This is a genomic window from Chitinophagales bacterium (assembly GCA_017303415.1).
Lineage (GTDB): Bacteria > Bacteroidota > Bacteroidia > Chitinophagales > Chitinophagaceae > SpSt-398.
On the sequence record JAFLBJ010000001.1, the window covers coordinates 2,422,199 to 2,537,541 of the forward strand.

The 115,343-nt window shown below is 46.3% G+C and carries 107 protein-coding genes and 1 other RNA gene (2 of these 108 running past the window's edge); 44 read left to right on the forward strand and 64 right to left on the reverse strand.

Annotated features, from left to right (window positions below):
- Positions 1–393: the 3' end of a glycosyltransferase gene (locus J0M30_10425; GenBank protein MBN8667907.1), read on the forward strand. The gene continues 666 nt to the left of window position 1, outside the view; only the last 393 of its 1,059 coding nucleotides appear in the window; its start codon lies off the left edge, out of view; its stop codon occupies positions 391–393.
- Here the strand turns inward: J0M30_10425 and J0M30_10430 are convergent.
- Both J0M30_10430 and J0M30_10435 read right to left on the reverse strand, forming a co-directional pair.
- Complete coding sequence (locus J0M30_10430) at positions 374–1,063, reverse strand: ATP-binding cassette domain-containing protein (protein ID MBN8667908.1); 690 nt, start codon at positions 1,061–1,063, stop codon at positions 374–376. The two genes, J0M30_10425 and J0M30_10430, sit on opposite strands and share 20 nt — an antisense overlap.
- Before the next feature lie 82 nt (positions 1,064–1,145).
- The gene (locus J0M30_10435) at positions 1,146–2,318 is read right to left on the reverse strand and encodes a phosphoribosylformylglycinamidine cyclo-ligase (protein MBN8667909.1); all 1,173 of its coding nucleotides are present in this window, start codon (positions 2,316–2,318) and stop codon (positions 1,146–1,148) included.
- A gap of 46 nt (positions 2,319–2,364) precedes the next feature.
- On the opposite strand from J0M30_10435, the gene J0M30_10440 reads away from it, so the two are divergent.
- On the forward strand, positions 2,365–3,294 hold the full coding sequence (locus J0M30_10440) for a bifunctional riboflavin kinase/FAD synthetase (GenBank protein MBN8667910.1): 930 nt from the start codon (positions 2,365–2,367) through the stop codon (positions 3,292–3,294).
- On the opposite strand, the gene J0M30_10445 is transcribed toward J0M30_10440, so the two are convergent.
- Positions 3,291–4,082 (reverse strand): hypothetical protein, encoded by a 792-nt coding sequence (locus J0M30_10445; protein MBN8667911.1) that lies wholly within the window; start codon positions 4,080–4,082, stop codon positions 3,291–3,293. The genes J0M30_10440 and J0M30_10445 overlap by 4 nt on opposite strands.
- A gap of 62 nt (positions 4,083–4,144) precedes the next feature.
- Positions 4,145–5,146 carry a DNA polymerase III subunit delta gene (gene holA, locus J0M30_10450; protein MBN8667912.1) on the reverse strand — a complete coding sequence of 334 codons (1,002 nt, stop codon included), beginning with the start codon at positions 5,144–5,146 and terminating at the stop codon, positions 4,145–4,147.
- Positions 5,147–5,331: 185 nt separating this feature from the next.
- Between holA and J0M30_10455 the strand changes: the two genes are divergently transcribed.
- Positions 5,332–6,312 carry a hypothetical protein gene (locus J0M30_10455; protein ID MBN8667913.1) on the forward strand — a complete coding sequence of 327 codons (981 nt, stop codon included), beginning with the start codon at positions 5,332–5,334 and terminating at the stop codon, positions 6,310–6,312.
- 118 nt (positions 6,313–6,430) lie between these two features.
- Positions 6,431–7,348: a hypothetical protein gene (locus tag J0M30_10460; protein MBN8667914.1), complete on the forward strand. Its 918-nt coding sequence runs from the start codon at positions 6,431–6,433 to the stop codon at positions 7,346–7,348.
- 249 nt (positions 7,349–7,597) lie between these two features.
- Here the strand turns inward: J0M30_10460 and J0M30_10465 are convergent, their stop codons facing one another.
- Entirely contained in the window at positions 7,598–10,516 is a 2,919-nt protein-coding gene (locus J0M30_10465; GenBank protein ID MBN8667915.1) for a TonB-dependent receptor, read from the reverse strand.
- A gap of 144 nt (positions 10,517–10,660) precedes the next feature.
- On the opposite strand from J0M30_10465, the gene J0M30_10470 reads away from it, so the two are divergent.
- The gene (locus J0M30_10470; GenBank protein MBN8667916.1) at positions 10,661–11,593 is read left to right on the forward strand and encodes a phosphoribosylaminoimidazolesuccinocarboxamide synthase; all 933 of its coding nucleotides are present in this window, start codon (positions 10,661–10,663) and stop codon (positions 11,591–11,593) included.
- Between the two features lie 54 nt (positions 11,594–11,647).
- Here the strand turns inward: J0M30_10470 and J0M30_10475 are convergent, their stop codons facing one another.
- The gene (locus J0M30_10475) at positions 11,648–12,010 is read right to left on the reverse strand and encodes a hypothetical protein (protein ID MBN8667917.1); all 363 of its coding nucleotides are present in this window, start codon (positions 12,008–12,010) and stop codon (positions 11,648–11,650) included.
- Between the two features lie 116 nt (positions 12,011–12,126).
- Between J0M30_10475 and J0M30_10480 the strand changes: the two genes are divergently transcribed.
- Positions 12,127–13,236 carry a lactonase family protein gene (locus J0M30_10480; GenBank protein ID MBN8667918.1) on the forward strand — a complete coding sequence of 370 codons (1,110 nt, stop codon included), beginning with the start codon at positions 12,127–12,129 and terminating at the stop codon, positions 13,234–13,236.
- 7 nt (positions 13,237–13,243) lie between these two features.
- Here the strand turns inward: J0M30_10480 and J0M30_10485 are convergent, their stop codons facing one another.
- The 5 genes from J0M30_10485 to J0M30_10505 form a co-directional block, all read right to left on the reverse strand.
- Positions 13,244–14,269: a rhodanese-related sulfurtransferase gene (locus J0M30_10485; protein MBN8667919.1), complete on the reverse strand. Its 1,026-nt coding sequence runs from the start codon at positions 14,267–14,269 to the stop codon at positions 13,244–13,246.
- A gap of 82 nt (positions 14,270–14,351) precedes the next feature.
- The gene (locus J0M30_10490) at positions 14,352–16,853 is read right to left on the reverse strand and encodes a carboxypeptidase-like regulatory domain-containing protein (protein ID MBN8667920.1); all 2,502 of its coding nucleotides are present in this window, start codon (positions 16,851–16,853) and stop codon (positions 14,352–14,354) included.
- A gap of 91 nt (positions 16,854–16,944) precedes the next feature.
- Positions 16,945–17,289 carry a hypothetical protein gene (locus tag J0M30_10495; GenBank protein ID MBN8667921.1) on the reverse strand — a complete coding sequence of 115 codons (345 nt, stop codon included), beginning with the start codon at positions 17,287–17,289 and terminating at the stop codon, positions 16,945–16,947.
- 10 nt (positions 17,290–17,299) lie between these two features.
- Positions 17,300–19,744, reverse strand: coding sequence for a penicillin acylase family protein (locus J0M30_10500; GenBank protein MBN8667922.1), 2,445 nt, complete (start codon positions 19,742–19,744; stop codon positions 17,300–17,302).
- Positions 19,745–19,809: 65 nt separating this feature from the next.
- Positions 19,810–20,463, reverse strand: coding sequence for a protein-L-isoaspartate(D-aspartate) O-methyltransferase (locus J0M30_10505; GenBank protein ID MBN8667923.1), 654 nt, complete (start codon positions 20,461–20,463; stop codon positions 19,810–19,812).
- A gap of 96 nt (positions 20,464–20,559) precedes the next feature.
- On the opposite strand from J0M30_10505, the gene J0M30_10510 reads away from it, so the two are divergent.
- Both J0M30_10510 and J0M30_10515 read left to right on the forward strand, forming a co-directional pair.
- Positions 20,560–21,759, forward strand: coding sequence for a nucleoside permease (locus tag J0M30_10510; GenBank protein ID MBN8667924.1), 1,200 nt, complete (start codon positions 20,560–20,562; stop codon positions 21,757–21,759).
- A gap of 36 nt (positions 21,760–21,795) precedes the next feature.
- Positions 21,796–22,989: a Gfo/Idh/MocA family oxidoreductase gene (locus J0M30_10515; protein MBN8667925.1), complete on the forward strand. Its 1,194-nt coding sequence runs from the start codon at positions 21,796–21,798 to the stop codon at positions 22,987–22,989.
- A 6-nt stretch (positions 22,990–22,995) separates the two neighbouring features.
- Here J0M30_10515 and J0M30_10520 read toward each other — a convergent pair whose 3' ends face one another.
- Complete coding sequence (locus J0M30_10520) at positions 22,996–24,720, reverse strand: phospho-sugar mutase (GenBank protein ID MBN8667926.1); 1,725 nt, start codon at positions 24,718–24,720, stop codon at positions 22,996–22,998.
- 98 nt (positions 24,721–24,818) lie between these two features.
- On the opposite strand from J0M30_10520, the gene J0M30_10525 reads away from it, so the two are divergent.
- On the forward strand, positions 24,819–25,748 hold the full coding sequence (locus tag J0M30_10525; protein ID MBN8667927.1) for a DUF2279 domain-containing protein: 930 nt from the start codon (positions 24,819–24,821) through the stop codon (positions 25,746–25,748).
- Positions 25,749–25,868: 120 nt separating this feature from the next.
- Here the strand turns inward: J0M30_10525 and J0M30_10530 are convergent, their stop codons facing one another.
- Positions 25,869–26,369 (reverse strand): phosphoribosyltransferase, encoded by a 501-nt coding sequence (locus tag J0M30_10530; protein MBN8667928.1) that lies wholly within the window; start codon positions 26,367–26,369, stop codon positions 25,869–25,871.
- Positions 26,370–26,430: 61 nt separating this feature from the next.
- On the opposite strand from J0M30_10530, the gene J0M30_10535 reads away from it, so the two are divergent.
- On the forward strand, positions 26,431–27,732 hold the full coding sequence (locus J0M30_10535) for a (Fe-S)-binding protein (protein MBN8667929.1): 1,302 nt from the start codon (positions 26,431–26,433) through the stop codon (positions 27,730–27,732).
- 65 nt (positions 27,733–27,797) lie between these two features.
- Positions 27,798–28,316 (forward strand): hypothetical protein, encoded by a 519-nt coding sequence (locus tag J0M30_10540; GenBank protein MBN8667930.1) that lies wholly within the window; start codon positions 27,798–27,800, stop codon positions 28,314–28,316.
- 17 nt (positions 28,317–28,333) lie between these two features.
- Here the strand turns inward: J0M30_10540 and J0M30_10545 are convergent, their stop codons facing one another.
- Genes J0M30_10545 through J0M30_10560 form a run of 4 tightly spaced genes read right to left on the reverse strand, consistent with a single transcriptional unit; the run spans position 28,334 to position 31,976 of the window.
- Positions 28,334–29,029: a LysE family transporter gene (locus tag J0M30_10545; protein ID MBN8667931.1), complete on the reverse strand. Its 696-nt coding sequence runs from the start codon at positions 29,027–29,029 to the stop codon at positions 28,334–28,336.
- Between the two features lie 51 nt (positions 29,030–29,080).
- The gene (locus J0M30_10550; protein MBN8667932.1) at positions 29,081–30,166 is read right to left on the reverse strand and encodes a hypothetical protein; all 1,086 of its coding nucleotides are present in this window, start codon (positions 30,164–30,166) and stop codon (positions 29,081–29,083) included.
- On the reverse strand, positions 30,163–30,894 hold the full coding sequence (locus tag J0M30_10555) for an NRDE family protein (protein MBN8667933.1): 732 nt from the start codon (positions 30,892–30,894) through the stop codon (positions 30,163–30,165). The genes J0M30_10550 and J0M30_10555 overlap by 4 nt, the downstream gene beginning before the upstream one ends.
- A gap of 38 nt (positions 30,895–30,932) precedes the next feature.
- On the reverse strand, positions 30,933–31,976 hold the full coding sequence (locus J0M30_10560) for a hypothetical protein (protein MBN8667934.1): 1,044 nt from the start codon (positions 31,974–31,976) through the stop codon (positions 30,933–30,935).
- A gap of 91 nt (positions 31,977–32,067) precedes the next feature.
- Between J0M30_10560 and J0M30_10565 the strand changes: the two genes are divergently transcribed.
- Positions 32,068–32,850, forward strand: coding sequence for a (Fe-S)-binding protein (locus J0M30_10565; protein ID MBN8667935.1), 783 nt, complete (start codon positions 32,068–32,070; stop codon positions 32,848–32,850).
- A gap of 11 nt (positions 32,851–32,861) precedes the next feature.
- Here the strand turns inward: J0M30_10565 and J0M30_10570 are convergent, their stop codons facing one another.
- Positions 32,862–33,374, reverse strand: coding sequence for a hypothetical protein (locus J0M30_10570; GenBank protein MBN8667936.1), 513 nt, complete (start codon positions 33,372–33,374; stop codon positions 32,862–32,864).
- Between the two features lie 30 nt (positions 33,375–33,404).
- Here J0M30_10570 and J0M30_10575 point away from each other — a divergent pair, with 30 nt between their 5' ends.
- Positions 33,405–33,908 carry a hypothetical protein gene (locus tag J0M30_10575; GenBank protein MBN8667937.1) on the forward strand — a complete coding sequence of 168 codons (504 nt, stop codon included), beginning with the start codon at positions 33,405–33,407 and terminating at the stop codon, positions 33,906–33,908.
- Here the strand turns inward: J0M30_10575 and J0M30_10580 are convergent.
- Positions 33,871–36,366: an outer membrane beta-barrel protein gene (locus J0M30_10580; protein ID MBN8667938.1), complete on the reverse strand. Its 2,496-nt coding sequence runs from the start codon at positions 36,364–36,366 to the stop codon at positions 33,871–33,873. The two genes, J0M30_10575 and J0M30_10580, sit on opposite strands and share 38 nt — an antisense overlap.
- 18 nt (positions 36,367–36,384) lie before the next feature.
- Between J0M30_10580 and miaB the strand changes: the two genes are divergently transcribed.
- The 9 genes from miaB to J0M30_10625 all read left to right on the forward strand — a co-directional run bounded on the left by miaB (position 36,385) and on the right by J0M30_10625 (position 43,829).
- Positions 36,385–37,806 (forward strand): tRNA (N6-isopentenyl adenosine(37)-C2)-methylthiotransferase MiaB, encoded by a 1,422-nt coding sequence (miaB, locus tag J0M30_10585; GenBank protein ID MBN8667939.1) that lies wholly within the window; start codon positions 36,385–36,387, stop codon positions 37,804–37,806.
- A gap of 13 nt (positions 37,807–37,819) precedes the next feature.
- The gene (locus J0M30_10590; protein ID MBN8667940.1) at positions 37,820–39,067 is read left to right on the forward strand and encodes a sigma-54-dependent Fis family transcriptional regulator; all 1,248 of its coding nucleotides are present in this window, start codon (positions 37,820–37,822) and stop codon (positions 39,065–39,067) included.
- Positions 39,068–39,131: 64 nt separating this feature from the next.
- Entirely contained in the window at positions 39,132–39,620 is a 489-nt protein-coding gene (locus J0M30_10595) for a hypothetical protein (GenBank protein MBN8667941.1), read from the forward strand.
- A 20-nt stretch (positions 39,621–39,640) separates the two neighbouring features.
- On the forward strand, positions 39,641–40,351 hold the full coding sequence (locus J0M30_10600; GenBank protein MBN8667942.1) for a hypothetical protein: 711 nt from the start codon (positions 39,641–39,643) through the stop codon (positions 40,349–40,351).
- Positions 40,348–40,704, forward strand: a complete 357-nt coding sequence (secG, locus tag J0M30_10605; protein ID MBN8667943.1) for a preprotein translocase subunit SecG — start codon at positions 40,348–40,350, stop codon at positions 40,702–40,704. Before J0M30_10600 ends, secG begins: the two co-directional genes overlap by 4 nt.
- A gap of 91 nt (positions 40,705–40,795) precedes the next feature.
- Complete coding sequence (gene mltG, locus J0M30_10610) at positions 40,796–41,818, forward strand: endolytic transglycosylase MltG (protein MBN8667944.1); 1,023 nt, start codon at positions 40,796–40,798, stop codon at positions 41,816–41,818.
- 3 nt (positions 41,819–41,821) lie between these two features.
- Positions 41,822–42,799, forward strand: a complete 978-nt coding sequence (locus J0M30_10615) for a YihY/virulence factor BrkB family protein (GenBank protein ID MBN8667945.1) — start codon at positions 41,822–41,824, stop codon at positions 42,797–42,799.
- 74 nt (positions 42,800–42,873) lie between these two features.
- A complete protein-coding gene (locus J0M30_10620; GenBank protein ID MBN8667946.1) occupies positions 42,874–43,479 on the forward strand; it encodes a thioredoxin family protein in 606 nt (201 codons plus the stop codon).
- 134 nt (positions 43,480–43,613) lie between these two features.
- Entirely contained in the window at positions 43,614–43,829 is a 216-nt protein-coding gene (locus J0M30_10625; GenBank protein ID MBN8667947.1) for a hypothetical protein, read from the forward strand.
- Here J0M30_10625 and J0M30_10630 read toward each other — a convergent pair.
- From J0M30_10630 to rnpB, 3 genes are all read right to left on the reverse strand, one after another.
- The gene (locus J0M30_10630) at positions 43,826–44,314 is read right to left on the reverse strand and encodes a TlpA family protein disulfide reductase (GenBank protein ID MBN8667948.1); all 489 of its coding nucleotides are present in this window, start codon (positions 44,312–44,314) and stop codon (positions 43,826–43,828) included. The two genes, J0M30_10625 and J0M30_10630, sit on opposite strands and share 4 nt — an antisense overlap.
- A gap of 11 nt (positions 44,315–44,325) precedes the next feature.
- On the reverse strand, positions 44,326–44,928 hold the full coding sequence (locus tag J0M30_10635; protein ID MBN8667949.1) for an RNA methyltransferase: 603 nt from the start codon (positions 44,926–44,928) through the stop codon (positions 44,326–44,328).
- Between the two features lie 87 nt (positions 44,929–45,015).
- Positions 45,016–45,362: RNase P RNA component class A (rnpB, locus tag J0M30_10640), an RNA gene on the reverse strand.
- 135 nt (positions 45,363–45,497) lie between these two features.
- Between rnpB and J0M30_10645 the strand changes: the two genes are divergently transcribed.
- The 5 genes from J0M30_10645 (at position 45,498) to J0M30_10665 (ending at position 50,134) form a co-directional block, all read left to right on the forward strand.
- Entirely contained in the window at positions 45,498–46,289 is a 792-nt protein-coding gene (locus J0M30_10645) for a hypothetical protein (GenBank protein MBN8667950.1), read from the forward strand.
- Between the two features lie 9 nt (positions 46,290–46,298).
- Entirely contained in the window at positions 46,299–46,685 is a 387-nt protein-coding gene (locus J0M30_10650; GenBank protein MBN8667951.1) for a DUF4288 domain-containing protein, read from the forward strand.
- 7 nt (positions 46,686–46,692) lie between these two features.
- Positions 46,693–47,748, forward strand: a complete 1,056-nt coding sequence (locus J0M30_10655; protein ID MBN8667952.1) for a histidine kinase — start codon at positions 46,693–46,695, stop codon at positions 47,746–47,748.
- Positions 47,726–48,466 carry a LytTR family transcriptional regulator DNA-binding domain-containing protein gene (locus J0M30_10660; protein ID MBN8667953.1) on the forward strand — a complete coding sequence of 247 codons (741 nt, stop codon included), beginning with the start codon at positions 47,726–47,728 and terminating at the stop codon, positions 48,464–48,466. The genes J0M30_10655 and J0M30_10660 overlap by 23 nt, the downstream gene beginning before the upstream one ends.
- Before the next feature lie 75 nt (positions 48,467–48,541).
- Complete coding sequence (locus J0M30_10665) at positions 48,542–50,134, forward strand: SulP family inorganic anion transporter (GenBank protein ID MBN8667954.1); 1,593 nt, start codon at positions 48,542–48,544, stop codon at positions 50,132–50,134.
- Here the strand turns inward: J0M30_10665 and J0M30_10670 are convergent.
- The 9 genes from J0M30_10670 to J0M30_10710 all read right to left on the reverse strand — a co-directional run bounded on the left by J0M30_10670 (position 50,131) and on the right by J0M30_10710 (position 59,731).
- A complete protein-coding gene (locus tag J0M30_10670) occupies positions 50,131–51,144 on the reverse strand; it encodes a Smr/MutS family protein (protein ID MBN8667955.1) in 1,014 nt (337 codons plus the stop codon). The genes J0M30_10665 and J0M30_10670 overlap by 4 nt on opposite strands.
- A 26-nt stretch (positions 51,145–51,170) precedes the next feature.
- Positions 51,171–52,877 (reverse strand): amino acid permease, encoded by a 1,707-nt coding sequence (locus J0M30_10675; GenBank protein ID MBN8667956.1) that lies wholly within the window; start codon positions 52,875–52,877, stop codon positions 51,171–51,173.
- Between the two features lie 72 nt (positions 52,878–52,949).
- Positions 52,950–53,915 (reverse strand): polyprenyl synthetase family protein, encoded by a 966-nt coding sequence (locus J0M30_10680; protein MBN8667957.1) that lies wholly within the window; start codon positions 53,913–53,915, stop codon positions 52,950–52,952.
- Positions 53,916–53,931: 16 nt separating this feature from the next.
- Entirely contained in the window at positions 53,932–55,935 is a 2,004-nt protein-coding gene (gene rnr / locus J0M30_10685) for a ribonuclease R (protein ID MBN8667958.1), read from the reverse strand.
- A gap of 9 nt (positions 55,936–55,944) precedes the next feature.
- Positions 55,945–57,021 carry a tetraacyldisaccharide 4'-kinase gene (lpxK, locus tag J0M30_10690; GenBank protein MBN8667959.1) on the reverse strand — a complete coding sequence of 359 codons (1,077 nt, stop codon included), beginning with the start codon at positions 57,019–57,021 and terminating at the stop codon, positions 55,945–55,947.
- A complete protein-coding gene (locus J0M30_10695) occupies positions 57,011–57,580 on the reverse strand; it encodes a 5-formyltetrahydrofolate cyclo-ligase (GenBank protein MBN8667960.1) in 570 nt (189 codons plus the stop codon). The genes lpxK and J0M30_10695 overlap by 11 nt, the downstream gene beginning before the upstream one ends.
- Positions 57,577–58,224, reverse strand: a complete 648-nt coding sequence (gene bioD, locus J0M30_10700) for a dethiobiotin synthase (protein MBN8667961.1) — start codon at positions 58,222–58,224, stop codon at positions 57,577–57,579. The genes J0M30_10695 and bioD overlap by 4 nt, the downstream gene beginning before the upstream one ends.
- A 41-nt stretch (positions 58,225–58,265) precedes the next feature.
- Entirely contained in the window at positions 58,266–58,811 is a 546-nt protein-coding gene (locus J0M30_10705) for an RsmD family RNA methyltransferase (protein ID MBN8667962.1), read from the reverse strand.
- The gene (locus J0M30_10710) at positions 58,787–59,731 is read right to left on the reverse strand and encodes a DUF3822 family protein (GenBank protein ID MBN8667963.1); all 945 of its coding nucleotides are present in this window, start codon (positions 59,729–59,731) and stop codon (positions 58,787–58,789) included. The genes J0M30_10705 and J0M30_10710 overlap by 25 nt, the downstream gene beginning before the upstream one ends.
- On the opposite strand from J0M30_10710, the gene J0M30_10715 reads away from it, so the two are divergent.
- Genes J0M30_10715 through J0M30_10725 form a run of 3 tightly spaced genes read left to right on the forward strand, consistent with a single transcriptional unit; the run spans position 59,713 to position 62,866 of the window.
- Positions 59,713–61,068, forward strand: coding sequence for an MATE family efflux transporter (locus tag J0M30_10715; protein MBN8667964.1), 1,356 nt, complete (start codon positions 59,713–59,715; stop codon positions 61,066–61,068). The genes J0M30_10710 and J0M30_10715 overlap by 19 nt on opposite strands.
- 9 nt (positions 61,069–61,077) lie before the next feature.
- A complete protein-coding gene (locus J0M30_10720; GenBank protein MBN8667965.1) occupies positions 61,078–62,157 on the forward strand; it encodes a histidine kinase in 1,080 nt (359 codons plus the stop codon).
- Between the two features lie 7 nt (positions 62,158–62,164).
- Positions 62,165–62,866, forward strand: coding sequence for a response regulator transcription factor (locus J0M30_10725; protein ID MBN8667966.1), 702 nt, complete (start codon positions 62,165–62,167; stop codon positions 62,864–62,866).
- A gap of 208 nt (positions 62,867–63,074) precedes the next feature.
- On the opposite strand, the gene J0M30_10730 is transcribed toward J0M30_10725, so the two are convergent.
- The 7 genes from J0M30_10730 to J0M30_10760 form a co-directional block, all read right to left on the reverse strand.
- Positions 63,075–63,830: a tetratricopeptide repeat protein gene (locus J0M30_10730; protein ID MBN8667967.1), complete on the reverse strand. Its 756-nt coding sequence runs from the start codon at positions 63,828–63,830 to the stop codon at positions 63,075–63,077.
- A 2-nt stretch (positions 63,831–63,832) separates the two neighbouring features.
- Positions 63,833–64,198, reverse strand: coding sequence for a dihydroneopterin aldolase (gene folB, locus J0M30_10735; GenBank protein ID MBN8667968.1), 366 nt, complete (start codon positions 64,196–64,198; stop codon positions 63,833–63,835).
- A gap of 90 nt (positions 64,199–64,288) precedes the next feature.
- The gene (trxB, locus tag J0M30_10740; GenBank protein ID MBN8667969.1) at positions 64,289–65,233 is read right to left on the reverse strand and encodes a thioredoxin-disulfide reductase; all 945 of its coding nucleotides are present in this window, start codon (positions 65,231–65,233) and stop codon (positions 64,289–64,291) included.
- Positions 65,234–65,318: 85 nt separating this feature from the next.
- On the reverse strand, positions 65,319–66,203 hold the full coding sequence (locus tag J0M30_10745) for a DUF4249 domain-containing protein (protein ID MBN8667970.1): 885 nt from the start codon (positions 66,201–66,203) through the stop codon (positions 65,319–65,321).
- A 142-nt stretch (positions 66,204–66,345) separates the two neighbouring features.
- Positions 66,346–67,203, reverse strand: a complete 858-nt coding sequence (locus tag J0M30_10750) for an RNA polymerase sigma factor RpoD/SigA (GenBank protein ID MBN8667971.1) — start codon at positions 67,201–67,203, stop codon at positions 66,346–66,348.
- A 150-nt stretch (positions 67,204–67,353) separates the two neighbouring features.
- Positions 67,354–68,658, reverse strand: a complete 1,305-nt coding sequence (locus tag J0M30_10755) for a prolipoprotein diacylglyceryl transferase (protein ID MBN8667972.1) — start codon at positions 68,656–68,658, stop codon at positions 67,354–67,356.
- A gap of 138 nt (positions 68,659–68,796) precedes the next feature.
- Complete coding sequence (locus J0M30_10760) at positions 68,797–69,210, reverse strand: BrxA/BrxB family bacilliredoxin (GenBank protein ID MBN8667973.1); 414 nt, start codon at positions 69,208–69,210, stop codon at positions 68,797–68,799.
- A gap of 212 nt (positions 69,211–69,422) precedes the next feature.
- Between J0M30_10760 and J0M30_10765 the strand changes: the two genes are divergently transcribed.
- Together J0M30_10765 and J0M30_10770 are read left to right on the forward strand one after the other, a co-directional pair.
- Complete coding sequence (locus J0M30_10765; GenBank protein ID MBN8667974.1) at positions 69,423–69,833, forward strand: Hsp20/alpha crystallin family protein; 411 nt, start codon at positions 69,423–69,425, stop codon at positions 69,831–69,833.
- A 183-nt stretch (positions 69,834–70,016) separates the two neighbouring features.
- A complete protein-coding gene (locus J0M30_10770) occupies positions 70,017–71,285 on the forward strand; it encodes a hypothetical protein (GenBank protein MBN8667975.1) in 1,269 nt (422 codons plus the stop codon).
- Positions 71,286–71,288: 3 nt separating this feature from the next.
- Here the strand turns inward: J0M30_10770 and J0M30_10775 are convergent, their stop codons facing one another.
- From J0M30_10775 to thrS, 6 genes are all read right to left on the reverse strand, one after another.
- On the reverse strand, positions 71,289–71,753 hold the full coding sequence (locus J0M30_10775) for a nuclear transport factor 2 family protein (GenBank protein MBN8667976.1): 465 nt from the start codon (positions 71,751–71,753) through the stop codon (positions 71,289–71,291).
- 138 nt (positions 71,754–71,891) lie between these two features.
- Positions 71,892–73,289: an arginine decarboxylase gene (locus J0M30_10780; protein ID MBN8667977.1), complete on the reverse strand. Its 1,398-nt coding sequence runs from the start codon at positions 73,287–73,289 to the stop codon at positions 71,892–71,894.
- 166 nt (positions 73,290–73,455) lie between these two features.
- Entirely contained in the window at positions 73,456–73,800 is a 345-nt protein-coding gene (rplT, locus tag J0M30_10785; GenBank protein ID MBN8667978.1) for a 50S ribosomal protein L20, read from the reverse strand.
- A gap of 140 nt (positions 73,801–73,940) precedes the next feature.
- A complete protein-coding gene (gene rpmI / locus J0M30_10790) occupies positions 73,941–74,138 on the reverse strand; it encodes a 50S ribosomal protein L35 (GenBank protein MBN8667979.1) in 198 nt (65 codons plus the stop codon).
- 242 nt (positions 74,139–74,380) lie between these two features.
- Positions 74,381–75,004, reverse strand: a complete 624-nt coding sequence (infC, locus tag J0M30_10795) for a translation initiation factor IF-3 (protein MBN8667980.1) — start codon at positions 75,002–75,004, stop codon at positions 74,381–74,383.
- A gap of 84 nt (positions 75,005–75,088) precedes the next feature.
- The gene (gene thrS, locus J0M30_10800) at positions 75,089–77,038 is read right to left on the reverse strand and encodes a threonine--tRNA ligase (protein ID MBN8667981.1); all 1,950 of its coding nucleotides are present in this window, start codon (positions 77,036–77,038) and stop codon (positions 75,089–75,091) included.
- 111 nt (positions 77,039–77,149) lie between these two features.
- On the opposite strand from thrS, the gene J0M30_10805 reads away from it, so the two are divergent.
- Positions 77,150–78,274, forward strand: a complete 1,125-nt coding sequence (locus tag J0M30_10805) for a hypothetical protein (protein MBN8667982.1) — start codon at positions 77,150–77,152, stop codon at positions 78,272–78,274.
- 42 nt (positions 78,275–78,316) lie between these two features.
- Positions 78,317–79,141, forward strand: coding sequence for a hypothetical protein (locus J0M30_10810; protein ID MBN8667983.1), 825 nt, complete (start codon positions 78,317–78,319; stop codon positions 79,139–79,141).
- Between the two features lie 17 nt (positions 79,142–79,158).
- Here J0M30_10810 and J0M30_10815 read toward each other — a convergent pair whose 3' ends face one another.
- The 5 genes from J0M30_10815 to J0M30_10835 form a co-directional block, all read right to left on the reverse strand.
- A complete protein-coding gene (locus J0M30_10815; protein ID MBN8667984.1) occupies positions 79,159–80,007 on the reverse strand; it encodes an HAD-IIA family hydrolase in 849 nt (282 codons plus the stop codon).
- Between the two features lie 253 nt (positions 80,008–80,260).
- A complete protein-coding gene (locus tag J0M30_10820; protein MBN8667985.1) occupies positions 80,261–81,304 on the reverse strand; it encodes a hypothetical protein in 1,044 nt (347 codons plus the stop codon).
- Between the two features lie 7 nt (positions 81,305–81,311).
- Positions 81,312–82,667 carry a glutamine synthetase gene (locus J0M30_10825; protein MBN8667986.1) on the reverse strand — a complete coding sequence of 452 codons (1,356 nt, stop codon included), beginning with the start codon at positions 82,665–82,667 and terminating at the stop codon, positions 81,312–81,314.
- Between the two features lie 235 nt (positions 82,668–82,902).
- Positions 82,903–85,257, reverse strand: coding sequence for a TonB-dependent receptor (locus J0M30_10830; protein MBN8667987.1), 2,355 nt, complete (start codon positions 85,255–85,257; stop codon positions 82,903–82,905).
- A 16-nt stretch (positions 85,258–85,273) separates the two neighbouring features.
- Positions 85,274–85,915 (reverse strand): DUF3347 domain-containing protein, encoded by a 642-nt coding sequence (locus J0M30_10835; GenBank protein ID MBN8667988.1) that lies wholly within the window; start codon positions 85,913–85,915, stop codon positions 85,274–85,276.
- 131 nt (positions 85,916–86,046) lie between these two features.
- Here J0M30_10835 and J0M30_10840 point away from each other — a divergent pair, with 131 nt between their 5' ends.
- Complete coding sequence (locus tag J0M30_10840) at positions 86,047–88,023, forward strand: ATP-binding cassette domain-containing protein (GenBank protein MBN8667989.1); 1,977 nt, start codon at positions 86,047–86,049, stop codon at positions 88,021–88,023.
- A gap of 3 nt (positions 88,024–88,026) precedes the next feature.
- Here J0M30_10840 and J0M30_10845 read toward each other — a convergent pair whose 3' ends face one another.
- From J0M30_10845 to J0M30_10860, 4 genes are all read right to left on the reverse strand, one after another.
- Positions 88,027–89,094 (reverse strand): arginase family protein, encoded by a 1,068-nt coding sequence (locus J0M30_10845; protein ID MBN8667990.1) that lies wholly within the window; start codon positions 89,092–89,094, stop codon positions 88,027–88,029.
- A gap of 79 nt (positions 89,095–89,173) precedes the next feature.
- A complete protein-coding gene (locus J0M30_10850) occupies positions 89,174–90,403 on the reverse strand; it encodes a cation:proton antiporter (GenBank protein MBN8667991.1) in 1,230 nt (409 codons plus the stop codon).
- A gap of 95 nt (positions 90,404–90,498) precedes the next feature.
- Positions 90,499–91,770, reverse strand: coding sequence for an imidazolonepropionase (locus J0M30_10855; protein ID MBN8667992.1), 1,272 nt, complete (start codon positions 91,768–91,770; stop codon positions 90,499–90,501).
- A gap of 1 nt (position 91,771) precedes the next feature.
- Complete coding sequence (locus J0M30_10860; GenBank protein MBN8667993.1) at positions 91,772–93,145, reverse strand: UDP-N-acetylmuramate--alanine ligase; 1,374 nt, start codon at positions 93,143–93,145, stop codon at positions 91,772–91,774.
- A 106-nt stretch (positions 93,146–93,251) separates the two neighbouring features.
- Here J0M30_10860 and J0M30_10865 point away from each other — a divergent pair, with 106 nt between their 5' ends.
- Positions 93,252–94,634 carry a DUF3459 domain-containing protein gene (locus J0M30_10865; GenBank protein ID MBN8667994.1) on the forward strand — a complete coding sequence of 461 codons (1,383 nt, stop codon included), beginning with the start codon at positions 93,252–93,254 and terminating at the stop codon, positions 94,632–94,634.
- A 186-nt stretch (positions 94,635–94,820) separates the two neighbouring features.
- The gene (locus tag J0M30_10870; protein MBN8667995.1) at positions 94,821–96,428 is read left to right on the forward strand and encodes an OmpA family protein; all 1,608 of its coding nucleotides are present in this window, start codon (positions 94,821–94,823) and stop codon (positions 96,426–96,428) included.
- Positions 96,429–96,477: 49 nt separating this feature from the next.
- Here J0M30_10870 and J0M30_10875 read toward each other — a convergent pair whose 3' ends face one another.
- From J0M30_10875 to J0M30_10890, 4 genes are all read right to left on the reverse strand, one after another.
- Entirely contained in the window at positions 96,478–96,909 is a 432-nt protein-coding gene (locus J0M30_10875; protein ID MBN8667996.1) for a hypothetical protein, read from the reverse strand.
- Positions 96,910–97,157: 248 nt separating this feature from the next.
- A complete protein-coding gene (locus J0M30_10880; protein MBN8667997.1) occupies positions 97,158–98,699 on the reverse strand; it encodes an acyl-CoA carboxylase subunit beta in 1,542 nt (513 codons plus the stop codon).
- Between the two features lie 44 nt (positions 98,700–98,743).
- Entirely contained in the window at positions 98,744–100,219 is a 1,476-nt protein-coding gene (accC, locus tag J0M30_10885; GenBank protein MBN8667998.1) for an acetyl-CoA carboxylase biotin carboxylase subunit, read from the reverse strand.
- Between the two features lie 40 nt (positions 100,220–100,259).
- Entirely contained in the window at positions 100,260–100,751 is a 492-nt protein-coding gene (locus J0M30_10890; GenBank protein ID MBN8667999.1) for an acetyl-CoA carboxylase biotin carboxyl carrier protein subunit, read from the reverse strand.
- Positions 100,752–101,083: 332 nt separating this feature from the next.
- On the opposite strand from J0M30_10890, the gene J0M30_10895 reads away from it, so the two are divergent.
- Together J0M30_10895 and J0M30_10900 are read left to right on the forward strand one after the other, a co-directional pair.
- The gene (locus J0M30_10895; protein ID MBN8668000.1) at positions 101,084–102,985 is read left to right on the forward strand and encodes a gliding motility-associated C-terminal domain-containing protein; all 1,902 of its coding nucleotides are present in this window, start codon (positions 101,084–101,086) and stop codon (positions 102,983–102,985) included.
- A gap of 18 nt (positions 102,986–103,003) precedes the next feature.
- The gene (locus J0M30_10900) at positions 103,004–103,717 is read left to right on the forward strand and encodes a DUF1211 domain-containing protein (protein MBN8668001.1); all 714 of its coding nucleotides are present in this window, start codon (positions 103,004–103,006) and stop codon (positions 103,715–103,717) included.
- A 1-nt stretch (position 103,718) separates the two neighbouring features.
- Here J0M30_10900 and J0M30_10905 read toward each other — a convergent pair whose 3' ends face one another.
- Positions 103,719–104,048, reverse strand: coding sequence for a hypothetical protein (locus J0M30_10905; protein ID MBN8668002.1), 330 nt, complete (start codon positions 104,046–104,048; stop codon positions 103,719–103,721).
- A 278-nt stretch (positions 104,049–104,326) separates the two neighbouring features.
- Here J0M30_10905 and J0M30_10910 point away from each other — a divergent pair, with 278 nt between their 5' ends.
- Both J0M30_10910 and J0M30_10915 read left to right on the forward strand, forming a co-directional pair.
- Entirely contained in the window at positions 104,327–105,559 is a 1,233-nt protein-coding gene (locus tag J0M30_10910; protein ID MBN8668003.1) for a PQQ-dependent sugar dehydrogenase, read from the forward strand.
- Between the two features lie 88 nt (positions 105,560–105,647).
- On the forward strand, positions 105,648–106,382 hold the full coding sequence (locus J0M30_10915) for a hypothetical protein (protein ID MBN8668004.1): 735 nt from the start codon (positions 105,648–105,650) through the stop codon (positions 106,380–106,382).
- Positions 106,383–106,429: 47 nt separating this feature from the next.
- On the opposite strand, the gene J0M30_10920 is transcribed toward J0M30_10915, so the two are convergent.
- The 5 genes from J0M30_10920 to J0M30_10940 form a co-directional block, all read right to left on the reverse strand.
- Positions 106,430–107,083 carry a hypothetical protein gene (locus tag J0M30_10920; protein ID MBN8668005.1) on the reverse strand — a complete coding sequence of 218 codons (654 nt, stop codon included), beginning with the start codon at positions 107,081–107,083 and terminating at the stop codon, positions 106,430–106,432.
- A 67-nt stretch (positions 107,084–107,150) separates the two neighbouring features.
- The gene (gene hutU / locus J0M30_10925; GenBank protein ID MBN8668006.1) at positions 107,151–108,833 is read right to left on the reverse strand and encodes a urocanate hydratase; all 1,683 of its coding nucleotides are present in this window, start codon (positions 108,831–108,833) and stop codon (positions 107,151–107,153) included.
- 69 nt (positions 108,834–108,902) lie between these two features.
- Positions 108,903–110,465: a histidine ammonia-lyase gene (gene hutH / locus J0M30_10930; GenBank protein MBN8668007.1), complete on the reverse strand. Its 1,563-nt coding sequence runs from the start codon at positions 110,463–110,465 to the stop codon at positions 108,903–108,905.
- A 90-nt stretch (positions 110,466–110,555) separates the two neighbouring features.
- Positions 110,556–110,780, reverse strand: a complete 225-nt coding sequence (locus tag J0M30_10935) for a hypothetical protein (protein ID MBN8668008.1) — start codon at positions 110,778–110,780, stop codon at positions 110,556–110,558.
- A 346-nt stretch (positions 110,781–111,126) separates the two neighbouring features.
- Positions 111,127–111,543 carry a hypothetical protein gene (locus J0M30_10940; GenBank protein MBN8668009.1) on the reverse strand — a complete coding sequence of 139 codons (417 nt, stop codon included), beginning with the start codon at positions 111,541–111,543 and terminating at the stop codon, positions 111,127–111,129.
- A 264-nt stretch (positions 111,544–111,807) separates the two neighbouring features.
- On the opposite strand from J0M30_10940, the gene ung reads away from it, so the two are divergent.
- From ung to J0M30_10955, 3 genes are all read left to right on the forward strand, one after another.
- The gene (ung, locus tag J0M30_10945) at positions 111,808–112,479 is read left to right on the forward strand and encodes a uracil-DNA glycosylase (GenBank protein ID MBN8668010.1); all 672 of its coding nucleotides are present in this window, start codon (positions 111,808–111,810) and stop codon (positions 112,477–112,479) included.
- A gap of 148 nt (positions 112,480–112,627) precedes the next feature.
- Positions 112,628–113,218: a GNAT family N-acetyltransferase gene (locus tag J0M30_10950; GenBank protein ID MBN8668011.1), complete on the forward strand. Its 591-nt coding sequence runs from the start codon at positions 112,628–112,630 to the stop codon at positions 113,216–113,218.
- Positions 113,219–113,241: 23 nt separating this feature from the next.
- Entirely contained in the window at positions 113,242–113,973 is a 732-nt protein-coding gene (locus tag J0M30_10955; protein ID MBN8668012.1) for a 1-acyl-sn-glycerol-3-phosphate acyltransferase, read from the forward strand.
- Here the strand turns inward: J0M30_10955 and J0M30_10960 are convergent.
- On the reverse strand, positions 113,958–115,343 hold the 3' portion of the coding sequence (locus J0M30_10960) for an LPS-assembly protein LptD (protein MBN8668013.1). 1,398 nt of this gene lie beyond the right edge of the window; only the last 1,386 of its 2,784 coding nucleotides appear in the window; the start codon falls outside the window, past its right edge; the stop codon is at positions 113,958–113,960. The genes J0M30_10955 and J0M30_10960 overlap by 16 nt on opposite strands.

A 115,343-nucleotide genomic window follows, 5' to 3' on the forward strand; every position in this document is an offset into this window, starting at 1 on the left:
GGTCGAAATCCTTCCCGTCGGTTAAAGACGGTAGCTCACCTGGCCCAACACACCTGTCTGGTATCCGATCCATCCGATAAGGAATTACAGGATCTGATGGGCAAGGCGCATATCAATATTCTTCCCTCCTTTAACCATACAGGTGTTAAACTTAAAGTGATACAGGCCCTTTGCCATGGGAAGCATTGTCTGGTAAATGATGCGGCCATTGAAGGAACGGGTTTGGAAGAAGCCTGTCACATCGGAAACACAGCGGACGCCTTGGCGTCAATTGTGGCGCAGTTATATCATTTGCCGTTTGCGGAGGAGGAAATCCGGTTGCGAAACCGGATCATGGAGACGCATTTCAATAATACCCGAAATGCAGAGCAGCTTATTCGACTTCTATGGTAGCGTTATCGATCACTTTCCCTTTTTCTGTTTTCACTACACGGGCTTTGAATTTGTGGATCACCATATAGTCATGTGTGGCCATGATGATGGCAGCACCATAATCTTTACAAATACTAAACAAGAGGTGCATGATCTCGTCTGAAGTCTCGGGATCGAGGTTTCCGGTAGGTTCGTCAGCCAGCAAAAGTTTAGGAGAGTTTAGTAAGGCCCTGGCAATATCTACCCGCTGTTGTTCCCCTCCACTGAGTTCGAAGGGCATTTTAAATCCTTTCGCACGAAGACCTACCTTATCGAGTACATCATTTATTTTTTCCTGGATCAGCTTTTCGTCTTTCCAACCCGTTGCTTTCAGGACAAATTTCAAATTCTCATTTACATTGCGGTCGGTCAGCAATTGGAAATCCTGGAAAACAACACCCATTTTACGACGCAGGAAAGGAACTTTCTTCCAGGTAAGGCCTTTCAGGTCGATATCAGCCACCCGGCCTTCTCCTTCTTTCATCGGTAATTCGCCATAGAGTGTTTTTAGCAAGCTGGATTTACCGGTGCCGGTCTTTCCCACGAGGTAGACGAATTCGCCACCGGTTACCTGAAGATTCACTTTTTCGAGAATGAGGCTATTTCCCTGATACACGTTTACATCCTTCAATTCTACGATTGGTACTTGCATGGGTGCGTTTTGTGCAAATTAACGTAAAATTCGGGAAATCAATATTTAGGATAATCATCCATCCAGAGCGGAAGGGGAAATTTTAATAGTGAATAGTAACGTGGCCCGCCTTTATCGTCAATTCCTTTTTAGAAGATGATTCTACCCTCCCAATAACCTGAGCATCGACACCAAATTCGTTGGCAATACCTATGATGCTTTCGGCTGCATTTTCGTCGGTATAGATCTCCATGCGTGTACCCATATTGAATACCTGGTACATTTCCCGGTCATCGGAGCCGCTGGCTTTTTGAATGATATTAAAAATAATGGGAGGTGTAAAGAGATTGTCTTTTATGAGGTGTATATCTTCGGGGATGTATTTGAGACATTTGGTTTGTCCTCCCCCACTGCAATGGATCAGTCCATGGATGGAGGCACGATGTTCTTCAAAGAGCGCCTTCATTACAGGAGCAAAGGTACGGGTGGGACTAAGCAATAATTTCCCCACTTCGATTTCCCCATGTCCGGAAACGGATATTATATCGGTCATACGATGAGGGCCGATATAAACCACATCCGGTGACAAGGTGGGTTCATAAGTTTCCGGGAATTGTTCCGCGTAATATTTGCTCAGTACATCATGCCGGGCGCTGGTTAGCCCATTACTGGCAACACCACTATTGTATTCGGTTTCATACCTGGTTCGACCAAAAGAGGCCAATCCCACAATCACCTGACCGGACTTGATCCCTTCGTTGGTCACCAATTTGTTCTTTGGCCAGCGAGCGGTCATGGTACCATTTACGGCAATGGTCCGAACCAGATCACCCACATCGGCGGTTTCTCCACCCATGAAGTTGATGTTGACACCAAAACCTCGCATAGTATCAAAGAACTCCTGGCTGCCTTGTATCACGGCCTGTAAAACCTCACCAGGTATCCGGTTTTTATTGCGGTCAATGGTGGAGGAGAACAAGAGTTGATCCGTAATCCCGACACAGAGCAGATCATCCAGGTTCATTACGATCGCGTCCTGGGCGATCCCTTTCCAAACGCTGATATCACCGGTCTCCTTCCAATATAAATAAGCCAGGATACTTTTGGTTCCTGCCCCGTCTGCATGCATCACGTTGACCCAATCGGCATCTCCACCGATTACATCTGCATAAACCTTGCAAAAAGCCTTCGGATACAGACCCTGATCGAGGTGCCGGGTGGCAGCATGAACTTCCTCTTTTTGGGCCGAAACCCCACGTTTGGAATAGAGACTCATAATAGGGGGCAAAACTAATTATTATCTGTTAGTTTTGCACCTGTTTATGCAGGTACACCGCGAATTAGACCAATTACCCCCCTTCCGTAATGCCGTTGTCACCATCGGCACCTTTGATGGCGTCCACCAGGGCCATCGGCAGATCATCCACCACCTTCGTGAGGAGGCGGCCAAGGTTGGGGGCGAGACCGTTCTGATCACCTTTCACCCTCATCCCCGGAAAGTGGTCTCCTCCACCATTTTAGGCATCCGGCTTCTCAACACGCTGGAAGAGCGTATTGATCTGCTGGAACAGGCCGGAATTGACCATTTGGTGGTTGTTCCATTTACCGAAGCTTTTGCGAACCAAACGGCAGATGCCTATATCCACGACTTTTTGGTGGCGCGTTTTCACCCTCATACGGTCATCATCGGGTACGATCATCGGTTTGGGAAAGACCGTCAGGGAAATTATCTTATGTTGGAAGAACAGGCTGCCCATTATGGATTTCGATTAAAAGAGATCCCCAAACATATTCTTCGCGAAGTATCTATCAGCTCTACCCGCATTCGGGAGGCCATTCTCCAACATCAGGTGGAATTGGCCAATGACCTGTTGGGATATCCCTTCTTTTTTGATGGCGAAGTGGTACATGGGAATAAGTTGGGACGGCAACTGGGATTTCCAACGGCCAATCTTCGTATCGCCAATGAGGAAAAGATCACACCTGGTGACGGGATCTATGCAGTCTATGCCCAGGTTTTAGGCGAAGAAGAAAGAATCAAAGGAATGATGAGTATCGGGTTTCGCCCAACGGTAGATGGCAAGCAACGTGTCATCGAGGTCAATCTCTTTGAATTCAACCGGGATATTTATGGCAAAACCCTTCGGGTCTACCTAAAAAAACACCTCCGTGAGGAGGTGAAGTATGATAACCTGGAAGATTTGGTGGCACAGATCCGCCAGGATAAGGTAGATAGCCTGAATGTGCTTTAGAATTCGATCTCAAATTCGAATTTGGAAGGGTCGTCAAACAATTCATCAAGGGTATTCTCTACAGTGACCGTCTTTTTATCATCTGATACTACAACATTTTTACCTTCGGCTTTTTTCACCGGACGTGGTAAATGGATGGTATAAACGGTACGCATGGCCGGTACTCCCTGTTCGATCATTTCTTTCATTTTGGAAAGCACTTCATCATTGGCCAAAGCACCGATCTTTTCGGAGATCTGCTTTCGGGAAATCTTACCCTTGGCATAGGAATATTCAAAATAATCATCGGGACTGGGAATACCAGGTTCCTTTCCACCAACTGTCAATCCGGGAATTGGATCTCCCGCTTCTTCGGTGTCTTCTCCTCCTGTTTTACCACCTAATTTGCTCAGGCTTTTACCCATAAAATCCGCCTTCTTCATAATATCGCGGATCTGGGCCAGGTCTTCCATTTTTTTAAAGGGGATGTCAAGGTTAACAACCATAGCTCCTTCTTCACTGTCCATGTTCATGGATACCGAAGCCTGGCGGAAAAGATCTTTTTCCTCTTTGGTGAGATTCTCGACTGAATCCACCATCATTCCCAACACAAAACTTGTATCCATTTTTACCTTCTCTTCGCCCATGCCACCCATTCCGGCCAGCATACCCATCATCGCACTCATATCTACTTTCGTGGACATGACTCCACTTCCATCCTCCTTAATCGTAACGTCGTTAAATACATCAAAACAACTGACCAATCCTATGCTGGCAAAGATCAAAATGGCCAAAAATGTCTTCTTCATTGTGTGGTTTTTTACAAATATAGTTTAAAGAAATATGCGTCGGAAAGACTGTGGAACCCGGGTCAGGGTTGCATCATTTTCACCACCATTTCCTTTAACAGGGAGGCATCTTCCGTATCGACATGATGTACCCCAATACTTTTCAAATTATACTCATGCAGTAGCAAAAGAATACGTTCTGTGCCCTGGTAATCGAAATTTCTGGCTGCCACCAGATAGTCTTTTACAAAAAAGGGAGGAATGCCGGCGGAGGCTGCAATGACTTTTTCATCCCGCGTATTCAGACCATGGATCATAAAGACCTTGCTGAAATAGCCATACAGGGATGGCAATACCAGTTGAATCGGGCCGGCTTTTGGATTGGCACCAAAGTACTGGATGATGCGTAAGGCCTTGGGGAGGTCGCGCGTAGCAATGGCTGCCTGCAGCTCAAAAACGTTATAATCCTTACTAATACCAATAAAGGCTTCGATATCTTCTTCGGTGATGGTCTTTTTCTTCCCCAGGTTGACGAGTATTTTCTCCACCTCATTCTCGATCCGGGAAAGGTCATTTCCTGTATGGTCAACCAATAGCCGGGCTGCTTTTTCGGAAATAGCATACCCTTTACCTTTGACCATTTCGTGGGTCCATTGGGGCACCTTATCCTCGTACATCCTTTTTGTGGTCAGCATCACCCCTTTTTCCTTTAGCAGTTTGGCCAGTTTACTCCGGCCATCCACTTTTTTGTCTTTATAGGATACCACAAAGACCGTGGTGGAGGAAGGGGCGTCGATATAAGGCTCCAGTTTATCAATTTCGCGCATCTGCTGGGCTTCTTTGAGCAGTACGACCTGCCTCTCCGCAAACATGGGATACCGCCTGCAAGCATTGATCACATCGGCCCAGGAAGCATCCCGGCCATAGAATACGGTGAGGTTGAAACCAGCTTCTGCTTCAGAAAGAATCTTATGTTCGGCATAGTGCATCACCTTATCTATAAAGTATTCCTCCTCCCCTTCAAGCCAATAAACAGGCTTGAATACTCTTTTTTCCCAATCCGATATTATCTTTTCTACCGACATAAGACGCTAAGATACAGGCTTTCGCAAATGTACGTTTGAAATTTTGCTGACACCTTACCCGTTCAATTTTTTAGTTTTTGGCACGGTTTTAGAAAATGGAGTTGTTCAGGTATGTGAAGAATAAGTTCACTGCCGGGCTTTCGGAAAAAAATAATTTTGAAAAACCCATATTAAAACCCATAACGATGACAAACACAAACTATCCATCGGCCACTCCGCAGGAAACCAAACCCAAGAGCAATTCGAACAAGAATATCCTGATCGGTATTCTGGCTGCCGGTTTACTGGGAACCTGGGGATATCTGCTGTATGACAAGAACAAAACCAATGAGACCCTGGGTCTGAAGGATACAAAGATCACTTCAGTCACCAATCAGTTCGACTCCCTGAAGTATGCCTATGATGAGGCCGTTCTTCGATTGGATTCCCTGACCGGTGACAATAACCTCAAAGAAGGCCAGTTGAGCGAGCGCCAAAAAGAGATCATGGACCTTAAAAACCAGATCCGCACCGCCCTCAAAGCAAAAAATGCTTCGGCATCTGAGGTAGCTAAGCTTAAATCCATGATCGGTCAACTGAATGATAAGATCACCAGCTACGAAACAGAAATTGCCCAGTTGACGGCCCAAAACCAGCAACTAACCTCTGATAACGCCCAATTGACCTCGGAAAAGCAGGTCCTAACCGAAAATCTTACCGTAACCGCTGCTGAAAAGGATGAAGCCCTCCGTACAGTGGATGTAGGTTCTACTTTCAGCGCCTCCAATATCCAGATCACTCCTGTTAACGAAAGAAAGAACGGGAAGGAAAAAACCACCAGCACCGCCAAGAAAGTGGACAAACTGGTTGTTTCCTTTGATGTAGAAAACCGCATCGCTAAATCTGGCCCTGCCGATATCTATATCATGGTAACTGCCCCCGATGGAAAGATCATTTCTGATGCTGCTACCCTTGGTTCCGGCAACCTGAGCACACGGAATGATGGCGAACGCACCTTTACCAGCAAACTCTCTATCAACTACAATCAGGGAACCCGTAAAAACCTTCAACTCCCGATCCAATGGTCTGGTTTCACCACCGGTGACTACAAGATCGAAGTTTACCACAATGGTTTCAAGATCGGTGAAGGCACACGCTCACTGAAGAAAGGTGGTATTTTTGGATAAGAATCAGGAATTAGAAATACTGAATAAGAAATAAGGAAGGGGGGTACCGATTGGTTACCCCCCTTCCTTATTTCTTTTTTATTATTCCTTATTTCTTATTTTTAAGCAGTTTAAAATTATGAAGGACAACAAATCGCTACTGCTGGTCTTGCTTTCTTTTGGCCTGGTTGGCACCTGGATCTATCACCTCTATGATAAGAACAAGGTCGTTGGACAATTGCCTTCCAAGCAAATTGTTATTGATACTCAGGCTATTGTAAAGCCGTACCTGGATAGTATGCAGGCTGTTCTCATGAATTCCTCTCTGGCCGGTTCCTTAAATACCCCCTCTGTTGATTCCCTTCAGGGTCAATTAAGCGGAAAACTTCAGGAAATTCAACGGCTGAAAAGCCAGATCCAGGCTATTTTGAAAAAACAGAATATCTCTTCGACTGATCTGCAAAGTGCCCGGGATATGATCCGGGAACTCCGTTTTCGGGTGGAAGACATGCAGGTTCAAAATACTGACCTGGAAAAGGAAAGAGGTCGCCTGACGGATGTAATGGCCCAATTGAACACCCAGGTTGATTCCCTCCAGAACGGTATCCGTAAATTGGATGAGGAAAACAAGAAACTTACGCGCCAGGTAGTTGACGCCTCTCTTTTTGTCGCCACATCAACCAGTCTCAAGGCTATGAACCTGCGCTCCGGAAACAAGGAAGTACCTACTGCTTCCTCCAAAAAGGCCAAGAAACTGGTGATCTCATTTGATGTACAAAACAATGCCATGAATTTTCCCAATGCTGAATTGGTCATTGTGGTAAAAGACCCCAATGGAAAGACCATTACCGAGGATATTTGGGGATCGGGTAGTTTTGATACCCGTACAGAAGGCCGGATCAGTTTTACCCGGAAAGTGAGATTTGATTATACCAAGGGCGAACCTCATAATATTCTCTTTTCCCTTAGTCCTGATGAGTTCCTTGCCGGAACCTATCAATTACTTGTATTTCAGAATGGGGTGAGGATTGGAAAGACGACGTTGGGGCTGAATTGAGGCGGGAGGCGTGAGAGACGTGAGACGTGAGACGTGAGGGGTGAGAAACGTGAAGCGTGAGACGTGAGGTGTGAGAGGTGAATAGTGAATGGTGAATAGTGAATAGAAAATAAAGAAAAGGTCAATAGTAAATACTATTGACCTTTTCTTATTTAGGTAATTCACTATTCACCATTCACTGCTCACTATTCACCCCTCACCCCTCACGTCTCACGCCTCACGCCTCACGTCTCTCACGCCCCCCTCGAACTAAAACAAATTATATCCATAGCTCACATAATACAACCCACCCACGGCCGGGCTACCATAACCGGTGCGGCGATAGGTATTGGCGATATTGGTACCACCAATGCGGAAAACGCCTTTGGTATTGGGTACTTTGTAGGTGAACTGAATATCGGCGGTGAGGATGGATGGTAGGGTACCTGTAACGAAGGTTCCTTCGTAATACACTTCATCCTGCCATTTCATCAGGAAATTGAATCCGATGTTCTTGATGAAATTATCGTTGCGGAGACCAAGGTTAACCCGGTATTTGGGTGCATTGAAGAAGGTTACAAAACCAACGGGCACATCGTTGAGCACATCGGAATAGGCGTTACCACTTAATACGAACCCACGGGCGATCTGATATTCCAATCCAATTCCCCATCCTTTGGCATTCACATCATTCTCCGCATTTTCATTGTAAGAAAGATTGCGGGTGGTGAGGGGGTTCAGGATTCCACTGGGGTTTCCGGTAGTGGATTGTCCGATGGCCACGGAGGCCAGGAAGTTGTCGTAGGTGCTGAAATAGTAATAGGCATCAACCAGTAATCGCTTAGCGATAACCCCTTTATATCCTACCTCGGTAGAGACCACGCTCTCTGGTTTCATGCCTTTGTATTGTGCCTGTACCAGGAGGTTGGTGTTATTTGCAGTTCTTGCTGCGGCGATGGACTCAGCTGTATAACCCGGGTTTGAGTTCAGGCCATAATAGGTCTGGAACTCAGGAATACCACCGATCAGGATACCGGAACCTACGTTCAGGTTGATATACTGGTTCTGGTTGGTGGGGAAACGATAGGCGGTCTGGTAAGAGACACGCAGGTTATTGTCTTTAGCCACTTTCAACACCGCTGTAAAGCGGGGTGTGAAACGGCCATCAAAGTTCTTGTGCTTATCATACCGGCCAGCGGCGGTAAGAGTAAGGGCATCGTTGAATAATTTCTTACGCAGCTGAACATATCCACCAAACTCCGAAACTTTGATGGGTCCGGTGGTATCGGCGAAAATGGTTCCGCGGGAATTCAGGTTATATAATTTCCAGTTCGCTCCGGTGATTACTTCCAATTTCTCGCTGAAGCCGAGTACATCGGAGAGGTTCAACTGACCCTCTGTTGAGTACAGGTCGGTACGATCGAGGAATTTGGCACCGGCAGGAATGGCGGTGGTCATGATATTTTCTTTCAGCGTATTGAAAGCAGCGCTACCTGGAAGGGGTCGGCCCACATCCGCCGCATTACGGGCAAACAGGTGGGCGCCATATTCGTCTGCAGGCAATCCGGCTCCAAGCACATTTAATTTATATCCGAGATAGTTCCCGATATAGGTAGGATACCAAACATTACTGCTCTTGAAGGCCTCCTGCATTAACCGGCCAAGTACGGTGGCATTATACGCTTCTCCGGCATTTTCCTGGGTAGTGTAGCCACGAACAAACCAGTTCTTATGACGCACTTCCAGTTTATGCTGGGCCATTTTGAAATTGCGGAGTGAATAGCGGTCTGCACCTGTATAAACGGTAGTACCGGCACCCCAGAAAGTATTCCACGAAGCTTCGATACCCGGTGTGATCTTATAGTGGAAACCGGCGTTGAATTTAAAGTTAAGCGTATTGTAATCCACCAGGTCACGCTCGTTATAACCGGTACGGGAAACGTTTTGGTTAGGCACCAGGTTATTACGCAATCCCCAATAGAATGGGAACATTTGATTGATCGTAGACAACAGTGCCGCATTGGAACCGAAGGCTGTGGACAGGATGGTATTGATCTGTGCGGGTGTTGCATTAGAAGGGATCAGCCCATTCAGGGTGGTAACGATATTGGGAATGGCACCACCGGATGCTACGGCAATTCCGGCGCGATAGCTCTCCTGAACAGATTGAGTGACCTGGAACATATTGGCGGATGTTTCATCGCCATATACGTTAACCCCGTCGTAGTTGGGGTCTGTTTGGCGATTTCCCGGAACGATCTTACTCAATACGTTGTTCCGTTGCACATTGCTAATATCATCGGCTTGCCAATCATTTGCTTTAAGGAATTGGGCGTTGATCTTGAATGCCCATTTGTCCTTATGATTTTTGGCCCAACGGATGGTCCAATCATAGTAAGGAGAAGCACTACGTTGTTTACCATCCGTATGCATTACACCTTGTTTGAGGTTAAAGCTCAAACCCTGGTATTTAAATGGGTTCTTACTATTGATCAGCAGGGTTCCGTTCATACCTCCCGAACCATAGAGTGCGGAAGAGGCACCGGAAAGTAATTCGATATTGTCCACATCCAGTTCGGTTACACCGAGGATATTACCTACGGCGAAGTTCAAACCGGGGGCCATATTATCCATACCGTCGATCAACTGGTTGAGACGGGTATTACCACTGCTTACAAATCCGCGGGTGGTCACCGTACGGAAGGTAAGACTGGCTGTATGCATATCCACCCCTTTCAGGTTGGTAATGGCATCATAATAATTGGGAGCGGCGATGGCGCGTAAATTGGCTCCACCCAGTCTTTCGATGGTTACAGGAGCGTCCAAAGCCCTTTGAACGGAACGGGTAGCGGCTACCACCACTTCCTGGCCGAGGGCCGAAGTGGCAACGATAGAAACTTCAATGCTGGCGGAGGGGTCAGAAACAGCAACCTCCTGGGTTTCAAAATTGATCGAGGAAACAACCAGGGTAAAAGGTGCTTTCTGTGTGGTCGTGAAGGAGAAATTTCCATTCTCATCCGTGTAAGTACCAACCGATGTTCCTTTGATGGTCACCGAAACCGCAGGAACGGTTTGCTTGGTGCCCGCATTCCGGACGGTCCCCTTAATTGTGATAGTCTGAGCAAAGGCAGCAATCGAAGCCAGGCCCGCTATCAGGCACATGGCCAAACAGCGCAAGCTTTTTCTCATAATTATATGATTTGGTTTATAAAATCAAATGTAAAATAAGGATTGTAATATTCATCTAAAAATTTAATTTTTAATTAATAAGAAAGGTTTTTCACCGGGAAAATCGGGTGCGAATCAATAGTTTTGCGGCAATTCCAACTGTCTATGTCATCCCTTCATTTTCCATCACAAACGGCCTTCTACCGGGGCAAGGTCCGGGACGTCTACACGATCGCTGATAAGTGGCTGGTCATGGTAGCCAGCAATCGTATTTCTGCGTTTGATGTGATACTCCCCCGCCCCATTCCGTTCAAGGGCCAGGTATTGAACCAGATCGCCGCCCACATGTTGAATGCCACACGGGATATCTGTCCTAACTGGCTGGTTGATACACCCGCCCCCCATGTTTCCTTGGGGAAGAAATGTGTCCCTTTCCGGATCGAAATGGTGGTCCGGGGGAACATGACCGGGCATTCCTGGCGAACCTACCAATCGGGTAAAAGGATACTTTGTGGCGCTGAGATGGCGGAAGGGATGAAAGAGAATGACTTCTTCCCCCACCCCATCATCACTCCTTCCACCAAGGCGGAAGAAGGACACGATGAGGATATCAGTCCTGACGAGATCATCGAAAAAGGACTGGCCACCGCTGAAGAATGGGACATACTCGAAAAATATACCCTTCAACTTTTTGAACGGGGAAAGGCCATTGCCGCCAGTCGGGGTTTGATTCTGGCAGATACCAAATATGAATTTGGCAAATTGGATGGAGATATCTTTTTAATGGATGAGATCCATACCCCGGACAGCTCCCGCTATTTTTATGCAGAAGGCTTTGCCGAAAGACAGGCAAAAGGAGAAAGACAAAAACAACTGAGTAAAGAATTTGTGCGGGAATGGCTGATCGCAAACGGGTTTATGGGAAAAGAAGGCCAAACAGTGCCGGAGATGTCGGATGCATGGGTAAAGGAGATCTCACAACGCTATATTGAACTTTACGAAAAAGTAATCGGCGAGCCTTTCAAACCGGAAGAATGGAGTGAGTCTGAAGTGGAATCAAAAGTGATTGAAAGTTTGGAAAACCTAAAAGCAGGTTGAATATAGGATTCTCGCAGCGCTCGCAGGAAGCCCTGCGAACGCTGCAGGAAATTCCTAATAACAATAATAGTCGATCTTATCCTGTGCGGTAAAATAGTTCAACCAATAATCAGTTACCGTTCCCTGAAAAGTACGTCCCGAGGTAAAATTGTAAAAGGTACTGTACCCATAATAACTCAGGTCGCCATATACAACATCTCCTTCAAAAGGCATAAACCCGCCTGACGCACGTAGGATCGTATATCCATCAAAGGTTTCCACCACAAAATAGTTACAATAGCTGCTGCTATAGACTACAACACCCCGCTCCTGGCGAAGCCAGTAGTCCTCATCATCATAGAATCCTCGTTTGGTACAGGAACCCAATAGAACGGTTAAACCGATCAGTAAAAGAGAGAGGGTAAAAATTCGTTTCATAGCTGGTGTTTTTTATGTTCAGAAATTGTATTTACCTATAAGATGAAAAAGGCAGGCCAAGGTTTGATGACAAGATGTTAAATTCGTAACTCAATTCTTAAAGCCTTTAACAGATCATGAGAAGATCCCTAACCATGCTGATCGGCCTGTTTTTCTTTCTACAGGCCAGCCCGCAATCGAACCAGCCTTATTTGATCCTGGGAACCTATACGGGTACAGGCAGCAAGGGAATCTATGTTTACCGGTTTAATACTGCCACGGGAAAAGCAGATCTGGTCAGCACAGTGGAGTCAAGCAACCCGTCTTTCCTGGCTATTTCCAAAAACGGGGATTTTGTGTATGCAGTAAATGAAGATAGACCCGGTAAGATAAGCGCCTACTCTTTTAACAAGACCAACGGTACACTTACTTTTTTGAATCAGGCAGATGCAGCAGGTGATCACCCCTGTTATATTGCTCTTGATAAAACCGGCAAGTGGGTGGCTGTAGGAAACTATAGCAGTGGTACACTGGCTCTCTTCCCGGTACAAAGGGATGGCAGCCTCGGAAAGGCCACACAGGTCATCCAGCACGAGGGTTCCAGTGTAAACACCGAAAGACAGGAAGGGCCGCATGTCCACGCTACGGTTTTTTCTCCGGATAATAAATTCCTGCTCGTACCCGATCTGGGTACCGATATTCTGCGGGTCTATGCTTTCAATGCTAAAAAGGGAACGCTTGTCCCGGCAAAATCTCCCGTTGCTCCCAGCGAAGCCGGCGCAGGCCCCAGACACTTGAGCTTCTCTCCCGATGGAAAATTTGTTTACCTGCTGGAAGAACTTACCGGGACGATCGCCGTGTATGAATTTCAAAAGGGAAAATTATTGCTGCGTCAGAATATTTCAGCGCAGCCGCTGGACTATCTGGGCCCTGCCGGCAGTGCGGATATCCATGTCGCTGCAGATGGCCAATTTCTGTATGCATCCAACCGCGCAGAGTCGAATACGATCGGCATTTTCAAGATCCAGCAAGGAACAGGATTGTTGTCCCTAGCAGACCATGTTTCGACCGAAGGAAAAACACCCCGCAATTTTAATTTCGATCCCACGGGAGCCTTTATACTTGCTGCAAATCAGAACAGCAATAATGTGGTCATTTTTAAAGTGGATAAAGCAACCGGATTTTTGAGTGATAGTGGAGAGCGGATTGAACTTCCAAAGCCGGTTTGTGTGGCATGGATAGAGTGAAGGTGACTTACACTTTTCTCTTTTGTGACCTCGACTTGTTAAACACATTACGCCCCTTATCAATACCCTTTCTTTTCTCTTTCTGCACTTCTTCCGGAAGATGGATAAACTCCTGACACTCTGTACTGCAGCAGCCTTCATACTTTACCTTGCATTCCTCGCATTGGATAAAAAGCAAGTGACAGGCTTCATTCACGCAATTCACATGCGTATCACAAGGTTTTCCACATTGGTGGCATTGGGCGATCACATCCGCTGATATCCGTTCTCCAAGGCGGTCATCAAATACAAAGTTTTTCCCAATGAATTTATTGGGAAGCCCTTTTTCCCGTGCCTGACGGGTATAATGAATGATCCCTCCTTCCAGATGGAATACATTGGTAAACCCCTTATGCTTCATAAAGGCGCTGGCCTTTTCACAACGGATACCCCCGGTACAATACATGATGATATTCTTCTCCTTCTTATCCTTCATCATATCCACAGCCATGGGCAATTGCTCGCGGAAGGTGTCACTGGGGATTTCGATCGCCTTATCAAAATGGCCTACCTCGAATTCATAATGGTTTCGCATATCGATCACGATCGTATCCGGGTCTTCGGTCAGCCGGTTGAATTCTTCGGCATTAACATACCGTCCCTTGTTTTGCATATCAAAACCCTTGTCCGTAATGCCATCGGCCACAATTCTTCGTTTGACCCTTATATCCAGCACAAAAAAGGATTTGCCGTTGTCATCAACCGCAATATTTAAACGTAAATTCTCCAGACCGGGAATGGCATCAAGGGTTTGGCGGAATTTTTCAAGGTTTTCGGTGGGCACATTGATCTGGGCATTGATGCCTTCGGAAGCGACATAGATACGACCAAGAACACCAAGTTCAGTCAACTGCAGGTAAAGCGCATTGCGAAAAGCCTGCGGGTCTTCAATAAAAAAGTACTGGTAAAAAGAGATGGTGGTCCGGGGCGTAGGGTCATTAAGGATACGCTCTTTTAGTTCTTTGCGTGAGATTCGGTTGTGAAGCACCTTCATGCTGCAAAAATAACCCGGTTTTTTGGTTTCTCGCAGCGACCGCTAAGAACGTTGCGGGCGCTGCGAGAAACTAATATATTGATCAATCTCTGGTGAACCGCACACGTCCATCAAATATCCCTCCAAGTCCTATCCTTACCCCATAGCTGTTTCCGGTACCGGGTTGCCAGGCCGTCACAAAATCCACCCGGAAAACCTTGAAAATATTTTCCAATCCAACAAACCCTTCCACATAGTAATTATTCCGGTTGACATAAAATGTATTGGCTCCTGCCACCAGGTTCCATTTTAGCCGATTGAATAAAGGGATCTTATTCGTGAGGAGCCCGTTGAAATGGTGTTCGGCATGTCCCACAAAATAGAAGGCTTCTGAATTGCTGTACCTGTAATAAGGGGCCAGTTGAAAGCTATTCAGGTATTTGGTATTGTAAAAGGTCTGGTTTCCGTTAAAATGCTGCAGATCGGGAATCTCGACCTGTTTATCATTCAGGAAACCTCCGATGCTCAGACGATACCGGAACTCACCTTTTAATTTAAGATTGATATTATCAAACACTGAGAATTTCCATTTATCAAAATCCACATCGCTCCCGGCCAGCTTATTTATCCCTTTGTTATACTGCAATTCAAAAGTGGGCCAGTTAGACCCGATAGGTATCTTATTTCGGGGCATTTCAATATAGCGTTGCCCGGGTTGGTATTGGAACGTTATACCGGCCACCAAAGCCTGATGCCTATTAAAGGGGATACTGGTCAGTTCATAAGGATGGTTAGGCAGGAAGACCCGGTCTTTATTAAAGAAAGAGAAATCGGTGCTGTTTTGAACGGGCAAACGGTCCTCATAAACCAGGTTCACCTTACAGTCCAGGCCATTCTCAAATTTATTGTGGTATTCAATGCCCCCAAACCAGTTCTCATAGAACTTGGCATAGTTCTTTTTTGCGATCAGGGTGTAGACCGTATTGGATAAGGGGTCAATAGGTTCCTCCTGGTTAAACTGGGACAGGCGTTTACCACCGGAGAATTTCAAGTATCTGTTTCGGTAGGATTGGTTACGTTGCCGGATGGTAAAATCAGCAAAAGAATTCAGATGCCCGTTGCTAAACCCGTACCGGGTGTACCAATCCAATCGATACTCCTGTTTTGCCTTTCGGGGAAAAATACGGAGGCGCTGAATTACCTGCATGGCCAATCCCTCTACGGTGTTATACTGCAATTTAGGGATCAGGGGTTCGATCCGGTAGTTGCCCACAAATTTGGAATTGTAAATATTCCGGTAGGTGCCCGACCAAATGATGTTCTTAAGGGTAACCGGTTTCTGATTTTTTCGGAGCGAATCAAGCCGTGCCCGGGAGAACATCGAATCCCTTTCAATCACGGCCACAGAATCCTTAAACTTATAGTCCTGCTTCTCATCCGCTTCCAGCGGCACAGGTCTTACCTGGTCCCAATACAGACTGTCTTTTTTGTTATAGGCACTATCGTATTTCATGAACACCCGTCCAAAGGTCTTTTTGGTAAAGCCCGGATCGAGGTCATAATCATTGTACACATTGACAAAGTTTCCGGTTATATCAAACCCGAATTTCTTGGTAGCCAGATAGATGACCTGATTCTTGGTACGCCATATTTCAGGAGAAACCGGAACATGGTCCTGGGTTACCCGAAGGGAATCGAGCAATTCGAGCTGGTACTCTTTGGTGGTAAGCAATTCCAGACTATGAATACGCCAATCATCTTCCACGATGTTAATATATCCGGAGAAAAGTGGTTCATTTTTCCGGCGGGGGATCACTTTGATCCGGTTGATCATTTTCTTGTCTTCAAAAAAAGTGCCTTCCAATTTATACCGGTAATAATGAAGGGCATTATCGGCGATGGGTGAAATAAAACCTCTTTTATTGATCGCGTTGTCAAGCAGGACCACATTATTTTGGTAAAAACTGATAAAGAAGGGAAAACTCAATCCGATCCCTCCTCCGCTTTGCCGGGAAGAAATCACATCAAATTTGACCTTATTGGGTTCTTTATAGGAAACCCTGGTCACGGATTCGGACAAAAAAAGTATTCCCCTGCCCAATGAGTCCAACCCATCGGAAGAATCGATCTCAATTTCCTGACCAAAGAATTTCTTGGGTAGGCCGCGGGAACGCATCAGTCCCTTGATGTAAACATCCACCACAAAGGAGTCTACTTGTTTATTATAAAAATCTCTTTTCTTTATCGCCTGGCGAATGACCTCATAAGCCGGGTCTTCACCATTCCGGATCACAACTTCTCCCAGCGTGGAAGCCTGAATGGGGAGTACAAAATCCTGCACCACGGACTCCACTCCTATTCTGACCTCCTTTTCCTGACGCTGGTAGCCCACATATTGGCAAACGATGGTATAGGTACCCGGATCAAGGTTCAAAAAATATTTACCCTGGCTGTTAGCGGTAGTGCCCCGGGTAGTGCCTTTGATATAAACGGAGGCAAATCCAAGTGCCGCTCCCGATTCATCGGTGACGGTTCCGGATATGCGACCGGCATAGGAGAAAATAGAAATAAAACTTACGAGAAGCAGAAGTAAAGATCGAATCATAGCGTATAGGTTCCGGCGAAAATAATAGCCGCGCAGAGAACCTGCGCGGCTGTATTCAAAGTTGGGTTAGATTTAACAGATGTATAAACGATCATTTACTTTGACGCAGAAAGCTTCCACTCAAAGCGGCCAGTCCTGCGACCAGGCCACCTACCAGGGCCGTAACCAGAATCAACAGGTACCTGTTTCCTTGCAATGGAAGTAATTCAGCAATGCGTCTGGAAAGGATGCCCTGGTTGGCCATATCAATTCGAAAAGCGAGAATACCCCACAGAATAAACAAGGCCAAAAATCCAGACAGAAAAGCTTTTCCTGGTTTTTGGTGTACCAATGCGGCAACCAAAAAGGCCACTACGGCTATCCCCCACCAGGGAAATTTTAGCCCGGCAATAAATGCGAGTGCGGCAGTCAGAAGGGTGGCTACAAAAAATTTCATGTAAACTATTTTAAGACTTGCTAAATGTTATTTTCCATTTGACCATTTCACTGGCACGATCGGCCTCGTGCATAAACCAGAGGGTATTGTATTTCCCTTCAACCCAGGTATCCACGAAATTATCGTAGAAGCGGCTACCCGGATTTCCGTTCTGTCCACCGGGGTAAACGCCGTAGCCCGTGGTTTTACCAGACAAATCAATGATCATTCTCCAGCTTGGGCCATGGCTATGGGTCATAGCGTTTACTATATATCCACTACCACCTACATGCAAACCCTTTCTGGCGAAGGGGAGCAGGGATTCTTTAAGCAGGTGATAAACCGTCGGATTTTTAAAGGCGGACCAATTCAGGCGGTTTTCAGCCTCTGCTTTTTGCAGGTTCGGAATGGATTTTTTCAAAGAAATGGTAATGACATCCGCGAGCGTCTCTACTACCGGAGTATTGCGGTTGTCAACATACTTCATGGCTGAATCTTTTAAAAGCCATTCGATGGTAACCTGTTCATCCGGTAATGGGGTCATGGGTTTTGTTTGCCCAATATCATCTCGCCAAATTTCCTGTTCCAGGCTATCATACCAACATTGGAATACCGTCTGGCCCTTGGAGTCGGGATCACCCCGGAGGTCCCATGTCCGCAGAATATCGAGGAATTTCTTTTCTTCCCCATTCAGATCATTCTCACGTACATATTTAAGTAATAACGGTACCAGATTTTCTGCCAGTGAGTTGCGATAATTGGATTGCAGGTTCATCATATCCCTTACTGTTACCTTGTCCATGGAGGACAATTCCTTCGCGATGGTAACCCCACGAGGGGTGATATACGAGCCTGGAATAAAATAGGGATAGGTAGAATCCACCGGTCGTTGGTTGGCACTGAACAAATACCCCAGGGTGGGGTTCTTGCTGTGCGGATTTTCTTCCTGGGGAATAAATCCCTGCCACATAAAGCTGCTATCCGTTCCTGGCATCACATAGATACCCTGCCGGTCCCAGCGCGCCGGAAACTTCCCTTGTTGCCAGATGGCTATATCGCCGGATTTGGAAGCAAAAACAAAGTTTTGACCGGGGCATTGAAAGTTTTTTATAGCGGCCAGATAATCATCATAGTTCTTAGCCTGGTTGAGATAGTAAAAAGTTGACCCTTCATTACTGGGATCATGGGCGGTCCAGCGAACGGCAAGGTTCCGGTTACCGGTGAGGTCATCGGTAAAATTCTCATCATACATTACTGGTCCAAAAACGGTATAGGCCACCGTGTCATAGACCACCTTACCCCCTTTGATCTTCACTTCCTCGGGTTTTAAGGTGGTGGGGGTCCATTGCCCGTTGAACCAGTATTCCTTTTTGGAGTTATCCCTGAATTTAATTTCAAAATAATCTTTCACATCCCGTTGTGCATTCGTTACGCCCCAGGCCAGGCTATCATTGAAACCGATGATCACAAAAGGACTTCCCGGAAGAGAAACACCATAGGCATTGCTTTTGGGAGTCACAACCTGGAGTTCGTACCAAATGGAAGGAAGCGAAAGTTCGAGGTGAGGGTCGTTACACAGAATCGGGGCACCCGATTCTGTGCGGCTACCGGATACCACCCAGTTATTACTACCATTATTCTTGTCGGGGCGGCTAACCTCGGTGATGTTGACAGCTTGTTTGTTTCCCAGATAAAGGGAATCGGCTATAGCAGGTTTTACGGGCACAATGCCTGGTGTGGCAAATGGTGTTCCGGCGGGAACGATCGGCATCAATGAATCATTCACCTGCGGATAAAGCGCTATCAATTCCTCATCCGAGAAAACGGTTTTAGCATTGGTATAGGCGAGATCGCTCTCTGTACCAGACGAAAGCATCTTGGCCATCATCTTCAGAAGGAGGGCTGTCCGGTAATTCGTCCATTTCTCCGGTTTAAAATTGAGGATCTTGTATTCCAGGGGTAATTGACTTTCGGTCAATGAGGAAATATAGGCGTTCACGCCGGCTGTATAGGCGTCAAAGGCAAATTTCGTATCACTTGTGCCAATGGCTTTGACTGCATTTTCTGCGGCATATTTCATTCCCAGCCGGCGTTGCTCCCGGTCAAACCGCACTGCCTTTTCTCCGGCGATCTCGCTGGCCCTTCCTTCCGCAGCAAGCGTCTGAAGGTCCATTTGAAAGAGACGGAAACGCGCGTGAAGATATCCCTGGGCAAAATAGGCATCGCGTTCATTGTCGGCGAAAATATGGGGCACCAGGCGTTCATCAAGGTAGACCTCTGCCTTGCCTTCGATGTCCGGCAGCGCCAGATCGGTATTGTAATCCGCATCTGTAGGTTCGGCGTTCTGCCAAAATCCATGTTGCGGACTTAAAAACTTACCCAATGGCATCGGTATGGATTCACCAATCGGGTTATTAAGCAGGTAGACCAGGCCACCTGTAAGGGCGGTACTGATGATAAAAGGGATGATTCGCATGATCGTTAGACGCAGTCAGGTTATAAAAAGTGGGAGAAAGATAATAAAATAAAAAGATTAACGAACTATCGTTTTCCTTCCACCATTTTTACAAAGGAAAAACGGTCAAAGACCTCTTCTTTCAGGGCTCCGTTCTCTTCTTTGGTCAGCCGCATCATTTGCTGCACTTCTCCCGCGCCAAGTGGCAGTACCATCATTCCACCTGGTTTTAATTGTTCTATGAGTTTGGGTGGAATCACCGGAGCGGCGGCGGTAATAAGTATCCTGTCAAAAGGCCCATAGGTAGGCAACCCTTCATATCCATCCCCATAAAAGAATTTGATCGAGGGATAGGATTTGAGGTGCTGAAAGGCCCGGTTATTATCAAATAGTTTTCGTTGTCTTTCGATGGTAAAGACCTGTGCCCCCATTTTGGCCAGTACACAAGCCTGATACGCGCTCCCGGTGCCTACTTCCAGTACTTTATCAAAGGGCTTAACTTCCAAAAGCTGCGATTGATAAGCGACTGTATAAGGCTGGGATATGGTCTGATCCTCCCCGATGGGAAAGGCCCTGTCCTCATAGGCCAATTCATCAAATGCAGAGTCAAGGAAAAAATGACGGGGAATGGAATCAATGGCATTTAGCACGCGTTCGTCGGTGATCCCTTTTTCGCGGATACCATCGACGAGTTTACGGCGCAGTCCTTTGTGGCGGTAAGTATCTTCGGTGGGTCTCATTCTCCCCCGCAAGATAAACGGTTTGAAAATATATGTACATGATTATTTTGGTAGTAAAGGGTCAACCCTGTAATTTTCACGACCAAAACCAACTCTATGCGCCCAATTACTTTCGTTTTGCTTGCTGCTATGATGCTGATCCAGTATTTCATCTGGAGTTCCTGGTATGTAACGATGGGAACTTATATGGGAGAACAACTGGGTAGTGACGATAAACTCAAAGGCCAGGCCTACTCCATGCTTGCCCTGGCCACCATGGTTTCCCCGTTCTTTGTAGGTATGATCGCCGACCGGTTTTTTAAGGCGCAGAAGATCATGGGTGTACTGCACCTGGTGGGAGCTGCTCTTTTGTTCTTTACCACCCAGATCTCGGATGGTTCCACCTTTAAATGGATCATACTTTTATACTCGCTGGCTTATATGCCTACCATCGCGTTGTCAAACAGTATTGCCTTTCACCAAATGAGTGATCCGGGAAAACAGTTTCCCTGGATCCGGGTATTTGGCACTATAGGATGGATCATTGCCGGGTTAATGATCTCGCAAATGGGGATCGAAAAATCGGCTACCACTTTTCATGTGGCTGCAGGTGCTTCGGCTTTGCTGGGACTATTGAGTTTTGCACTGCCAAATACACCTCCCAAAGGGGGAAAAACCGACGGATCGGCCGCCAAGGCCCTCGGTACAGAGGCTTTTGTTTTGTTTAAAAGCCGTCCCTATCTCGTCTTTTTCATTGCCGCCATCCTGATCTGTATCCCGCTTTCTTTTTACTATGGTTTTGCTAATCCCTTCCTGAATGAACTGGGTGTAGACAAAGCTGCTGGTAAAATGACCATGGGACAGGTATCTGAAGCCGTATTCATTCTGGCCATTCCATTCCTGTTCAATAGCATTGGGGTGAAAAAAATGCTCATCCTGGGTATGCTGGCCTGGATTGGCCGTTACATCTTGTTTGCCTATGGCGATAATGGCGCCAATGCCTGGATGCTTTACGCTGGTATTATTTTACATGGTATTTGTTATGACTTCTTCTTTGTAACCGGATATATGTACACCGAGAAAAAAGCCGGTGAAAAAATCAAGAATGCCGCTCAGGGACTATTCACGTTTGCCACATATGGTTTAGGTATGGTGATCGGTACCTGGTTCTCCGGTATTGTTGTGGACAAATACCAGGTGGCCAAAAAACAACACAACTGGACAAATATCTGGTTTGTACCGGCTGTAATCGCCGCTGCCGTTTTGGTATATTTCATAGCGTTCTTCCGGGAGAAAAAGGAAGTCGCGGAGGCCTAAAAATTTCAAATTCCCAAATTCTCAAATAGACAAATCATGAAGAAGATCTCCATGCTTGGTTCCGGTTTTATTGGCCGGTTCTATGCGGATTCATTGCAAGGATACCGGAACAGGGATAAGATCGTGAGTATCTATTCCCGTCGTGAGGAAAGTGCAAAAAAGTTTGCCGAAGATTATAAGGTGGGACATTGGACCACAGACATGGAAGCCTCCATTGCCCACCCCGAGGTGGAGGTAGTTTGTATTTCGCTCCCAAATAATTTACATGAGGCCGCTGTGATGCTTTGTTGTAAACACAAAAAAGCAGTGATCACCACCAAGCCGCTTGGAAGGAATGCCGAGGAAGCTAAGCGGATGTTAGAGGCGGTAGAAAAGGCGGGCATCTTTAATGGATACCTTGAAGACCTTGTATATACCCCCAAATTCTTAAAAGCGATTGAAAGCGTAAAGGCAGGGGCACTGGGGCGTATCCTTTGGGCCAAATCGCGTGAAACCCATCCTGGCCCGCATAGTGATTGGTTCTGGGACCTGGAACAAGCCGGTGGAGGATGTATTCTTGACCTGGGTTGCCACTGCGTGGAAATTACGCGGAGTTATATTGGAAAAGACATTAAGCCAGTTGAGGTCATGTGTTGGGCTGATACACAGGTAAAACCCATTGATGCCGAAGACCATGCCATTGCCCTGGTAAAATATGAGAATGGAGCAATCGGTCAGTTTGAAGTAAGCTGGACCTTCCGGGGTGGACTCGATCTGCGCGATGAAGTGATGGGAAGCGAAGGCACCATCTGGATCAATAGTTTTCTACGCACCGGATTTGATATGTTCACCACCGGAAAAGGAGCTGACTATGTGGCCGAGAAAGCGGAAAGCAATACCGGTTGGGTATTTCCTGTGGGGGATGAGCTCAATGAATTGGGGTATAACCATATGTTCATGGACATGTTTAATGCTATGGAAGAAGGGCGTGCGCCAAAAGAAACATTTTATGATGGATACGTGGTGAATTGCGTGTTGGATGCTGCCTATCGGTCATCCAAGTCAAAAAAATGGGAACCTGTGCTGCTGGATATCTGGAGGGGACGTGTAGGGGTATCCAAAGACAGCCACCTGACTGAATACGATGCGGAACACTACCTCGTAAAGGAAGAAGTTACGCACTATGGAGCGAAGAAAGTGATATTGAAGAATAAGGCTACCGGGAAAATCTCGGAAAGAGTGCTGGAGTAATTTCTCTTACAAAGCCAGGTCCTCAATGATCTTCGAAATCTTATCACCCAGCTGTGTATTCACGGCTTCATATCCTGCTGCCGAAACCAGACTTCCGTTTACACTAAAGTAAAACTTGATCTTGGGTTCGGTGCCGGATGGACGGGCAGATATTTTGCTTCCATCTTCAAGTATAAACTGCAACACGTTGGACTTTGGTAATGTGATCTCCCAGGATTCACCGGTCTGGAGGTTCTTGCCTTTACGAAGTTCATAATCGAGCAATTGAACCACGGGGCTTCCACCCAGCAGGGCCGGCGGATTATTGCGGAACCTTTCCATCATGTCCGCAATCTGTTGTTGGCCATCCATGCCTTTTTTGGTAATGGAGATCAGGTGTTCTTTAAAGAACCCATATTCCACGTAGAGGTCAAGTAATTTCTGAAAGAGGCTGCGTCCTTTGCTTTTTTCATAGGCGGCCATTTCACAAAGCAGGGCCACGGCGCTTACAGCGTCCTTGTCCCGAAGCCGGTCACCGATCATTAAACCGAAACTTTCTTCACCACCGATTACATAATTCTCTTTTCCTTCTTTTTCTTTGATCAGTTCGGCGATCCATTTGAAACCGGTAAGTACATCATAACAGGCTACCTGATTTTTTTCTGCAATACGGTTGATCATTTCCGTGGTAACAATGGTTTTGATCACCATATCATTGGATTGGGCAATCCCTTTAGCCTTTCTGGCCTCTATCATATAGTTAAAGGCTAATACTGCGGTCTGGTTCCCATTCATCAATACCCAGTTACCCTTATTGTCTTTGATGCCGATACCAACCCGGTCAGCATCCGGATCTGTACCAAGGAGGATATCTGCGTCCAGCGACTGGGCCATTTTCAAGCCCATGCTCATGGCTTCACTTTCTTCCGGATTGGGATAGACCACTGTGGGGAAATTTCCATCCGGCTCCATCTGTCCTTCTACAATATGCACATTGGTAAAACCAAACTCCTTGAGCACGGTGGGTACCAGTTTGATCCCCGTGCCATGAATCGGGGTATATACAATTTTAAGGTCATGCTGTTTTGCAATCACATCCGGATAAACGCTCAGGCTTTTTACCATGGCGATATAGGCTTCATCAATCTCCTTACCAACAAGGGAAATATTGGCTTCTCCCCCACTCCATTTTACTTCCGACACAGAACCGATTTTCTCCACTTCGCGGATCACGTTCTTATCATGCGGAGGTACCAATTGTCCGCCATCATTCCAATATGCTTTGTATCCGTTGTATTCTTTCGGATTATGGGAGGCTGTACAAACCACACCACCCTGGCATCCCAGGTGCCGGATAGAAAAACTCAGTTCAGGTGTTGGGCGCAGACTTTCAAACAAAAACACTTTGATGCCATTGGCGCCAAATACGTTGGCCACTGTTTCGGCAAAAAAGCGACTGTTATTCCGGCTGTCATGGGCAATGGCCACTTTCACTTGCTCATTGGGGAAAGATTGTTTCAGGTAATTGGCATAGCCCTGTGTAGCCATACCCACTGTATATTTATTCATCCGGTTGGTGCCCACGCCCATCAATCCGCGCAAACCACCGGTGCCAAATTCCAAGCTTTTATAAAATGCATCGGCCAGTTCCTGAGGATTGGTTTCTTGTAAACGTTTGATCTCTTCCCGGGTGGCTTGATCAAATTCTTCGCCGAGCCAAATGGATACCTTTTCCTGAATTGCCGTTTCCATATATTGTATTAATTAGATTATTGGGAGGAAAGTTAAAAAATTATTGATTATGAATTATTAATTAATCATTCAACTTGACCTTCACGTATTTTTGTAGCATGAAGTCCGTTTTCCTCCATCTACTATTCTTCGGTTGCATCCTGGCCCATGGCCAGGCCCAATCCAGGGATAGTTTACCCGACTTTGGGAAACGGCAACTCCTCATTGGCGGGGTCAATCTGGCCGGTTATGGAGGATCCCTGTTTTTACTGAATAATACCTGGTATAAAAAATATCCAAAATCCCCTTTCCACACGTTCAATGACACACGAGAGTGGAACCAGATGGATAAGACCGGTCATGCGTGGACGGCCTATAATACCGGACGCGCTTCCACAGCCATGTGGAAATGGGCTGGACTGTCCAACAGGAAGGCTACATTGATCGGTGGCCTGAGCGGTACGGCCTATCTGACCGTGATCGAAATACTGGATGCCCACTCGGCTGAATGGGGTTGGAGTTGGGCCGATATGGGAGCCAATCTGGCCGGATCCGGATTATATATTGGGCAGCAATTGGCCTGGGAGGAACAACGAATTCAATTCAAATTCTCCTTTCATCGGATGAAATATGGCGACAATGAACTGAATGACCGTTCAGGTGAACTTTTTGGGAATAGCTGGTATGAACGAATGCTAAAGGACTACAACGGGCAAACGTACTGGCTAAGCGCAAACCTAAGATCATTTTTTCCGCAAAGCAAAATACCTGAATGGCTCAATCTGGCCGTTGGATATGGGGCGGATGGAATGTTTGGCGGGTTTGAAAACACAGAGAAAGATGAAAATGGGAATATTGTTTTTGACCGGCGGGATATTCCCAGAAAAAGACAATTTTACCTCGCGCCAGATATTGATCTTACCAAAATAAAGACGAATAGTAAGTTGCTTCGTACCCTGTTACAGGGATTGAATTCGTTTAAGTTCCCGGCCCCGGCTTTTATGATGGATAGTAAGGGGAAAGGCCGATTTTATCTTTTCTATTTTTGATGTTCGTTCTTAGTGTCCTTCGTGCTTCCCTTAGTGTCCTTTGTGTCCTCTACGCAAGACTGGCGTAGAGGACACAAAGGACACTAAGGGGGCACAAAGAACACGAAGAAATAGAAGTAATTATTCCAGGTAAGCCCCTACCACATCCTCCCCTTCTACTTCCACAAAAATGTGTTCCTGCAAGGTAGTTGCCAGGGATAGGCCGACATAGTCCGGGTGAACGGGATAGGTTTTATGGGTGCGCTCTACCAGCACCAGCATCTGTATCTTTTTCGGGTGAAATTCAAGAAATGGTTTCAAGGCATAAACCAGTGTTTTCCCGCTGCTGGCCACATCATCCACGAGGATGACCACTTTGCCATTGAAATCTATCTTCTCACTCAGTTCAACTGTGGTTGGCAGGTCTTTATCCAATTGCACGGAAATTACCCGGGTCCGGATGGAAGACAGATTAGCAAACCTTGCCTGCAACCAACGGGCGATAGCGCTCCCTCTTTCCCGGATCCCGGCAAAGATGATCTCCTCTTCTCCTGTATTGTTTTCGAGGATCTCATAGGTCATTCGCTCCAGCTTTTTCCGGGCAGTTTCCCGGTCCAGGATATAATTCTTTTTCTCAGCCATAGGGATGATTGTTTTGCTACTCAAACATAAGGATTAATTTAGCACTACAAATGATTTGAACATGAATTGGTTGCCACAACTTCTTTTTGTCCTTGTTTCCCTTTTTGCCATCGGTCTTTTTGCCCGTAATGCCCAAAAGATCAGGCGCAATATCCTGCTGGGTCAGAAGGAAGAATTAAATGACCAGCCCGCCTTGCGGTGGAAGAATGTACTGCTCCTGGCCTTTGGACAAAAGAAAATGTTCAAGAATCCTCTTGTGGCTGTACTCCATTTTGTGGTTTACGCCGGTTTTATCATCATCAACATAGAGGTATTGGAAATCGTGCTGGATGGGATAACGGGAAGACACCGAATGTTTGCCGGTCCATTAGGAGGTGTTTACCAGTTTTTGATCAATGCATTTGAGATATTGGCATTACTGGTCCTGCTGGCCTGTGTGGTCTTTTTGATACGGAGAAATATCATCAAACTCAAACGGTTTATCAGTCATGACCTGGACGGCTGGCCAAGAAGCGATGCCAATTATATCCTGATCACGGAGATCGTCCTGATGAGCCTTTTTTTGCTGATGAACAGCGCCGACCGTGCCCTTCAACTTCAGGGAAATGAGCATTATGCCGATACCGGGAATTTTGTACTTTCCGGTTTATTAGCCCCTGTCATGACCGATTGGGCACCTTCCACATTAATTGGGATTGAACGGGTGGCCTGGTGGATGCATATCCTGGGCATTTTCGCGTTTCTAAATTATCTGCCCTATTCCAAACACCTGCACATATTACTCGCTTTCCCCAATGCCTATTTTGCCCGGCTTTATCCACAGGGCTATATGAAGAATATGGTGTCGGTACAAAATGAAGTGCTTTATGCCATGCAGCCTGAATTGGCCCCTGCCGATGCAGCCCCTCCCGGAAAATTTGGGGCCAAGGACGTGTTTGACCTGAGTTGGAAGAACCTGCTGGATGCTTATAGCTGTACCGAATGCGGACGGTGCAGTGCAGCCTGTCCGGCTACGCAAACCGGTAAACTACTTTCGCCCAGGAAGATCATGATGGATACGCGTGACCGACTTGAAGAGGTGGGAAAAGTGATCGACAAAAACGGAGCCTTTAGCGATGACGGGCGAAATTTATTCAGCCATATTTCAGTAGAGGAATTAAGGGCCTGTACTACCTGTAATGCCTGTGTGGAAGCCTGCCCGGTATCCATTGCCCCGCTCGAGATCATCCTTGAACTCCGCCGGTCATTGATCATGGAGGACAGCAACGCCCCACAGGAGTGGAACGCCATGTTTGGCAATGTAGAAAACAACTTCGCCCCCTGGAAATTCTCGCCGGATGAGCGGGATGCATGGGTGTCCTAGTTTCCCGGTGCTTCGGCGTTAACAAATAAATCGACGCGATTTACGTTATACCCAAAAAAATTGTCATGCGAAGACTATTCCTTCTCCTGGTCGTTTTCACCAGTCTAACGGCTCTCGCACAAAAACCCTTTGAGTTGGGTGCGGAGTACCACTACATGGTAGGAAAGGGATTCAAGGACCATATTGGAGGAGTCAGAGGTGAATCATTCCCCGGAAAAGGCAGTTTTAGTGTCGGACTTACCTACCAATTTTCGTCTTCGGCCTCCTATTCAACATCAAAAGGGTTTGGCATTTATGCCGGATACCGGTATTCTTTGGGAAATAACACCAATGGAAACAATCCTTTTATTGGCGCCAAACTGATGTGGCATCTGTTGAGTTGGGAAGGGAAGTCCAGTTTGTTTAGTCCAATGTTCACCCCCATAGCAGAAGCCGGATATCATCTTGTTTTTGCCAAACACATTTTTGCAGCCCCAACCATCGGTTATGGATATACGTTGCGTATCATTCCTGACTATAATTCATTGGATGAAGATGCAGGTGGAAGATTGGTCCCATCGCTGGCAGCGGGGTATCGATTCTAATGATTGTGGATACGGGGTTATGAATGGATATTCTTCTCCAGTCCGTGCGTGATCTCTTCGGGATGCTCTAATTGGTGAGCTACATCTTTTTTCCGGACAATTTTCCAGAGTTGAAGCAATGCAGTAATGGCAAAAATGCTGCCTATGACCCAGTTCAATATATTCTGATTGCTGTTGAGCCGATCGGCAATGACCTGTCCCCCAAAAATGAAGATACAGTTTCCCATCAGGGTGCCGATTCCAATACCCAGTATATAGACGTTATAATGGGAGATTTTTGGCTGAAGTATTTTTTTGGTAAAAAGCACAGTACTCCAACCAAACCAGAAAGGAATCTGAACAGGGTTGAGTGCACTCATGCCTAATCCCAGCCAGAATCGGTGAAGCGTGCTGCTGAGTATGACGTTCTCCCCAACAGAAGGATGCAATGCCGCATAAAAACTGGAAACAGCCAGGGCCAGCACAATGATAAACGTAAGCCATTCCAGTATTTTGAAGATCCGCTCCTGCTTCCGTACCCAATCCATGGCTACCAATGAAAGCCTTACATATATCATTTCTGCTGTAAGGGAACCTGCAGAGAACCATAAAGCCGGACTAATTCCATCGGTTACCGATATCTGCATGGCAGCCACATTCAAGGTGCCCAAGGGAAGGGACCCCAGAAAACTGACAAGCAATCCAACAAAAAGAACACGGACCAACGGGTGCATGGATCAAAAATAGGGAAAAGCTAATAGCTAAATGCCATTCGCAATTGGCTTTTAGTTTTTTTCAATCGCCAATAACCGGGCGTGTACCTCCTGAAGTTTCTTTGTATAAATACGACTGGCGCGAAACATTGCCTGGCCTTCAGCAAAGGTCATATAAGAATAGCCACGTTTGTGGTTTAGCCTTGCGATCCGGAACAGAATCCGGTGATGCCGGATCAATTCCTTCCAGGCAAAGAACAAGGAATGTTTGGGGTCGTACATATGCGTGGGTTCGCTTCCGGCTCCGTTTAGCTCAATCACGGAGAAATTTTTTCCTTGACGCAATTCTTCCCAATCATTAAAACGTATGTCCAACCGACCAAAATAAAATTCAGGAACCTGTTGGCAATAGTCATCCATGATTTGGGTAAGGCGGTCATCAATCTGGTCACTGTGGTCCAGAAAAAGGGCCCCGCGGGCATGGTTACCATAGGGCAAAAGTTCGATCTTCTCCCCTGCCCGAGGTACATCGTTCCAGGTGGAACCATATTCCTTTTCCAGGGCCTCCCATTGTAAGGCATAGCGGGAATTAGCCAGCACAAGTTGGGCCATACTTTTCTTTCCATCCCCGGTAATGGTCATGAATTCTTTTCCCACAATACCGGTGATAAATCCTCCAGGTTGATCAGGGTACCGGCAATAAAAGATGCCCACTTCATTTTTCCAGGGTACAAACTCCTGTATTAGAAAATCGATTGAATAAGCAGGAATAAATTGGAAGATATCTGATTCCGATTCCAGTTTTTGAGCCGCCAATCCCCGCATACCGATATCGGGTTTGGCGATAAGTGGAAACTGAAAACCATTTTCCTTTATTTTCTTTATCACTTCATCCGGTGATGGATGGGCAGCAAACAAAAGGGTGCGCGGGTAGCTTCCTGAAGGAAGGCTGTCATAGATCTTCTTTTTTGACTCCATCAGAAAACCTCCGTTTTCAATCAGGGGGTCAGCGGCGTTAAAAAAGTATTTCCATCCGCTACGGATACAAAGCCAGGCATAGTAAACGTAATCGGGTACATAGACCAGGTGCATATTCCAATATTCCCAATGAAATAACCGGGTCAGGAAGCGGCTGAAACGGCTTGGTCTCGCACTCATAGTTCGATTAAAGGTACCTGGGTAAAGTGAAGGGATTGTTGGGCACTTTGCCGGGTTTGAATGTCGAGGTATCTTATCTCCCCATTATTTTTGCCCAGCTCCATTCCGGTAATACTCACGGTGAATACCTGGTCATCCCGGTTCATCAACAGGTCATTTTCCCTGTCACCATCACCCGTATGTTCGTGGAAATGAAGCAGATCCTTTAGGTTGGGTTCCGGGTGATCTACGAGCCATTTTTCAAACCAGTTCTTGCGTTTGGCGATGATCTCAGGCGGATATAAGGTAACCGAAGACCAGATATGAGGAATTTCCTTATTCAAGGGAAGACTGTGTTTCTTACTCCCATCCCAGCGACATTCAAACAGATGTTGGTCTTGCCAGATGACAAGGGTAAACGGTTCAATAAATTCAAGGGGATAGGAACGGAAATGATCATAAGGGGATTTGGTTTTAAGCAGGTCAAGCAATACCAGTCCCCTGCTCTTCTCATAGGGAGGCGAAGGTTCATGTTTTACAAATCCTCCATTTAGCAATACTACAGCCGTCCCCTTTTCATGTACTCCCAGCCAGGTGCCTCCTGCATGGGCATCCCGGGGATACCAGATTTTCCCCGTTACAGTATCATACCCCTGTGGGGGGAGTGCGGCATCACGCCAATGTTTCTCATCGCGATTGGAAGCGATCAGTACTTTATCACCAACTGGTACAAAACTAACGGTACACATGGTTCTCAAGTTAGGGTTTTGTCGGTTATCTCCTGCTTTCAATCATATTGCTCCAGTAACTTAAAATGAGCACGGCTTTTCTTAAGAAAATCATACCCCTTTCGAAATGACCAATAGGGCGTGCCATTTTTATGATTATACCGGCTAATTTGATAGAGTGCTTTCCAATGCCGAAGAATTTCGGCATAGGCCTTTCCGAGTGACATGCCGCAATCATAAATATGATTGGGTTCGGCACCACACCCATTGTATTCCAGAATAAAAAAATTACGTCCCTTTTTCAGGTCTTCTATCGAAGTTGTTTTTATATCATAGCGACCGTAGAAGAAATTACCATTGTAATGACTAAGCCGGTCAAAGACCTCGTGCAATTCTGCATCAATTTCCTTATGTAAATTAGTGAAATGCGCTCCGCGGTTATGGTTCCCGGCATAGGACAAATAGAATATTTCATCTTTAGGCACTACGCGGGAAAAACGATGCCCATGCCGGTGATGCATTTCTTCCATCCGGAATTTGGCCCGGGGATGAAGTTGTATCAGCTCTTCCAGGGTATGTTCTCCATCACCACATACATGGAGTAATTCCTTATGGATAAACCCGCTCACGGTTCCTTTCGCCTGATCCGGATAGCGAAAATAAAAAACGCTCAACTCTACGGGTAACATCACAAGGTCCTGAACAATGTATTCTACCGGAATCCGTTCGTGGTATTTTTGCAATTGTTCTTCCGATTCGATCTTGCGAAACAATATCCCTTTCATTCCCACATCCGGTTTAACGATAAAGGGATATTCAAAACCCGATGAGGCGATCTTTTTCTTTACTTCTTCAAAGGGAAGGTCATGCATGATATAGATGGTGCGGGGAACAAACTCAGCCGGCAATTGGTCATACATCTCTTTTTTGCCTTCCCCTTCAAAGCCGCCAAAGGTGATGGTGGGATTGGAAGAACTAAAAAACCAGAAACTCCTGCTGCGGAGACAATACCAGAACCACACAAAACTGATCGGGAAATAAAGGACATAGAAATTCCATAATTCCCAATTGGTGATCCTGCTAAACAGATTACTGATTTTCATGAAGTGGTCAAAAATAAAGCAGATAAGTTTATGTGCATGGAATTTATTGAAAAAGAATTATATGCCTTAGTTTTGAATAAAGATCCATCGAATGAATGTTCCCACCGTAGCAGAAATGGTTTCCAGGGGTGAATCACCCGATGTCCTTTTTTGGGTTGGCTGTTCTGGCAGTTTTGATCAGCGGGCCCAGCGTATCACGCGTGCTTTTGCCACCATCCTGAACCGGGTAGGTATTCGATATGCCATTCTGGGGAAGGAAGAAATGTGTACAGGCGATCCTGCCCGCCGGTCAGGCAATGAATTTTTGTTTCAGATGATGGCCTATCAGAATATCCAGGTGTTGAACAATTACGGGATCAGGAAGATCGTTACGGCTTGTCCGCATTGTTTTAATACGTTAAAGAATGAATACCCTGACCTGGGCGGTAATTATGAGGTCATCCACCATACCACTTTTCTCCAGGAATTGATCAATGACGGGAAGATCCGGTTGAAAGAGGGCGGAAGTTTTAAAGGAAAAAAGATCACCTATCACGATAGTTGTTACTTAGGTCGGGCCAATGGAATTTACGAAGCACCCCGTCAGGTACTTGAACTATTAGATGCCGAACTGGTGGAAATGAAACGCTGTCGTACCAATGGTCTGTGTTGTGGTGCAGGCGGTGCCCAGATGTTCAAGGAGGAAGAAAAAGGTGATACGCGTATCAATCTCGAAAGGACACGCGAAGCTTTAGATACAGGTGCAGAAGTGATCGCTGCAGCCTGCCCCTTTTGCAATACCATGATGACAGATGGGGTAAAGAATGCCGAGAAAGAAGATACGGTCAAAGTACTGGATATCGCCGAATTGATCGAGTCAAGTATGGAGTCTTAAAAAGTCATTTTTCACACCTGGTTCAATCGTTGTTGTATTTCCATTCCCTCCTTTAGCCGGCCTTTGGGTATAGGGATGCGGATTTCGTCAAAGGTGACGCCTTTTCTTGTTTGCCATTCATAGGTGATGGCCAATAGGTTTCTCCCCTCTTTTTCGGCCAGGTCAGCCCTGCGCAACCAACGCGTCTCCGAATGATAATCGAGTTTATTACCATTTATGATCACCGCGCTGCTGGTAATGATCACCTCCGGTAACGAAGGATTGCGCCACCGAATGGTATTCAGACGCATTGTATAGCGGATCATAGCGTAAATGGTACTGATCACCATGCAAATGGCCAGTGCCACTACCCAGGAAGCGCCCCGGGTAAAATGAAGAAGCAAGGTTCCCAACACGGTGATCAGAAAAGCTTCCAGCAGAACCTCCTCTCCTCTGATCTTTTTCTCCGTTCGGGTAAACGCTTCCCACTCCTCTACCGAGTAGTACCAATGCGCTAAAACCGGATTTTTCGTCAAGGTTTCCATGTGTGCTGATTTCCGATGTAATTTAGCGGCATGAACTTGGAATATAAATACCACCTTGTGGGTAATTTTGACCCCGGATCGAGGGTCTGGATCTACCAGGCTTCCCGCCTTTTCAGCATTGGTGAGGCCCTGGAGATCGAGGAATTACTGGAAGAATTTGTGCGTGACTGGAAAAGCCATGGTACCCCGGTAAAAGGATCGGCGCACCTCTTTTTCGGACGCTTTATAGTCCTGATCGCCGATGAAACAGCCACCGGAGTCAGTGGTTGCAGTACGGATAGCTCCGTTCGGCTGATCAAAACCATCGAGGCCAAATACCAAAACCCGCTTTTTGACCGAACCCTATTGGCTTTTGTGGTCAAAGACCGGATTGAAATGCTTCCGCTTAACCAGTTAAAATATGCCTGGGATAATCAATTCATCACCGAAGACACGCTTTACTTCAACAATCTGGTGGATACTAAAAAATCACTGGAAGACGGATGGATCATTCCGGTCAAAGAGAGCTGGTTAATGCAGCGGGTATCCGCGTAATCGTTTTGGAGAAATTATACCCAACAGTGACCCTGAAATTCCGGGTCACGGTCATATTTTCACTAACTAGATTAAAATTGGGGCCATAGGTGTACCGCCTTACGATCTGTTGCCTGAATGGATCGGTGGTACTTACAGAAAGAATCAATTTTTTGGATAACAATTTGGCCTGTAGTCCCAGGTTTGTTCCCACCCTCCAGGAAGCATAACCTTGGGGATTACCAAACCGGTTGAAAGCAATTGAACTGGTGAAAGTGAGTATATCCCTGGGAGAATAGTTAGCTGAGGCATTAGAGGTAAATGATCCCCCATTTCTAAACTTCCTGACATCCCTGTCAAACGCGCTATATACACTATAGGTATAGGTAGCACTGAAATTAAGCCTGAATTTTTTGGAAAAATGAAGTCCATTCCAGGAACTCATCTCATACTCTTTTCGCCCACTAAGATTTTCCCAGGTCAATTGGGTTTTCCCATCCTCCAGCAGGGTACGCACCTGACTAAAGATCTTGCGCACCTGGTTATAACCTATTCCTAAATTAAAAAAATACTTAGTCCGGGTCCTGCCAACCACAAGGTCAAAATTATCGGCTGTGGAGGCTTCCAGTTTTTCGTTTCCAAAACGAATATTGTATGGATCAGAAAAATCAATGGTAGGGTTAAGCTCATTTACACCCGGACGTCGGATGGTACGACGATAGGCCAGCGTCAGGTTCAGTTTGTCTTTCCATGTCCGGTTGAAATTGGCGAAAGGAAGCAGGCTATGGTAGTCATTACCAACTCTCTTATTGTCGCGCAATAATCGAAAGAGTATATCTGTTCGGTCAAGCGTGGCACCCATGGTAAAACTGATGTCGGGTGTGATCAGGTGTCTGACCGAAGCCATCAGGCTGGAGACCGTTTGATAAAACCAGAAATCATTACTGAGCTGATCCAATTTGACCGATTGTCCATCAGGTTGGCGCAGGTAAGAGGCATCTATCACCACATGATTGGCCGACCGGTTCATCCCCATTGAAAAACTGAGGTAGGTTTTTTTATTCACCAGTGGCTCCACATAAAGCGCCGAGACGTTCAGATTCCGTATCCGGGTATCATTGATCATTTCCTGTGTGGAATCCGAGCCCGTAGGAGTAAAATCGGGGTTCAGGTATTCCTGAAAGAAATCGCGGTCATTGTTATTTCGGGAAAAACTCAAGCCACCATGTAATTTAAAACTGCCCCCATCCTTCTTTCGAATAAGCCAGGTGGCCGACCCTGATGGGTTTGTGTTCTCACCCAGACTCTGAATACTCCGGATACTCAGCTTATACAAAGAATCAAACCGGTTTATATTTCTATAGGCTGTTTCGTTATCGTTATCGAAATGATTGTGGTTAAAATTCAGGGTCAGGTTAAGTGATTGCCGGGTATTGATATCATAATCCACCGTACCCCGAAAATTAGGGCGGGTACTCCGGTTGATATAGGCATTCGTTGTATTAAAAAAGTTGGTGGAGTCTGTGTAAATGTTCTGTCGTTGTGAGTTACCTTCTCCCCTGTACCGATTATAGGAGATGCCTGAATTGAGATTAATGGCCAACCCTTTTCGGCGGTAACTGTAACTGGCATTCAAACCAGCTTCTCCCCTTGAGCCGGCAAACAGGGTCACACGTCCGCTTTTTCCGATCCGGCCTTTTTTAGTAACGATATTAATTACCCCACCTTGTTCATTGGCGTATTGAGGCGGCGGGTTTGTAAGTACTTCGATCTTTTCGATGGAACTTCCCGGCATTGATTCCAACAGATCCTGCAATTGCTGCAAGTTGAGTGAAACGGGTTTGTCATCAATAAGGATTCGGGGTTCTTTTCCCTTTACCAATATTTTCCCATCCGGGTCTTTGGTCACCAGGGGTACATTGGTCAACAGTTCGCTGGCCGAACTTCCCGCACTCAGGGCAGATTCACTGGCATTAAAGGTGATATTCCCCTCTTTGGTTTCGATCAAGGGTTTTTCCACATGGATCACTACTTCCTCCATGACCTTTGGGCCGGCATTTTTTAAGCGGATATCATTCAGGTTAAAGTCGGATCGGTCCGATCGAAAATGAAGGCTATCCAGGATATAGCTATTTAGTCCGGTAAAACTGATCTTCAGGGTATAGTAACCATATGGGATCCCGGTCAGGGTGAATTCACCAGTGCCATCTGAAACCTGGGAAAAGGAAATGGTGGTCCCTTTTTGTTGCAAAATAATGGATGCCCCGGCAAGTGGTTGACCCGTAGAATCTGCTATGATCCTGGCGGAAAGCACTCCAGGCCCCTTGGAGGTTTGTCCCCAGGCCCCGATTCGCAGAAACAGTATAGGCAGAATGATCAATAAGGCCTTGTGGCGCATACCACAAAAATACGTGTTGGAGGCAAGAATATCTGCCTGACAACCTGTCACATTCTTCCGTAAATCCAGTATCTTTGCCATTCAAATTTTTCCAAACTGATGCAAGAATTTGTGCTCGATAAGGTACAGGATGAAAGGCGCCAGGGAGAGGCATTTGCCCCCTTCCCGGATGACCCGAACACGTACCGGAAGCGTTTTTATATTGAAAGCTATGGCTGTCAGATGAATTTTGCCGACAGCGAGGTGGTGGCGTCTGTTCTTCAGCAGGAAGGTTTTGGAGCCACCCGTAATGTGGAAGAGGCCGATCTTATTTTTATCAATACTTGTTCCATTCGGGAGAAGGCGGAGCAGACCGTCAGAAAGCGGCTGACCGAGTTTCGTAAGATCAAAATGAGAAGACCCGGGATGCTGGTCGGGGTTTTGGGATGTATGGCCGAACGCCTGAAGTCAAAATTCCTGGAAGAAGAGCAACTCGTGGATATCGTTGTTGGGCCGGATGCCTATCGTTCCCTGCCGGCACTGGTGGAAGAAGCAGCCGGAGGTCAGAAAGCAGTGAATGTATTACTCAGCCGGGAAGAGACCTATGCCGATATTGCCCCTGTACGGTTTGACAGCAATGGAGTGAGTGCCTTTGTCAGTATCATGCGCGGGTGCAACAATATGTGCAGCTTTTGTGTGGTGCCCTTTACAAGGGGCAGGGAAAGAAGCCGTGACCATGGATCTATTTTGCACGAATGCCGGGAATTATTTGCCGCCGGTTACAGGGAAGTGACCTTACTGGGACAGAATGTTGATAGTTATTATTTCACCCCGGAGTCGGGTGAGCCGGTCACCTTTGCCAGATTGCTGGAAGAAGTAGCTTTGATCTCTCCTGAGTTACGTGTACGATTCTCCACCTCCCATCCCAAGGACATTACTGATGAGGTATTGCATACCATGGCGAAATACGAGAATATCTGCAATTATATCCATCTCCCTGTACAGAGTGGCTCATCACGCATTCTGCAATTGATGAACCGCACCTACACGCGGGAATGGTATATGGCCAGGGTCGACCGGATACGCGAGCTCATTCCTGATTGCGGTATCTCCTCCGATGTGATCGCCGGATTTTGTACCGAAACAGAAGAAGACCATGCCGACACGCTATCCATCATGGAATACAGCCGGTATGATATGAGTTATATGTTCTTTTACAGTGAGCGTCCGGGAACACTGGCCCAGCGACGTTTTGCCGATGATATACCCGAGGCGGTCAAAAAAAGGCGATTGACCGAGATCGTGAACCTGCAAAACCGGTTATCCCTGGAAAGTAATCAACGGGATATCGGCAAAACCTTTAAGGTATTGATCGAAGGCGATAGCCGTCGCAGTCCTGATGACTGGATGGGCAGAAACTCACAGAATAAAGTGATCGTGTTTCCCAAGGACGGATCGGGTTTGAAGAAAGGAGATTATGTATGGGTGCAGGTAGATGATTGTACCCAGGCCACGTTGTTGGGTAATATGATAAAAAAATAAGAAGGAGGGCATTATGGATCTGATCAGCATAAAGAATCGATTTGGCATCATTGGCAATTCCCCATCCCTGAATTATGCCTTGCAGGTAGCCATTCAGGTAGCGAATACTGACCTTACCGTATTGATCCACGGAGAAAGTGGTGTAGGTAAAGAGGTCTTTTCTCAAATCATCCATTCACTAAGCGCGCGAAAGCACAACCCTTTTATCGCGGTAAACTGTGGCGCTATACCAGAAGGAACGATCGATTCGGAATTGTTTGGACATGAGAAAGGTTCATTCACCGGGGCCGTGGACAGCCGCAAAGGTTATTTTGAAACCGTCAATGGAGGCACCATCTTTCTGGATGAGATTGGTGAAATGCCCCTGGGTACCCAGGCCCGGTTGCTTCGGGTATTGGAAGCAGGAGAATATATCCGGGTGGGTTCTTCCAAAGTACAAAAGACCGATGTGCGGGTGATTGCCGCTACGAATAAAGACCTGCTTCAATTGGTACAGGCGGGTCGTTTTCGCGAAGACCTGTATTATCGATTAAGTACGGTGCCCATCCGTGTACCCGCGCTGCGTGACCGCAAAGAAGATATTCATTTGTTGTTTCGAAAATTTGCTGCAGATTTTGCCGACAAGTATAAGACCGCCTCTGTACAATTGGATGAGGATGCCAAAAACCTGTTAATTAACTACCCCTGGCCCGGGAATGTGCGTGAATTGAAGAATATTGCGGAGCAGATCTCTGTTTTGTCAATGGATAAACTGGTCAATGCCCGGGAATTGGAAAAATACCTGCAGCCTTATTCCAGCAATCGACTTCCGGTTCTTTCCCACACCGCGGCAGCAGCCGACAATGCCAGTTTTGCCAACGAACGGGAGATACTCTACAAGTTGTTCTTCGACATGAAGAAGGATGTGAATGAATTAAAACGGATGTTCTTTGATATCATTCAAAATCCGGGTGTCGCCAATTCTCATCCAGGATTTATGGAAGAAATAAAAGAACTCCATGGCCAGGAAAATGTATCCGGAGGCAATATGGGTTATGGACTGCCATCTTCCCTGTCCAACAACACCCAACCTGTGATGGTTCAGGATGTGCATGAACATGTAGTCGTGGAAGAAAGCCTGAACATTATGGATAAGGAAAAAGAACTCATCATTAAGGCGCTCAAGAAACACAAGGGAAAACGGAAGGATGCAGCCTCTGACCTGGGAATTTCTGAACGCACTTTATACCGAAAGCTGAAAGAATATGACATTGAAGAATGAACGATCGCCCCGTCGCCGAAACTGGAACACCGGGCTTGTGTTTATCATCGTAGCCGGTATAATCATGCTGGGGCAATTCAACAGCAGTTGTAAGTTTTATTCATTTAATCAGGGCCAGATTCCAGATTCAATAAAAACGATCAAGATCAATTTTATTGAGAACAAGGCCCAGTACATCAATCCGCAACTTAGTCCCCAGCTGACCGACAAACTACGGCAAAAGATCCTTAGCCAGACCCGGCTCACACAAACCAATAACGTAAGTGAAGCCCATTATGAGATATCCGGATTCATTTCCACTTATTCTGTTTCAACTGTAGGTGCGACCAACCAACAAAGTTCCACCAACCGGTTAACCGTTGGCGCCAAGATCACACTCAATAATCATAAATCAGGGCCCATTGCAGGCAAGAATCCGAAGGAGATCAATGTTAGCCGGAACTTTGATTTTGATGCCACTTTTAGTCTGGCCCAGGCAGAAGCGGCACTGACAGAAACCATCATCAATAACCTGGTGGACGAAATCTTCAATAACATTTTTTCTGACTGGTAATATACCCCTAATTTGCGGGCATGAAAGGGGCACTAGACCAAATTGCACAATCCTTTTTTCAGCGAGACTCCTGGGATGAATTGTCTGTGGCGGACATTAAAGCCATGACCGACAAACACCCCTACTTTTCTGGTGGACAGGTTATGCTGGCTTTAAAAGCAAAAGAAGCGGGTGATGAGCATGCGGAGCAACTTGTTTTGCGCGCATCGTTATATATGGCCAATCCGTTGGTTTTCGACCAAATGATCCGTAACCTGGAAGATACTGACCAGGCATGGGTAAATGAAGAAAGCCCGGAGATACGGCAGATCCTGGAAAGAGAGATGGAAGTGGCCGAAGAAGAAGTGACGGAGATCGAACTTGCCCCACAACATACCGTGGATTATTTTGCCTCACAGGGTATCCAGGATAAACCACAGGGAACCGCCGAGAACGACCGGTTTAGCCACCAACTCCGGAGCTTTACCGAGTGGTTAAAGACATTAAAAAAACTGACTCCCGACCAACCCGTTCCAACCCATTCCGCCCCCGAAGAAGAAGAAAAGATCACCCATCTGGCCGAGGACTCCCTCCAGGAGCCGGAAGTGCTCACAGAAGCCATGGCCGAGATCTGGCTCAAGCAGGGAGATGGCGAAAAAGCAAAGGCCATTTACCACAAATTAAGTTTGCTGAATCCCGCCAAAAGCGCTTACTTTGCATCCCTGATTGACAAAATAAACGCCTCAAAATGACCCTTTTATTTGTAATTCTGATCATTCTTGCCTGCGTGGTACTTGGAGTTATCGTCCTGATTCAGAACCCCAAAGGCGGTGGCCTGGCGGGTAATATCGCTGGTTTCAGCACACAGTTCATGGGTGTTAAACAAACCACAGATGTTCTTGAAAAAGGCACCTGGCTTTTCTCTGCCATCGTTGGCTTGCTGGCCCTGTTTTCCACCCTGCTGATCTCTTCCGATGCAGGATCCACCAATGGACGCAGCCAGGAGATTTCTGCTCCTCCCCCTTCAGGCACCAATTCAACGAATACAACTGCTCCGTTTCAAACCACTCCTGGTACTACTACCAGCCCGGATACAACCAAATAAGCAAATTTTCTCCTGATAAGATATTAACCCACGTTAACACGTGGGTTTTTTTATGGAAAACAATTAGCGATATTTGAGTAATTTGATACCCATGAAAAAATGGATTCTTGCCTTCGTATTTCTGGTGCTTGTTCTGGGACTGTTTTTGGGTTGGAAATTGCTGGGCCCCGTAACCCAGGCACCGGAGGGAAAGTACTTCTACATTGCAACAGGTGCCACCTACAATGAGGTAAAAAAAGAATTGACAGCCAAAAAGGTCTTGCGCGGAACATTCTGGTTTGACTGGTTGGCTAAAAAAATGGACTATCCATCCCTGGTTAAACCCGGACGCTATTTAATTCCTCCACGCACCAGTTTATTGCAATTAGTCCGAATGCTTCGAAATGGCCGCCAGTCACCTGTCAACCTTGTAATCAGCCGACGCATAAGAGTACGGGAAGACCTGGTGAAACTCATGAAGGACAAGTTTGAGTTTTCCGCTGATGATATGAACAGTTTTCTGGCCTCCAATGACAGCTTGAAGAAATATGGATTGGATACAGCCGGCTTTACGCTGGCGATTTTCCCGGATACCTATCAATTCTTCTGGAATACTACACCCCGAAAGGTTTATGACCGGCTATGGGAGGAATCGACAAAATACTGGACACCAGAAAAGGTGGCCAAAGCCCGTGCAAAAGGGTTAACTATTCTGGAGGCACATGTCCTGGCCTCTGTAGTAGAGGAGGAAACCAATTATGGGCCCGAAAAACCCACGATTGCCAGTGTGTACCTGAACCGTGTGGCAAAAGGCATTCCATTGCAGGCGGACCCGACAGTGAAATTTGCATTACGTGACTTCGGGTTGCGAAGAATCTATTTTAAACATTTGCAGGTTGCTTCCCCTTATAATACCTATCGAAATAAAGGTTTGCCACCCGGACCTATTTGCAATGTGCAAAAATCAACCCTTGATGCTGTCCTGGATGCCCCCAAAACCGATTACATTTACTTTGTCGCCAATAGCGATTTCTCGGGCAGCCACGTTTTTTCGGCTGAGGATGTAACACATATGAAACTGGCCCGTCAATATCAGTTGGCGTTGGATTCCCTGCAGAAGGCCAAACAAAAATGACAAATGGATTGGCAACATTGGTTTACCCGTTTAAAAAGAAGATGGATCACCTCCCCTCCTTACCGGCTGGTGGTTCACTGGAGCAAGGAGATCTATCCCCCTGGATTCAGAGGTATATCCCTGTTTGATGTGACGGTCTTTTTTTTCCGCCAGCTAGGCAATACCAATATGACGGAACGGGCATCTTCTATCGCATTCAATCTGCTGCTGGCCATTCCACCCGCGATCATTTTTCTCTGTACCCTGATTCCCTTTTTCCCTATTTCCGATCAGTTCACCGATCAACTCCATCAACTCATCCGTGATATTATTCCGGGAGAGAAAAACAATGCGGCGATCATTTCTTTTATTGACGATTTTATCTATAAACCCAGGACGGGCCTGCTCTCCTTTGGTTTTATCCTGGCCCTGTATTTCTCCACCAATACCATGATGGGGATTAGTCGTTCATTTAACCGCAACTATATTGGGTTTAAAAAAAGAACCAGCTTTCATGACCGCTGGGTTTCTGTTAAGCTTACACTTATCCTTTTTGTACTGGTTATTTTTTGTATCCTGTTGCTCGTAACCCAGGGCTATGTGATGGACTGGCTGGGGATCAAGGATCCCGATATCCGGGCCCTGCTGATCAATGGGCGGTGGGGAGCTATAGTGCTGCTTTTCTTTTTTATCATTTCTTTTATTTACCGGCATGCCCCGGCGGTCCACAAAAAATGGGCCCTGATCAACCCCGGGTCCCTGCTGGCCACCACCCTGATGCTCCTGTTTACGGTAGGGTTTACCTATTGGGTAGATAACTTTTCGAATTACAATAAGTTATACGGGTCAATCGGTACCATTCTTATTGTCATGGTGCTGATTTATTTCAACTCTATTGTGCTCCTGATCGGGTTTGAACTCAATGTCAGCATCTCCTCCCTGCAAAGAATTGCGGAGGAGCGGAAAAAAAATATGGCTGACGGTAAACATTCCCAACAATAAAATGTTGAAATTTACGGTATAGAGTATCTGTCTCCCTAAAAAAACGCCCCATGAAACGATTAAAACCCGACGAGATGAAAAAATTGATTGCGACCATCATCCCTCTCGCAGCCATCTTTGTGGTATCCTTTACCACTCCTCATCGTGCAATTCCCATTGGTGGAGACATGCCCCTGGCTGACCGTAAAATGAAAGATATTTCCGGAAAAGAAGTAGCCCTGCAGGATGCCATAAAAGAAAATGGCCTGTTGGTGATGTTCAGTTGCAATACCTGTCCCTATGTGATCAAGAACCAGGATCGTACGCGCGCCATTGCGCAATACGCCGCCGAGCAGGGCGTAGGGGTTGTATTGGTGAACTCCAATGAAGCAGAACGAGGCGATGCTGACTCCTATTCCGCTATGCAGGCTTACGCCCAGGAACAGGGATATAAATGGTATTATGTGGTGGATGATAATTCGGTTTTAGCGGATGCTTTCTCTGCCAATCGCACCCCTGAATGCTTTCTGTTCAATAAGGATAAAAAACTCGTTTATCACGGCGCTATTGACGATAACCCTTCCGATGCATCCAGTGTCAGCCGTGAACACCTGAAAATGGCAATGGATGAAATGAAAGCCGGCAAAGAAGTAAGTACCAAGGAATCCCGGAGCGTGGGTTGCGGTATCAAAAGACTTTGATCCCCCTTTTTTTGGCTGATTTTTTAATTTTTCCTAATTTTTTATGGAATTGGAAACGGGTTGCATCTAACCGGTAACCACTGTAACTTCATTGTTCACCCGTTCCGCTCTGCGTGGGACACCAAAATCAGCTTATGACGCTTCGCAGCTTCCTCAACAAAGCCATCATTCTGGGTGTATTTGTGCTTGCCGGTTTCCTGCTGGCCCGCAGTCTGTATTATAACAGTCTTTTAGGTATTGTCTGTGCCATCATCGCCATTGGCGCATGGGCCAATTTTCTTTATCGTCTTCACAAACACCAGGAAGAAGACAGGGTCCTTAATGAACTGTGTGACGACCAAAAGGCTTAACGGCCTACGAGCTTCCTCAAAATCTCTTCGAATTTTTCAGGCTTGATCTTTTCTTCCTGAAAATATCGGAACCCCGTTTTATTATTGATGAATAAGGTGGCAGGTATCACTCCCGACCAACTGCTGTCAATTACCGGACAGAAGTAATCTGCATTGGTTTCATCCAGCCATTGTATCGGGGCATAAAAATTTCTTGCTTTAGCAAACTCACTTATCTTATTTGGATAATTGCTACGCATATCAAGGCTGACAAGTACCAGGATTACGCTATCTGCACCGAATGCTTTTACCTTTTCCTGAAAATAAGGTATCTCCGCTATACAAGGTTTACAGGTGGTTGACCAGAAATTTAGCACCAATGGTTTATCAGCCTGCTGAATAAAGGCGGCAACGTCTCCGATCTTTACTTTGGGTATCTCCTGACCTATGGACATCATCCAATGGCTCCCCAAAAATAAAATCAAAAAAATGGTCTGCTTAATCATTGAGTCTCATTTTATAGTAATGATTCCTGGGGGTCATCATACCCCCACTCTTTCAATAAACCCTGGTATTGCTCACTCGGCAGTCGCACCTGATCATAGTGTCCTGCTTTTTCCTTTTGCCGATAGGCCTCATACACCGTTACCGCGCAGGCCACACTGATATTGAGGGATTGAATGATCCCAGCCTGAGGAATGAGGAAATTTCCATCGGCACCGGCACGGATTTCCTCTGATACGCCGCCGTGTTCATTTCCAAAAACCAAGGCTGTTGGAGGCAGCAGGTCCAGTTCATATAAACTTACGGCATCTGTACTTAGGTGTGTTGTTAAAATTCGCTGATAGCGGGAACGCAGGGCCTTCAAACAGGCATCTACCTGATCGAATTGATGAATGGTCAGCCACTTGGCTGCAGAAGAGGAACTTCGAGCTCCCCATTTTTTATGCCGTGGTATTTTGTAGTTCAATACATAGATCTCCTGGATCCCCACCGCATCACAGGTTCGCATCACTGCTGAAATATTATGTGGATCAAAAACATTTTCCAATACCACCGTCAGATCGGGCTGGCGTTTGTTCAATACGGTGGTTAGACGGGTATAGCGTTCGGGGGTCATGGTGTGATGGAAGAATTAGGTTTAAGGCTTTTAGCTATTAGCTGTTAGCCTCTGTTCAAAGCTAACAGCTAATAGCTAAAAGCCAAAAGCTAAAAAAAACCGATAAGCCGGATTCTGTCGAGGGTTATCATTTATCTGTCCCGCGGGTTACCCTGCGGGATCAATCTGCCTACCCATCAGCATCGGGCGAGCCGCCCTCAATCGCTGACCTATGTGGCATTTCAGCATGCAAGGTTTACCCTACCCTGTTGTTGCCAACAGGATCCGTGAGCTCTTACCTCACGTTTTCACCCTTATCCACCAGAGGCGGACGGTAATTTTCTGTGGCACTATCTGTTCCCGTTTTACCGGGACCCGGCTCTTCACCGGTGCATTGCTCTGTGCTGTCCGGACTTTCCTCCTCCCCAAAGGGAAGCGATAACCTGGTTATGCCGGCAAAGATAAACCTTTCCGGGGTGGTCGGTGTTCACCGGGTTTTTTCGCAGGTTTACCGGGTTTTTGTGATTACCAGCCTAAAGTCCCTTGGGAAGAAATAAGGGGCACTGTAGTTTTGGTTAAAAATCAAGAAGATGACAGAAAATACAAATACTCCCTGGCGGGAAAGAAGAATGGAAAGACAAGAGGCCAGATGGTCTTCCACAGGTCGAATCTGGACCGGTTTACTTCTTTTATTGATCGGCGGTGTGGCTCTTCTGCGTGCCATGCAGTTTCCAGTTCCATCCTGGTTATTTACCTGGCAAATGTTGCTGATCGCGATCGGTCTGTTCTCGGGTTTTCGGAATCAGTTTCAAGGTGGATTCTGGATCGTCCTGATACTGGTCGGTGGCATCTTCCTGCTGGAGCAATATTTTCCAAACCTCATTGTACGAGCCTATTTATGGCCGCTTGGTTTGATCGCCCTGGGCTTATTGTTAATCCTGCGTCCTAACCGGCGGAGAAGGGATAACTGGTCAAGCTCCCAGGCAACAACAGGCGAAAGCGAAAGGGTGGTGATCGGTAATACGACTGAATCTCACCATACAAGTGATTTTATTGATTCGACCTCGATCTTTGGAGGCACCAAAAAGATCATTGTATCCAAGGATTTCAAAGGCGGAGAGATCGTCAATATCTTTGGTGGCAGCGAGATCGACCTTACACAGGCTGATATAAATGGTACAGTGCGATTGGAATTGACCCAGGTATTTGGAGGAACAAAACTTCTTGTTCCCGCGCACTGGCAGATAAAACCCGAAATGATGGCCTTGTTTGGCGGGATTGAAGACAAACGTCGCTCTACCGACCTGGCCAATGATCCCAACAAAGTATTGGTATTAAATGGAACTTCCATTTTTGCCGGAATTGAGATAAAAACCTATTAACCAGATTCTATGCATTTCCTTAAACAACCCACTGCTATTGCTGACTGGTACCTTGTGAAGATCGTTTACCGGATCATTTGCGGAACCGGCCAGCATACTGCACAATTTGATGAGCAATTAAGATTGATACAGGCACCCAACCGACAAATGGCATTTGAAAAAGCCGAAAAATTGGGGAGGTCGGAGGAAACAACCTTCTTTAATCACGAAGAACAATTGGTGCGGTGGGAATTCATTCATGTAACGGATCTCTACCGGGTAAGTCCGCAGATCGACGGAGCTGAAGTATATTCACGAATCGAAGAAAGGGAACCGGCCGAGCATTATATCCAGATTCTTAAAGGCAAGGCCAGATCTTTGTTCGGACAAATAACCAAAGAACAGCTTGCCGGCTGATCAGGATATGTCAACGGATCTTCAAACCAACAGTAAATATCGATACTTCTTTACCGGATGGTGGCTCTGCTGGGCTGCCGTCCATTTTTATGTGGTACAGAGTTATGGCATACACCCCAGAACTGCCCTGGTGGACAGCCTCATCAGCAATGCACTGCTGGCAGGAGCCTGTTTGCTGATCATAAATAATATGCGGTATTACCTCCCGCGAAAGGAACGATATGGTTACCTCCTTGCCCTAAGTCTTGTGTTAAGCCTTTTGTGGATCGTACTGGCAAGGTTTATCCTTTGGGCCGTACACCCTGGTTACCTGGAATACCGAAACCTATTAGCTGAATCTACCACCCTGCGGTTTGGATTGGCCTTTCTTATGACTGGTTGTGTTTCGGCGATGAGCCTTCTCTGGTTTACCCTCCGTGAACAAAAACAGGCTGATGAACAAAAAACTGATCTGGAAAAAACAGCAAAGGAGGCAGAATTATTTAAACTACGGCAACAGCTTCAACCTCATTTTTTATTTAATAGCCTCAATAGCATTAACGCCCTGATCGGATCAAACCCAACAGAGGCACGACGCATGGTACATCAGCTGTCCGATTTTTTACGGGGTACACTAAAAAAAGAAGAGCACCAATGGGTCACCTTAAAGGAAGAGCTGGAATACCTGGCCCTTTATCTGGAGATCGAAAAGGTGCGGTTTGGCAATAGGCTGCGGACGACCATCGACTGTACACCTGCAACGCAAACGCTTCGCATACCTGCACTCCTGCTTCAACCCGTTCTCGAGAATGCGATCAAGTTTGGCCTGTATGATACTACGGGTGAGGCCTTGATTACCCTGCAAGCGCAACATGTAGGAAACCAACTGGAAATAACCGTTAGTAATCCCTATGACCCGGCTACTTCCCGCGCTTTGAAAGGAACGGGATTTGGATTGAATGCTGTTCAACGAAGATTGTTTCTTCTCTTTGGACGCAAAGACCTGTTGAATACCATAGCGGGTGAACAATTTTTTAAAACCATCTTAACCATACCCATCCATGCCGAAAGTGATACTCATTGATGATGAACCGCTGGCCCGTTCTATTGTCAGGGAATACCTGGCCGCCTTTCCTGAATTGGAGGTAGTGGCCGAATGCAATGATGGGTTTGAAGGAGTGAAAGCAATCCAGCAACACCAACCTGATCTGATATTTCTCGATATTCAAATGCCCCGAATCAATGGTTTTGAAATGCTGGAACTATTGACCAACCCACCCCTGGTAATATTTACCACCGCCTTTGATGAATTCGCCATGAAGGCTTTTGAAACACATGCCGTTGATTATTTACTCAAACCATTTTCCCCGGAAAGGTTTGCGAGGGCTATCGAAAAATGGAAGGCCACTGCCCAATCCACCGAACCGGGTACTACCGCTGCTTTACTGGAAACAGCTTCCCAATCACCGCTTCAACGTCACCGGGTCGTAGTTCGCACCGGGCAAAAGATCCGGATCATACCGGTAGCGGATATCCATTATTTTGAGGCCGCCGATGACTTTGTCAAACTCCATACCTCCGAAGGGGTCTTTCTCAAAAACAGGACGCTAACCTATTTTGAAAATTTGCTGGACAAGGGCCAGTTTGCGCGTTGTCACCGATCCTACCTGATTAATATTCAACAGATCACCCGCATCGATCATCATGAAAAGGACAGCTACGTGGCCGTACTAATTTCCGGTGCGGTTATCCCGGTCAGTCGCACTGGATATGCGCGTCTAAAAGAGGTGCTGGGATTGTAATACGAGGATACTCGGGTATTTTTTTTACCTTGGGGTCTCCATTCTCACCAGTCACCCTGACCAACATCATAGATCATGAATGAGGACCAACGGACTTTTACACCCATGTTTTCCTTTTCCAAGCGTACCTATCGGTTTTACCTCCTCTCCTTTTTAAAACATGATCTAAAGGCCAGCATCACTGTTTTCTTTGTTGCATTACCTCTTTGCTTAGGTATCTCTTTGGCTTCCGATGCGCCTGTTTATTCCGGATTGGTTGCAGGGGTTATTGGAGGCGTGGTGGTAGGTTTCCTCAGTGGATCCCATCTTAGCGTAAGCGGCCCTGCTGCTGGTCTTACGGCCATATGTGCCGCCGCGATTACTGATCTGGGCGCACCCGAGATATTCTTTCTTTCCGTGGCCATTGCAGGATTGCTCCAGATCGTGCTCGGTCTATTCAAATTAGGCGGTTTTACGCACTTTATTCCTTCGGCTGTTATCAAGGGCATGCTCACAGCTATTGGGATCATTCTCATTTCTAAACAGATTCCATCGCTGATAGGTTATACAAAACCTGATTTCTGGTCCAATGAACTGTTTAATATCATTAAACTAAACCACGTATTCAGCAATGTAAAAAGCCTTTATGCCAGTTCTTCCCGCGGGGTCGTGATCGTGGCCGTCCTGTCGCTGGCCTTATTGATCCTGTGGAAAAAATACCTTAGTCACAAACTGAAGTTTCTTCCAACCTCATTCATTACCGTTTTGGCGGGAGCGCTGTTGGCCTTGCTGTTTCGGCACTATATCCCTTCCCTGCATTTAAAAGATGATCACTTTGTTCATATCCCCCTCAACCTGGTATCACAGGTTCAGTTTCCTGATTTTCATTCCTTGTTCACCAATCGGGAAATTTGGCAAACCGGCGTGGTGATTTGTTTTGTCGCCAGTCTGGAAACCTTACTGAGTATTGAGGCCATTGACAAACTGGACAAATTTAACCGCATCACTCCCCAAAACAGGGAATTGATGGCACAGGGAACCGGCAACCTGCTGAGTGGATTATTGGGCGGATTGCCCATTACGGCTGTGATCGTACGAAGCTCAGCCAATACAGAGGCCGGAGGACATACCAAATTATCGGCCATCTTTCACGGGCTTTGGCTTACGCTGATCATATTGTTGGCCATTCCGCTGGTCAACAGTATCCCCTATTGCGTATTGGCGGTTATCCTGATCAGAACGGGATATAATCTTGCCAAACCCAGTATGATCAAACAGGTCTATAAACAGGGAAGAGAGCAATTCCTCCCCTACATCATTACCGTTGTTGCCATTCTGTTTACCGATCTCCTGATAGGGGTATTGATCGGTGTGATATACAGCATTTATTTTCTGGTAAAACACACCTATCAGGCTGGGTTTGTTTTAAAAGAAAAAAAGGAAGGTCATACCTCGCATTATACCCTCACACTGGCCATGAATGTCAGTTACATGAATAAGAAAAAGATCCTGGAAACACTGGATAAGATTCCTCCCTATTCTATCCTGGAGATCAATGGGTCTCAAAGCGATTATATTGACAATGATGTGCTGGAAATCATTCAGGATTATAAGTCAAAGGCCCACAACAAGCATATCCAGCTTAATCTAAAGGATGTGCCGGAGGTGGTGACGATGGCTCATCACTAGTATTGAAAGTAGATTTCAGTGGCCCCATATCCAAACCGGGGGTCGTATTGATTCACAAAGGTTTTTACTTCCTTACGAAATTTCAACCATTCATGGATCTCATCCCGGAGCCGGCCACTTCCCACTCCGTGGATCACCACAAGGGAAGGTTGAAGATGCGCCAGGGCAAGTTCATAATATTTTTCAAAAGTGCGCATTTGGTATCCAATGATCTGGAGGTTACTTAAACCCTTCCAGTCATCCGTGATCTTTTCAATATGGAGGTCAACCACACTACGGGGCGGTTCGAGGTGTTGCTTTGCCTTTGTTGCATCATAGATCTTATACTTACCAGCCAGGGAACCGATATCGATCTTGTCTTCTTCCTTTTGATCGGGGTACACATCAAATAATCGATAGGAAAAAGTAGCTTCATTGCGGCTACGGATCTCTTCGATGCGCTGGAAAAGCTGTTTAGGTTTGATCTTAATGGATGCTGTACAGATTTCAGCCTTCCCTTTGATGGGGGTAAGCAGGGAGAATTCAAATTCAAAAATCGGGTTGTCGTTCATGTCCTCAAAAGGGAGGTCATGCAGGTAAAAATCTTCAAAGGCCCTGATCTCATTTTTTAATTCAAAGGCCGGTTTGCCAAAAAAAGCCTGTTTATAATCAAACCGGTAATGGTGATCGGTCCTGTTTACCAGATGAAGTTTGAGTTCTTCCACCACATCATCCCCAAACTCATCGGTACCGATCACCGGCAGGAAGGTGAGCCAAACCCCGTCGATGGTACGGGGTGTATGCTGGGCCTTTTCTTTTTTAATATCCTCAATGAATTTCCGCTCGGTGTTCCCGTTCTTTTTTTTCTCGGTAAAGCGTTTGAAATACGGAAAGTCGATCTGATCCATATAGGCCGGGAAACGGACGCCCTTTACATCTACCAATACCATCTTGTTGTTGATGATATCCACGATCTCCCCTTCCTCATTGGAATGAAGCAGAATGATGGTATCGCCTACCTGAAATTTCATTAGGCAAAGATAACCAGGATTGGGCGCTAATTCGTTTTCGCCAGCTTACTATTCCTGAACCCATACAGGAAATACACCACCAACCCCAATCCCATCCAGGCAAAGAACAGGTACCAGCTCTTGAGCGGAATCTCGATCATGAGATAGAGACAGAACAGTACACCCAGCATGGGAATGAGCGAATAGTTGCGTATAAAGGTCAGAATAGTCAGGATGAGTGCGATGACCACAAAGATCAAAAAGAATAATTCCTGATGTTCGGCCGTGGCAATATTCATGATCGCGTCATAGATACGTCCATGAAATGCATAAAAGAAAAGGGCCAGCATGGCTGGAATGATGAATTTTCCATTGACGTAGGGCAGACTGAATTTACCCGGTTGTTTGGCGATACGGGGAAGCAGGAGTACCCCTCCAGATACCAGGACAAACGCAAAGAGGGTACCGATACTCGTAAGGTCGGTAACGATCCCTGATTCAATGAACAGGGAAGGCACCGCCACAATGATCCCTGTAACGATGGTGGCAAAAGACGGAGTCTGATACCTGGGATGGATCTTGCGAAACTGCTTAGGCAATAACCCATCGCGGCTCATGCTCATCCAGATCCGGGGTTGGCCCAGTTGAAATACGAGCAGGACACTCGTGGTGGCAACCACCGCACTGATGGATACAATGGTCTCGATCCAGGGTGCTCTTTTTTCAAAAACAAAGGCCAGGGGATCGTTCACATCCTTGAAATTGGCATAGTTCTCCATACCTGTAAGCACCAGGGCGATCAGGATATAGAGTACGGTACAGATAAGCAGGGAATTGATCATGGCCTTGGGCATATCCCGTTGCGGGTTCTTACATTCTTCGGCGGTGGTGGAGATCGCATCAAAGCCGATATAAGCGTAAAAGACCGCTGAGACGCCTTTTAGCACCCCTTCAAAACGATTGGGAAGGAAGGGTGTCCAGTTATTGGTATCCACAAAGAAGGCCCCGGCAATGATAACAAAGATGATCACGGCGACCTTGAAGATCACCATAAAGTTGGCGGATTGCTTACTCTCCTTGATGCCGATATAGGCCAGCCAGGTGATCAGTACAACGATGATAAAGGCGGGCAGGTTAAAGAAAATGGGATTCTCTCCAAGACGGGGTGCCTGGTTCCAGGCATCCACGGCAAATTGAAAGGATTTTAATTGGGCCGGGTCGGTAACGGTTCCACTGGCGAGGGCTTCGGTGGCCGTTTTATACGCCTCCTTGGCTGTTTGAGGGTCCACTAACATCCAATCGGGCAGGTGAATATGCAGCACATTCTCCAAGAGATTATTGAAATAGCCACTCCATGAAATAGCCACCACGATATTGCCAATGGCGTATTCGAGAATCAGGGCCCAGCCAATAATCCAGGCTATGATCTCTCCAAAGGTGACATATGAATACGTATAGGCGCTTCCGGATACGGGTACCCGGCTGGCAAATTCCGCATAACAAAGGGCCGAGAAGCCACAGGTGACCGCGGTAATGACAAAGAGCAGGGAGATACCCGGTCCCCCATTGTAGGCCGCTGATCCAATGGTAGAAAAAACTCCGGCTCCAACTACGGCCGCAATACCCAGGAATGTCAGGTCTTTGACACCCAATATTTTCCGCAATCCGGCGCCATGGCCTTCTTTGGCATCGTTCTCAGCGGCTTCACGGTTGATATGATCGATCGATTTCTTACGAAATAATTGATTGGCCATGTGCAGTTGGTTTTCGGTTCAAAATAGGGTTTTAATTTGGGAATTTGGAAATTTGCCAACCCGAAAATCAGATTAATGCTCCCTTTCAATCAGGAACCTTGCCAGCTCTTTCAATGGTTCTTTGCGTACGGAGAGTACGGCTGTGTCTTCGAGGTGTTGCATGGCTTCGGCATAATACTTTTCCCAAAGGGAAATAGCCCACTGATCGACCCCTACCTCACTAAAGAGTCGCAGGGTACGTTCCACTTTATCATCTGCATCCCCCGCCAATAGGGCATCCAATTCCCTGCGCTGGGCCTGATTGGCCTTTTCCATGGCATGGATCAGGAGAAAGGTCTTTTTGTTCTTTTTGATGTCCCCTCCTACCTGCTTGCCAAATTTGGCCGGATCTCCATAGGCATCCAGATAGTCGTCCCGCACCTGAAAGGCAATACCCAATTTACGGCCAAACTCGTACAGCAATTGCTGGTTTCGTTCACTGGCACCACCCAGCAGGGCTCCCATCTGCAGGCTGGCCGCCAGGAGTACGGAGGTTTTCAACTCGATCATCCGGATATATTCCTCGAGGCTCACCTGGGTCCTTTTTTCAAAATCCATATCCAGCTGCTGCCCTTCGCAAACTTCCCGGGCAGTCCGGTTGAACAGATGGAGTAAGCGATGGAGATACTCCTTACCTACTTTGTTCAGGTGATCATAGGCCACTACCAGCATAACATCTCCGGCAAGAATGGCCGTGGACTGATCATATTTCTCATGAAGCGTGGGCTGGCCTCTGCGCAATGGCGACTGGTCCATGATATCATCATGGATCAGGGTAAAATTGTGAAACAACTCGATCGCCGTGGCGAGTTCCCAGGTACCAGGCTGGATATCATCAAAAAGTTCATTTCCCATTAAGCAGGCCACAGGGCGCACCCGTTTACCACCCAGTTGTAAAAAATACTCATTGGGATCATATAAGGATGCCGGCTGCTCGGGGAAATGCCGGACATTGAAATAAGCCACAAACTGACCGGCGAGCGATTCAAATGATTGCATAATGACGAATCAAAATTTATTTTTTCTTCTTCTTTCCTTCTTTTAATCCACTGGCCACTACCCATTCATAATCCAGTTGTCTTTTCTCCAGGCTGGCCGCTACCACTTTGATCGAAACCTTATCACCCATCCGGAACTGCCTGCCGGAACGCAATCCGGTCAAACAATAATCGGATTCCACATGGCGGAAATCATCATAATCGGACAGGCTGGAAATACTAACAAGCCCCTCACATTTATGATCTACGGTCTCTACCCAGAACCCAAAGGCGGCTACACCGCTAATGATACCTTCAAATTCTTCACCCAGGAAATTCTGCATGTACTCGACCTGCTTATACTTATTGGCCGAACGTTCGGCTTCCATTGCTGCCCGCTCTCGCTCACTGGAATGTTTACATTTTTCCTCCATCTTTTTATCCGGCTGGATGGCAGAAGTCAGGATGGATTGCATGACCCGATGTACCAAAATATCCGGATAGCGACGGATGGGTGAGGTAAAATGGCAATAGTGTTCAAATCCCAATCCGTAATGACCTACGTTCTCGATGGTGTATTTGGCCTTGGCCATGGTACGTATACCCAATTGCTCCAACACATGCTGCTCGGGCTTTCCATGCACATCTTTCAGCAATTGATTGAACGAGGCGGCGATCGCATGCGGTGATGACATGTCAAATGAATGCCCAAATTTTTTGGCAAAGGCCACAAAGGGCAACAATTTTTCTTCGTCGGGTGTATCGTGTACCCGGTAAGGAAGAGGAATTGGCTTATTATTATGTTTGATCTTCGAAACATTCTCGGCCACGGTACGGTTGGCGAGCAGCATGAATTCTTCAATCAGCTGATGGGATTCCTTACTTTCCTTGATCATGATCCCGATCGGCTTTCCTTTTTCATCCAGTTTGAACCGCACCTCCTGGGAAGAAAAGGCAATGGCCCCATGCCTGAATCTCTTCTTTCGCAGGGATTTGGCGATCGAATTCAATATGAGTATTTCGTCCCGGTACAATCCATCCTCTGTTTCAATGATCTCCTGAACTTCCTCATAGGTAAACCGATGGTCTGAATGGATAATGGTCTTCCCGATCCAATATTGCTTGATCTCTCCTTTCGGTGTCATTTGAAAAATAACAGAGAAGGTGAGTTTGTCTTCATGCGGACGTAATGAGCAGAGAACATTGGATATATGCTCGGGCAACATAGGGTTAACCCGGTCGGGGAGATAGACCGAGGTAGCTTTCCCATAGGCCGCTTTATCCAATACAGAACCTTCTTCCACATAGTGAGATACATCTGCAATATGTACCCCGATCTCGTAATTCCCATTTTTTAATATCCGAAAGGAAATGGCATCATCAAAGTCTTTTGCATCGACCGGATCGATCGTAATCGTGAGTATATCACGGATGTCTTTTCTTTTTGCAATTTCTGCAGGGGTTATCACTTCATTTATTCTTCCGGCTTCTTCCATCACTTCGTCCTCAAACCCGATCGGGAAACCGGCATCCAGCAGAATGTCCTTCATCGCAATGTCGTTATCATCTTCATCATCCAGAATGGTCACCACTTCCCCCATTGGTCTTTTGCCCCCTTTTTCCCAGGTATTGATCCTGGCCACCACCCGATCGCGGTCTTTAGCGCCATTGAGAGATTGGAGCGGAATGAAAATATCCGGCATGCGTTTATCGGTATCAGGCACAAAAAAGGCGAAGTTGGCACTCATTTGCAGGCGCCCGATAAATTCAGTTTGGCGTCGGTGGATAACCTGGGTTATCACCCCTTGTGAACGTTTGCGGTCGCGACCTTCTTTTACCTCCACCCTTACGGTATCTCCATGTAAGGCCGTGTTGAAGTCACCGGGTCTGACCAATATATCTTCCGGCAGTCCATCCACGATCACAAATCCCATTCCCGACCGGCTGATATCCAACTTACCAACGACGGTCTTCTCCTTGTGGACCTTATGTTTCCTGGAGGGTTTCTCTTTCGCTTTCTTTTTTGAATTTTTCCTTCCCATCACACCGGTTTAAACTGGTTTGCGAAAATTTTTAATGAAATTAAGCACAATCTCCTGGAATTCGTCCTGCTCCTCAAACAAAAAGTGGTGCTCAAGTGGGATAACATAAAGGGGAATATCCTTCAACTCGTCGCCAAATTTGGTGAGCCGGACAGCATCTTTTTCGGTGGTCAGCATGATTTTCTTGGTGGCCCTGATCTGTGCGAATTTTTTTTGAATTTCTTTCCAATCAGAAACGGTGAAGATATGGTGATCGGGATAGTGCATCATCGAATAGGAAGCGGTATGGAGTTCAAGCAGGTGCTTAAGGGGGGCCGGATTCGCGATACCCGTGATCAGCAGTATTTCTTCGGGTACGGATAACCGTGTAACATTTTCCGGGTTGGAAATGTGATAAGGATGAGCATACCGGTTGGCCGCAAAGAATATCCTTTGGTGTGGCAGGGGATTGATCTCGCGGATGATCGCTTCCTTTTCGGTTACGTCGATCTTGGGATTGCATTTTGTTACCACGATCACTTCGGCCCTTTTATAGCCCGAGCGCAGATCACGTAAATCACCGGTAGGCAGATAAAAATCACGGGTGAATAGATTATTGTAATCGGTTAGTAAGATATTTAAACCGGCCTTGACGGATCGGTGTTGAAAAGCGTCATCCAGGATGATGCAATTGGTTTCAGGATGGTCATGCAGCAGTTGCGGAATGGCTTCCAGTCGTTTCTCCCCTACGGCTACGGGCACGCCCGGAAATTTCTGATAGAATTGACGGGGTTCATCTCCTATATCCAGGGCCGTATGTTCCGGTGCAGCCAGCACATATCCTTCAGTTCTGCGCTTATAGCCCCGGCTAAGGATGGCCGGTTTGTGTTGGTCCTTTAAAAACCGCACCAGGAATTCCACCATAGGTGATTTGCCCGTGCCACCCACAGACAGGTTGCCAATACAGATGATGGGCAACCCGAAACTGGTGGATTTTAATATTTCCTTCTCAAAGAGCCAGTTTCTTAACCCGATCACAGCCCAATAAATTAGGGCAAACGGTAATAAAAAGACCCGAAATGATTTCAGAAATACATTAGAAAACATAGGTCTTATTGGGTGTTACGCACAGGTTGAGCGGGATATCAAACGAGTCGGTATCCTCCAGGCTATCGACCGGGTCGAAATAGGAAAATCCGATCTTGACACAATCTGGTCGGCAATTTGATAAGAAACGGTCATAGAATCCTTTTCCATACCCGGCCCTGAAACCTTGTTTATCAAAAACAAGCAGAGGTACAAAAACCATGTCCAGCCGGGCAGGGTCGATCCGCTCACCTTCACGCGGCTCAGGAATATTGTAATCGTTGCGCATGAAACTGGCCCCTTCAGCGGTCAGGATCGCGTGCATTTCTGATGTACCCGGTATGGTTCGGGGATAGCATATCTGGAGTTTGGGGTTCATGAACTCAATATAGTCTGTAAACAGATGAGTATTGGGTTCATTGTACTCCTCAATGGGCCAGTAGGACAAGAGGCAGTTTATAAAAGGAAGACTGGCACGCTGGAACTCAATAAGGAGCAGGTCGTCAAAACGGCTCTTATCCTTTCGGGATAATTCGAGTCTTTGCTGGCGGAATAATTTCCTGGCTTCAGATTTGATCATTGTTTCAGTTTTGTCATTAATTCCTCTTTCCAAGCGTTGGCTATTTGTTGTATCGTTTCAGCGTTATTGTTTTTGAGTGGAGGGATTGATCCCAGCGATGGGATTCCTGTCCACTCAACTATCTCGGATTCATAATCCATGAACCGGTCGTTGAAAATCCATCCAGCCACTGGCAAACCTTTTTCACGGCAAACCTGTGCAGTGAGCAGGGAATGGTTTATGCTTCCGAGGTAATTGCGGCTGACCAGTATGACCCGGCAACCCAATTCCCTGATCAGATCAGTCACAAATTGCTTCTCATTCAGGGGCACCATCAACCCTCCCGCCCCTTCGATAACCAGAGGTTTTGGTGTATTCATCCGGGTATGGTAAGCCTCACGGATCTTATCCAGAGAAATTTGAATACCCTCTTTTCGTGCGGAAATATGGGGGGAGGCCGGAATACCCAGTTTATAGATTTCGGGGTGTACCCTATCCGGACCGTTGGTCAATACCGACTTTACCCATTCGGTATCCGTTCCCTCTTCAAATCCTGCCTGGATCGGTTTCCAATAATCGGCACCGATGGCCTCTGCCACCAGGGCGGCCGCCACCGTTTTACCGATGCCGGTACCGGTTCCGGTTATGAAAAAATGGGGATTCAGGGCAAGCTGTTTTTCGGTGCCCAAAGATACGAAGCAAATGCCTAATCCCTGTCCTCGATAAATATCGAAAAAAGGGTTGTTCCATAGTTTCGCTCAGCCTTGAACCAGGGGTGCTCCTTATAGCTGTTTCTGGGTGTATGTTCCAGAATGAACCAGCCTTTGGGTTGCAGTAATTTCTTTTCAAAAACCCTGTCGGGCAACAGGTCTATTTCACCAAGGGCATAGGGAGGACCGGCAAAAATCAGATCAAACCGTTCCGCACATTGATCCATGTACTTGAATACATCCATTCTAACCACTTTCAGGTTCGGTAACTTCAGTTCTGCCGCGGTTTTCTGAATGAAGGCAAACATTTTGGGATCTTTTTCCACCACGGTCAACGAGGAAGCACCCCGGCTGGCCAACTCATAGCTGATACATCCGGTACCACCAAACAGATCGAGGGTACGAATGCCTTCCAGGTCAATATTGTTTTGGAGAATGTTGAAAAGACCTTCGCGGGCTATATCCGTAGTGGGACGCGTATGAGGCATATTGGCGGGTGGCTGAATCCGCCTTCCTCCTAATGTTCCGGATATGATACGCATGCCGCCAATTTTGAAAGGGATAGAAAATAATGGGCCGGATGATCCTCAAATGCATTCGCCAGTCGCAATGGTTCCAGTTTTCCCGGGAATGTGATCTGCGCAAAATACAAACGCATTTCGTGAAACAGGGAGGATCCCTCATCTACAAATCCACTTACTTCAACAGGCAGTGTATCACGCGACAGACCAAAGGATTCAGCCAGTTGAACAAGCCGATAGAGGACATCTGCCGGAGAAGCATAGGGGAAAATAGATAACAGCTCAGGTTGTCCGTCGCGAAATAAGGAAACTGCAAAATCTCCCGGACGTATATCCACATTCAGAAATGAGCCGGAATCAGGCACTCCATTTTTTAAGAAAACAGCAAACTGATGCCAGTATTGGTGTCTTAAATATTGGCGTGTAACAGCGATATTAAGCGATTTGGGCAGTCCATAAACGGCTTGAAGGGAATGAGAAGGCAAATGATCGGAACGAAGGATCTGGCCTGGGATATCCGCTCCGGCAGATTGAAGAAACAGCCCTTCTTCCTGAAACTGGTAGAGGGTGGAAGGAACCAGAACACAAGACGGGAACCGATAGGAAATGGCTACCTGGCTAAATGGGCCTTCATACTCGGGAAAGGCCTTCAATAATCCGGGAAGCAGGGAACCCTCTTGATTATCGCCTGTAACATACGTGTACCGATACATGGTTCTCGATCGGGTTTCGATCAAACCAAGTCCAATCCCCTCCGGGCTGAACTCAGCCAGCAGTACCGAACCCGGGGCTTCATACCCCTCCATACTTCCTATATCAAATGTCAATTTCAAGCCGTTTCGTTGAATCGCGACAAAGATAGAGGCTTCCACCTTAATATTTGTTTCTCCGCCAAGTCCTTTTTCGTAGCTTGCGCCATCCAATGAGTGCAGCACCTCCATCCCTGCAAGTAGAGATCAGTTATCGGCAGATCATTCGCATTGCTTTGCCGATCAGCCTGGCCATGCTGGTACCCCAATTGAACTTTATCACCAATAATATTTTCTTAGGTCATCATAGCCCCACTTCGCTGGCCCTGGCCGCTATTACCGGTGTTTATTATCTCATTTTTGCCGCTATCGGTTATGGACTGAACAATGGACTTCAGGCATTGATCGCCAGAAGAGCCGGAGAGAACCGTCCTGAAGAAATCGGCCGTATTTTTCACCAGGGCATATTGGTGGCCATGGGCATAGCCGCAATCGGGATCTTGCTTACCTGGTTCATTACTCCGGTGGTGCTCAGGTCGGTTATTCGTGACCAGTCAACCGTAGCAGATTACACCCACTTTTTACGCATCCGGATCTGGGGTCTCCCCTTTTTGTATATCTATCAATTGCGCAATGCCTTATTGGTGGGGACCAATCAAAGTAAATACCTGATCATTGGCACGTTGGCAGAGACAGTGACCAATATCCTGCTGGACTATCTCCTGATATTTGGTAAATGGGGATTCCCTGAACTGGGTTTCAATGGAGCGGCAGTAGCATCGGTGATCGCCGAATTCACCGGTATGTTTGTGATCTACCTGGTGATCCGAAAGAAAGGAATCAGTCAACGCTTCGGGTTGTTTAAAAAATTTGGTATGGATACGGTCCGCCTGAAACAGGTCCTTTCCATGTCGGCACCCCTTATTTTTCAACACGCCATCAGCATCATGAGCTGGTGGTTCTTCTACCTCCTGATAGAAAGAAATACCAATCAGATGGATCTGGGTATTTCAAATACCATGCGTAACCTCTTTGGGTTGTTCGGAGTTGTGTCCTGGGCCTTTGCCGCTACCAGTAACGCCATGGTGAGTAATATCATTGGGCAGGGTAAAAAAGATCAGGTAATCTCATTGATCAACCGGATCATTCACCTTAGTTCAGGCTTTGCCTTATTTGTATTCGTATTGCTCAATCTTTTTCCGATTACCTTCATCAGTATGTTTGGCCAGGATACCCGCTTTGCCGCGGAATCGATCCCTGTCATCCGGGTAGTTTCAACAGCCATGCTCCTTATGTCCATCGGTACGGTATGGCTAAATGCAGTTACGGCTACCGGAAATTCAAGGATCACCTTTTTGATCGAATTCGTGGCTATCGTTCTTTATTGCACCTATGTTTACCTGGTGATGGAAGTCTACCAGCTTTCACTCAGCATTGGCTGGATGAGTGAATGGTTGTATTGGACCAGCTTGTTCACCCTGTCTTTCTTTTACATCCGAAGTGGCAAGTGGAAATCAAAAAAGCTGTAATTTGATGGCATGACGGGCCCTTCCAAAATATCCATTGCCCTGCATACGGCATTGCTTTTACTTTTCCTGGGTTTACCATTGGTTTTCCTTTCGGGTTTAGGTTTTCCAACCGACTGGGGTACTTTTTTTAGCCAAAAACATTATTGGATCTTTATTGGAATATTCCTTTTCATATTCTACTTCCATACTTATTTCCTTGTTCCCCGATTACTTTTTAGGCAACATTATTTACTGTATGGGGTTCTCCTTGTCGTCATGCTCATCGGGATTATTTTATATAAACCCTTTGATCAGTTGTTACAACCTGTTATGCCTCCCATGTTTCAGGCAGAGCCTACCGGTGAAGGTTTTCCTGAATTACCGGCAAGAATAAAAGGAATGCCCAAGCCCCAGGAAAACAAATTTGATATTTTTAGTGTCTTTCTGTTTTTCGTTATTATCCTCGTGGGTGTGGCCCTGATGCAGATCGAACGGATCAAACAGGCCAGACTTGATGCCGAAAAATCAGAATCTGAAAGGATAAGGGCTGAACTCTCCTCACTTAAGGCACAGATCCATCCTCATTTTCTTTTTAATACGTTGAATAATATCTACAGCCTGGCGGTTTCCCAAAGTGCTCATACACCGGATGCCATCATGCGTTTATCCAACATCATGCGGTATCATACCGATGAGGTACAACAGGAATTTGTTGAACTTGAGCAGGAACTTCGTTGCATCCGTGATTACATCAGTTTACAGGAGCTTCGGCTGGGGAGCAAAACCACCCTCGTATTTGAAGTGGAAGGGGATACGGGTTCACTTAAGATCGCCCCACTACTCCTGCTGCCCTTTATTGAAAATGTTTTCAAATACGGGATCAGTTCTCATGAACCATCCAGCCTGAATATAAAGATTAGGATACAAGGCAGTCAGTTGGACCTTATTACTGAAAACCGTAAGTTTCAATCTTCAACGCAACCAGAGCGTGAAGGTATAGGGATCAGGAATACTGCCGAACGACTCAGACATTTATATCCGGACCGACATCAATTGAATTTTCTGGAAACGAATACCCACTACTCCCTTTATTTAACCATTCAATTATAAGAACCTTTTGACAACACTCTCTTGCATAACAATCGATGATGAACCGCTGGGACTTAGCCTCCTCAAGCAATATATTGGCAAGATCCCTTCGCTGAAATTGATCGGTCAGTTTGATGATGCGGTGGCAGGAGCTGAATTTTTGAAGAAGAATGAAGTAGACCTTTTGTTTATTGACATCAATATGCCCGATATCACAGGCATTGATCTGGTCAGGGCCCTGGAACGGAAACCAATGACCATTTTTGTCACAGCCTTTCGCAAATTTGCATTTGAAGGATTTGAACTGGATGCTATTGACTACCTGTTAAAACCGGTGGATTTTGAACGGTTTGAAAAAGCCGTGCGAAAAGCCATCGAGTTTCGTGCCCTACGTAAAGCGCCACAGGAAGGCGCCCAGGATGCACTGTTTGTCCGATCAGAATATAAACTCGTCCGCATCCCCTTTGGAGAGATCCTCTATATAGAAGCCTTGAAAGATTATCTACGGATCCACCGGTTAAATGACAAACCCGTGATGACCCTGATGACGATCAAGGCCCTGGCCGAAAAATTACCGGAGAACAAGTTTATCCGAATCCATCGGAGTTATATCGTCTCCGTCAATCAGATCCATTCCATTTCCAACCGAAAGATCAGGCTTCCTCAACAATTGGAGTTGCCCATTGGAGATAGTTACCTCGAGGCTGTTCAAGCCCTGGTAAAATCATAATTGGATTCCCGATTCTTAACTTGTCGATAAAAAAATCCTCTTTGTCTATTCTTTTTTCTTCTTAACTAAACCTTGTCCCTCTTTCCCCTTCCTACACCTTTAATTGCAGTCAGAAGCAAACAAGAGCACACAGACCTTAGATTTCAGCAGTAGTATTAGATCGGTCCCTGTGTCCACAGGGACCCCTTTTATGCAGATCAGGGAAAAATCATTTACTCCATTTCTCCAGTAGTTTCTTTCCTTCTTCTTTGATCCCTTTGTCATCTTCGGTTTTCTCCGGGATCGAAGGAAGTGCTTTGAGCAGGGCAATGGCCTTATCGTTTTGTTTGTTGCGGTGATAGGCTTTTGCCATTTCGAGATTATTCAAGGCAAAATTGGGTTCCAGTTTCATAGCCTTTTCATAGGCGGCGATAGCATCATTGAGCGATGATTTAGGAAGACCTCCATAGAAAATCTTAAGTGCCGCTTTCTCCACTGCATTGAGATTGCTCACCTCATAATGCCATTTCCCCACTACATGCCAGGCACGTCCATGATTGGGATTTAGCGTAACGGCCTTATCTGCATTGTCTTTTATCGCCTTTACGGCTTTTACTTTTTCATTTCCACTTTCGGTCATAGCAAACCGTCCCATGGCCACGGACAGGGCGTAATACCCATCTGCTTTATTGGGATCTACCTTGATGGCCGTTTCGGCGAAAATCTTTCCCGCCTTATAATAATCCAGTTGTTTTTCTTTGGTCGCCTGGCGACGCCCGATTCGGCTACATAGTTCACTGCATTTCCATAATGCATAGTAGTTCCGGTGATCAAGCTTGAGTACCTGTTTGAATTTCTCATAGGCCTGTGCTTCCTTCAGGGACGCCTCCAATTGATCGGCCTCCTTGATCAGGGTGGCTGCATCCTGTGCCGTACAGATCAGGGAAGAAAGGACTAAGAAAATGATTGCGAGTGGTTTGGCCATACTCAAAAGGTCTCGTGACAGGTTACAGAAACAGTGCCAAAATACCCCTCAATTGGGGGTGTTACCTTGGTCAGCTTTACTTTAATTTCATTTAACTGCTTGTATTTCAGGTTCAGCGCGGAAACGATACGCGCACTGACCGTTTCGAGGAGATCTTCGGGTTGGTCCATAATGGCCTTTACCACCCCATATACCTCTACATAATCAACGGTCTGTTGAATATCCTTTATGAATTTTCCTTGTGGGGCGTTCATCCATAGAAGTATATCCACACTAAATATATTCCCACTTATCTTTTCATTGGGATATAAACCGTGAAAAGCCTCGTACTCAAAGTTCAGTTCAATGGTAAATCGTTGTGTGGACATTGGGTTTGTTTTGATTTAACCGTCAGGACGCCCATTCGCCAGGTGACGCATAGGATATTTTTTATCAGTAAACCTGAAGGGCAAATGTAGTTAAAGTCCTTTGGCGCTCAAATACCGTTCCGCATCCAGGGCCGCCATACAGCCGCTTCCGGCGGCAGTCACCGCTTGCCGATAGATCTTATCCTGTACATCGCCGGCCGCAAATACTCCTTCCACATTTGTTTTGGATGTACCCGGAATTGTTTTAATATATCCCGCTTCATCCATATCGATCCACTCTTTAAAAATATCCGAATTGGGTTGGTGACCGATCGCTACAAAAAACCCGTTCACCGGAACTTCCGTTTTCTCTCCGGTCTTATTGTTTTTGATCCGCACGGCAGATACCGTCTTTTCACCAATAACTTCATCTGTTTCAGAATTCCAGTAGATCTTGATATTTGGCGTATTCTTTACGCGGTCCTGCATCACTTTACTTGCCCGCATTTCATCCCGGCGAACGATCATGTGCACCGTGGTGCAAAGCTTACTCAGGTAAAGGGCCTCTTCGGCGGCGGTATCCCCTGCCCCAACGATGGCAACTTCCTTTCCGCGGAAGAAAAAGCCATCACAAACGGCACAGGCACTTACTCCAAATCCATTCAGCCGTTGTTCGCTTTCCAGACCCAGCCATTTGGCAGATGCTCCGGTAGCGATAATAACGGCATCGGCCTCGATCAGTTTTTCCTCATCGATCCAGACTTTATATGGCATGGAGGAGAAATCCACTTTGGTGGCCAGGCCATACCGGATATCGGCGCCCATACGCGCCGCCTGTTTTTCAAAATCGATCATCATTTCCGGGCCCTGAACCCCATCGGCATAGCCAGGGTAATTCTCCACTTCGGTAGTTATGGTTAACTGCCCTCCGGGTTGTATACCCTGGTAAAGCACCGGTTTCATATTGGCCCTTGCGGCGTAGATGGCGGCTGTATAACCTGCCGGTCCTGAACCGATGATCAGGCAATGTACATGTTCTGTTTGATTATTATCCATGCTATTCATTCATTAAGGTGGACAAAATTAGGTTGATTCCGGCAACAAACCTGTGACGGATGACACGGTGTTAATCCAATGTTGGTTACTGGGGTATGATCAGGCTCCTGAACTGACAAGCATACCCTCCAAAATATCCCAGCGCCCCGTTATCTATATTTCCGAGGATGCGGGTGGGGGTTGAAAAAGGGTTTCCAATGGAGGCATAACTAAATTCCATGGTTCGCCAAAAATCGTAGGTAGCCTTATCAATATTGCAGAGTTTCAGGGTGATGGTATCGCCTCTGCGAAAGAAATTATAACCATCTTCGATCTCTTCATTTCTGTTCACCCCTCTTTCCACTTCAATCTCATAAGACGCTCCATCGATGACCTGGTCATCGAATACAGAGGTGATTCCGGGATAAAAAGGTTCGCTGTTTCTTTTGGTAAAATACCGGATATAATCTCCCAGTCCTGCACGGTCACGGGCCCTGACAACCAGGGATACCTGATCGGGTTCGTTTCCGGCCGGCGCGGGTCGCCAAAAAAGCGAATCTATCTGCCGGGTGGTGGCGGGTATCCGTGTTTGCGAGCGGTATTGACGGCCCTGCCAGGTAATGAGTAAAGTATAATCCTTTTCCAACTCACCAAGAAAGGCTGTTGCCAGGTTATTCGAATCAATGGAGTAATAATACAAAGTATTGCCATTCCCCAGATCAAGGCTGTATTCTTTGAGTGTATGGGTACGTGTGCCATTGGAAACGGCAACAACAGCATCCCGTACAAAACTATTGGAAAGAATAGAAGCATCTATCTGGGAGAAATATCCCAGGCTTTTGGAAAGGACGACCACGGGCGCTCTGTCATTCTCAATTGTTGCATCCACCACCAATTTTCCCGAGGCGTCATCGAGATCAATGGAGACCCCCTTTTCACAGGATAACAGGAAGAGGGTAACAGGAATCCAGAAGAAGAATTTCATTTTCATTTCGAGGGTATATGGTATGGCACCCGCCAATTTGGATATTAAAGATAAATTAAAAAAAAGCAGCTCCGAAAACGGAACTGCTTTAACCCATCAATTTGCTTATCGTTGATCCCACGCCTGAGCGGGGATTGAACGCTGTCTTTTATCCCAGGTATGCTTTGAGCGCGTTGCTGTAGCGGGCTTTTTGGAGCCGCTTTATCGCTCTTTCTTTGATCTGGCGGATACGTTCCTTGGTCAGGTCGTATTTCTGCCCGATCTGTTCGATGGTAACCCCATTTTCGCCATCAAGGCCAAAATAGGCGTTTACGATCTCTGCTTCCCGGGGGCTGAGGGATTTCAGGATCCGGCGAATCTCATTCCGCAGGGAGTCCTTCATTACATCCTCATCCGTATCGTCACTTCCTTCCAGCAGGTCACCCATGGCCACATCTTCAGCCTCGTGCACGGGGGCATCCAGGGAGGTGTGACGGGTATTGCTTTGGAAAATATTGTTGATCTCTGTTTCGCTCATTTCCAGGATATCCGCCAGTTCTTCGGTACTGGGTTCACGCTCGAACTCCTGCTCAAAAGCCATATAGGCTTTATTGGCCTTATTATAGGTACCGATCTTGTTTTGGGGCAAACGCACCAATCTCCCCTGTTCGGCCAAAGCCTGAAGGATTGATTGACGAATCCACCATACGGCATAAGAAATGAACTTAAACCCTTTGGTCTCGTCAAAACGCTGGGCAGCCTTGATCAAACCGAGGTTACCCTCATTGATCAGGTCGCTCAGGGAAAGACCCTGATGTTGATACTGTTTTGCTACCGAAACCACGAAGCGAAGGTTTGCCTGAACCAATTTATCCAGGGCTTTTTGGTCGCCCATTTTGATCCGTTGGGCCAAAGTTGTCTCTTCCTCGGGCGTGATCATAGGGATCTTCGAAATTTCCTGCAAATACTTTTCTACGGCCTGAGAATCCCTGTTCGTGATCTGGGTAGCGATTTTAAGCTGCCTCATACTGATTAATTACTTGATAAACGATTAATTGTACTGGTTTGTTCAAGGAAGATGAAAAGGATAAGTTAATACCGTCGTGGACTGTCTGCAAAAATACACTTCAATTCCCGTTTCTCATAACGGTTGTGGAAAAATCTTTGGTTTACAGCGTCAGTCGGTGGACATCTTTTCCTTTTTGTCCCTGGTTCGCAGATAGAGAAACAGGCCGATTCCCAGTAAAACGAGGCCGGTGGAGATAATTTCCGCCTGTGTGGGCTTAATACCGCCCCAATCCAGCTTGTTGTTCACCCGTATCTTTTCGATGAGAAACCTCTCCAATCCGTTCAGGATCAGGTAAACAGAGAACATTTGACCCGGCATTCTCATCCGTTTCCGGAAGGCCCAGAGACCCCCAAAAAGCAGGAGGCAAACTATCGTTTCATAAAAGGGGGTTGGATAAACGGGTATAGGCAGGTGATTACAGAATTTTTCGTCGGTACAGCCAGCCAGTTGCATCCCCTCTTCGTTTACGTTGTGGGGATAATCATAGGCTATCACCCAATCGGGCAGAAAACCCATCCAATCGGGTTTTACAAAAGATTTATGGGGTACTTCCGAAAGGGAGTCCACATCAAAATGGTTGAGATAATAGGTTGTATGCTCATTCAGGGTGGCTTCAAACTGGCCAGGCATGGCCCGGGTTACCACACCGGTTGAATCGGTGGCATAGGCAGAATTATAGATACCCCAGTCACCGTCACCGGCAACCTGGCAACCGATCCTTCCCACTGCATAGGCCATCATCAGGGCGGGTGCTGCTGCGTCGGCCAGGTGGCGCATACCGATCTGGTGTTTGCGGGCATACCACCAGATGGCCAAGGTGGCACAGATCAGGCCACCATAAAAGGTAAGCCCTGCTGGTGACAACAAATAATCACTGGGATGTTTGAGGAAATCCGACCAGTTTTCAAAAATGTCAAATAGTTTGGCACCCAGCAACCCAAATACCAGGGCAATGATCGTGATCTCCCCTACCCGGTCGTGAGGCCAGATCCGCAATTTTCTTTTTTCCGGCTTGGGAAGTTTCTGCCGATTCTTCTCCCACCATTTCAGGCCGGCAAAAAAGAGTCCAAGTATGATACCCGCCGGCCAGTTGCCAATTGTAGAGAATATGAAAGCCTGCGGATCATCGGTAGCCGATGAACTCATCAGGAATAATCCCAAAATCTTATACCCCAATAAAAAACCCAACAGAAAATTTACCAGGATCTCCGAGGTTGTGGCTGGCTTGCCCACCATCACTTCTACCTCGGTTGGTTGTAATAATTTACTCTTTCGCTTTAATTCGATCGTTAACACCACAGCGGCCAGAATAAATGCCAGGGCTACAAAGAACCCAAAACTGTTCACATACCGAAGGAAAGGAACTTCCATCCCAAACAGATCCCTGAAGACATAATAGAGGTTTGGATACATGGGGGAAAGATAGGGGATTTCGTTAAAAGCTGTTAGCAATTAGCCATTAGCTTTTAGTCCTTTTCTGATAAATAAAAAAATGTGGATAGTAAGTTACTAATAGCTAACAGCGAATTGCTAACAGCCAAAAGCATCATTTTAGCAATGTTCCTCAAATGCCGCCATCAGGTTGCTCGCGATCACCTGTGCAGGCCGTCCTTCGATCTGGTGCCTTTCGATAAAATGAACCAGTTTACCATCCTTAAAAAGGGCAATGGAAGGAGATGAAGGTGGATAAGGCAACAGGTGTTCCCTTAATTTCTTTACCGCATCCACATCAAAGCCCGCGAAGGTCGTGGTCAGGTGGTCTGGTTTTTTTGTACCATTGATCACCGCCATCAATACGCCCGGACGGGCAGTGCCGGCCGAACATCCACACACGGAATTGATCATCACCAGGGTGGTCCCGTTCTGGCCCAGTTGGGCATCCACTTCACCAGGCGTCAGTAATTCGGAAAAGCCGTTTTCAGTCAACTCTTCCTTCATCGGTATTACAATCTCTTCAGGATACATATAGTTTAGATAAAATTTTAAAATGCAAAATTATTGATTATTTGAATAACGAACCCACCTCGAAATAGTTATAAGTAATTATGGCAGAAATATTTCCGCATTTCGGAAATTCTGTCGCTTCGCACATTCAATTCCTTCCATTTCGTCACAAGAAAAACATAAAATCCGGCATGGTACAGCCTTTGACGATACTTTACCAAAACTAAAAAGTTATGACACACGTAAGATTTAATAACAGACCCAGCCTCATTGACAGCATTTTTCAGGACCTGCCGGTATTTTTCAATGAAACAACCAGCCGGATAACGGTTCCTGTGAATATTCGGGAAACAGCAGATGCCTACCAATTGGAAGTGGTGGCTCCTGGTTTTGAAAAAGCGGACTTCAAAGTCAACCTGGAGGGAAACCTCCTGACCATTTCGGTGGAAAAAACCCAGGAAAACAGGGAGGAAAAACTGTTGCGCCGGGAATATACCTTCCGGAATTTTAAGCGTTCTTTCACAATTGATGAGCAGATCGACGCAACCAGTATCCAGGCTTCCTACGTCAATGGTATACTGGCATTAAACCTTCCGAAGAAAAAAGAAGTCAAAGAAACAAGCAAAGCGATTGTTATCAACTAATAAAGCATCTAATTGTTATAAAGCATTAAGAGTTTCTCATAAGCAGTTGGTTTTGGTTTACACCCCGTCCCGATTCTTCGGGATGGGTTTTTTTATGCCTGCCCTGTTCAATTCTTTCTGGTTATATAATCCTTTATTTATAGTTATTTTGCATCCAATTAACCCCAACAAAACAATTCAAGGATGAAAAAGGCAGCCCTGATCTGGTGTTTGTTTTTCCTTTCAGAAAAGGCTTTGACCCAGGTAATTGCCCATAGGGATACCATTCCTGCTGTGGCTGTTCCGGAGAATACGGACACCCTGCTTCGGATTGTCAACCTGAATCCCTTTTTTACTCTCCATGTTGATTCTACACTTAATTATGGATTTCAGATCAATAAAGACCCGCGTGATTATTACTGGTATTTGAAAAATTCACCACTGGGTTTAAAAATCAATAAGGATAACGGGCTGATGACCTTTAAAGCGGAGAAATCATTCTTCCTGTCTGGCAAGCTTAAATATGATGTTGAATACAAGGTAAACCTGGGCGTACAGAACCTGCACAACCAACATGAATTTGTCGATACCTCCATCACGCTTGTTTTTTACAATACCGAGATCATTCCATCCCGTGTTAAACCTACGGTAAGCAGCACCCTCTCGATCGATGAGGGCGAGCCATTGAATTTCCGTGTCCTATGTGAGGCAGGCTCCTTCCCGATCGAAAATATTCTCTTTACCAGTTCTGAAACGATCTCCGGTTTCTCCCTGGTTGAAAAATGCAACGATGAATTCACGTGGACACCGGGATATGATTTTGTCCGGGACAATGATGAAAGCAAACAACGCATCCTTTACCTGAATTTTATCGGAGCCACGCGGTTCCAGGCCAAGGATACAGCTACCATCAAACTGATCGTTCGCAATGCCCTGAACTACCCCTTGGTGAATCAGGAATTTGATCAGCTTGCCGATAATATCCGGACCTATGTATTGAAATTGAAGTACACCTTTCTCCAGTTGGATAAGCGGTTAAAAAAGACAAAGTCCACCCGTACGGCCTTTGACCTGACCTCCGGAACCTCTGCGCTGGCCGGTACCATCCTGAACACCTCGAACAGCGAGGGGGCCAAGAATACAGGAAAGGTCCTTCCCAGCGTAGGTGTTGCCCTGGTTCCTGTAAAGGAGGCCGCTGCACCCACCAAGATCGTTGAGCAGAACCAGGCTTCCCTGATCCGCACCTCGATCAAACGATTGGAATATATGGTCAATGATAATATGCGGGTGGGTGACAAGGATCCGGATATTCTCAAAAAAACAGCCAAGCTCAAGGAAGAATTAAAGCAGATACAGATCCAGCTCATTGATGTACCGGTCGAGCTCACCAATAATATGTCGGCGGAAGAACTAAACCGGTATTTTACCAGTCCGAAAGTAAATAAGAAGTATCGGTTGAAGGGTGGAGCCTGATGCTCACTCGCAGCCCTGCTTCCTCCTTGTATCGATCAGGTATTGGATCTTCCATACCCCTTTTATTCGAACAAGTTGAAAGCTATTGACCCCGCAATGGCTGAACTGCCCTTTATAATAAAATTGATAGGGCGTCCATACGATGGCGAGAGGCCCATCGATGCGAATGGTTTCAAAACGTATGCGTTCATCGGCATCCCCAGGAGGAATGCTTGAGATCGAGTTGATAAAATCGACCACCTTCTCATTTTTTACATCCACCCCTTCCCTGCCACGTACAATGGTTTGCAGGATCGCGCTATCACCAAAAGTTGACCGGATCATTTCCGGATCGGCCGATTTCATGCCTTTGAAAAGTTGGTTGACAACGGCCTTTACCGAATCCTCGGCCGTGGCCGGATTTGATTGGGCCCTGCTGAATGATTGTATCAGTAAAAACGATGTTAAGAAAAGCAAAAAGCGTTTCATGTTAACGGGAATTAAGATTTAGCGGCAAAATGATTGCGGGAATAAAAGTAATTCTCTCCCGCATGAAGATGGAAAAAATTATACAAACGGTTATCCTCCTCGGTGTGATCGGGATGGCGGTGGCTTGCTGAGACCGGACTAAACGTAGCCCAGGATCTTGAGCATGCTCTGGGCAGTCTGTTCCTTGGCATAGACCCAGTCCACCAGTTTTCCATTCTTATCCTGTCCAACAATGATGTGTTTGGGGGAAGGGATCAAACAGTGTTTGATACCCCCATAACCACTTATCTGGTCCTGGTAGGCGCCTGTATGGAAGAAACCAAGATAAAGCGGTTCTCCATTATTGACCTTGGGCAGGAATACTTCGTTGATATGTTCTTCGGAGTCGTAATAATCATGGCTGTCGCAGGTGATCCCACCCAATACCACGCGTTGGTATTCTGAATCCCACTTATTGATCGGCAGCAGGAGAAAGCGTTCTCCAATGCCCCAGGTATCCGGTAAGGTGGTGATAAATGACGAATCGATCATGTACCAGTTCTCGCGGTCATTTTGCACCTTCTCACCAATCACGCTGTAAATATGCGCCATGCTCTCGCCAACTGTATAGCTACCAAATTCGGTAAAGATATTGGGCATGGGAACCTTGGCCTTTTTACAGGCCACCTTGATATTCCGCACGATCTCATTGATCATGAATTGGTAGTCGTAATTAAAGCCCAGTGAATGTTTGATGGGGAATCCACCACCGATATTGATTGAATCCAGTTCGGGGCAGATCTTCTTAAGCTGGCAATAGAGGTTGATGATCTTGTTCAACTCACTCCAGTAATAGATATCATCCTTGATGCCTTTGTTCAGGAAGATATGAAGCATTTTAAGCTGGAACTTGCTTTCATATCCTTCGATCCGGTCCACATAGAATTCAAGGATATCCTTGGCCCTGATCCCCAGCCGGGAGGTATAGAAAGGGAACGTGGGTTCTTCCTCCGCGGCGACACGGATACCTAATTTGAAAGGAACCCGGACCGACTTGGCATATTCTTTTAATTCATCCTTATTATCCAGTACGGGGATCACATTGGAAAAACCGGAATTCAATAATTGGGCAATGCGACGGGTGTACCCTTTTTGCTTATATCCGTTGCAAATGATATGGATATCCTTGGTGATCTTCTTTTTGTCGTACAGCTTTTTGATGATCTCAATATCATAAGCATAAGAGGTCTCCAGGTGGATATCGTGTTTGAGGGCTTCCTCCACCACAAAACTGAAATGGGAGCTCTTGGTGCAATAGCAATAAAAGTACTTCCCTTCATACCGGTGCTTTTTGATCGCGTTGTCAAACATCTGCTTGGCCTTCTTGATCTGCATCCCGATCTTAGGGAGATAGGACAGTTTGAGGGGTGTTCCGTACTTGTCGATCAAACCTTTGATGTCGACTCCATTGAATTCGAGATACCCATCTTTTACTTCAAAACCATCCTGGGGGAAATCAAATGTTTGCTGGACGAGGTCGTGGTAGGTATTGTTCATTTACCGGTGCTGAGATTGGAAGTGATTGTTTTAACGGGTACAAATGTAACGGATTGGTGAATTATCCGATATTTCATCTTAAAATTTTCCATTCGGGGGCTAAAAAAATAAAATCCAGCCCGCAAAGCGGGCTGGATAGGAAATCAGCTTCGTCAAGCTGAATAGCTTATTTTACCTGAGCCACGAGCGCCTTGAAGGTCTCGGGATTGTTCATGGCCAGATCAGCCAGCACCTTGCGGTCGAGCTCGATGCCATTTTTGGCCAGCTTGTTGATAAATTCAGAATAGGTCAGTCCTTCCTCACGAACGGCCGCATTGATACGGGCGATCCAGAGTTGGCGGTAAGACCTTTTCTTAAGTTTACGACCTACATAGCTATAGGTCATCCCTTTTTCTACTACGTTTTTGGCTACGGTATAGACATTCTTCCTTTTACCATAAAAGCCTTTGGCTTTCTTGAGAATCTTTTTTCTACGTGCTTTGGAAGCAGCGGAGTTTACGGAACGAGGCATATGCGAATTTTTTGACTTTTGCTACTATTACCTGTTAGCTTTTCGCTATCAGCTATAGTTTTTGATTTGATTTTCTACTTAATGCTGTTTTTACCTTATGAGCTGATAGCTAAAAGCTAATAGCCAAAGGATAAAATTTGTTACTTCAGCCTCAACAGCCTTTTCACAAAATCGAGGTTCGACTTGTGAACCGTACCGTCGATTCGCATACCTCTTTTTCGTTTAGTAGATTTCTTGGTGAGAATGTGTCGTTTGAACGACTTCTGGTGGGTGATCTTCCCGGTGCCAGTCACTTTAAAGCGCTTTTTGGCACTGGAATTCGTTTTTACCTTAGGCATTTTAGAATGCTTTAATTATGAATCCTTTGAGGCGTTCCCGGACATCCGGGACCCTTGTCGGGCCTGTTTAGGAAATGGAGCGCAAAGGTAGGAGAAAATTAGAAATAAATAAGAAATAAGGAAGATAAAATAAGGAATAAGGAAGTGACGAAATATTTTTATTAAATCATTGATAATCAATGTTAATAAAACTAAAATCCCACTTTCTTATTCCTTATTTTCTGTTCTTTATTCCTTATTTCCTATTTGTCGCCTTTCTTCTTCCCTTTTGGCACAAAGATCGCGTGCATCCGGCGGCCTTCCATCTGGGGCATATGCTCCAGAGCGCCAACCTCGGCGAGCCTTTCGGCAAACTTGAGGAGAAGGAGCTCTCCCCGGTCTTTGAACTGGATGGCACGTCCTTTAAACTGGACATAGGCTTTTACCTTATTGCCATCTTTGAGGAATTTTTCGGCGTGTTTGGACTTGAACTCGAAATCGTGTTCGTCGGTATTGGGCGTAAAGCGGATCTCCTTTACTTCGGAGGTCTTGCTTTTTGCCTTCATTTCCTTTTCCTTCTTCTTTTTGTCGTAAAGGAATTTGTTGTAGTCGATCACTTTACAAACGGGAGGAACGGCTGTGGGGGAAATTTCCACCAGATCAAGGGCTTGATCCTGAGCGATCTTCATCGCTTCCTGAATGGAGTAGACGCCCACTTCGACGTTATCGCCGACCAGGCGAACTTCCGGTACACGGATAAAATGATTGATGCGGTGTTCAGCTTCTTTGCGAGGCATGAATCGGCCTCTGTTGAATCCACCACCCGGTTTAGGTCTGTTGAAACCACCGGATCCAGCCGGTTTGAAACCACCTTTTGATACTGCCATAAAATTGGACCCTTACCCTTTTTGGGTCACCTTTTTTTTATTGATGAATCAGCTCTTTTAAGGGAAAGAGCATTCGAAACAAACTTATTCTCCTTTGCGTTCCCGGATCTCTTCGCCGATCATGTTGATGAAAGAGGCCAGGTCCATGGTACCAAGATCGCCTTTCCCCTCCTGCCCTTGCTTCCTTACGCTCACTTTTCCTTCGGAGGCTTCTTTTTCTCCCAACACCAGCATATAAGGTACCCGCATCATTTCTGTATCGCGGATCTTTTTGCCGATTTTTTCGTTCCGGTCGTCGATCTCTACACGAATATCCGCTTTTTTTAGTTGCTGAAAAACAGTTTTGCAATAGTCCTGGAATTTGTCACTGATCGGCAGGATCCTGACCTGGAGCGGTGAAAGCCAAACAGGGAGTTTACCCGCATAGTGTTCCAGCAGAAAACCGATGAACCTTTCGTGGGTTCCGAGGGGTGCCCGGTGGATGATCAAGGGGGTTTCCGCGTTATTATCCTGGGTGGTATACTCGAGTTTGAAGCTGCGGCCCTGAGAGAAATCAACCTGGTTGGTGGCCAGGGTGAATTCACGCCCGATCACGCTATAAATCTGCACATCGATCTTTGGTCCGTAAAAAGCCGCCTCGTCCTGAACTTCCACATAAGGGATATTGGACTTGATCAGCACATCCCGCACCAGGGCTTCTGTTTCCTTCCACAATTCCGGCTCATTGACGTACTTGACCCCCAGTTTTTCCGGAGAATGGAGGGATAGCCGCATCACATATTTATCAATGCCAAATATTTTGAAATATTTGAGGTACATGTCATTCACCGCTCTGAACTCATCAAAGAACTGCTCCTTTGTACAATAGATATGGGCGTCATTCATGTGCAGGCAGCGAACACGCATCAGTCCAAATAATTCCCCGCTTTGTTCATACCGGTAAACAGTTCCGTATTCGGCAATGCGATAAGGAAGGTCACGGTAACTTTTGGGTTCTGCCGCGAAAATCTTGTGGTGATGCGGACAGTTCATGGATTTGAGGTAATACTTCTCTCCTTCCATTTCCATGGGTGGGTACATGCTATCAGCATAGTAAGGCAGGTGACCACTGGTGAGGTACATGCTTTCCTTGGCAATATGCGGGGTTACCACCCTTTTGTATCCGGCTTCTGATTCGGTCTCTTTAGCTAATTTTTCCAATTCCTCGATAATGACCGTACCATTGGGCATCCACATGATCAGTCCGGGGCCCACATCATCATCCATGGTATAGATCCCCAATTCCTTGCCCAATTTGCGGTGATCGCGCTTGCGGGCTTCTTCCAGCAGGCGCAGGTGTTCATCCAGGTCTTTCTGCGCCGGGAATGTTACACCGTATAACCGGGTCAATTGTTTATTCTTTTCATCGCCTTTCCAATAGGCACCGGCGATATTGGTCAGTTTGATCGCTTTGATAAAACCGGTATGCGGAATATGCGGCCCCCGGCATAGATCCGTAAACTGACCCTGTGTATAAAAGGTGATCGCCCCATCATCCAGGTTGGCAAGAAGATCCAGTTTATAGGGATCGGCTTTGTCGGTAAAATATCCGATAGCTTCCGTTTTGGGAACCTCTTTTCGGACATAAGGGTTGTTCTGTCTGGCGAGTTCGGCCATTTTCTTTTCCAGCTTACTCAGGTCTTCCTCAGTCAGTTTCCGGTCACCCAGGTCCATATCATAATAGAATCCCTGAGGGTTTTCTGTGGCCGGTCCAACCCAAAACTTCACTCCGGGGAAGGTGGCTTCCACTGCTTCGGCCATCAGGTGGGCCGAGGAATGCCAGAAGGTCGATTTGCCTTCCTTATCGTCCCAGGTCAATAAACGAAGAGAAGCATCAGCGGAAATAGGGCGGGTGGCATCCCATACCTCTCCGTTGATTTGGGCGGCCAACACCTTGCGGGCCAACCCCTCTGAAATGGATTTGGCAACGTCCAGGGCACTCACTCCTTGCTCATACTGTCTGACTGAGCCATCCGGCAGGGTTATGTTGATCATGTAAATGATTGAAATTTAAGGGGGCAAAGGTAGCATTTTTAAAAGAAATTAACAGTGAGCAGACTCAGGATAAAACCCGAATAGCCCGCAATTGTTTAGTTTTACACCCTGATGAAAAGGAAGGTCTATTTGTTTTGTCTGTTTGCAGGGTTATTCTCCACCCAGGCTGTTCAATCGCAGGACATCACCGGGATATGGAGAGGTTACTTTATCAGTGGCAACGGATCCCAATACAAGTATGAGGTACAGATCGAGCAATCGGGAGGCAACCGGCTTACGGGTGTCACCTATTCCTACCTGGATACCACCTTCTATGGCAAAGCCGTATTTACCGGCAATTTTAGTTCCGCGAGTGGAAAGGCCCTTGTTCAGGAAATGAAAACCGTGGAAGTAAAAATGTCCTGGGGCTCTGTCTCCTGTATCATGACCTGCCAATTGGAATTTATCAAATCAGGACGGGAGGAATTTCTGGAAGGAACGTTTAAATCGGCGCATGAAACAGATGCATTTGGAGCGAAAAAGGGAGATGATTGCGGGGGTGGAACCGTATATCTGCGGCGGGTCAAGACCTCCGACTTTTATGTAGAACCTTCCTTAAGAGCCAAGATCGAACAGAGAAACAACCCACCTCTCGTAAAAAATAACCCGCCAGGCACGGGGAATAAACCCGTTGAAAAAAAACCGGCCCCATCCAATAATACAAAGGCAACGGTAACGAAGCCCGTGACCAAGACCGTCACTCCCAAAAAGCAGGAGCCAACGGTCAAGAAGGATCCGGAACCGGTTAAAAAGGAAAATGTCACTCGTGTAGTGGTTCCTCAGGAAAAACTGGTGGAAAGACCCGCGTTGCCTACCCCGCTGCCATTAAAGGACCGTACCAATGAGCTGGTCAAGACAATTTCGGTTTCAGTACCTGAACTGACCGTAAAACTTTACGATAATGGAGAGATCGATGACGACACCATTTCGGTCTACCTGAATAAGAAATTAGTCCTGTCGCATAGAAAACTCACCGCCGCTCCATTGGTGGTAACCATCAAACTGGATGAGTCCGATCCCGATCAGGAATTGGTGATGGTGGCAGAAAACCTGGGACGCATTCCACCCAATACCTCGCTGATGATCGTAGATGCCGGATCCCAACGATTCGAGGTCAGGATCACTTCTACGGAGCAAAAAAATGCCATGGTAAAATTCCGATATGTTAAACCCGTGGACCGCTTACCGCTCCCATAATTTTTTTATTTAGAAAATAGAATTCTCTCTATCTTCCCGCCGATGAAATACTTCCTGGTTTTGTGTGCCCTGACCCTTACCACGCTTTCACGGGGACAGGAACTGTCTGGTGTGTGGAAAGGAACCCTGACACAGGGACCAGGAGGTTGTTTTTCCTCGTATAATATTGAATTGCAAATTCTCGTCGATGGTACCAAAGTGACCGGCGCTTCCTATCACTACTCCGACCTGACCAATTATGTCAAAGAAGAATTTGAAGGGAGCTACAATCCGGAGACCAAGACCCTTGTCATCAATGAGATAAAGGTCATCACCTTTCGCGTCCCTCCGGATTGCGTACCCTGTATTAAAAAATATACGTTGACCTTTACCCGCAATGGGGATAAGGAAATTCTGAGTGGTGATTGGGGTGGTGTCACAATGAGCAGCAATGCAGTTTGTCCTCCGGGCAAGATCGGCCTGAACCGGATGGCCAAATCCGATTTTGCCGAAGTGGATGAAACCATTCCCCTTACTACCCGTAAAAATGAACTGGTGCGGGAGATCAAGGTAGATACAGGTACTGTTCAGCTCGCATTCTATGATAATGCCACCATTGATGGCGATACGATCTCTGTATTCCTGGATAGAAGAACCGTCCTATCCAATCAACGACTGACCGCCAAACCCATTCTGCTGGAAATCCGGATTACTTTGCAGCAACGGGAACATGAGGTTGTGATGGTGGCAGAAAATCTTGGAGAAATCCCCCCCAATACCGCTTTGATGATCGTAACGGCGGGAAAGAAACGGTATCAGCTTTATTTAACATCCACAGAGACCAAGAACGCGCTGGTGCGTTTTGTGTATGGGTCTGAGGACCGATGACGGCTTACAGTCATCTATCAAATCACCGCATTACTACAAACATAAGTCGGAACAATTCCTGTCGATCGTATCCTGGTTTCAGCATCTTCGGGCAGTGTGTTTCCGGTTAGGACAAGAACTGTATCCAGACCGAACTTATTTCCTCCTAAAATATCTGTGTGCAGGGTGTCCCCTACCATTAGTATCTCCTGTTTATTCACTGGTTTTTTTTCACGCACAAGGTCATACGCAAACATGAACATCTGCGAATCAGGTTTGCCAAACCGGATAAATCTTTTACCCACAATACTCTCGATCATGGCCGCAATGCCTCCAATGGCAATGGAGACCTCATTCCCTCCGCTCAACGGGTAGGTATTGTCTGTATTGGCCACAATGGCCGGTATCGTTCGCTTTCTTAAAATATTCACCGCCTTGTTCAGGTCCTCAAACCAGTTAAATCCTTCATCATCGAGTAAGACTAACGCGTTAACTTTTTCAATGTTCCCTTCATTGATGGCACAAACAGGGAGGGTATGCAAACCGGAACTGTCAATATAATGGGCCGATTTTTCTGTACCCAGATAGGCAACGATCCCTTCATTGACCTTGAGGTCAAGGTACTCTTTGGCCAGCATGCCGGAGGAAATGATCCGTTCGTGTTCGATCAGGTTCAACCCCAATTGATGATAAGTAGCCGCCAATAATTGCGGACTTCGTGATGCATCATTTGTAACGATATAATATTCCTTACCGGTTTTTTGCAAATACTCAAAAGTCCCTTCAATGCCAGGCACCAACCCTTTATAATTCTTGATCACCCCAAAAGCATCAAAAAAAATAGTGGAGTATCGGTCGATGATGTGGTGGAAGGGGGTGTGGGACATTTTTGTGGGTTTTGAATCGTGAGACGTGAGACGTGAGACGTGAGTCGTCAATCGTGAGACGTGAGACGTCAATCGTGAGACGTGAGTCGTCAGTCGTGATTAAAAAATTTTAGTTATGTATAATTATTTTAAATTTACTCCTCAAAATTAACGTCTCACGTCTCACGTCTCACGTCTCACGTCTCACGTCTCACGTCTCACGTCTCACGTCTCACGTCTCACGTCTCACGTCTCACGCCTCACGCCTCACGCCTCACGCCTCCCTAATTCCCAACTCCTCAATCAATCCCTCCGGGTCAAAATCGGTATCTATTGAAGGAAGGTATTTTTCATATGCTTCGGCGGTGAGTTTTTTGGCATACTGTTCAGAAAAGAAATAGAAGCCATCTTTGATCACATAGTTCAGGATAAAAAAGCGGTATCCTTCCCGCAGAAAGCGGATCTCGTTTGCGCTCAGCGGGTTTACTGCGTGGTATTCCTTTAAAAAAAGTTTGAACCGGTTCTCCATCAGCGTATTGATGCCATAGCTAAAAACGGTTCTGTCACCAGCATCGGAGACTACACGGCTAAAAAAATAAAAATCGAGAATGCGTGAGCTCATGCGAAACCAGTCATAATCCCAGCGAGAATAAAGCTCTCCTTTTTTTGTCACCGAAAAATTGCCAATGTTCCAATCAATAAAAACGGGTATGGTTTCAAAGGATCCGGCATTGAGTTTATTCCTGTTCTTCAAAAATTGTTCGGCATGATGACGCACCATATCTATTTGAGCCTTTGTACCAAATTTAGGTCCCTGCTCCTCTACCCTTTCCAATAAGAGGGCGATATCGGTTCGTAATGTTTTGGATGACCGGGGAAGCACATTCCCCACACGCGAACAGGCCTTGTGAAATTTCCCGATCTGTCTCCCGAATTTTCGGATATCTGCTTCTTCCAGGCGTTTGGGCATGCGTTCCAACACCCTGACCGGGTTATAAAATACTACCCAGGCTTCTTTGTTCCGCTGGCGATAATGATAAGTATAAACCCGGTTGTTCTTTAAAAGTGATTTAGCCAGAAGGTTTTCAAAGGGGAACAATAGGTTATTAGAGAGTGTGTGGATGATCCGGTGATCCTCCTTGAAATGTTCGTACTGGCCATAATAGGAGAATTTGGCAATCACAATATCTCCATCATCAAAGGTTACCCTGAAAACATGGTTGGTAGACACGCGGGCACTGATGTCTTCAATTTGTTTGATCTCCTTGGAAGCATCAAACCCCTGCCAGGCTTTTCGAATGATCTTTTCGTAATCCATCAATGGGTTATATGATCTCAAAATAGCGTTTCAATTCCCAATCGGTGACCGCTTTAGCTTGCTGGCGGCATTCCCACAGGCGGGTAGCCGTAAAATGCGCGACAAAAGCCTCACCAAACAATTCCTTCGCGATGGAGGAACTCTCCATCATTGTGGCAGCCTCGTACAACCCTTTTGGAAGTTGCCCATTCCCGGTAGCCTCGTAACCATTACCTGAAGTTGGAGCTGTATCCAGGGATAATTTATGCTGAATACCATACAACCCCGAAGCAAGAGCAGCGGCCATGGCCAGATAAGGATTGGTGTCCGAACCCGGTACCCGGGTTTCTAATCGGGTATAGGCAGCAGATGTATTAATCACCCGAAGTGCGGTGGTACGGTTATCATATCCCCAGGTAATGGTGGTGGGTGCCCAGGCCCCTTCTACCAGGCGCTTATAGCTATTGATGGTAGGGGCATACATAGGAAGGATATGGGGCAGGCAATAAAGTTGCCCGGCCAGGTATTGACGAAACAATTCACTCATGTGGCTGGGATCATCCGCCTGGTAGAACAGATTTGTGCTGCCATCCTTCGACCACAGGCTTTGATGTAGATGACCACTGCAACCGGGCAGGTTCTCATTCCATTTGGCCATAAAAGAGGCAATCAGTCCATGCTGGTAGGCGATCTCTTTTACCCCGGTTTTGAATAAGGTCGCTTTATCCGCAGCCTTTACCACTTCATCATGGGCAATGGCAGCTTCGTAAACACCCGGACCGGTTTCTGTATGTATACCTTCAATAGGAATATCAAATTGGGTCAATAACTGAAACAGGTCCTGATAATAGGCATGCTGACCGGAGGTACGTAAGATCGAATAGCCAAACATTCCAGGGGTAAAGGGTTCCGGGTTGATGTACCCTTTGGCCGCAAGGCTTTGCGGGGTTTCGCAGAAATTGAACCACTCAAATTCCTGGGCAAATTCAGCATGAAAGCCCATTTCATTTGACCGTGCTGCAATTCTCTTTAATAAACTACGACTACAAGCCGCCAGATCATCGCCACCTGGCGAAGAAAAATCAGCCAGAAAAAAAGGGAGATTGTCCTGCCAGGGTATAAAGCGAAGAGTGGATAGATCAATTCTTGCGGGCCGATCGGGATAACCGGTATGCCATCCGGTAAGGCTGCCATTGTCATATAGCTGATCGGAACTGTCCCAACCAAAAACGACATCACAAAAACCAACACCCTCTTCCAGTGAATCCAAAAATTTTTTTCGGCTGATCATCTTTCCGCGAAGAATGCCATCAATATCAGCAAAAGCGAATTTAAAGGTATCGTGCTCTGAATTTTCCAGAATTTCCTTGAGGGTGGTTTTCATAGGATAAAGATAAATGGAATTCGGGATATGTGGGGCGAGAGGCGTGAGGCGTGAGTTTCGTGAGGCGTGAGTTTCGTGAGGCGTGAGGCGTGAGGCGTGAGAGGTGAATGGTGAATATTGAATGGTGAATAGTGAATGGTTGAACCCTTTTTTATCGTACAATTCCCTATTGACTATTCACTATTCACCTCTCACGCCTCACGTCTCACGCCTCACGTCTCACGAAACTCACGTCTCAAAACTTAAAATTCCACGTAACCGTAGGAAGAATGGGAAACAAAGAAACCTGTCTGGCTTCTACCTTCAGTGTCCCATCGTAAGGGCTTCCTGTTTGATCGAAGTAGATAAAATAGGGATTATAGCGGCTGTATACATTGTAGATACTAAATACCCAATGGCTCTGCCATTTTCTTTTCTTTTTAGGCACGGGTGTATAGGTGGCTGCCAGGTCCATACGGTGATAGGCGCCCAACCGGTATTGATTGAGCTGACTATACTCCTGTGTCAGCACTCCGTCGATGATAAAAAAGCTTTCCGGAAAAGTGGTGGCATTTCCTGTGCCATATACAAATACACCTCCGATCTTCCATTTTTGATTGAGCTCATAGTTACCAACAACACTTAGGTCATGGCGACGGTCAAAACGGGTAGGATATCTGTTCCCATTATTAAGGTCTTTGAATTGCCGCCAGGTCCAGGAGAGGGTATAACCCACCCAACCGGTAAAACGTCCTCTTGCCTTGTTCACATAGAACTCGGCCCCATAACTCCAGCCTTTTCCAAATACAAATTCATCTTCAGGATCGGCCAACCCGGGTGTATATCCTTCCTTGTACTCCACCTGATTGCGCATATCCTTGTAATACACTTCAACCGAGGTCTCGTAGGTATTATCTTCAAAATTCCGGAAGTAACCGGCTGCGTATTGCCAACTGATCTGTGGTTGCACCAGGTAGGTGCTGGGTACCCAGAGATCGGTAGGCAGGGTATTTCCTGAATTAGAGACAAGATGTATGTACTGAAAATTTCGGGTAAGTGCCGCTTTCAGAGAGGAGGTTTCGGACAATTCATACCGTAACGTAACACGTGGTTCCCATCCACCATAGGATCGTACGGGTTCGAATTTTCCATAGACCGTGCTGTCCAGTTTATTCCCATCGGCATCGCGGGTAAACTTAGTGTAGGGTCCTACCTGAATGAAACGGCTGAAACGCAGTCCATAATTCAATTTGATCCTGTTTCCGATCTCCCAATCATCCTGGATATAAAAGGCCAGTTCATTGGCAAATTTGTTCCCTTCATTATTTGGGGTAAAGATGATACTGTCCGAACGGCCCGAAACAACATTGGGGGTGAACCGGTGATAGGTGTACATCCCTCCAAACTTCAACTTGTGTTGCGGTGCCGGGTAATAGTCAAAATCCATTTTCAGGTTAGCATCCCGGATACCTGATTTAAGTTTTACTTCAAAATCATTCTGGGCAGCGCTGAAACTGAAATTATAATCATTGTAAACAGCTGTGGTATTAGCAAAGAGACGCTTGTTGAAAACATGGTTCCACCGTAGCGTCGCTGTACTGTTTCCCCAGGGGATATTGGAATTAAAGGAGCGTTTGGCATTGTTGAAATTGAATACATCCCGTCCAAAATACCCGCTCAGATAGATCCTGTCCTTTTCCGAGAACCTGTAATTCATCTTTGCATTCAGGTCATAGAAATAGTAACCAGAACCATAGAACGCACTTGATTTTTTGATAAAGGGTTTGGTGAGCACATCAATATAGGTCCTTCGGGCCGAAACGATAAAAGAAGCCTTATCCTTCTTAATGGGCCCTTGTATGGAAAAGCGTGAAGCGATCAGTCCAACCCCACCATCCACCTGGAGTTTATTCATGTTGCCGTCTTTCATCGTAATGTCAAGTACTGACGAAAGCCGCCCACCGTATTGGGCCGGCATACCCCCTTTGATCAGGGAGGTATTCTTGATGGCATCTGAATTGAATATGGAGAAAAAACCAAACAGGTGACCGGTATTGTACACAACCGCGTCATCCAGCATGATCAGGTTCTGGTCAGGTCCCCCACCCCTTACATAGAATCCGGCATTGCCTTCGCCCGCATTTCGCACGCCAGGAAGTAACTGAATGGCCTTGAGGATATCCACTTCTCCCATAAAGGCAGGAATATTCTTTATTCGTTCAATGGAAAGATCCACTCTTCCCATTTGGGCATTGCGCACGTTACCATCACGTTTTTTGCTATAAACAATAACCTCATTATTGGTAATTGTTTTGGGAAGCAGGAGCAGATTGAGTTCTGCATCCTGGTCCAACAACCGGTCGACCACCATGGAGGCATAAGAAACATGGGAAACCGTTAAAATATAACTACCCTCATCGAGTGTAAGGGAATAGAATCCATATTGATTGCTGGATACCCCACGGCTTTGGCCATTGACGGAAATAGTAGCCCCGATGATGGACTCACCCGTCAGACTATCCTTAATATACCCGCTTAGGGTATATTTTTTCTGGGCTTGCATAAACAGGCTTGCCAGGAGAAAGGACAGTAAAACGGTGTATTGTTTCATGGGACGAATAACAACCCTACTCTTTTTTAGTTGTATCAGCGACTGTATAATCCAGGGTTACTTTGGTTGAGCCACAGGTGAGCATATCCTTTCCGTACTTCGGATCTTTCAAACCGAGGTAAGGGTTTCTGATGGAATCTACCGGGCTAAGCCAATTTCCGGCCATTTCATAATTATTGAGGGCCATTGGGCACTCCTGGAAATAGATTTTAGCGGCATCATACCGAACGATCCGGAGAAGGTCAAATATTTGCTGGGAAAGCATGTTCAGCGAGGCCTTTTTCTCCTCAACGGTTGGATCAGTGATCATCCCGGCTACCTCCGAACGTACTCCCTCCCATTGCATCTGGGCGGTAGGATAAAGGGCTGAATCCTTTTCCATCTCCGACAGTTTCAGGCTGTCAACAGAACCCTGTAATCGTTGCGCAGCCGCATTTACAGCCACCGTATCCCAATTCACAAAGGCTTCGGTCAACCCATAATAATCACTCAACAGTTGCCGTACAGAGCTGTTAAAGGCTTCGGAGTGTTTGCTAACAACCAGTGCCTGGGGTTTTTCCCCGGAATCGGCATGGTTCTTTTTGCCACTGAAAACAAATTTCCAAACTAAAAACCCGGCGATACCGAGCAATAGGATAGCCAGCAGGAATTTCTTCATAGTTCTCACTTATTGAACAAAGATAAAACCTTAAATGCAAAGGTTAAAAGCCAGTCGTTTATGGCTAATATGCGTTAGCATTTAGCTTAAATCCGTCTGGTAAAGTCCTACAATTCACTAATTTCGCGCCCATGCTCGCAGGACTAACGAATCTGACATTTGAATTTGGGGCCCGAACCATCATTGAGGACGCCACCTGGCATATCCAGCCCGGAGAGCGCATTGGCCTGATCGGTTTTAACGGTACCGGGAAGTCGACCATTTTAAAATTATTGGTGGGCCAATACTCCCCATCCTCCGGTTTGGTGGAAAGAAGCCGTAGTACCAGTATGGGATACCTGCACCAGGACCTGCTGAGCTTTGACACCGAGGATTCCATCCTGCAGGTCGCTCTGGGGGCATTTGAAAAAATCTTGCTCCTGGAAAAAGAGATCGAAGAGCTGGGTAAGGAACTGGAAAGAACGGGTGACGAAAAGACGCTCCATGAATACAGTGATAAATTACACGAAATGGAGACCCTGGGTGGCTATTCCATCCATCACCGTACAGAGGAAGTACTTCAAGGTCTGGGTTTTGCCAACGCTGACCTTAGCCGGCCATATAAAGAGTTCAGCGGTGGTTGGCGGATGCGTGTCCTGCTTGCCAAAATGATCCTGCAACAACCTGATCTCCTGCTACTGGATGAACCGACCAACCACCTTGACCTTCCTTCCATCGAATGGTTGGAGAAATACCTGCAACATTATCAGGGTTCGGTGGTGATCGTTAGCCACGATAAGTATTTTCTCAATCGGATGGTGACGAAGATCGTCGAAGTGTATCAGCAGCAGTTGCACATTTATGCCGGCAACTACGATTTTTATGAAAGAGAAAAGGCTGTACGAATCGAATTGCAGCAAAAGGCTTTTGAAAACCAGCAGGATTTTATCCGTCAGCAGGAACGATTGGTGGAACGTTTCAGGGCCAAGGCCAGTAAAGCGGCCATGGCACAAAGTATCATTAAAAAACTGGACCGGCTGGAAAGAATCGAGGATGCGGAACTGGAAAGACCGAATATGCGGATCAACTTCCGGGTGGATAAGACGCCGGGAAAAGTATTGGCAGAGTTGCACCATGTTACGAAGGCCTTTGGCGATAATGTGATCATTGAAAATGCCTCAGCCGAGATCGAACGAGGCGATAAGATCGCGCTGATCGGTGCGAATGGAAAAGGAAAATCGACCTTGTTGCGGATCATCGCTGGTTCAGAACAATTCTCGCAGGGGGAACGCAAATGGGGGCACAATGTGGAAGAGAGCTTTTATGCCCAGCACCAATTGGAAGCACTGGATCTGAATAATACAGTGATCGACGAGATGAAACTTTGTGGCAGCCAGATGACAGACCTGGAATTGCGAAGCCTGCTGGGTTGTTTTCTCTTTACCGGAGATGATGTGGAAAAAAAGATCCGTATCCTGAGTGGTGGTGAAAAAGCGCGGGTAGCCTTAGCCAAGGTCATTGTAAGCAAGGCCAATTTCCTGATGTTGGATGAACCGACCAACCACCTCGACATGCATAGTTGCGATCTGCTGATCGAAGCCCTTAATAAGTATGAAGGAAGTATGATCCTGGTGAGCCATGACCGGTATTTTGTTTCAAAAACGGCCAATAAGATCTGGGAGATCGATGACCGCCAGATCAAAGAATTCAAAGGCGGATATGAGGAATACGTAGCCTGGAAAGAAAGGATGGCCAAAAAAGGAAATGGCCAAACCAAGCCCGAGAAGTCTGAAAAGCCGGTGCCACCAAAAACGGAGCAAGCTGCCCCCAAACCTGCAACACCAAAACCATCTGTCCCTTCCTCCCCGATCAATAAGGAATTGAAAAAGGAATTGCAGAAACAACAAAAGGCTTTTCAGCAGGTTGAAGAGAAGCTGGCCATCCTGCAGCAAAAAAAGATCGAACTGGAAGGAAAATTGACTGATCCCTCCATATACTCAGATAAAAATAAATTTCTGGAAACTGAGGCCGCCTATAAAAAAGCGGAATCAGAAACAAAAGAGTTGAACCGCCAGTATGAGATCTTATTTGAGGCGATAATGAAATTGGAGGAACAGGCCGGAAGCTAAAGGCTACAGCCTCCCTGTTTCATGTTGCTGATGTGCTTTCAGGAAATCGATCACCAGATAACTGATCAACTTTCCGGTACCGGCATCTGTTCGCCCATCCAACAATCGACCCGCTCCTTCACAGATATGCAAATAGGCTGGCCTGGTATCAACCGCCGCAAAACTCAAATATTGCCGGGCGTGATTGGGTTGGATACCCACAGGCGTCATGGCGCTGCTAAGCGTGCCCTCAATGCTATCCAGGTCCAGTTCGATCCCAGTCATGGAGTCTTCGGTAAAACCAGTGGCATGTGCCACAGATTGAAGAAAACTTCTTTTCTCGTGGACAAAAATATCCTCGTAGGTAATGATATCGATAAAGGGGTTGTTAACAATATCCATCCATACATTCTGCGGAATATAATTTTCATGAAGCCCTACTACACAGTATTTCTGTAAATACCCATCCACCTCCGCATAGCGAAAAGCATTCCCACTGTGTCTTCCTTCCTCTGGCCGGTAATCGGCATGGGCATCCAGGTTGATGCAATTCAACTGAGCCAACTGCAATTTTCCGGCTTTGTGCCAGCCCTTGGCTGCACCTTTGAGCAAGGGATAAGCGTTATTATGGCCACCACCGATGGCGATGGGTATCTTACCGTGCTCGGTGACAAGTTTGACAAATTGTTCCACCTCCTCATCAATTGTAATGACCGCATGGCGATACGCTTCCAGTCGTTCGGTCTCTCCCCGGGCGGTGGTATCAATCAGGTATTGGATATCCCCGAAATCAAAATGCCCGGCAAGTAAAACCTGTTTTCCGTCAAAAAAATCATTGCTTTGGGAATTGAGAAAGGATTGCAAAAAGGGTACCCAGGCGGTATCGGCCCCTCCCATCCCTTCGTTTCCTCTTACTCCAAGGTCTTCCGGAATCCCAAAAAGGACATATTTCGCTTCAGAAACTTTTAAGGAGGTGACCAGGTCATCGGGCTGGGAAAGCAATAATACCCGCTCTCCGATCTTTGTTTCAAATCGCCGAATCCGGGTCAGGGAAAGTATATCCTGTTTGCTATAACGCTTGAAGTGTTTCATAAGCCGTCCTTGGTTGGATTACTAAGTTATGACCTGGTGGGGAAATACCCTACTTTTTATGGTACCGGAAATGGACGGGTCAAAAGACATCAGACTCAACAAAATGCCTTTCTTCCACTACCTCCTCAGGTTTTTTCTTGTAAAAGAGAATACCAAGGGCCATGATGATGGAGGAACTCAGGATGACAAAGAATAAAATGCCGTCGTTAAAGGATTTAAGTTTATTGACCTCAGGTATCTTATAAAAGAGGACAATGGTGATCAATCCCCTGGGCATAAAGAATAATTCAGGGAAAACATTGGTCTTAACAAAAAACCGGAGATAAAGAAACCGAATAAGAAGCAGACTAACCACTATAACAGAACCGATGGCGATCACTTCCTCCTGCATTAATAATTGAATATTGATGGAATACCCAAATAGAATAAAGAAGAAGGTCCGGATTAAAAAGGAAGATTCAGCCGTAATGGAATGCAATAATTCATTAAGCGGGCTTACTTTCTCATTGGGGAAATACCGGGTGATCTGGTGCCATTTAATTTTATCCCAGTTATTGATCAATAAACCAAAGACCATGATGATCAGCAAGGATGGCAGGTGCAGCAGTTTCCCTCCGGCATACAAGAGGATCAACAGCGAAAAGATCAGGAAGAATTTGATATTGAGCCGAACCTTGGCCAGGATAAGCAGGAGCAAAAGGGAAAGTAAAAGAGATAAAACGATAGAGACGATGATACTCCCTCCAAAGATGGCAAAGGACTTCCAGGTCAGAATTTCATCTGCAATAAAATAATTAAACACGAGGATCCCGATTATATCGGAAAACGAGGCTTCATAAACCAGAAATTCCTGTTGATTCTTGTTCAAGCTGTGAAGACTGGGCAATACAATGGCGCTGCTAATGATGGATAGCGGGATAGCATAGATGATACAACTGATAACATCTTCCTCGTATAGCCAGAAATTGAGTACTGTGGTTATTGTTAACACGGAAAGGAGAAAAATAACCAGGGCAGAAAAAAAAGAATTTCGAATCAAAGCGGTCTTGCTCTTTTCCAGCCGAAGATCCAGACCTGCTTCCAATACAATCATGATCAATCCCACCACCCCCAGCGATTCTACCAAACGCTCCGGTACAGCAATTGTCTTACCATACGAATCAGCCAGCGCCCTGATACCAATGCCTGTAAAGAGAAGGAGTAGAACAGAAGGAAGCTTGAGATAACGACCGATAATGGAAAAGAGATAGGAAAGGACAACCAGACTGCACAAAATGATCAATAGTCCTTCGGAATGGATTTCGTTCATACGGGGAAATTACAAAAAAGCAGGAAATGAAGAAGGAATAAATTTTGATGCCCAGGCACCTGGGCCAGCGTCCATTAGCTGTTGGCGATTCGCTTTCAACCGTGTAAGGGCTGCCCATTCAAAAAGACCAGCTCAATGAGATTGGCACCAAAGAAATAGGGAAGCACATTATAGTGGCTGACTGGTTTAGTAAGGATCAGGTTGGCCTTTTTCCCAATTGCGACAGATCCTGTCATGGCTTCAAATTCCATCGCTACAGCGGCATTGGTCGTGGCAGCATTGATCGCTTCCGCAGGGAGCATCCGCATCCCGATACAAGACATGGCCACCACCAGGTTCATGTTTCCACTGGGCGAGGAACCCGGATTAAAATCACTGGCTATAGCTACGGCGGCACCTGCATCGATAATCTTTCTTGCCGGCTGAAAAGGCATGCGGAGAAAGAAGGCGGCTGTAGGAAGTAAGGTACTTATCCCGGTAAAACTTTTCCCCGAATGTTCTTCAGGCTGACCGGCCAAAAGGGCGACATCTTGGTCCGTCACCGTTTCCAGATGATCCAGTGACAACGCCCCTACCCGTATTCCCGCTTCAATACCACCTATACTGTTGAGCTGGTTCACATGGAGCCGGGGTTTGAGTCCGGCCGCTTTCCCGGCAAGTGCGATCTTTTCCGTTTCCCCGGGTGTAAAGAAACCCGTTTCGCAAAATACATCGATATAATCGGCCAGTTTCTCACCCGCTACAAGGGGAATCATTTCCTCTATGATTTCCCGGATATATCCTTCCCGGTCCTCTTTGTAGTGAGCTGGAAAAGCATGAGCGCCTAAAAAAGTAGAACGTATAAGCAGCCCCGATTTTTCTTTTAATTTTTGAATAACACGCAGAATCTTCAATTCATTTGCTACCGTTAACCCATACCCGCTTTTTATTTCAATGGCCCCGGTTCCCAGGGCGGCCACTTCATTCAACCTTTTCCAGCTATCTGTAAAAAGTTGATCTTCGGTGATATCATCCATATGCCGGGCCGAATTTAATATCCCACCTCCACGGGCAGCAATCTCGGCGTAACTCAACCCTTTAATTTTATCAACAAACTCTGTTTCCCGGCTTCCTGGAAATACCAGATGGGTATGACTGTCGCACCAGGCAGGTAAGACCAACCGTCCGGTAGCATCCAATTTATGAGGATGATTGTGCAAGGAAGCGGGCATGTCCCCCATTTTCCCATAGTCGGCTATAATCCCGTCTTCCACCAATAGGTAGGCTTCTTCCAGCAGAGGCAGGTCGGCCATTTCCTTTCCGCGAAGAGGTTCAATGCCTTTTCGAACATTGACCAACTGGTGAATATGGGTAAAAAGAAGGCTCATTTTATAGTTGTTCCCAAACTGTTTTCGCAAAGGTTTCAAGTGAAGGATCGCGGGCGCCCATCAGCAGCAATACGGTTCCGGGTTGTATATGCGGGCGCAGGGAATCAACCAGATCCTTCCGGTCTTCTACAAAATAGGCTTTCTTCCCTGCCTTGGTGATCCCCTGTATCAAATCATTGGCTGAAATATCTTTTACAGCGGTCCCGCCGGCGTAAAAGATCTCACTCATCCAGATCTCATCATTATCACGGAGAACATCGGCGATCTCACGTTCAAAATCCTCCTGCAGAAATTTGGTAGGCCCATAACCATGAGGCTGAAACCAGGCAATGACCTTTGGAGCGAGTGGTTGGCAAGCCTCGATGGAACGCGCGCATTTTACCGGGTTATGCGCATAATCATCAATGAGAATGACTCCGTTCTTTTCCCCTATGATCTGGTGACGGCGGTAGATCCCTTCGTATTTAGATAAAGGTTCCACACAATCGGATGTGTCCATTCCTACCATTTTGCAAACAGCTATGCCCGCCACGGCATTTTCCATATTGTGCCTGCCGATGACCTGCATGGAAAAGGGTACATCATCCACGGTGAACTGAATGTTCTGACCAGTCTGGTGATATTCCCCCGCCATAGTACCAGCCTTTTCGCCATCTGTGGAAAAATTCACCAGCTTATCACGGGAAAGTTGCTTTGCGAGGTAATGGCTCTGGTTGACAATAAAGAACTGACTATTGTTTTTAAATACGGTGAAAATATCCATCAGGACATTTATGTCTTTATGGTCCTTGTCTACATTCAATAGCAATCCGATTTCGGGTTTGTATTGTACAATGGAACCATCGCTTTCATCTGCTTCGATCACCAGCCACTCCCCCTGCCCTACCTTGGCATTACCGATCTTTCCCTCTTTAATGATACTTACCAACCCGGCCCCGCTGATGATGCTGGGTGCGTACCCTCCTTTTTCCAATAGATCAAATACCATGGCGCTGGTTGTACTCTTTCCGGATGTACCCCCAATGGCAATGGTCCTCTTGCTGGCAGCGATGATCGCCAGCAATTCACTACGGCGGATTATAGGAATCTTAAATTCCCGGGACTTTTTTACTTCCCCAACCGTATCCTCGATGGCAGTGGATACCACTACCAATTCAATCGATTCATCCAGACCGGAGCCATCCTGTAAAAAACAGCGGATGCCTTCAGCCTCCAGTTTATCTCTGGTTTCGTTGGGAGTACCCGGGGTAAAATACCGGTCAGAACCGCGGACCTCTTTTCCAATGCCCGCCAGATATTGGGCCACAGCACTCATGCCTGTTCCTGCCACGCCGATAAAGAAAACACGTTGAAAATCGTGTATGGAAGTGATCATGGTCAAAAGTAAATGATTTTGGGAATAAGGGAATGGGTTGTTCGTTAATGGATGTTGGATGTTGGTTGTTGGCGTTTTGGTTATAAGTTTGTATAAATTTTCTGCTATGCGAACCTTCATACGATTTTCCTTGCCTGTTTTCATTGCGTTATTTGTTTTTAGCTCTTGCAATACAACGGAACCTAAAAAAGAGGCCAATGGCTATACCCTTGACTCTACCCGGGTGGATGGTCATCCGGCCTGGATCATGCAGGGAAATATTTACGAGGTTAATATCCGGCAATACACACCGGAGGGAACCTTTAATGCTTTTTCAACTCACCTGGAAAGATTAAAGGAAATGGGGGTGCAAACGCTTTGGTTTATGCCTATTCACCCCATCAGCAAAGTTGACCGCAAAGGCGTAATGGGAAGCTATTATGCGGTGGCGGATTATACAGGGATCAATCCTGAGTACGGCACATTGCAGGATTGGAAAAACCTGGTCAACAAAGCACATGACCTAGGGTTCAAGGTCATCATTGACTGGGTGCCCAATCATTCCGGTGCCGATCATCCCTGGCTCACTACTCACCCCGATTTTTATGTACGCGATAGCGCTACCGGTAAAGCCATTTCACCCTTTGACTGGACGGATACACGGAAACTGGATTATAACAACCCGGTGATGGCCGACTCCATGATCCAATGTATGAAGTATTGGTTGACGGAAACGCATATTGACGGTTTCCGTTGTGATGTGGCAGGTGAAGTACCGGATGAATTCTGGAAAAAATGTATCGCTGCCTTGCGCGCAACCCAACCAGGGATATTTATGCTGGCCGAAGCAGATAAACCTTCCTTACATACAGACGGGTTTGACGCCACCTATCCCTGGGCTTATTTTGCTACTATGAAACAGGTGGCAAATGGCCAAAGAACTGCCCTTGCCATTGACAGCCTCGTAAACGAAACCGATTTTACCTTCCCGGCCAATGCAATCCGGATGTTCTTTACCAGCAATCACGACGAGAACAGTTGGAACAAGGCAGATCATGCTACCATGCCCGGGCCGGTTCACGCACCTTTTGCCGTACTCACCCAAACCATGAAAGGAAGTGTTCCATTGATCTACAGTGGCCAGGAAGAACCCGTGGCCGATTCGATCAGCTTTTTCTATAAAGACACCATTTCCTTTGGCAAACTGGAAAGGGCAAAATTCTATAAGACCCTTTTGGACCTGCGTAAGAACAATCCTGCCCTGGCAGCCAATTCCGCTTTCCGACGTACCTCAGTGGGTGATGATAAATCTCTGTATGCCTATGTACGCGAAGGCGGCGGCAAGAAAATTCTTGTGATTCTGAACCTGACCAACAAAGCCCAGACGGTGAAAGTGGCTGATTATTCATTGTACAGTAACCCGCTAAACCTGTTCATGGGAACGCCCGAAACCCTTTCCGGGAAACCCTTTGGCATTGAACCCTGGGGATATATAGTATATGTGTATTAATTCGAATTGAAGTCGATGAATGATTATTAATTGCTGATTATTAGGTACTTGCGAATTCTTTATTAGAGTGAAAAAGCAACCAATAATTAATAATAAGGAATCAACAATAAAAAAGCCCCCGGTCTTCCTCTCCGGGGGCTTTTACATTTAAGTATTTCCTATTAATTTTCGGACAAATCCAATGTCGTGAAAAAAGCCATCCTCTTTTTTTCGCTACTGTTATGCCATGCCATTCTTTGGGCACAACCAGTGGTTGATACAGCCGGAAAACTGGTAGAACAGAAGACCAATGTCATTACCACCAATACCATTTTAAAAGTTGAGAACCTGGGGCCGGATATCAATACCGGACAGCCAGAATTACGCCCCACCATTTCTGCAGATGGCGACCTGTTATTTTTTATTTGTGAAAATGATCCGTTGAATACGCATTACCGCACGATACGTAATTCACAGGACATATGGTTTGCAGAACGGGATAGCACCGGAAGATGGGGTGAGGCCCGGCATTTGGGGTATCCTTTTAATACGGCTTATTACAATGCGGTTTACTGGATATCGCCGGATAAAAATAAAGTATTGCTGCGTGGTGCATTTGTGGAAGGCGATTACTACGGCAACGGATTAAGTTTTAGCCATCGGATGAAAAATGGGAAATGGAGCAAACCCAATATGCTTTTCATCAAAAATTACGAGAAGTATGATAAGGGGGCTCAATCCGGTGCTACCCTCTCCAATGATGGCAAGACCTTACTGATGTACATGGCCGCCGGTAAGAACCGGTATAACAATGACCTTTATTTTTCCAAATTGCTTCCGGATGGTACCTGGACAGAACCTAAGACCTTGGGAAAACACCTGAGTACGGATCAATACAATGAGCTGACCCCTTACCTCGCGGCAGATGGTGAGACCTTGTATTTTAGCAGCGACCGTCCTGGTGGATTGGGAGATAATGATATCTGGATGACCCGTCGATTGGATAAGAGCTGGCAAAAATGGAGTGACCCCGTAAACCTCGGTGCTCCGATCAATACGCCCGGATGGGATGCCTTCTTCACCCTGGATGCGGGAGGTGAGTATGCTTATCTCACCAGCAGTGATGCCAGCTATGGAGAAAGTGATATAGTGCGGGTAAAATTATTGGAGATCGAAAGACCAAAACCTGTTTTGCTTGTAAGCGGAAATGTATTCAACAAGAAAACCGGCGAACCGGTAAGTGCTTCACTTTTGTATGAGATATTGCCCGATGGTACAGAGGCCGGAAATGGATTGTCCAATCCGGATGATGGTGCCTTTCAGATCGTGTTGCCTTATGATAAAAACTACCTGATCCGCGCAACAGCCGATCATTTCTTTGCCCAGTCTGAGAACCTGAATCTGGATTCACTGGTGAAGGCCGGATACCGTGAGATACATAAAGACCTTTATCTGGTGCCCATTGAAGTGGGACAGGTTGTACGATTAAACAATGTCTTCTTTGATTTTGATAAATGGGATCTTCGTCCTGAATCCTTTCTTGAACTTGACCGGGTGGTACAGCTGTTAAAGGACAACCCGGCTATTGAGATCGAAATGAGTGCGCATACCGACAGCAAGGGGTCGGATGAGTACAATTTCAAACTTAGTGACAACCGTGCCCGATCAGTCATGGAATATATCCTGTCCAAGGGGATCGATTCAAAACGGATCACCTCCCACGGTTATGGGGAGTCGCAGCCGGTGGCCACCAATGAAACCGATGATGGCCGACAATTGAATAGAAGGGTGGAATTTAAGATCACCCGGAATTAGGATAGGCCGAACACCAGTTTGGTGTCTGGCCTGTCCGAGGGTATCCGGTCTATTTAAAAAATTGCTGGGAAAGTGAATTACCGATCACTTTAAACCCTTCGTTGCGTTTCACGATCTTGTAGCTATTGTTGATCGCCCGCATATTCGGGTTGGACAGGTGTTTTTCATCATAGGGATTCACCAGGTCGTTCTCACTGATCACCTGGCCGGCATCATCCGTAACCCGTTCAAAAACGCGATAACTGAAATGCCAGGGGTTCAGGTCATCATCCCCTTTGGAGTCATAGGTATCATTAAAGCCCTCAAAGATCAGCTCACTCGTATAATTTGGATGTTCTTCCAAAAATCTAGTGATATCAATGTGTTTATTCAGATCAGGGTCATCGTGCACGATCCCGGAATCCCAAACAACTTCTCCGTTGAGGAATACAACCAACCGGTTGTCAACTTTTTTTACATGTATCCAACATTCCCGCTTCATGGTAGTAACAAATTAAGGTTTAGCCAATTAGGTTTTAAATTCAGACACTAAAGTAAGGAATGACCCTTCCCTTGCGGATGACGGGGATTATTTGGAGGCATGATAAAAATTATTGAAAAAGGGGGAGTTTGTCAGGGAGGGGAGGATAAATCAGGAATAAGAAAGAGAAAATGAGTAATAGGGAAGGTAGAAATTCCAAAAACTCCGTACTTCCTTATTACTTATTTTCTCTTTCTTATTCCTGATTCTTATAACGGAATATTTCCGTGTTTTTTCCTTGGTCTTTTTGCCACTTTATTTTCCAGCATGGCAAAAGCCTTGATTAATTTTTTCCGGGTTTCGCGGGGTTCGATGACCTCATCAATAAATCCCCGTTCAGCTGCGGTGTAGGGATTGGCAAAGAGATTGGCATATTCGGCTTCTTTTTCCAATAATTTTTTAGCCGGATCTTCGGCAGCAGCGATCTCTGCCTTGAAGATGATCTCACTTGCTCCTTTGGCACCCATTACTGCGATCTCAGCGGAGGGCCAGGCAAAGTTCATATCTGCTCCAATGTGTTTGGAGTTCATTACATCATAAGCTCCTCCATACGCTTTGCGGGTAATAACTGTTACACGGGGAACAGTGGCTTCACTCAGGGCATACAATAATTTGGCCCCATTGGTGATGATACCATTCCATTCCTGATCGGTTCCGGGTAAAAAGCCGGGGACATCCACCAGTACCAGTAAGGGAATATTAAAGCAGTCACAGAAACGGGTGAACCTTGCGCCTTTTTTGGAACTTTCAATATCCAAAACGCCGGCGAGTGACATGGGCTGGTTGGCCACGATCCCTACACTACGTCCGGCCAGACGGGCAAAGCCAACAACGATGTTATCGGCATAATCTTTATGTACTTCAAAAAAGGTTTCCTCATCACAAATTCCTTCGATCACGGAGCGGATATCGTATGGTTGATTCGCGCTTTCCGGTACGATGGATTCCAGCACCTCGCGGGTTTCATCCTTCATGGTGTAAGGTAGTTTGGGCACCACATCCTCACAGTTCTGAGGCATATAGCTCAACATTCTTTTCACCTGGTTGATGCAATCCACATCATTCACGGCTGTCAGGTGTGTTACCCCCGATTTGGTAGAGTGTGTGGAAGCGCCACCCAGTTCTTCGGATGTTACCTCTTCATTGGTTACTGTTTTTACCACATTAGGGCCGGTAACAAACATATAGCTGGTTCCTTCCACCATGATGGTGAAATCGGTCATCGCCGGAGAATAAACGGCTCCACCGGCGCAGGGCCCCATGATGGCGGAGATCTGGGGTATGACACCTGAGGATTGAACATTACGGTAAAAAATATCGGCATAGCCACCCAGCGAGCGAACACCCTCCTGTATACGGGCACCACCCGAGTCATTCAATCCAACCATGGGGGCACCGGTTTTCATCGCCAGATCCATGATGCGACAGATCTTTTCGGCATGGGTTTCTGATAAGGCGCCACCAAAGACGGTAAAATCCTGGGCAAATACATACACTAACTTTCCATTGACCGTACCGTAGCCGGTGATCACCCCGTCACCAAAAAATTTCTGGTCTTCCATCCCAAAGTCTTTGGTCCGGTGTGTTACCAGCGCTCCTACTTCTTCAAAGGAACCGGGGTCCATCAGGAGATCAACACGTTCCCGTGCCGTCAGTTTCCCTTTTTTATGCTGGGCGTCGATCCGTTTAAGGCCACCACCCATTTTACCTTCTTCTAATTTATCGCGGAGTATTTCAACTTTTGATTTCATCATTAAGGTTTTTTTGCAGAATAAGATTGACGAAAAATTACTGATCAATGTGCCAACCGGCGTTTCCAGCTTGTGGATTTATTCTCCACCGGATTAAGGACCTTTTGGCTATCGAACCAGTAATACAGGGCAGCCAAAGCGGCGATCCCTGCATTCTCTTTTTGTTTATCCTTGATCTTTTCCGGTGTGTAATAATCTTTTACAAAATGCGTATCAAACATACCGGAAATAAAAGCCTGGTGTTCAAATACAAAAGTTCCAAATGGCATTGTGGTGGACAGGCCTTCGATCTTATAATCCTTGATGGCCTGTTTCATTTTTTGGATGGCTTCAGTCCTGTCCTTACCATGCGTGGCCAGTTTGGCGATCATGGGATCGTAGTAAATTGGAATGGCCATTCCTTCTTCATACCCATCATCAACCCGTACGCCATCACCCGTGGGTTTTTCATATTTGGTGAGAGTGCCTATTGACGGAAGGAAATTGTTCAATGGGTCTTCAGCATATACCCGCAATTCGATGGCATGGCCATTGATGACAAGGTCATCCTGGGTCATACGCAATTTTTCTCCGCGGGCGATCCGGATCTGTTCTTCTACAAGATCGATACCGGTGATCATTTCTGTAACCGGGTGTTCCACCTGAAGCCGGGTATTCATTTCCAGAAAATAAAAATTCAGTTTATCATCCATCAGGAATTCAACTGTTCCGGTAGAGGTGTAATTACAGGAACGGGCCACCATGACGGCCGCTTCTCCCATCCGCTGGCGGATCTCAGGAGTAAGGATCGATGAAGGGGATTCTTCCACCACTTTCTGGTGGCGGCGTTGGATGCTGCATTCCCTTTCAAACAGGTGGATCACATTCCCAAATTTATCAGCGAGTACCTGAATCTCGATATGTCGCGGGGAGGTGACATATTTTTCAATGAATACAGAGCCGTCACCAAAGGAGGAAGTGGCTTCACTGATCGCTCTTTCCATTTGTTCCTGCAGATCAGATTCCTTTTCTACGATCCGCATGCCTTTACCACCACCACCGGCGGAGGCTTTGATCAGGATCGGATAACCGATCTTGGCGCCAATTTCTTTGGCCAGTTTGATATCGGTGATGGCCTGGTCAATCCCGGGTACCATCGGTATATCGTATTTTTTTACACATTCCTTGGCGGCCAGTTTTGATCCCATGATACGCATGGCATCCGGGCCCGGCCCGATAAATGAAATACCGGCATCTTCCACCTTTTGGGCAAATTCGGCATTCTCACTCAGGAACCCATACCCCGGGTGGATACCATCCACGCCCAGTTCCTTACAAAAGGCAATTATCTTATCTCCGTTCAGATAGGATTGATTGGAGGGTGCAGGCCCCAGACAAACCGCTTCATCTGCATAGAGTACATGAGGCGAATGACGGTCAGCTTCCGAATATACTGCAACGGATTTGATCCCCATCCGGCGTATCGTACGCATGATCCGAAGGGCGATCTCTCCTCTGTTAGCAACCAAAATCTTTTGCATATGGTCTATTTTTCAATGTTCGTTATGAGTAATAGGATAATTATTCCAGTTCAACCAGTACCTGGTTCTTTTCTACAGCCTGTCCGGGTTTCACCAAAATCTTTTTGATCTTGGCTGAAGCATGGATCATGAGGCTGTTCTCCATTTTCATGGCCTCGAGGATGAGAATCTTATCGCCTTCATTGACCTCCTGCCCTTCTGTAACAGCAATGGCAAGTACCAATCCGGGCATCGGGGCTTTGATCTCCTTAAGGTGTTTACTTGAGACCTGGTTGAACCCCAGCTTCTCAAGCATTTGATCCAACGGATCTCCTATCTCGATCTCAAAGGATTCGCCATCCACTTCCAATTTCATTTTCTTGGCACGCGGGTCAGCCTCATGAAAGATTACAGTGGCGGAGCGATGACCATGGATCAGATGGTATTCATATTCAGATTTTCGTACCAGATCGAGTTGATCAACCTCGCTCTTTTCAAAGAGAAAAACGAAATCATTCGCTTTGACTTTGTACTTGTTATTATTTTCAGGCATATGGCTAAGGGGTTTTCTGTAAGTAATTTAAACTATTTGTTCCAGGTTTGGAGGAAGGAGGGGAACTGTTGGCAGTGGGCGTCTGATGCTGTAAAAGGTTCATAAATAACCTGTAATCAGTCCGCAAGGTTGAACATTTCATCGGACCCGGTTATGATTAACGTCACTTCTGGGCATGATTCAAAAAAAGAATGGCAGGCAACCCCGACAAGCGAGGGTTCGTTTTATCAATTTCAGTAAATTACGGATATAAACCACCCCACTTGGCTGATCTGACGAGAAAATGCTCGCCGGGAATAATTTCAGTTCCCTGGTCCTACCTGTTGTTAACAATGGTGTGGATTATTTCGTTTACCCCCCTGCGTGGTCAGGATTGTCCCCCTAATATTGATTTTGAATCAGGCGATTTTACCAATTGGAAGTGCTATACCGGTCATGTGGCAGCCATTGCCAATGAGAATGAGATCAGTTTAATCGAATCCGGAGGTCCGGTTTCCAATCGGCACACCATGTATTCATCGGCCACCAATCCTGGCAACGATCAATATGGAGGCTTTCCGATTATGTGCCCGAACGGAAGCGGTTATTCCATCCGGTTGGGAAATGACCTCGGAGGCACTGAGGCAGAGGGCATTTCGTATGAATTCACCATTCCGGCCAACCGAAATACCTATTCGTTGGTGTATCACTATGCGGTGGTTTTTCAGGATCCCTTTCACCTGGAATACCAGCAACCCCGTCTTGAACTTGAGATCATGAATGTGACGGACAATGAATTGATCGATTGCTCCTCCTTTACCTTTTTTCCTAACGGTTCCCTGCTTCCGGGTTTCTTTATCTCCCCCATCCGGGTAGATTCAGTGGATGTATGGTGTAAGGACTGGAGTGCCGTTTCCATAAACCTCAATAACCAGGCAGGTAAAACGATACGCTTATTCTTTAAAACAGCCGATTGTACTTTTCGTCGCCATTTCGGATATGCCTATATCGATGTGAATTCGGAATGCAGCAGTGAGTTTGTTGGCGCCGCTTATTGCCCGGGTGATACACTGACCCGTGTGACGGGTCCATACGGTTACCAGGACTACACCTGGTTCAACAGTAATTTTTCGCAGCAACTGGGAGCGGGACAAACCATTACCTTAAGACCACCACCTCCGGTTGGTACCATTTTAGCCCTCGAAGTATTGCCCTATAACGGATATGGATGCCCGGATACCTTTTATGCCCGGATGGTGGATACCCTGAATGTACAGGCACGAGCCGGGCCTGACCTTATTTCCTGTAACGGTATTCCGGAACAGATCGGCACCATTCCTGTACCCGGAATCGTTTACCAATGGACGCCGGTCACCGGTCTGTCAAACCCATTGATCTCCAATCCGCGTGCAGGTCCTCTGGGAACCACTGCCTACACGCTGCGGGCATCCAGCCAGGGAGGTGGCTGTATTGACTATGACACCGTTATTGTCACAGCTTCGATTACGGATACGGCGCTCCATGTTCTGGGCAAGGAACAATATTGCGAAGGTTCGCTGGATAGTGCCGTGTTAGTGGTCAATCCCAATACCAGTATTCTATGGTATAATGGAGAATCTCCGATTCCTGGCGGTGTTACTAACCGGTACAGAGCCATGGAAACAGGAAATTTCCGGGCCCGGATCATCAATAGTGATGGTTGTGAAGCATTCACCCGAACCATCCCCGTTGTGGTAGAGATTCCAGTTCCAGGTATCCGCTATCCCGATCAGTTTGCCGTGGAAGAACTTCCTCAGGTATTAACGGCCCGTGACCTGGGTGGCAACTCCTACCTGTGGCAACCCCCTGTCTTCCTGCAGGATGCCACTTTGAGGAATCCGACTTTCCGGGGTGAAGGAGATATCACCTATACGATTGATATACTTTCACAAGCGGGTTGTTTAACGGTAGATACTCAGTATGTCAAGACATTTAAGGAAGTAAAATTCTATGTTCCCACCGCCTTTACCCCCAACAATGACGGATTGAATGACTACCTTCGACCAACCGCAGCGGGGATCAAAGAAATTCGTTTCTTCCGGATCTACAACCGGTGGGGCCAACTGGTATTCGATCTGGCCAGTGATCCCAGAGGTTGGGATGGAAGGATTTCCGGTAAAGACCAATCCTCTCAGGTAGTGGTCTGGGTTGCAGAAGGAATTGGAGTGGATAACCAACGATATAGTGGCAAGGGCACGGCCCTGCTCATTCGTTGATTAACCAACTTCAATCATATGATCCGACAAAAGTTATTTACAAAACCATCAGGTGCTTTTCATGAGCGTGGAATAGAGATCAAACGCGTAGAAGCATTAAGTGATGCAGTATTCGCATTTTCTGTTTCCCTATTGGTAGCTTCGCTTGAAGTACCTCAAACTTTCGAGGAACTTAAACTTATCATAAGCGGGGCCCTCCCCTTTTTTGCTACAGTGTCCATTTTATTTCTCTTCTGGTACCAGCAGAATGTTTTCTTTCGCCATTATGGGCTGAATGACAGGCCGACCATTGTCCTCAACCTGGTCTACCTCGCCATCATTCTGTTTTATCTGTATCCATTAAAATTCCTGTTCTCGATCTTGCTTACATCCTGGACAGGTCTTGACCTTTTCCCCAAAGCAACAGAGCATGGATTAACAGTTCTTTCCGCGCATGATTTTCCCCAATTGATCATTTTATTCAGCATTGGATATATCTGTTTGTGGCTGGTTGTATATGCCATGCATCGAAGGGCTATGCATGTTTTGCTGTCACCCGTCTTAAATGAATATGAAAAGGTTTATACCCTCAAGGAATTACGGGGGGCATTATTGAATGCTTCCATCGGTGGTATTGCCTTATTATTTTCCCTATTAAAATGGGAACTGATAGCCGGACTGGCCTATCTGGCCATTCCGGTGGTCCTGGCAGTCAACCAATGGGTATTTCAAAAACAGCTGCGAAAAAGGTAAGCTATTCAAAAAGAAAGTACAATCCTACCACGATCATTGTGATGGCCACAGAGGTAAGGCCATACAGGATAAGATTGAACATTTCGGGGATGGGATTGAAAATAGAGAGCATGCAACTGATGAATCCGGCAAAGGCACCCAGGCTGGCCCAGATAAAGCCCTTGCTTTGCCGGCGGGCATGTTTCATCTTCTTGTATTCTTTTACATATTGACCGGCGATCTCCGGCTCCACCAGTAGCGACTGAAGTTTCCCTTCCACCGCGGAAAGGTCAAGGCCGTCCGCTATCCACTGGCGGAGAAGCCCCTGGTCAATGGCTGCAATCGTAGACATAAGAGGTTTCGTTTGTGTAGTGGGAATTCCCCCATTTCATTTGGCCATTGAATATAATATTTTTTTTAAAAAACCCCTTTTCTGATGACCTTTTTTGCCTTTTCCCGATGCTAAAAGAGAAAGCAGATAAAAATTCTCATGTTGAAGGCAGCAAATAAGAGGGGCTTTTTTTAAGGCCCTTCACTTTTTTATCCCCCCACCCAAAATCCCGAATGGGTATCTACGGATTTATTGATAAATTGTACTTTATTTTGAAACGAAGTCCCAACTAACGAAATATGTACAAAAAATCAAGTATCTGCATTGTCGCGGCCTCTCTCCTGACCTGGGCCACCAGCTGTGCCAACAACAATCCCTCTGCGCGTATTGACGGGTCGGCCGACACAACCGGTCTTCCGCCTGTGGAGACCCGCAAAGCAAACACCAATTATGCCCCTGCAAATAAAGGGCAAACCAGGATTGGAGGGGTCAAGACCAAAGCCTCCTATACCGTTACTATGCTGGCGGAAAAGCTGGGTAAACCCTGGGCGGTCATTGGCCTTCCTGACGGACGGCTCCTTGTAACCGAAAAATCCGGATACATGATGATCCTGGATGCCAATGGTCAAAACAGCAAAAAGATAACAGGTTTTCCAGCCGTGGATGACCGCGGCCAAGGGGGCCTTTTGGATGTAGCCCTGGATCCCTCTTTTGCCCAGAATAAAATGATCTACTGGTCCTTCTCCGAAAAATCCGGTGTGGGTAACCTGATGGCCGTCGCCAAAGGAAAACTCAATGAGGCAACGGCAAAAGTTGAGAACCCAACGGTGATATTTCGGGCAACCCCGGCTTTGAACAGTACGTTACATTATGGATCCAGATTGATCTTTGCCCGTGACGGGAATTTATTTGTCAGCACCGGCGAAAGGTCAATTTTGGAAGGTCGGGTTCAGGCTCAGGACCTTTCATCCGGACTTGGAAAGATCTTTCGCATCACTAAAGAAGGGAAACCGGCACCTGGGAATCCATTCATCGGAAAACCGAATGTCATGCCAGAGATATTTGCTTATGGTATCCGGAATGCACAGAGCCTTGATATACATCCGGTAACCGGAGAACTCTGGGAAGCAGAATTTGGACCACGTGGTGGAGATGAATTGAATATCATCCGGTCAGGTAAGAACTATGGATGGCCGGTGATCACTTATGGAATTGAATACAGTGGTTCCAAAGTGGGTGAAGCGCTTCAGCAAAAAGCAGGGATGGAACAACCCATTTATTACTGGGACCCCACCCTATCCCCCAGTGGAATGGCTTTTTACAAAGGAACCGCGATTCCCGAATGGAAGAACAACCTGTTTATCGGGGGATTGAGTGGCCAGCACATTGCAAGGATTGTTATAAAAGATAATAAAGTTGTAGGCGAAGAACGATTACTGGCTGATAAGAACGAGCGTTTCCGGGATGTGTTGTATTTCAACAACGCCCTGTATACAGTTACGGATGGCGGGAAATTGTATAGAATTAAATAGGATTGAATTATTATTAATTATTGATTATGGATTGTACGGAAATTGATGCCTACATCATGACCCAATAATTAGTAATCAATAATTAATAATGATTTTAAAGACATCCTTATATTGCCTCAGTTGCTTACTGCTGTTTTCCTGCAGTAAGGATTACAGCTTTGAAGGAGGTCCTGACCTGATCGACAACGGTCCACCGGTGGATACAGTACAGGTTGTACCCACTACCAACCCCGATTATTTTCCCCTTACAGAAAACAGTCGTTGGATCTATGATGACATGACCTTTCCCGGCGATTCGGTCATTCGCAGTTTTCTGGCGCCTACCACGATCGAAAACCTTCCCTACGAGGAATGGAATGAATTTAAAAGCTTTTACCCGGCCAATAATAAACAGTACTACCGAAAAACAGGCGACAACTATTACCGGTATACTTCCGTCAGTGGTTTCACCAGCTACCTCAATTTCTCTCCCTCGATCTATGACCATCTGAATTTCTTAAAAGAAACCCTGACGACCGGTGAAACCTGGTATTCTCCCGATTATCAGGGAAGAACCAGCGTAGGCATACAGGTAAAATTACTTCGCTACCAGTTTCGTTGTGTAGATGCCAATGCCACCGTTACCGTTAATGGCAACACCTTTGCACACGTTTACGTAGTACAAATGCGGCCGGAAGTATGCGACCCGGGTGGCATCCCCCAACCTACGGGAGAAATGCACACGTTGTATTATGCAAAAGGAATCGGGCTTATTTACAGCCTCTTTTACAATACCATCAAGACACACGAGGTATTAAAGATCCGGAAGTGGATCATACAATAGCATCAATAAACCAAAGGGCTAAGAGCTATTTGCAATTAGGCTTTGGCTTATTTTATGTAAACCAAAAATCCGGTTCCTATCGAGAATGACTTTCGCTCCTGGGTTTTCACTTTCGCTATTGAATATCCAACAGACAATTCGAAGGAAACTTTTGGATTGATGAACAAGACGGGTCCTGCCAAAACAGAAAACGTATTTACATTGTATTCTGATTTTGCTACAGAAGTGCTGTAACTTGGCATACCACCCGAACCAAAGGCCGGAGATAGGGCCTGAGCCGATTCTATTCTTGTTTTTTCCTTACCATAGGTCCATCCTATTTCAGAAAACAGATTTATTTTTTGTTTGGCCGGTAAAAGATAATATCGCAAAAATGGGCCTACGGCAAACTGGGAAATTTTATTCTCTGTATTCGTAATCGTTTCATACAGCGGGTTGATGGAATACACATATTGATCCTGTTTCTGGTGCTGCAGACTTACAGTGAGGCCGACCGCTAACTTATCCATCACAAATATCCCCGACTTAGGTTCAACCGCATATTGGGTCTGTTTGTAGTTTTGTTTAAAAAAAGCCTCATCCTGATCTGATTTGTCAGCCGAGAATCGACCTGTTCCACCAATCAAAATTGATCCCTTTTCAATTTGGGCATTTGCTCCGATAGTTATAAGGAGAAAAATACCCGTTATCCATTTATTCATAAAAACTGTTTAAGTGATTTAAGGTTTCTCACATTGCCCGACAGGATGGTTGATCGCAGCGGTAAATTTATAATCGAGCATCTATATTCAGTCCGAAACTCACCGAAGTTTGCTTTGCCAGATCATACCCTGCATCGGCGTGGCGTATAACCCCCATTCCCGGATCATTGCGCAGTACACGTGCCAGACGAGCAGCGGCCGCATCGGTACCATCTGCTACGATCACCATTCCTGCATGAATACTATACCCCATTCCTACCCCACCCCCATGGTGCAAAGATACCCAGCTCGCTCCTCCGGCGGTATTCACCAGAGCATTGAGTAGTGGCCAATCGGCCACCGCATCACTACCATCCAGCATGGCCTCTGTTTCGCGGTTGGGACTTGCCACCGATCCGGTATCAAGGTGATCGCGACCTATGACGATCGGTGCCTTCACCTTGCCCGTTCTTACAAGTTCATTAAAGGCCAATCCTGCTTTTTCTCTTTCCCCCTGCCCCAGCCAGCAAATCCTGGCCGGCAATCCCTGAAAAGCGATCTTCTCTTTGGCCAACGTGATCCATCGCCGAAGCGAGGTATTTTCCGGAAACAATTCAAGGATCAATTCATCCGTCACTGCAATATCGGCCGGATCACCACTTAAAGCTGCCCAGCGAAAAGGCCCTTTGCCTTCACAAAATAATGGACGTATATAAGCCGGGACAAAACCAGGAAAAGCAAAACATCTGCCTTTTGGAAAATCCAATATTCCATTGGCTGGATCATTCTCGAACTCTTCCGCCCGGGCCCGGATATTATTTCCATAGTCAAAAGTGATCGCTCCTTTATCCATCAATTGCACCATCAATTGTACATGCCGGTACATACTCTGGTAGCTGAGTTGGATATAGGCAGCCGGATCTTTTTCACGCAAGCTATTCGCTTCCTGATTATTGAGCGTATGTGGCACATACCCGATCAAAGGGTCATGGGCGCTGGTTTGATCCGTTAGCGTATCCGGGATTATCCCCCTTTCCACCATCCTTTCCAGGAGTCTGACAGCGTTTGCCAGCACACCGATGCTTTTTGCGGCACCTGTTTTTTTATACTCAAGGGCCTTGTCAATAGCCTCGTCTATATCCAGGCTTTTCTCATCAAGATATCTTGTCTCCAGCCGTTTATCGATCCGCCATTCTTCCACTTCGGCAATCAGGGCTACGCCGCCATTCATGGTAATGGCAAGGGGCTGGGCGCCACCCATACCACCGAGGCCTGCCGTCACATTCAACGTGCCTTTAAGTGAGCCTTGATAGTGTTTATCTGCCAGGGCTGCATAGGTCTCATAGGTCCCCTGCACGATGCCCTGGCTACCAATATAGATCCAGGAACCCGCAGTCATCTGGCCATACATCATCAGGCCTTTTTTCTCGAGTTCATCAAAATGCTCCCAGGTGGCCCAATGAGGCACGAGTTGACTATTGCTCAACAGAACGCGTGGTGCATCGGGATGAGTTTTCAGAATACCAACTGGTTTCCCGCTTTGAATCAATAAGGTTTCATCATTCTCGAGGATGGTCAGGGCTTTCAGGATATTTTCGAGCGCCTGATGGTTTCTGGCAGCTTTGCCTCTCCCACCGTATACGATGAGGTCCTCTGGCCTTTCCGCAACCGCCGGGTCCAGGTTGTTCAGAAGCATCCGATAGGCGGCTTCCTGTATCCATCCTTTGCAACGGAGGGCGGTACCAGTAGGGGTTTGGGGAATTGTGGACATATGAAATTTTTTATTTCCCGCTGCAGACGCGGCGGCAGTTAATACAGCGTGCTTTGGCTACAACCAGATTTACAAAATAAATTCATCGAAGTGGGCATTGAGAAGTACTCCCTGCTCATGGGCAAAAGCATTCACCCGTTCTACCAATCCGAATTCTTTTATCAGTCCGGATACCTTATTGATATCTTCAGCAAATATTCGGTCTTCCTTTGCAAAACTCACGTAATCACGTACATATTCATGCGCAAACTCCAGCACAGCCGAGCTTTTTAATGGCCTCCTGAATTCAATGGCCTGGCAGGCGGAGAGTAATTCAATGGCCAGAATATACTCCAGGTTATCTAATACCCGATTGAGTTTTCGCCCGCTGATGCTGCCCATGCTTACATGGTCTTCCTGTCCCAGCGAAGTGGGAATACTGTCCGCGCTGGAAGGAAAACAAAGGGTTTTATTTTCCGTTACCAAAGCAGCCGTGGTGTATTGCGGTATCATAAAACCTGAGTTCAAGCCAACATCTTTCATCAGCAACATGGGGAGTCCCCATTTACCTTCCAGGAGCAGGTAGCATCGGCGGTCGCTGATATTGCCGATCTCGGCGGCGGCAAAACAGGCATAGTCAAGGGGCAGTGCCATGGGTTGGCCATGGAAATTTCCTCCACTAACGGTATCATCTGCTTTGAAAACGATCGGATTATCCGTTACGGCATTCAACTCCACCTGTGTCATTTCTTTTAAATGTAACCACGCGTTGCGCGAAGCGCCATGTACCTGTGGCATGCAACGCAGCGAATAAGGATCCTGCACCCGCCCGCAATCCACATGGCTCTGCATGATATCAGAACCTTCGAGTAAAAGCCTGAGCCGCTGGGCTACCAGCAGGTTTCCGGCATAAGGGCGAAGTTGATGAAGACGATTATCAAAGGGGGCCTTGGTCCCGGTAAGTGCTTCGAGGCTCATGGCCCCGATAATATCAGCCGCCTCCAGACAATTGTGCATCCGCTGGACAGCTTTTACCGCAAAAGAGAGGATGAACTGGGTGCCATTGATCAGGGCCAGTCCTTCCTTGGGGCCCAGTTGCAGGGGCAATATTCCTTTTTGTTTTAAAACCTTGTGTGTATCCAGCCTTACCCCATTCAGGTAGCATTCGCCTAAACCGATCAAAGGGAGAAAAAGATGGGCTAAAGGGGCCAGGTCACCACTGGCGCCTACGCTACCCTTTTCCGGAACAACCGGTATGATATCCTGTTCGATATGCCAGCTTATCCGTTCCAGTGTTTCCATTCGGATACCACTATACCCTTGTGCCAGGGCATGAACCTTGGTAATGAGCATCAACTTGGCAATCTCAATGGGAATGGGATCGCCTACGCCTACGCTATGGCTTTGAAGGATCTTGTGCTGAAGTGTGGTGGTATCCTCGGCTGAAATCCGGGTATTTGACAAAATACCAAAGCCGGTATTGATGCCATACACGGTTCGTTCCTGTTCTACGATAGCCGATACCTGGCGTTGGCTTTCTTCAATTTTTTCCCTGGCCTGGGTGGATAGAATCCCTTTTAATTTCCCCTGGGCAATGTCCAGCGCCTTCGCTGGAGTCAGGGAATCTATACCGTAATGAAATGTATCATTCATGGGTTGCAATCTCGGTCAAAAGTAGGAGATTATTTTGGTTTTAAGGGGAGGCCAAAAGAGAAGAAAAGTGAATAGTGAATAGTGAATAGATCAATACCTGTTTTTTTTAATAGTATACCGGTCATGACCGATAGGATAACCCAATTCCCAGCCTTTTGTCTGATAATAGGTTTCAATGCTGCGGAATGTTTTAAAAAGGGAATCACAGGCAAAGGCGGGATCATGGATACGATATCCTTCTTGACTTTTTGTAATGATGGTGTAACTGTTCTCCCGACAGGAAACAAATAGCAATACAAGTAGAACCCACTTCATGTTTAATGGTTTTTAATGAATGGGGCCGGATGATCTCGTAAAAAATAAGTGGGGTTATGACTAAACCTGATCAGGTTTAGCAAATGTGGTTAGTAGCAAACTTATTGCAAATTTTGAAATTGTCAAACGGGTGGAGAATTTTTTCTGCGGGAATTTCCATAGCAATCTAAGTAAGATTGAAGCAATAAAAAACCCCGCCGATGGCGGGGTTTCTGTGATCCGGATTGGATTCGAACCAATGGCCTGCTGCTTAGCGTACCTACTACAACTTTCGTTGCTTTCGCCAGTGGCGAAATTTGGGGTCTGGACTATAACTTCACCATCTCAGGTGTGCCACGTTTAGTCTCTACGGAACCTTTCTAAATTCATCAGCCTGATGAATTCCAACAGATTGATGATTTAAAGACTTACTTACTCTCAAAGTAATTGATTCATTGTACGATTTTGGATCAAAATAATAACAACAATCAGTTTGTGGACAATAAACAGCGTAAACATCAACTTTACTTTTATCTATTTTCTTTGATCGAACTCCACGCGAACTGCTGTAGTTACTCCTAAAAGGCACCTCAAGAGAACCTCTCTTTGTCAAATTCCTATACTTTACCTGAACAGTTTTGAATACACCATCCTTATATATTGCAAGATCAAATGGTGCATGTTCAGTTTCAGGTGACAAAATGAGATACCCTTGATTAAATAAATCCAACTTTGCCTTCAGTACGCCAAGATCACCTTTGTTTTTTGTATGATGAAAAATCATCCGTCAAATTACAAAAGCTTGACCTAAAGTTTCCTCGGTATCGCCATCTGTAAACACGTACAGGAAGGGTTCACCGATACGGTGGCATCCACTTGAACGGTTCTCTTTCCCGTTCAAGGCTCCAATTTTTAAAGGCAGCTGCTCTATCCAGCTGAGCTACCGGACCATATTTTAAAGAACTAAGAGCTTGAAAGGGATATTCCCCTTAAAACTCACAAGTGTGCAAAGGTAATTTTTTTTTAGCTTGCAGCCAAAGCATACAGCATGGACGTAAAAATAGAGGGGTCGTGGAAACAAGCACTTCATGCAGAGTTTGATAAACCTTATTTCAAGCAGATCGTCCTTCATATAAAGACTGAAAAAGGCCAGGGCAAGACCATCTACCCTCCCGGCTCAAAGATCTTTCATGCCTTTGACCAAACCCCGATCGATCAGGTCAAGGTAGTGATATTGGGCCAGGATCCTTATCATGGCGCAGGCCAGGCACATGGACTGAGTTTTTCGGTTCCTAATGGTGTGCCTCCCCCGCCTTCGTTGATCAATATCTTCAAAGAAATTCAATCCGATATCGGGGTAGAACCTCCTCGTCATGGCAACCTGGAACATTGGGCCAAACAAGGCGTCCTGCTCCTGAATGCCTCTCTTACCGTTAGGGCGGGCGAACCCATGAGTCATTCCAAGATCGGCTGGGCCATTTTCACCGATACCGTCATCAAAACCATTTCTGAAAAAAAGAAACATGTGGTGTTCCTGCTCTGGGGAAAATTCGCCCGGGAAAAAAAGATACTGATCGATACCAGTAAACACCTGGTGCTTGAATCGGCACACCCTTCTCCCCTTTCCGCCCATAACGGTTTTTTTGGAAACAGACATTTTTCAAAAGCCAATGAATATCTGGTAAAGAATCGGATCGAGCCGATAGATTGGTGCTGTTAGTTGGTAGCAAATAGCTATTAGCTGTTTGCTGTTAGCCATAAGCCAATAATAACTTTTAAAGTCAATACCGTTAAGATAATGTCGAAATTGCATTACATTTCAACCTTAACCAAAAGCTAATAGCTAATAGCTTATAATCACCTCCCCCATGTTTCCAACAGACCTCCAACTTCAAACCTCGCTTGTTACCCTCCGGCCCCTTGACAGAAGTGACTATGATGCTTTTCTCCGGCTGGCTGGGGAAGATCCATCCATGTGGCAATATTTCTCGCTGAACCTGGGAGATCCCGACCAACTTCATCGGTGGTTTGATTTGGCAGAAAGCGATAGACGGGCAAACACACGCCGGCCCTTTACCATCATTGAGAAAAAAACAGGATTTATCGCAGGCTCCAGCAGCCTGGGTAATATTTCCCTGTATGATAAACGGGTAGAGATCGGATGGAGTTGGTTGGGTAAACCATTTCGCAGTACCGGCATCAATGTACATGCAAAGTATGCCATGATGAAATATGCTTTTGAATCAGCCGATATGGAAAGAGTGGAATTCAAAACGGATGTACAAAATACCCGTGCCAGAAAGGGACTGGAAAAAGTAGGCGGAATGGAAGAAGGCACCCTCCGAAGCCATATGACCATGTGGAACAACCGGCGGCGCACCTCAGTATATTACTCCGTATTAAAAAATGAATGGCCGGAAGTAAAAAGGAAATTGGAACAGGACTATGAAATCGGGTAGTTTTGTCGCGTAAAATAAATTTCATGCGTAATATTCTTGCCAGGATATGGGCTTTTTGGGGGCTGCTTAGCTTTGTTGCCACCTTCCTTGTCTTTGTATGGCCTTCGCTGGCTTGCTATCTTATTCCCGAACCACGTGGGCAAAAGATTTTCATCGATTTGTCAAGGGTCTGGATGAGTATTTGGCTGAGAATGGTAGGTTGCCCCTTGACTGTAAAAGGCAGGGAGCATTTTAAAAAAGGGGAAGCCTATATTGTCACCTACAACCACAATTCCTTTATGGATGTTCCCCTCTCCTGCCCTTTTATTCCGGGAGCGAATAAAACCATTGCCAAGAAATCCTTCACCCGCATTCCCCTTTTTGGTTGGTACTACAGCAAGGGGGCTGTATTGGTGGATAGAAAAAGCGATGCCAGCCGGAGAAAAAGTTATGAGGAAATGAAAAGTGTGCTTGCCAGGGGCATGCACATGAGTATTTACCCCGAAGGTACCCGCAACCGGACAGACCAACCACTTAAAGCCTTCTATGATGGTGCCTTTAAACTGGCTTGCGAAACAGGACACGCGATCATTCCTGGTGTGATCTTTCATACCCGAAAAGTACTCCCCACCCACAAAGCCTTTTATTTCTGGCCTCGAAAACTGGACATGCATTTTTTACCTCCGGTATCACCTGCCGGTAAAACCGTGGAAGAATTAAAATCCGAAGTATTTGAGATCATGAAAACGCATTACACCTCCTATTCCCCGGAATAGAAGGACCTTGTCCGGTTGATCTTGAGGTCTTGCAGAATAGATGCTTTGGGACTGATGCTGATATTAAAGAACCGGAAATTACCTACCGGCGTCACGTTGATAGACATTTGCCAGCAGTGCATTTCACGGGAAATGGTCAATTGAAGACTCTGCAGTTTGGTATCCTTGAGGTCATAAAGTCCATTGGCAGAGAGTTTCCATTTAGGAGCCAGATTAAACCCACCAGAGAAATTCAAACTGGAATAGATGTCTTTTTGAAACCCACTATAATCCGGTTTCAGCCGTTCTGAAAAGTTGAGTGATAATCCCACGCTTAGGTTCCAGTCAACATTAAAATCGACAAACTCATTTGGATTTTGTTGCATATAGTCCAACAACCTTTGCTGATCAGCGGCCAATAAGGGATCGTCTGCATAAGATTGCTCAATCTCCTCTTGTCTTTTCTTTTCTTTCTCAGGATCCTTTGGCTTACTCTGGAAGCTGGTGGAAATGGAAACGGTACCACTCGTCAATCGTCCGGGTTTTAACTTACCACCCTGCCAGGCATATTTGGCAATACGGTATCCACTGGAATCAAACTGATAGGGATTCAAAACCCCACTGGCCGTGATATTGATCTTATCAAACAAGGTGCTACGGACATACATGGAAATATCACTCAGGTTCAGTGAATCAAGCAAGAGGTTATAGCTTCCGGTAATTCCATATCCATCGATCAGTTTTACTTTCTTACCTTCTTTGGCGGCAGCACTGGTATCATTCTTTGGCCGCAGTTTCATCTCCAGGTTATTGTCAATGGAGAAACTCATACCGGCAAATTTTCGACCACCGGCAAAGGTGTATACCGAACCGCCAATGGCATTATAATTCAGTGTCCGGCCTGTTGTATCCACCTGAACTTTACGGAGATATTGTTTATTCAGATCCGGCGTGAAACTAAAACTGAGTGAAGGTCGAACGACATGTCGCAAGGCCATCAACCTTGAATTCTTGAAACGGAATAAACCAAATACAGCTGTACTAAAGGAAAGGGAGAAACCAGTACTTTGTTCTATGAACAAACCTTTATTGAAGGCCGTGTCCACTTTTTTTGTCACGTCATTCCAGGTATAATCTGTCGTGCGTTGGATCCAGTTTTGGCTGTAAGAAATCCCTGGGGAAATGATCACATTTCCATTCAAAACCGGGGGGAGGGCCAGGGTGATGGGTACATTGTGCCGCGCTGAATAGTAAGCAGTATCCAGTAAATATTTTAACAAGGGTTTGATCCCATTTTTTCCATAGGTCAGGGTATCATAGAAACTGACGGAGTTGGTAAAGGAACCGTTATAGGCGATCCCGAGTTTCTCATACCATTTTGGTGTTCCAAG

What these genes read in the sequence shown, in the direction of transcription:
- rplT (MBN8667978.1), bottom strand. Translation starts at nt 73,800, where the DNA reads ATGCCTCGTTCCGTAAACTCCGCTGCTTCCAAAGCACGTAGAAAAAAG.
- J0M30_10745 (MBN8667970.1), bottom strand. Translation starts at nt 66,203, where the DNA reads ATGAAAATGAAATTCTTCTTCTGGATTCCTGTTACCCTCTTCCTGTTA.
- J0M30_10560 (MBN8667934.1), bottom strand. Translation starts at nt 31,976, where the DNA reads ATGAAAATCAGTAATCTGTTTAGCAGGATCACCAATTGGGAATTATGG.
- J0M30_10680 (MBN8667957.1), bottom strand. Translation starts at nt 53,915, where the DNA reads ATGCAATCATTTGAATCGCTCGCCGGTCAGTTTGTGGCTTATTTCAAT.
- J0M30_10555 (MBN8667933.1), bottom strand. Translation starts at nt 30,894, where the DNA reads ATGTGTACCGTTAGTTTTGTACCAGTTGGTGATAAAGTACTGATCGCT.
- J0M30_10755 (MBN8667972.1), bottom strand. Translation starts at nt 68,658, where the DNA reads ATGTATCCAAACCTCTATTATGTCTTCAGGGATCTGTTTGGGATGGAA.
- J0M30_10565 (MBN8667935.1), top strand. Translation starts at nt 32,068, where the DNA reads ATGAATGTTCCCACCGTAGCAGAAATGGTTTCCAGGGGTGAATCACCC.
- J0M30_10905 (MBN8668002.1), bottom strand. Translation starts at nt 104,048, where the DNA reads ATGTCTACGATTGCAGCCATTGACCAGGGGCTTCTCCGCCAGTGGATA.
- J0M30_10660 (MBN8667953.1), top strand. Translation starts at nt 47,726, where the DNA reads ATGCCGAAAGTGATACTCATTGATGATGAACCGCTGGCCCGTTCTATT.
- J0M30_10630 (MBN8667948.1), bottom strand. Translation starts at nt 44,314, where the DNA reads ATGATTAAGCAGACCATTTTTTTGATTTTATTTTTGGGGAGCCATTGG.
- J0M30_10545 (MBN8667931.1), bottom strand. Translation starts at nt 29,029, where the DNA reads ATGCACCCGTTGGTCCGTGTTCTTTTTGTTGGATTGCTTGTCAGTTTT.
- J0M30_10460 (MBN8667914.1), top strand. Translation starts at nt 6,431, where the DNA reads ATGAAGGACAACAAATCGCTACTGCTGGTCTTGCTTTCTTTTGGCCTG.
- infC (MBN8667980.1), bottom strand. Translation starts at nt 75,004, where the DNA reads ATGGCAGTATCAAAAGGTGGTTTCAAACCGGCTGGATCCGGTGGTTTC.
- lpxK (MBN8667959.1), bottom strand. Translation starts at nt 57,021, where the DNA reads ATGTTTTCTAATGTATTTCTGAAATCATTTCGGGTCTTTTTATTACCG.
- J0M30_10915 (MBN8668004.1), top strand. Translation starts at nt 105,648, where the DNA reads ATGATTTTAAAGACATCCTTATATTGCCTCAGTTGCTTACTGCTGTTT.
- J0M30_10520 (MBN8667926.1), bottom strand. Translation starts at nt 24,720, where the DNA reads ATGGAAACGGCAATTCAGGAAAAGGTATCCATTTGGCTCGGCGAAGAA.
- J0M30_10430 (MBN8667908.1), bottom strand. Translation starts at nt 1,063, where the DNA reads ATGCAAGTACCAATCGTAGAATTGAAGGATGTAAACGTGTATCAGGGA.
- J0M30_10705 (MBN8667962.1), bottom strand. Translation starts at nt 58,811, where the DNA reads ATGCGTATCATATCCGGAACATTAGGAGGAAGGCGGATTCAGCCACCC.
- rpmI (MBN8667979.1), bottom strand. Translation starts at nt 74,138, where the DNA reads ATGCCTAAGGTAAAAACGAATTCCAGTGCCAAAAAGCGCTTTAAAGTG.
- J0M30_10695 (MBN8667960.1), bottom strand. Translation starts at nt 57,580, where the DNA reads ATGATCAAATCTGAAGCCAGGAAATTATTCCGCCAGCAAAGACTCGAA.
- J0M30_10670 (MBN8667955.1), bottom strand. Translation starts at nt 51,144, where the DNA reads ATGAAATTTCAGGTAGGCGATACCATCATTCTGCTTCATTCCAATGAG.
- J0M30_10595 (MBN8667941.1), top strand. Translation starts at nt 39,132, where the DNA reads ATGCTGGGGCAATTCAACAGCAGTTGTAAGTTTTATTCATTTAATCAG.
- hutH (MBN8668007.1), bottom strand. Translation starts at nt 110,465, where the DNA reads ATGAATGATACATTTCATTACGGTATAGATTCCCTGACTCCAGCGAAG.
- J0M30_10855 (MBN8667992.1), bottom strand. Translation starts at nt 91,770, where the DNA reads ATGAGCCTTCTTTTTACCCATATTCACCAGTTGGTCAATGTTCGAAAA.
- trxB (MBN8667969.1), bottom strand. Translation starts at nt 65,233, where the DNA reads ATGGATAATAATCAAACAGAACATGTACATTGCCTGATCATCGGTTCA.
- J0M30_10465 (MBN8667915.1), bottom strand. Translation starts at nt 10,516, where the DNA reads ATGAGAAAAAGCTTGCGCTGTTTGGCCATGTGCCTGATAGCGGGCCTG.
- J0M30_10730 (MBN8667967.1), bottom strand. Translation starts at nt 63,830, where the DNA reads ATGGCCAAACCACTCGCAATCATTTTCTTAGTCCTTTCTTCCCTGATC.
- J0M30_10625 (MBN8667947.1), top strand. Translation starts at nt 43,614, where the DNA reads ATGACGCTTCGCAGCTTCCTCAACAAAGCCATCATTCTGGGTGTATTT.
- J0M30_10920 (MBN8668005.1), bottom strand. Translation starts at nt 107,083, where the DNA reads ATGAATAAATGGATAACGGGTATTTTTCTCCTTATAACTATCGGAGCA.
- J0M30_10955 (MBN8668012.1), top strand. Translation starts at nt 113,242, where the DNA reads ATGCGTAATATTCTTGCCAGGATATGGGCTTTTTGGGGGCTGCTTAGC.
- J0M30_10765 (MBN8667974.1), top strand. Translation starts at nt 69,423, where the DNA reads ATGACACACGTAAGATTTAATAACAGACCCAGCCTCATTGACAGCATT.
- J0M30_10750 (MBN8667971.1), bottom strand. Translation starts at nt 67,203, where the DNA reads ATGAGGCAGCTTAAAATCGCTACCCAGATCACGAACAGGGATTCTCAG.
- J0M30_10445 (MBN8667911.1), bottom strand. Translation starts at nt 4,082, where the DNA reads ATGAAGAAGACATTTTTGGCCATTTTGATCTTTGCCAGCATAGGATTG.
- J0M30_10675 (MBN8667956.1), bottom strand. Translation starts at nt 52,877, where the DNA reads ATGGCCAATCAATTATTTCGTAAGAAATCGATCGATCATATCAACCGT.
- J0M30_10845 (MBN8667990.1), bottom strand. Translation starts at nt 89,094, where the DNA reads ATGAAACACTTCAAGCGTTATAGCAAACAGGATATACTTTCCCTGACC.
- J0M30_10525 (MBN8667927.1), top strand. Translation starts at nt 24,819, where the DNA reads ATGAAGTCCGTTTTCCTCCATCTACTATTCTTCGGTTGCATCCTGGCC.
- J0M30_10500 (MBN8667922.1), bottom strand. Translation starts at nt 19,744, where the DNA reads ATGCGAATCATCCCTTTTATCATCAGTACCGCCCTTACAGGTGGCCTG.
- J0M30_10470 (MBN8667916.1), top strand. Translation starts at nt 10,661, where the DNA reads ATGTCATCCCTTCATTTTCCATCACAAACGGCCTTCTACCGGGGCAAG.
- J0M30_10535 (MBN8667929.1), top strand. Translation starts at nt 26,431, where the DNA reads ATGAATTGGTTGCCACAACTTCTTTTTGTCCTTGTTTCCCTTTTTGCC.
- J0M30_10880 (MBN8667997.1), bottom strand. Translation starts at nt 98,699, where the DNA reads ATGAAATCAAAAGTTGAAATACTCCGCGATAAATTAGAAGAAGGTAAA.
- J0M30_10480 (MBN8667918.1), top strand. Translation starts at nt 12,127, where the DNA reads ATGAGAAGATCCCTAACCATGCTGATCGGCCTGTTTTTCTTTCTACAG.
- ung (MBN8668010.1), top strand. Translation starts at nt 111,808, where the DNA reads ATGGACGTAAAAATAGAGGGGTCGTGGAAACAAGCACTTCATGCAGAG.
- J0M30_10835 (MBN8667988.1), bottom strand. Translation starts at nt 85,915, where the DNA reads ATGAAGAAATTCCTGCTGGCTATCCTATTGCTCGGTATCGCCGGGTTT.
- J0M30_10940 (MBN8668009.1), bottom strand. Translation starts at nt 111,543, where the DNA reads ATGATTTTTCATCATACAAAAAACAAAGGTGATCTTGGCGTACTGAAG.
- J0M30_10775 (MBN8667976.1), bottom strand. Translation starts at nt 71,753, where the DNA reads ATGAAACGCTTTTTGCTTTTCTTAACATCGTTTTTACTGATACAATCA.
- J0M30_10830 (MBN8667987.1), bottom strand. Translation starts at nt 85,257, where the DNA reads ATGAAACAATACACCGTTTTACTGTCCTTTCTCCTGGCAAGCCTGTTT.
- J0M30_10645 (MBN8667950.1), top strand. Translation starts at nt 45,498, where the DNA reads ATGACAGAAAATACAAATACTCCCTGGCGGGAAAGAAGAATGGAAAGA.
- J0M30_10570 (MBN8667936.1), bottom strand. Translation starts at nt 33,374, where the DNA reads ATGGAAACCTTGACGAAAAATCCGGTTTTAGCGCATTGGTACTACTCG.
- J0M30_10935 (MBN8668008.1), bottom strand. Translation starts at nt 110,780, where the DNA reads ATGAAGTGGGTTCTACTTGTATTGCTATTTGTTTCCTGTCGGGAGAAC.
- miaB (MBN8667939.1), top strand. Translation starts at nt 36,385, where the DNA reads ATGCAAGAATTTGTGCTCGATAAGGTACAGGATGAAAGGCGCCAGGGA.
- J0M30_10435 (MBN8667909.1), bottom strand. Translation starts at nt 2,318, where the DNA reads ATGAGTCTCTATTCCAAACGTGGGGTTTCGGCCCAAAAAGAGGAAGTT.
- J0M30_10875 (MBN8667996.1), bottom strand. Translation starts at nt 96,909, where the DNA reads ATGAAGCGGGAATGTTGGATACATGTAAAAAAAGTTGACAACCGGTTG.
- J0M30_10515 (MBN8667925.1), top strand. Translation starts at nt 21,796, where the DNA reads ATGAAGAAGATCTCCATGCTTGGTTCCGGTTTTATTGGCCGGTTCTAT.
- accC (MBN8667998.1), bottom strand. Translation starts at nt 100,219, where the DNA reads ATGCAAAAGATTTTGGTTGCTAACAGAGGAGAGATCGCCCTTCGGATC.
- J0M30_10665 (MBN8667954.1), top strand. Translation starts at nt 48,542, where the DNA reads ATGAATGAGGACCAACGGACTTTTACACCCATGTTTTCCTTTTCCAAG.
- J0M30_10575 (MBN8667937.1), top strand. Translation starts at nt 33,405, where the DNA reads ATGAACTTGGAATATAAATACCACCTTGTGGGTAATTTTGACCCCGGA.
- secG (MBN8667943.1), top strand. Translation starts at nt 40,348, where the DNA reads ATGACCCTTTTATTTGTAATTCTGATCATTCTTGCCTGCGTGGTACTT.
- hutU (MBN8668006.1), bottom strand. Translation starts at nt 108,833, where the DNA reads ATGTCCACAATTCCCCAAACCCCTACTGGTACCGCCCTCCGTTGCAAA.
- J0M30_10850 (MBN8667991.1), bottom strand. Translation starts at nt 90,403, where the DNA reads ATGAACGAAATCCATTCCGAAGGACTATTGATCATTTTGTGCAGTCTG.
- J0M30_10825 (MBN8667986.1), bottom strand. Translation starts at nt 82,667, where the DNA reads ATGAAAACCACCCTCAAGGAAATTCTGGAAAATTCAGAGCACGATACC.
- J0M30_10710 (MBN8667963.1), bottom strand. Translation starts at nt 59,731, where the DNA reads ATGGAGGTGCTGCACTCATTGGATGGCGCAAGCTACGAAAAAGGACTT.
- J0M30_10760 (MBN8667973.1), bottom strand. Translation starts at nt 69,210, where the DNA reads ATGTATCCTGAAGAGATTGTAATACCGATGAAGGAAGAGTTGACTGAA.
- rnr (MBN8667958.1), bottom strand. Translation starts at nt 55,935, where the DNA reads ATGGGAAGGAAAAATTCAAAAAAGAAAGCGAAAGAGAAACCCTCCAGG.
- J0M30_10810 (MBN8667983.1), top strand. Translation starts at nt 78,317, where the DNA reads ATGAAATACTTCCTGGTTTTGTGTGCCCTGACCCTTACCACGCTTTCA.
- J0M30_10815 (MBN8667984.1), bottom strand. Translation starts at nt 80,007, where the DNA reads ATGTCCCACACCCCCTTCCACCACATCATCGACCGATACTCCACTATT.
- J0M30_10440 (MBN8667910.1), top strand. Translation starts at nt 2,365, where the DNA reads ATGCAGGTACACCGCGAATTAGACCAATTACCCCCCTTCCGTAATGCC.
- J0M30_10540 (MBN8667930.1), top strand. Translation starts at nt 27,798, where the DNA reads ATGCGAAGACTATTCCTTCTCCTGGTCGTTTTCACCAGTCTAACGGCT.
- folB (MBN8667968.1), bottom strand. Translation starts at nt 64,198, where the DNA reads ATGTCCACACAACGATTTACCATTGAACTGAACTTTGAGTACGAGGCT.
- J0M30_10650 (MBN8667951.1), top strand. Translation starts at nt 46,299, where the DNA reads ATGCATTTCCTTAAACAACCCACTGCTATTGCTGACTGGTACCTTGTG.
- J0M30_10490 (MBN8667920.1), bottom strand. Translation starts at nt 16,853, where the DNA reads ATGATTCGATCTTTACTTCTGCTTCTCGTAAGTTTTATTTCTATTTTC.
- J0M30_10455 (MBN8667913.1), top strand. Translation starts at nt 5,332, where the DNA reads ATGACAAACACAAACTATCCATCGGCCACTCCGCAGGAAACCAAACCC.
- J0M30_10495 (MBN8667921.1), bottom strand. Translation starts at nt 17,289, where the DNA reads ATGAAATTTTTTGTAGCCACCCTTCTGACTGCCGCACTCGCATTTATT.
- J0M30_10550 (MBN8667932.1), bottom strand. Translation starts at nt 30,166, where the DNA reads ATGAGTGCGAGACCAAGCCGTTTCAGCCGCTTCCTGACCCGGTTATTT.
- J0M30_10620 (MBN8667946.1), top strand. Translation starts at nt 42,874, where the DNA reads ATGAAAAAATTGATTGCGACCATCATCCCTCTCGCAGCCATCTTTGTG.
- J0M30_10860 (MBN8667993.1), bottom strand. Translation starts at nt 93,145, where the DNA reads ATGATCACTTCCATACACGATTTTCAACGTGTTTTCTTTATCGGCGTG.
- J0M30_10720 (MBN8667965.1), top strand. Translation starts at nt 61,078, where the DNA reads ATGACGGGCCCTTCCAAAATATCCATTGCCCTGCATACGGCATTGCTT.
- J0M30_10635 (MBN8667949.1), bottom strand. Translation starts at nt 44,928, where the DNA reads ATGACCCCCGAACGCTATACCCGTCTAACCACCGTATTGAACAAACGC.
- J0M30_10900 (MBN8668001.1), top strand. Translation starts at nt 103,004, where the DNA reads ATGATCCGACAAAAGTTATTTACAAAACCATCAGGTGCTTTTCATGAG.
- J0M30_10805 (MBN8667982.1), top strand. Translation starts at nt 77,150, where the DNA reads ATGAAAAGGAAGGTCTATTTGTTTTGTCTGTTTGCAGGGTTATTCTCC.
- J0M30_10580 (MBN8667938.1), bottom strand. Translation starts at nt 36,366, where the DNA reads ATGGCAAAGATACTGGATTTACGGAAGAATGTGACAGGTTGTCAGGCA.
- J0M30_10950 (MBN8668011.1), top strand. Translation starts at nt 112,628, where the DNA reads ATGTTTCCAACAGACCTCCAACTTCAAACCTCGCTTGTTACCCTCCGG.
- J0M30_10505 (MBN8667923.1), bottom strand. Translation starts at nt 20,463, where the DNA reads ATGAGACCCACCGAAGATACTTACCGCCACAAAGGACTGCGCCGTAAA.
- J0M30_10510 (MBN8667924.1), top strand. Translation starts at nt 20,560, where the DNA reads ATGCGCCCAATTACTTTCGTTTTGCTTGCTGCTATGATGCTGATCCAG.
- J0M30_10530 (MBN8667928.1), bottom strand. Translation starts at nt 26,369, where the DNA reads ATGGCTGAGAAAAAGAATTATATCCTGGACCGGGAAACTGCCCGGAAA.
- J0M30_10485 (MBN8667919.1), bottom strand. Translation starts at nt 14,269, where the DNA reads ATGAAGGTGCTTCACAACCGAATCTCACGCAAAGAACTAAAAGAGCGT.
- J0M30_10865 (MBN8667994.1), top strand. Translation starts at nt 93,252, where the DNA reads ATGCGAACCTTCATACGATTTTCCTTGCCTGTTTTCATTGCGTTATTT.
- J0M30_10840 (MBN8667989.1), top strand. Translation starts at nt 86,047, where the DNA reads ATGCTCGCAGGACTAACGAATCTGACATTTGAATTTGGGGCCCGAACC.
- J0M30_10895 (MBN8668000.1), top strand. Translation starts at nt 101,084, where the DNA reads ATGGTGTGGATTATTTCGTTTACCCCCCTGCGTGGTCAGGATTGTCCC.
- J0M30_10590 (MBN8667940.1), top strand. Translation starts at nt 37,820, where the DNA reads ATGGATCTGATCAGCATAAAGAATCGATTTGGCATCATTGGCAATTCC.
- J0M30_10655 (MBN8667952.1), top strand. Translation starts at nt 46,693, where the DNA reads ATGTCAACGGATCTTCAAACCAACAGTAAATATCGATACTTCTTTACC.
- J0M30_10600 (MBN8667942.1), top strand. Translation starts at nt 39,641, where the DNA reads ATGAAAGGGGCACTAGACCAAATTGCACAATCCTTTTTTCAGCGAGAC.
- J0M30_10715 (MBN8667964.1), top strand. Translation starts at nt 59,713, where the DNA reads ATGAGTGCAGCACCTCCATCCCTGCAAGTAGAGATCAGTTATCGGCAG.
- J0M30_10780 (MBN8667977.1), bottom strand. Translation starts at nt 73,289, where the DNA reads ATGAACAATACCTACCACGACCTCGTCCAGCAAACATTTGATTTCCCC.
- J0M30_10770 (MBN8667975.1), top strand. Translation starts at nt 70,017, where the DNA reads ATGAAAAAGGCAGCCCTGATCTGGTGTTTGTTTTTCCTTTCAGAAAAG.
- J0M30_10475 (MBN8667917.1), bottom strand. Translation starts at nt 12,010, where the DNA reads ATGAAACGAATTTTTACCCTCTCTCTTTTACTGATCGGTTTAACCGTT.
- holA (MBN8667912.1), bottom strand. Translation starts at nt 5,146, where the DNA reads ATGTCGGTAGAAAAGATAATATCGGATTGGGAAAAAAGAGTATTCAAG.
- thrS (MBN8667981.1), bottom strand. Translation starts at nt 77,038, where the DNA reads ATGATCAACATAACCCTGCCGGATGGCTCAGTCAGACAGTATGAGCAA.
- J0M30_10820 (MBN8667985.1), bottom strand. Translation starts at nt 81,304, where the DNA reads ATGGATTACGAAAAGATCATTCGAAAAGCCTGGCAGGGGTTTGATGCT.
- J0M30_10615 (MBN8667945.1), top strand. Translation starts at nt 41,822, where the DNA reads ATGGATTGGCAACATTGGTTTACCCGTTTAAAAAGAAGATGGATCACC.
- J0M30_10890 (MBN8667999.1), bottom strand. Translation starts at nt 100,751, where the DNA reads ATGCCTGAAAATAATAACAAGTACAAAGTCAAAGCGAATGATTTCGTT.
- J0M30_10910 (MBN8668003.1), top strand. Translation starts at nt 104,327, where the DNA reads ATGTACAAAAAATCAAGTATCTGCATTGTCGCGGCCTCTCTCCTGACC.
- mltG (MBN8667944.1), top strand. Translation starts at nt 40,796, where the DNA reads ATGAAAAAATGGATTCTTGCCTTCGTATTTCTGGTGCTTGTTCTGGGA.